Origin of the sequence: Streptomyces sp. 71268, assembly GCF_029392895.1 — a bacterium.
Classification (GTDB): domain Bacteria; phylum Actinomycetota; class Actinomycetes; order Streptomycetales; family Streptomycetaceae; genus Streptomyces.
This window is the reverse complement of record NZ_CP114200.1, coordinates 3,855,501-3,970,843: the sequence shown is the minus strand read 5'-3', so window position 1 is coordinate 3,970,843 and position 115,343 is coordinate 3,855,501. Positions and strand designations below refer to the sequence as shown.

Annotated in this window: 81 protein-coding genes, 3 pseudogenes and 1 CRISPR repeat array (2 of these 85 cut by a window edge); of the genes and pseudogenes, 48 read left to right on the top strand and 36 right to left on the bottom strand. The window is 74.2% G+C overall.

The features are described 5' to 3' along the window. From OYE22_RS15160 to OYE22_RS15150, 3 genes are all read left to right on the top strand, one after another. Positions 1-232 carry the final stretch of a phosphotransferase gene (locus tag OYE22_RS15160; RefSeq protein ID WP_277320905.1) on the top strand. It extends 563 nt beyond the left edge of the window, so the window shows 232 of its 795 coding nt (coding positions 564-795); its start codon lies beyond the left edge, outside the window; it ends in the stop codon at positions 230-232. A 360-nt stretch (positions 233-592) separates the two neighbouring features. Then, complete coding sequence (locus OYE22_RS15155; RefSeq protein ID WP_277320904.1) at positions 593-1,159, top strand: Uma2 family endonuclease; 567 nt, start codon at positions 593-595, stop codon at positions 1,157-1,159. A gap of 145 nt (positions 1,160-1,304) precedes the next feature. Beyond that, positions 1,305-1,574: a hypothetical protein gene (locus OYE22_RS15150; RefSeq protein ID WP_277320903.1), complete on the top strand. Its 270-nt coding sequence runs from the start codon at positions 1,305-1,307 to the stop codon at positions 1,572-1,574. A gap of 102 nt (positions 1,575-1,676) precedes the next feature. Further along, positions 1,677-2,133: direct repeats of the CRISPR family, unit length 28 nt; unit sequence GGGCCATCCCCGCACGCGGGGACCAGAG. 224 nt (positions 2,134-2,357) lie between these two features. Here the strand turns inward: OYE22_RS15150 and OYE22_RS15145 are convergent. The 3 genes from OYE22_RS15145 to OYE22_RS15135 form a co-directional block, all read right to left on the bottom strand. Further along, on the bottom strand, positions 2,358-7,460 hold the full coding sequence (locus OYE22_RS15145; RefSeq protein WP_277320902.1) for a DNA repair ATPase: 5,103 nt from the start codon (positions 7,458-7,460) through the stop codon (positions 2,358-2,360). A 295-nt stretch (positions 7,461-7,755) separates the two neighbouring features. Then, positions 7,756-9,876 (bottom strand): flotillin family protein, encoded by a 2,121-nt coding sequence (locus OYE22_RS15140; RefSeq protein ID WP_277320901.1) that lies wholly within the window; start codon positions 9,874-9,876, stop codon positions 7,756-7,758. 172 nt (positions 9,877-10,048) lie between these two features. After that, positions 10,049-10,678 carry a hypothetical protein gene (locus OYE22_RS15135; RefSeq protein WP_277320900.1) on the bottom strand — a complete coding sequence of 210 codons (630 nt, stop codon included), beginning with the start codon at positions 10,676-10,678 and terminating at the stop codon, positions 10,049-10,051. 271 nt (positions 10,679-10,949) lie between these two features. Here OYE22_RS15135 and OYE22_RS15130 point away from each other — a divergent pair, with 271 nt between their 5' ends. Beyond that, positions 10,950-12,065: a helix-turn-helix domain-containing protein gene (locus OYE22_RS15130; RefSeq protein WP_277320899.1), complete on the top strand. Its 1,116-nt coding sequence runs from the start codon at positions 10,950-10,952 to the stop codon at positions 12,063-12,065. Between the two features lie 286 nt (positions 12,066-12,351). Continuing rightward, positions 12,352-12,927 (top strand): TerD family protein, encoded by a 576-nt coding sequence (locus tag OYE22_RS15125; RefSeq protein ID WP_277320898.1) that lies wholly within the window; start codon positions 12,352-12,354, stop codon positions 12,925-12,927. A gap of 149 nt (positions 12,928-13,076) precedes the next feature. Here OYE22_RS15125 and OYE22_RS15120 read toward each other — a convergent pair whose 3' ends face one another. Continuing rightward, entirely contained in the window at positions 13,077-14,084 is a 1,008-nt protein-coding gene (locus OYE22_RS15120; protein ID WP_277320897.1) for a M56 family metallopeptidase, read from the bottom strand. A gap of 3 nt (positions 14,085-14,087) precedes the next feature. Then, entirely contained in the window at positions 14,088-14,555 is a 468-nt protein-coding gene (locus OYE22_RS15115) for a BlaI/MecI/CopY family transcriptional regulator (RefSeq protein WP_277320896.1), read from the bottom strand. Positions 14,556-14,869: 314 nt separating this feature from the next. Here OYE22_RS15115 and OYE22_RS15110 point away from each other — a divergent pair, with 314 nt between their 5' ends. Genes OYE22_RS15110 through OYE22_RS15100 form a run of 3 tightly spaced genes read left to right on the top strand, consistent with a single transcriptional unit; the run spans position 14,870 to position 18,305 of the window. Beyond that, on the top strand, positions 14,870-15,622 hold the full coding sequence (locus tag OYE22_RS15110; protein WP_277320895.1) for a hypothetical protein: 753 nt from the start codon (positions 14,870-14,872) through the stop codon (positions 15,620-15,622). Continuing rightward, the gene (locus OYE22_RS15105) at positions 15,619-16,956 is read left to right on the top strand and encodes a hypothetical protein (protein ID WP_277320894.1); all 1,338 of its coding nucleotides are present in this window, start codon (positions 15,619-15,621) and stop codon (positions 16,954-16,956) included. Before OYE22_RS15110 ends, OYE22_RS15105 begins: the two co-directional genes overlap by 4 nt. Then, entirely contained in the window at positions 16,953-18,305 is a 1,353-nt protein-coding gene (locus OYE22_RS15100; protein WP_277320893.1) for a hypothetical protein, read from the top strand. The genes OYE22_RS15105 and OYE22_RS15100 overlap by 4 nt, the downstream gene beginning before the upstream one ends. 69 nt (positions 18,306-18,374) lie before the next feature. Here OYE22_RS15100 and OYE22_RS15095 read toward each other — a convergent pair whose 3' ends face one another. From OYE22_RS15095 to OYE22_RS15085, 3 genes are all read right to left on the bottom strand, one after another. After that, a complete protein-coding gene (locus tag OYE22_RS15095) occupies positions 18,375-20,057 on the bottom strand; it encodes a DUF4157 domain-containing protein (protein WP_348652215.1) in 1,683 nt (560 codons plus the stop codon). 336 nt (positions 20,058-20,393) lie between these two features. After that, the gene (locus OYE22_RS15090) at positions 20,394-21,353 is read right to left on the bottom strand and encodes a nucleotidyl transferase AbiEii/AbiGii toxin family protein (RefSeq protein ID WP_277320892.1); all 960 of its coding nucleotides are present in this window, start codon (positions 21,351-21,353) and stop codon (positions 20,394-20,396) included. Between the two features lie 50 nt (positions 21,354-21,403). Continuing rightward, positions 21,404-22,639 (bottom strand): hypothetical protein, encoded by a 1,236-nt coding sequence (locus OYE22_RS15085; RefSeq protein WP_277320891.1) that lies wholly within the window; start codon positions 22,637-22,639, stop codon positions 21,404-21,406. 81 nt (positions 22,640-22,720) lie between these two features. Between OYE22_RS15085 and OYE22_RS15080 the strand changes: the two genes are divergently transcribed. The 17 genes from OYE22_RS15080 (at position 22,721) to OYE22_RS15000 (ending at position 46,089) form a co-directional block, all read left to right on the top strand. Continuing rightward, entirely contained in the window at positions 22,721-25,666 is a 2,946-nt protein-coding gene (locus OYE22_RS15080; RefSeq protein WP_277320890.1) for a CRISPR-associated endonuclease Cas3'', read from the top strand. Between the two features lie 252 nt (positions 25,667-25,918). Beyond that, the gene (gene casA / locus OYE22_RS15075) at positions 25,919-27,880 is read left to right on the top strand and encodes a type I-E CRISPR-associated protein Cse1/CasA (RefSeq protein ID WP_277320889.1); all 1,962 of its coding nucleotides are present in this window, start codon (positions 25,919-25,921) and stop codon (positions 27,878-27,880) included. Continuing rightward, positions 27,877-28,560: a type I-E CRISPR-associated protein Cse2/CasB gene (gene casB / locus OYE22_RS15070; protein ID WP_277320888.1), complete on the top strand. Its 684-nt coding sequence runs from the start codon at positions 27,877-27,879 to the stop codon at positions 28,558-28,560. Before casA ends, casB begins: the two co-directional genes overlap by 4 nt. A gap of 111 nt (positions 28,561-28,671) precedes the next feature. Continuing rightward, complete coding sequence (gene cas7e, locus OYE22_RS15065; protein WP_277320887.1) at positions 28,672-29,838, top strand: type I-E CRISPR-associated protein Cas7/Cse4/CasC; 1,167 nt, start codon at positions 28,672-28,674, stop codon at positions 29,836-29,838. Continuing rightward, positions 29,835-30,749 carry a type I-E CRISPR-associated protein Cas5/CasD gene (gene cas5e, locus OYE22_RS15060; RefSeq protein WP_277320886.1) on the top strand — a complete coding sequence of 305 codons (915 nt, stop codon included), beginning with the start codon at positions 29,835-29,837 and terminating at the stop codon, positions 30,747-30,749. The genes cas7e and cas5e overlap by 4 nt, the downstream gene beginning before the upstream one ends. Before the next feature lie 6 nt (positions 30,750-30,755). Further along, positions 30,756-31,559: a type I-E CRISPR-associated protein Cas6/Cse3/CasE gene (gene cas6e / locus OYE22_RS15055; protein ID WP_277320885.1), complete on the top strand. Its 804-nt coding sequence runs from the start codon at positions 30,756-30,758 to the stop codon at positions 31,557-31,559. Positions 31,560-31,868: 309 nt separating this feature from the next. After that, positions 31,869-32,201 carry a hypothetical protein gene (locus tag OYE22_RS15050; protein WP_176163073.1) on the top strand — a complete coding sequence of 111 codons (333 nt, stop codon included), beginning with the start codon at positions 31,869-31,871 and terminating at the stop codon, positions 32,199-32,201. Between the two features lie 53 nt (positions 32,202-32,254). Then, a complete protein-coding gene (locus OYE22_RS15045) occupies positions 32,255-32,566 on the top strand; it encodes a pore-forming ESAT-6 family protein (RefSeq protein WP_277320884.1) in 312 nt (103 codons plus the stop codon). A gap of 196 nt (positions 32,567-32,762) precedes the next feature. Next, positions 32,763-33,143 carry a DUF6507 family protein gene (locus OYE22_RS15040; protein WP_277320883.1) on the top strand — a complete coding sequence of 127 codons (381 nt, stop codon included), beginning with the start codon at positions 32,763-32,765 and terminating at the stop codon, positions 33,141-33,143. Between the two features lie 13 nt (positions 33,144-33,156). Next, complete coding sequence (locus OYE22_RS15035) at positions 33,157-35,811, top strand: hypothetical protein (RefSeq protein ID WP_277320882.1); 2,655 nt, start codon at positions 33,157-33,159, stop codon at positions 35,809-35,811. Then, positions 35,786-36,445: a pentapeptide repeat-containing protein gene (locus tag OYE22_RS15030; RefSeq protein ID WP_277320881.1), complete on the top strand. Its 660-nt coding sequence runs from the start codon at positions 35,786-35,788 to the stop codon at positions 36,443-36,445. The genes OYE22_RS15035 and OYE22_RS15030 overlap by 26 nt, the downstream gene beginning before the upstream one ends. Positions 36,446-36,624: 179 nt before the next feature. Continuing rightward, positions 36,625-36,939: a hypothetical protein gene (locus OYE22_RS15025; protein ID WP_277320880.1), complete on the top strand. Its 315-nt coding sequence runs from the start codon at positions 36,625-36,627 to the stop codon at positions 36,937-36,939. Then, on the top strand, positions 36,936-38,264 hold the full coding sequence (locus OYE22_RS15020; RefSeq protein ID WP_277320879.1) for an EsaB/YukD family protein: 1,329 nt from the start codon (positions 36,936-36,938) through the stop codon (positions 38,262-38,264). The genes OYE22_RS15025 and OYE22_RS15020 overlap by 4 nt, the downstream gene beginning before the upstream one ends. Before the next feature lie 574 nt (positions 38,265-38,838). Continuing rightward, complete coding sequence (locus OYE22_RS15015; protein WP_277320878.1) at positions 38,839-39,753, top strand: hypothetical protein; 915 nt, start codon at positions 38,839-38,841, stop codon at positions 39,751-39,753. Continuing rightward, the gene (eccCa, locus tag OYE22_RS15010; RefSeq protein ID WP_277320877.1) at positions 39,750-43,823 is read left to right on the top strand and encodes a type VII secretion protein EccCa; all 4,074 of its coding nucleotides are present in this window, start codon (positions 39,750-39,752) and stop codon (positions 43,821-43,823) included. Before OYE22_RS15015 ends, eccCa begins: the two co-directional genes overlap by 4 nt. 7 nt (positions 43,824-43,830) lie before the next feature. Continuing rightward, positions 43,831-45,366, top strand: a complete 1,536-nt coding sequence (locus tag OYE22_RS15005) for a DUF6177 family protein (RefSeq protein WP_277320876.1) — start codon at positions 43,831-43,833, stop codon at positions 45,364-45,366. A gap of 315 nt (positions 45,367-45,681) precedes the next feature. Next, positions 45,682-46,089: a hypothetical protein gene (locus OYE22_RS15000; RefSeq protein WP_277320875.1), complete on the top strand. Its 408-nt coding sequence runs from the start codon at positions 45,682-45,684 to the stop codon at positions 46,087-46,089. Positions 46,090-46,257: 168 nt separating this feature from the next. Here the strand turns inward: OYE22_RS15000 and OYE22_RS14995 are convergent, their stop codons facing one another. From OYE22_RS14995 to OYE22_RS14985, 3 genes are all read right to left on the bottom strand, one after another. Further along, positions 46,258-47,325, bottom strand: coding sequence for a PP2C family protein-serine/threonine phosphatase (locus tag OYE22_RS14995; RefSeq protein ID WP_277324140.1), 1,068 nt, complete (start codon positions 47,323-47,325; stop codon positions 46,258-46,260). A 638-nt stretch (positions 47,326-47,963) separates the two neighbouring features. After that, on the bottom strand, positions 47,964-48,692 hold the full coding sequence (locus tag OYE22_RS14990; RefSeq protein WP_277320874.1) for a trypsin-like serine protease: 729 nt from the start codon (positions 48,690-48,692) through the stop codon (positions 47,964-47,966). 587 nt (positions 48,693-49,279) lie between these two features. Continuing rightward, positions 49,280-51,520, bottom strand: a complete 2,241-nt coding sequence (locus OYE22_RS14985; protein ID WP_277320873.1) for a serine/threonine protein kinase — start codon at positions 51,518-51,520, stop codon at positions 49,280-49,282. A 262-nt stretch (positions 51,521-51,782) separates the two neighbouring features. Between OYE22_RS14985 and OYE22_RS14980 the strand changes: the two genes are divergently transcribed. Further along, positions 51,783-53,057, top strand: a complete 1,275-nt coding sequence (locus OYE22_RS14980; RefSeq protein WP_277320872.1) for a hypothetical protein — start codon at positions 51,783-51,785, stop codon at positions 53,055-53,057. Positions 53,058-53,365: 308 nt separating this feature from the next. On the opposite strand, the gene OYE22_RS14975 is transcribed toward OYE22_RS14980, so the two are convergent. From OYE22_RS14975 to OYE22_RS14900, 16 genes and pseudogenes are all read right to left on the bottom strand, one after another. Beyond that, positions 53,366-53,893 (bottom strand): hypothetical protein, encoded by a 528-nt coding sequence (locus OYE22_RS14975; protein WP_277320871.1) that lies wholly within the window; start codon positions 53,891-53,893, stop codon positions 53,366-53,368. Positions 53,894-55,408: 1,515 nt separating this feature from the next. Next, positions 55,409-57,511 (bottom strand): hypothetical protein, encoded by a 2,103-nt coding sequence (locus OYE22_RS14970; protein ID WP_277320870.1) that lies wholly within the window; start codon positions 57,509-57,511, stop codon positions 55,409-55,411. Continuing rightward, positions 57,508-60,204, bottom strand: coding sequence for a hypothetical protein (locus tag OYE22_RS14965; protein ID WP_277320869.1), 2,697 nt, complete (start codon positions 60,202-60,204; stop codon positions 57,508-57,510). The genes OYE22_RS14970 and OYE22_RS14965 overlap by 4 nt, the downstream gene beginning before the upstream one ends. Continuing rightward, positions 60,201-64,061 carry a tubulin-like doman-containing protein gene (locus tag OYE22_RS14960; protein WP_277320868.1) on the bottom strand — a complete coding sequence of 1,287 codons (3,861 nt, stop codon included), beginning with the start codon at positions 64,059-64,061 and terminating at the stop codon, positions 60,201-60,203. The genes OYE22_RS14965 and OYE22_RS14960 overlap by 4 nt, the downstream gene beginning before the upstream one ends. Positions 64,062-64,251: 190 nt before the next feature. Continuing rightward, on the bottom strand, positions 64,252-66,510 hold the full coding sequence (locus tag OYE22_RS14955; RefSeq protein WP_277320867.1) for a vWA domain-containing protein: 2,259 nt from the start codon (positions 66,508-66,510) through the stop codon (positions 64,252-64,254). Between the two features lie 127 nt (positions 66,511-66,637). Next, positions 66,638-67,189 (bottom strand): Pycsar system effector family protein, encoded by a 552-nt coding sequence (locus OYE22_RS14950; RefSeq protein WP_277320866.1) that lies wholly within the window; start codon positions 67,187-67,189, stop codon positions 66,638-66,640. After that, positions 67,189-68,313: a hypothetical protein gene (locus OYE22_RS14945; protein WP_277320865.1), complete on the bottom strand. Its 1,125-nt coding sequence runs from the start codon at positions 68,311-68,313 to the stop codon at positions 67,189-67,191. Before OYE22_RS14945 ends, OYE22_RS14950 begins: the two co-directional genes overlap by 1 nt. Then, positions 68,306-70,903: a hypothetical protein gene (locus OYE22_RS14940; protein WP_277320864.1), complete on the bottom strand. Its 2,598-nt coding sequence runs from the start codon at positions 70,901-70,903 to the stop codon at positions 68,306-68,308. The genes OYE22_RS14945 and OYE22_RS14940 overlap by 8 nt, the downstream gene beginning before the upstream one ends. Before the next feature lie 5 nt (positions 70,904-70,908). Beyond that, positions 70,909-71,766, bottom strand: a complete 858-nt coding sequence (locus OYE22_RS14935; RefSeq protein ID WP_277320863.1) for a hypothetical protein — start codon at positions 71,764-71,766, stop codon at positions 70,909-70,911. Positions 71,767-71,892: 126 nt separating this feature from the next. Continuing rightward, positions 71,893-72,603, bottom strand: coding sequence for a Crp/Fnr family transcriptional regulator (locus OYE22_RS14930; RefSeq protein WP_277320862.1), 711 nt, complete (start codon positions 72,601-72,603; stop codon positions 71,893-71,895). 609 nt (positions 72,604-73,212) lie between these two features. Next, on the bottom strand, positions 73,213-75,552 hold the full coding sequence (locus OYE22_RS14925) for a bifunctional serine/threonine-protein kinase/ABC transporter substrate-binding protein (protein WP_277324139.1): 2,340 nt from the start codon (positions 75,550-75,552) through the stop codon (positions 73,213-73,215). 2 nt (positions 75,553-75,554) lie between these two features. Continuing rightward, positions 75,555-78,068: a bifunctional serine/threonine-protein kinase/ABC transporter substrate-binding protein gene (locus tag OYE22_RS14920; protein WP_277320861.1), complete on the bottom strand. Its 2,514-nt coding sequence runs from the start codon at positions 78,066-78,068 to the stop codon at positions 75,555-75,557. A 115-nt stretch (positions 78,069-78,183) separates the two neighbouring features. Next, a complete protein-coding gene (locus tag OYE22_RS14915; RefSeq protein ID WP_277320860.1) occupies positions 78,184-79,014 on the bottom strand; it encodes a hypothetical protein in 831 nt (276 codons plus the stop codon). 161 nt (positions 79,015-79,175) lie between these two features. Beyond that, positions 79,176-79,940 carry a DUF5701 family protein gene (locus tag OYE22_RS14910; protein WP_277320859.1) on the bottom strand — a complete coding sequence of 255 codons (765 nt, stop codon included), beginning with the start codon at positions 79,938-79,940 and terminating at the stop codon, positions 79,176-79,178. Positions 79,941-80,016: 76 nt separating this feature from the next. Continuing rightward, positions 80,017-81,006 carry a virginiamycin B lyase gene (locus tag OYE22_RS14905; RefSeq protein WP_277324138.1) on the bottom strand — a complete coding sequence of 330 codons (990 nt, stop codon included), beginning with the start codon at positions 81,004-81,006 and terminating at the stop codon, positions 80,017-80,019. 33 nt (positions 81,007-81,039) lie between these two features. Continuing rightward, positions 81,040-81,630: pseudogene (locus OYE22_RS14900) on the bottom strand (alpha/beta hydrolase fold domain-containing protein); the annotation flags it as partial. 489 nt (positions 81,631-82,119) lie between these two features. On the opposite strand from OYE22_RS14900, the gene OYE22_RS14895 reads away from it, so the two are divergent. Both OYE22_RS14895 and OYE22_RS14890 read left to right on the top strand, forming a co-directional pair. Continuing rightward, positions 82,120-82,776 carry a TetR family transcriptional regulator gene (locus tag OYE22_RS14895; RefSeq protein ID WP_277320858.1) on the top strand — a complete coding sequence of 219 codons (657 nt, stop codon included), beginning with the start codon at positions 82,120-82,122 and terminating at the stop codon, positions 82,774-82,776. Positions 82,777-82,965: 189 nt separating this feature from the next. After that, positions 82,966-84,018 (top strand): aldo/keto reductase, encoded by a 1,053-nt coding sequence (locus OYE22_RS14890; RefSeq protein WP_277324137.1) that lies wholly within the window; start codon positions 82,966-82,968, stop codon positions 84,016-84,018. A gap of 23 nt (positions 84,019-84,041) precedes the next feature. Here the strand turns inward: OYE22_RS14890 and OYE22_RS14885 are convergent, their stop codons facing one another. The 3 genes from OYE22_RS14885 to OYE22_RS14875 all read right to left on the bottom strand — a co-directional run bounded on the left by OYE22_RS14885 (position 84,042) and on the right by OYE22_RS14875 (position 89,230). Next, complete coding sequence (locus OYE22_RS14885; protein ID WP_277320857.1) at positions 84,042-85,343, bottom strand: PE-PGRS family protein; 1,302 nt, start codon at positions 85,341-85,343, stop codon at positions 84,042-84,044. A gap of 4 nt (positions 85,344-85,347) precedes the next feature. Further along, positions 85,348-87,516, bottom strand: coding sequence for an AAA family ATPase (locus OYE22_RS14880; protein WP_277320856.1), 2,169 nt, complete (start codon positions 87,514-87,516; stop codon positions 85,348-85,350). A gap of 130 nt (positions 87,517-87,646) precedes the next feature. Continuing rightward, positions 87,647-89,230 carry an alpha/beta hydrolase gene (locus OYE22_RS14875; protein WP_277320855.1) on the bottom strand — a complete coding sequence of 528 codons (1,584 nt, stop codon included), beginning with the start codon at positions 89,228-89,230 and terminating at the stop codon, positions 87,647-87,649. Positions 89,231-89,543: 313 nt separating this feature from the next. On the opposite strand from OYE22_RS14875, the gene tpx reads away from it, so the two are divergent. Next, positions 89,544-90,044: a thiol peroxidase gene (gene tpx, locus OYE22_RS14870; RefSeq protein ID WP_277320854.1), complete on the top strand. Its 501-nt coding sequence runs from the start codon at positions 89,544-89,546 to the stop codon at positions 90,042-90,044. A gap of 170 nt (positions 90,045-90,214) precedes the next feature. Here the strand turns inward: tpx and OYE22_RS14865 are convergent, their stop codons facing one another. Next, positions 90,215-91,702, bottom strand: coding sequence for a hypothetical protein (locus tag OYE22_RS14865; protein WP_277320853.1), 1,488 nt, complete (start codon positions 91,700-91,702; stop codon positions 90,215-90,217). Positions 91,703-91,894: 192 nt separating this feature from the next. On the opposite strand from OYE22_RS14865, the gene OYE22_RS14860 reads away from it, so the two are divergent. The 12 genes and pseudogenes from OYE22_RS14860 (at position 91,895) to OYE22_RS14805 (ending at position 104,544) form a co-directional block, all read left to right on the top strand. Further along, positions 91,895-92,206 (top strand): hypothetical protein, encoded by a 312-nt coding sequence (locus OYE22_RS14860; RefSeq protein ID WP_277320852.1) that lies wholly within the window; start codon positions 91,895-91,897, stop codon positions 92,204-92,206. Between the two features lie 32 nt (positions 92,207-92,238). Further along, positions 92,239-93,180 (top strand): AraC family transcriptional regulator, encoded by a 942-nt coding sequence (locus OYE22_RS14855; protein ID WP_277320851.1) that lies wholly within the window; start codon positions 92,239-92,241, stop codon positions 93,178-93,180. A gap of 443 nt (positions 93,181-93,623) precedes the next feature. Next, entirely contained in the window at positions 93,624-94,724 is a 1,101-nt protein-coding gene (locus OYE22_RS14850) for an iron-siderophore ABC transporter substrate-binding protein (RefSeq protein WP_277320850.1), read from the top strand. Further along, positions 94,721-95,764 (top strand): iron ABC transporter permease, encoded by a 1,044-nt coding sequence (locus OYE22_RS14845; RefSeq protein ID WP_277320849.1) that lies wholly within the window; start codon positions 94,721-94,723, stop codon positions 95,762-95,764. The genes OYE22_RS14850 and OYE22_RS14845 overlap by 4 nt, the downstream gene beginning before the upstream one ends. Before the next feature lie 92 nt (positions 95,765-95,856). Next, positions 95,857-96,867 (top strand): iron chelate uptake ABC transporter family permease subunit, encoded by a 1,011-nt coding sequence (locus OYE22_RS14840; RefSeq protein WP_277324136.1) that lies wholly within the window; start codon positions 95,857-95,859, stop codon positions 96,865-96,867. Further along, positions 96,864-97,652, top strand: a pseudogene (locus OYE22_RS14835) (ABC transporter ATP-binding protein); the annotation flags it as partial. The gene OYE22_RS14840 and the pseudogene OYE22_RS14835, both read left to right, overlap by 4 nt. Further along, the gene (locus tag OYE22_RS14830) at positions 97,632-98,471 is read left to right on the top strand and encodes an MSMEG_1061 family FMN-dependent PPOX-type flavoprotein (RefSeq protein WP_277324135.1); all 840 of its coding nucleotides are present in this window, start codon (positions 97,632-97,634) and stop codon (positions 98,469-98,471) included. The pseudogene OYE22_RS14835 and the gene OYE22_RS14830, both read left to right, overlap by 21 nt. Before the next feature lie 334 nt (positions 98,472-98,805). Beyond that, positions 98,806-99,720 carry an ATP-binding cassette domain-containing protein gene (locus OYE22_RS14825; RefSeq protein ID WP_277324134.1) on the top strand — a complete coding sequence of 305 codons (915 nt, stop codon included), beginning with the start codon at positions 98,806-98,808 and terminating at the stop codon, positions 99,718-99,720. Further along, positions 99,717-100,598, top strand: a complete 882-nt coding sequence (locus OYE22_RS14820) for an ABC transporter permease (protein WP_277320848.1) — start codon at positions 99,717-99,719, stop codon at positions 100,596-100,598. Before OYE22_RS14825 ends, OYE22_RS14820 begins: the two co-directional genes overlap by 4 nt. A 51-nt stretch (positions 100,599-100,649) precedes the next feature. Then, positions 100,650-101,351 carry a response regulator transcription factor gene (locus OYE22_RS14815; protein WP_277320847.1) on the top strand — a complete coding sequence of 234 codons (702 nt, stop codon included), beginning with the start codon at positions 100,650-100,652 and terminating at the stop codon, positions 101,349-101,351. Beyond that, a complete protein-coding gene (locus OYE22_RS14810) occupies positions 101,348-102,922 on the top strand; it encodes a HAMP domain-containing sensor histidine kinase (RefSeq protein WP_277320846.1) in 1,575 nt (524 codons plus the stop codon). Before OYE22_RS14815 ends, OYE22_RS14810 begins: the two co-directional genes overlap by 4 nt. 197 nt (positions 102,923-103,119) lie before the next feature. Further along, the gene (locus OYE22_RS14805; RefSeq protein WP_277320845.1) at positions 103,120-104,544 is read left to right on the top strand and encodes a TerD family protein; all 1,425 of its coding nucleotides are present in this window, start codon (positions 103,120-103,122) and stop codon (positions 104,542-104,544) included. Between the two features lie 215 nt (positions 104,545-104,759). Here the strand turns inward: OYE22_RS14805 and OYE22_RS14800 are convergent, their stop codons facing one another. Beyond that, entirely contained in the window at positions 104,760-105,854 is a 1,095-nt protein-coding gene (locus OYE22_RS14800; protein WP_277320844.1) for a glutamate--cysteine ligase, read from the bottom strand. Between the two features lie 234 nt (positions 105,855-106,088). On the opposite strand from OYE22_RS14800, the gene OYE22_RS14795 reads away from it, so the two are divergent. Beyond that, positions 106,089-106,229 (top strand): hypothetical protein, encoded by a 141-nt coding sequence (locus OYE22_RS14795; protein WP_277320843.1) that lies wholly within the window; start codon positions 106,089-106,091, stop codon positions 106,227-106,229. 62 nt (positions 106,230-106,291) lie between these two features. On the opposite strand, the gene OYE22_RS14790 is transcribed toward OYE22_RS14795, so the two are convergent. After that, positions 106,292-107,098 (bottom strand): hypothetical protein, encoded by an 807-nt coding sequence (locus tag OYE22_RS14790; RefSeq protein ID WP_277320842.1) that lies wholly within the window; start codon positions 107,096-107,098, stop codon positions 106,292-106,294. A gap of 387 nt (positions 107,099-107,485) precedes the next feature. On the opposite strand from OYE22_RS14790, the gene OYE22_RS14785 reads away from it, so the two are divergent. The 5 genes from OYE22_RS14785 (at position 107,486) to OYE22_RS14765 (ending at position 112,861) form a co-directional block, all read left to right on the top strand. Then, complete coding sequence (locus tag OYE22_RS14785; RefSeq protein WP_277320841.1) at positions 107,486-108,403, top strand: zinc-binding dehydrogenase; 918 nt, start codon at positions 107,486-107,488, stop codon at positions 108,401-108,403. Between the two features lie 106 nt (positions 108,404-108,509). Next, positions 108,510-109,433, top strand: a complete 924-nt coding sequence (locus OYE22_RS14780; RefSeq protein ID WP_277320840.1) for an AraC family transcriptional regulator — start codon at positions 108,510-108,512, stop codon at positions 109,431-109,433. A 237-nt stretch (positions 109,434-109,670) separates the two neighbouring features. Next, positions 109,671-110,174: an SRPBCC family protein gene (locus OYE22_RS14775; RefSeq protein ID WP_277320839.1), complete on the top strand. Its 504-nt coding sequence runs from the start codon at positions 109,671-109,673 to the stop codon at positions 110,172-110,174. A 44-nt stretch (positions 110,175-110,218) separates the two neighbouring features. Then, positions 110,219-111,853 (top strand): NAD(P)/FAD-dependent oxidoreductase, encoded by a 1,635-nt coding sequence (locus OYE22_RS14770; protein ID WP_277320838.1) that lies wholly within the window; start codon positions 110,219-110,221, stop codon positions 111,851-111,853. Between the two features lie 126 nt (positions 111,854-111,979). Next, positions 111,980-112,861, top strand: coding sequence for an SDR family oxidoreductase (locus OYE22_RS14765; RefSeq protein WP_277320837.1), 882 nt, complete (start codon positions 111,980-111,982; stop codon positions 112,859-112,861). A 107-nt stretch (positions 112,862-112,968) separates the two neighbouring features. On the opposite strand, the gene OYE22_RS14760 is transcribed toward OYE22_RS14765, so the two are convergent. Both OYE22_RS14760 and OYE22_RS14755 read right to left on the bottom strand, forming a co-directional pair. After that, positions 112,969-113,277 (bottom strand): hypothetical protein, encoded by a 309-nt coding sequence (locus OYE22_RS14760; RefSeq protein ID WP_277320836.1) that lies wholly within the window; start codon positions 113,275-113,277, stop codon positions 112,969-112,971. Positions 113,278-113,369: 92 nt separating this feature from the next. Next, the gene (locus OYE22_RS14755; RefSeq protein WP_277320835.1) at positions 113,370-114,359 is read right to left on the bottom strand and encodes an AraC family transcriptional regulator; all 990 of its coding nucleotides are present in this window, start codon (positions 114,357-114,359) and stop codon (positions 113,370-113,372) included. 103 nt (positions 114,360-114,462) lie between these two features. Between OYE22_RS14755 and OYE22_RS14750 the strand changes: the two are divergent. Further along, positions 114,463-115,318, top strand: a pseudogene (locus OYE22_RS14750) (NAD(P)H-binding protein). Positions 115,319-115,333: 15 nt separating this feature from the next. Here OYE22_RS14750 and OYE22_RS14745 read toward each other — a convergent pair. Beyond that, positions 115,334-115,343 carry the 3' portion of an ATP-binding protein gene (locus OYE22_RS14745; protein ID WP_277320834.1) on the bottom strand. 1,412 nt of this gene lie beyond the right edge of the window, so the window shows 10 of its 1,422 coding nt (coding positions 1,413-1,422); the start codon falls outside the window, past its right edge; its stop codon occupies positions 115,334-115,336.

Below are 115,343 nucleotides of genomic sequence, written 5' to 3'. Positions count from 1 at the left end.
CGCGCTCGGCCCCGCCTGGATCGACGTCGCGTACACGGCCGTACGCCTCATGGAGTGCGGCCACACCCCGGAGGCCGCCCGCGCCTGGCTCGCCGATTTCGCGGCCTGGCGTACCGCCGAGCCCGCGGCCGTGGAGACGTTCGTCAACGTCGTCTGCCGCCACTGGATCGCCAGGGTCGGCGAACGCGACGCCGAACCGAGCAATGCGCGGTTTCGGAGCTTGCTTGTTTGAGCGGGGGGTGGGGCGGTGCCGTCGGGCGGGGGGAGGTGGGGACACCCCCTCTCCTAAGACGGTGCTCGCAGGTTCGAATCCTGATGGGATACCACGGGTACGCCGATGACCTGGGCTTTTCAGAGATGCTTCATGCTGCTTCGTCCCCCGGGAGCCCATATGAATGAGTGGGCGGGAGTTGATCTTCCCAATGTCGGCCAACGGACCAGCGTCGATTCCCCACGCTTGCCGTGGGCGCGCTGGTCGTACGGCGGCCGACGGGGCAGGCGCGTGAGCGGGACACGCGTGCCGGACGGACGGCAGACAGTACGCTGAATCTGGCGGGACGGAACCCGCAGCACAGTGTCCGGGAGGTGCTTGATGACGGCCGAGATGGTGGCCCCGGCGTGGATGCATGAGCAGATCACGGTGGAGGAGTACGAGTCCTGGTCCGCAGAGCAGTGCGCCGGCATCGAAATTGTGGACGGGATGGTCGTCGTGAGTCCGAGCGCGTCCAAGCGGCACAACCGGCTGGCGCGGATGCTCGCGAACGCCCTGGATGCCGCCGCGGCACCGGAGTGGAACGCTGACACGGACTTCGACGTCCGGCTTCAAGACGTCCCGCTCACCAATCGTCGCCCGGACGTCGTCGTGTACCGCGCGGACACGATCGACATCACCCCCACCCGCCCTGAGCATGTGCTGCTGGTCGCGGAGGTGGTGTCGCCGGGCTCGGAGACCACTGACCGGATCGTGAAGGTCGACCAGTACGCCAAGGCAGGCATCGGCTTCTACTGGCGCATCGAGCAGGCCGCGACCGGCATCCCTCTCGTGTACACGTACGTTCTCGACCCGGCGACGAAGACCTACCGGGACGGAGACGTGTTCACCGGCATCCTCAAGGCCGTAGCCCCCTTCCCGGTGGAGATTGACCTCGGCCAGGTGTGACCCTGCGCGCTGCTCGGCAACCGGCCACCGGCAACGCGTGAGCAGTGCGTGAGCGGACGGTCCGGTGTGGGGCGGCATGAGTCGCGGCAGCTCGTGTATGCCTCATGCCAATCGCAGGCTCGACACCACGTGGCATTCTCAACGTATGGCTGCTCGAAATATCACCATCACCGTGCCGGAAGAGCTGGTGGAATCGATTGAACTACGCGCCGGTGCGCGCGGGGTGACCGACTACATCGCTGCCGCCGCTGCTCACCAGGACGCCATGGACCGACTGCGCGAACTGGCCGCACGCCTCGAAGCCGAGCACGGCGCCGTGTCGGAGACCGAGCACCAAGCAGCGCTGGCACGCGTTGCCGCCATCGACGGCTGGCACGACAGGCAGCGAGCGCATCGGGATGGGACGCCCATGTGAGGTTCGGCGCCCGATGGGGAGTTGCCGTGGCGCGCGGCGACTGCCGAGTAGCCAACCGACGACGTTATAAGGCGGGTTGAGGAAAGCCGCCGAGCCGGGGAGTGGGGCCATCCCCGCACGCGGGGACCAGAGCCGGCCGCCCCCAGGGAGCGAGCCGTCCGCAGGGGGCCATCCCCGCACGCGGGGACCAGAGCATGTTGCTTGGCGGACAACCTCCGGGGAACGGGGGCCATCCCCGCACGCGGGGACCAGAGTACGCGGGCGGGACGGCTTGGCGCGCCTCGATGGGGCCATCCCCGCACGCGGGGACCAGAGGGGAGGACGGGTATGCGCTGGCCGTCGGCGCGGGGGCCATCCCCGCACGCGGGGACCAGAGACGCTCACGCCTGAGCCCGAGCGCTGATTCCGAGGGCCATCCCCGCACGCGGGGACCAGAGCGGGGATCAAGGCGGCCAAGGGGGAGACAGTGGGGGCCATCCCCGCACGCGGGGACCAGAGGTCACGCTGGTGGCCACGGTCTTCGGAGTCGGGGGGCCATCCCCGCACGCGGGGACCAGAGAGCAATTGACCTGCGACGCTACCGGGGCCCTACCCTGTTTTTTGCAACTTCCTGCGATCCCGACATCTCGCACATCCGGCACCTATCGCACGCCAACCTTGCCGCCTTCGGTCCTCGGCCCAGGCTATCGGCCACCCAGCACAACCCGTACCCGGCACGGAACCCTCGCCCCCCTGCTGGCCAACCAGCAACGAACCGTCACGGCAGCGAGGTCACCCCACCCCTCACTCTCCACCCCCGTCCCCACTCTCCCCGCCCCCACCCCGCGCCACATGCCGCCCCGTCGGCTGGCTCAGCAGGTGCCGAGGGTCCGTGGCCCGCGTGATGGCAGCCTCCACCGCCGCGATCCGGTCGGCCAGCACCCCCAGCACCGCCACCGCCTCACCCAACCCCGCCCCCGACGCACCCACACCCACCGGCGCACCTCCACCCTCACCCACATCAGCAACCGCGTCTTCGCCCCCACCCGCACCACCACAAAGCTCCTTCCACCGCACCGCCTGCTCCTCCGTCAACGTCCCCCGCAACACACCCAACTTCAGCAGGTTGGCCTCCGCCGCGGCGCCCAGTGTCTGGGCCTCGTTGCGGTAGTGGTCGTCGATGAGGGCGGACAGTTCGGCCGCGTTCATGGCGGGGCTGATGCGGGACGCGATCTGGTTCATGTCGCGGTACGAGCCCTGAAGGGCGAACGGGGGTTCCGTGCGGGTCTCGTCCGACTGGGCGGCCGACGCGATGTACGCCGCGTTCACCGCGAGCACCGTCTCCCGGGCCGCGAGCACGTGTCGGAGTACGGACAGCACGCGATCCAGCTCGGCCGGTGCGTACGGGTGGGCCAGACGGTCGCGCTGGGCCGTGGGGTCGTCCGACGCGAGGCGTACGAGCAGGTCGAGGTCGGCGCGGTCGCGGGTGGCCAGGGGGGCCAGGGTCGGGTTCGAGGTCAGCGCGTTCTCCACGAAGCTGGCCGCGAACGCCTCCTCCCTGCCGGTCAGGACATCACCGAGGTTCCACACGTCGGCCCGGTTGGCAAGCATGTCCGGGACGCGGAAGCGGCGGCCGGACTCCGTGTACGGGTTGCCCGCCATGCACACGGCGAAGCGCTTGCCGCGCAGGTCGTACGTGTGGGCCTCGCCATCACGCACGCCCTCCATGCGCCGCGTCGCGTCGCACAGCGGGATGAACTTCTGCAACAGCTCCGGCGACGTGTGCTGGATGTCGTCCAGGTAGAGCAGCACGTTGTTGCCGGCCGCCAACGCGAAGTTGATCTTCTCTACCTCGCGGCGCGCGGTCGCGTTGGGTGCCTCGGCCGGGTCGAGCGAGGTCACGCCGTGGCCCAGCGCCGGCCCGTTGACCTTGACCAGCAGCATCCCGATCCGCTCCGCCACGTACTCCACCAGCGTCGTCTTGCCGTACCCGGGCGGCGAGACGAGCAGCAGCAACCCGTTGCTGTCCGTCCGCTTCGCATCGCCCGTGGCGCCGATCTGGCGGGCCAGGTTGTCGCCGATGAGTGGCAGGTACACCTCGTCCACGAGGCGGTTGCGTACGAAGGACGCCATGACCCGCGGCCGGTACTCCGCGATCCGCAGCCGCGCCCGCTCCGCCGCGATCAGCTCGGCGCGCTGTCGCTGGTACGCGCGGAACCCGGGTACCACCCGGGCGGCGAAGTCGGACGTACGGGCGTGGAACTCGTCGATCCGTAGCTCCAACGCCCGCCCGCCGATCCGCGGGTGCGTGCCGAGCAACCCTTCCACCCGCCCCGTCAACTCCGCCTCCACCGTCCGTCGGTCGAGGCTCGGGCAGATCTCGATGGCCACCGCCTCGGCCAGGTCACCGTCTCCGACCTGGTCCCGGCCGCCGGCCGCCGCGTACGCCGTGAGCCAGCCGTGGACCAGACGGTACGCCGCCGCCGGGTCGCCGGCGGAGAGTTGGGCCCGCACGTCGGCCCCGTACGGGGCAACGCCTCTGTCCGCGCTCACCGCGCGACCGAACGCGGCCAGCAGCTCCCGCGCGGCCGGGCCGGTGACGAACGCACCGCCGCGCGCCAACTCCTCCACCAGGTACGCCGCCGCCAGGCCCGCCGAGTCCCCGGCCGTGCTGTCGATCCCACCGGCCTCCGACGCGCGGTCGGCGTCGGACGTGTTCAGCGTGAAGCCGGCGATGGGCGCGGCGAGTTCGGCCCGCAGTGCCCCCAGGCCCGGCGCCGAGCCGAACGCGGCGCGGGCGCGCGCCAGCGACACCGCCTCGCGGGTCCAGGACGCGCGGGTGGCCTCGGTCGTGCCGTGGGCCCAGAACAGGGCGGCTCGCGCGCGGGCGTGCGCCGGGTAGCGGAGCAGTTCGGCGCCCTCGTGCAGGCGGAGCACGGCGGTCAGGATCGCCGCCGCGTCGCGGTCGTGCACCCCGCGCTCGTACCCCTCGTCGTACGCCTCCTCCGCGGCCCGCCGCACCAGTTCCGCCAACTCTTCCTGGCTGGCGGCGGACAGCGCCGGCGCGCCGTGCTCGGCGAGCAGGCGGGCCGCCAAGTGCTCGGCCCGGTAGACCTCGGGGGACTCCGACGGCAGGGTCTGCCGCCAGTAGGCGCGAGTGGCGGCGAAGGCGGGGTCGGTGACGGGGGAGCGATAGTCCGTGCCGGTCAGCGCGAGCACCATGGCGCGCCCGTCCGCGTCTGGCAGGAGCGTCAGCTCGGGCGTCTGGGTGGTGACGGCGAACCGGTGCTCGCCGAGCCTGATCGTCTCGCCGCCGTCCGCGTACAGCTCCGTACGGTCCCGCAGCGCGCGTAGCGCGTCCTCCCGGGCCGCAGCCAGCCGACCCGCCAACTCTTCGGCGCGTACGCCCTCGCCGAGTGCGCGCAGTTGGTCGGCGGTCCGCAGGACCTTCACCACCAGGGCGTCCGAGGCGAAGAAGGTGGCCACCGCTTCCCGGTCGGGCAGCGCCCCGGCGCGGCGGGTCAGGGTCTCCAGGACGCGCGCGGCCGAGTCCGCCAGCGCCGCCGCGCGCCGGGCCGCCGCGTCCTCCAGCGCCTGCCGGCGCGCCGCGAACGCGTCGCTGACCTCGGTGCGCCGGGCGTCGATCTCGGCGCGGAACTCCTCGTGGTCGGCGAACCGGGCCTCCAGGTCTTTGAGCCGTAGCAGCAGCGCGGCGAGTTGGGCGTCGCACTCCCGTGGCTCGTCGCAGGCGGCGAGCGCGCCCGTGACGGACTGGCCGAGCAGCGCGAACTCCGCCGCGAACTCCGCGCGCCCCTCCCGGTCGGCCAGCTCCCGGCGGCGGGCGTCCAGCGTCGCCCTGGCGCGGTTCAGACCGCCGGTGACCTCGGCGATCCGCTCCAGGATGGCGGTCCGTACGGTCGCGTCGCCGATGTCGAGCCGGGCGATGACCTCGGTCACCTCGCGCAGCCCGGCCGACCGCTCCGCGATCCGCTCGGCCAGCGGGTCGGCCGCCGCGACGGTGTCGATCGCCTCGGCCGCGGCGGTCAACTCTTCCGCCTGCGCGCGGTAGCCGGCGAACGCGTCGGCGCGGTGGAGGAAGGCGACGGCCCGGCGGGCGGTGCCGGCGATGTCGGACTCGACATCGTCGGCGAGCGTGTCGATGCGCGCGACGTCGGCGTACCGCATCTCCTTCAGCGTCACCAGCCGGCCCTGCGCCTGGCGCAGCTCGCCGATCCGCGCCACCCACTCCTCGGCGGTGGCCGGCGCCTCGCCGCGTACCCGGCGCACCAGCCGGGCGATGTGCGCCGCGCGGTCGGCGAGCGCGTCCGTGGCCCGCCGCGTCAGGTCCTGGACGGTCGCGAATTCCGCGAGCACCTGCTCGCCCGTCTCCCGCACCTCGACCAGCGGGCCGCGCAGGTCACCGACCTCCGCGTCACCGAGCCAGTGGAAGCGGTCAGCGGCCCGCGCACAGGCGGCCACCAGCGACCGGTACCGCTCCGCCGTCGGCTCCGTGTCGGCCACCTGCCGCGCGATGGACAGGCACTCCGCGATGCCCCGCACCAGGTCCGCGTTGCCGATCCGGGCCAGCGGCCCGGCGCCGGCGGCGGAGCCCGCGGCGTACGTGTCGGAGACGTACGGGGTGCGCCAGAGCTGCACAGGGTGCACGCGCGCGGGCTCGCCCGGTCCGTCGTCGGCGGCGGACGCGCCGGCGCGCAGCGCGACGAGGGTGCCGTCCTCGAAGAGCGCGTAGCCGAGGCAGGGCAGCGGCGTCGCGATCTCTTCACGGATGGTGTTGTACGAGAGGAGTAGCGTGCGCCCGGTGGCCCGGGCGCGGAAGGCGTACAGCACGTCCTCGCCGTTGGGCGAGCGCACCGCGTGCGTGAACGCGAGGCCGTCGGTGTCCGCGTCGAAGGTCTTCACAGCGCCGGTGGCCAGGCAGTATCCGCCGGGGAACACGATGCCCTGGTCATCGGGGAGGCGCTGGCAGGACTGGCCGATGCCGTCGAGCCGGGCCACGGCCTGCGTGACGGTGTGGAAGACCAGGTACCGCCAACCCTCCTCCTTGTACGGGCGGATTCGTAGCAGAACCAGCGGTCCCACTCGCGCGTACGCCACGTCCGCGTCGGCCAACGACTGGAGTGGCTCGTCCACCGGCTCGCGGTAGACGCCGTCGCCGCGCTCGGTGGTGTTCTCGGTCTTGACGGTCAGCGCCCCACCGACGGTCGCGACGTAGACCGTGCCACCGTCGACGGCGATGTGCGGGAACCGGCCGAGCACGTGGTCCTCGCGGGTGGTCGCCGTCCACGTGACGTCGTGCGGGGCGGGCAGGGTGTGGTCGCGCTCGCCACGCGCGTCCAGGAACCGGGCCGGACCGCCGTCGGCCGTGGGCAGCGCCCAGCGCAGCACGCGCAGGTCGTCCGCCTTCTCGCCGGTCTGGAAGACGGCCAGCAACTTGCCGTCGGTAAGGCTCAGTTGGAGCAGTCGTGCGGCCCGGTAGTAGCGGTAGAGTGCGTCGAACTCGTGGACGAAGGCCGGGTCGTCGAGCAGCCCGGGCACGGCGCCCGGGGGCAGCGGGTTCAGCTCGCGGTCGTAGAGCGCGAACACGTCGCCGACGGCCGTGGCACCGGACTCGGGCCCCGCGCTGGTGTTGTAGCCGAACAGCAGCGACTCGCCGACGGCCACGACATCACGCGGCACGCTCGCGCGCTCGGTGCGCACCGGCTCGGTCCCGGTCAGCGTCAGCTCGGTCGAGCCGAACGCGGCGGTACGGGACGCGTTGAGCGCCTCGGCACGCCGGGCCAGCTCGGTCGCCCGCGCCCCGAGCCGGCCGCGCAGCACCTCGTACGTGCCGGCGTCGAGCCCGTTCCCCGCCTCGGCGCCCGTCCCACTGCCCCTCTCGCCGGCCATACCGCTCCCCGTCCCGCTCCCCGTCCCGGTCTCCATCTGGCTTTACTCCCTGCTGCGGCTGGTGGCGCGGTTGGCGGATTGGCGGGTTGGTGGGTCGGTGGAGGAGATGGGTCGGTGGAGGGGGTGGGTGGCGTACGAGCACGAGTAGGTCCACCCGTACGCGTACGTCCACCCGTACGAGTTCGTCCATGGGCCCGGGCCCGGGCGCGTGTCCGGAGCTGCCGCCCCCCGCGCGGCAGCTCCGGGCACCTCGACCGTCCCCCTCCGTACGGTCGGCTCGGTGGGCCGGCTCGGCTCAGGCCAGCGGCCCGCCGTTGACCGAGGCGGCGGCCGGGCCGGTGCGCGGGTCCGCTGGCGGGTTCGTACCGGCCGCCGGCCCGGCCACCCCGCCGCGCCCGACCAGCTCGGCCACCGGCATGTCGGCGAGCCCCAACTGGCGTGCCGACGCCAGCAGTTGGTCGAGCTGGCCGGAACCCGACGGCATCAGCTTCATCAGCAGCGCCGAAACGGTCAGATTCTGCACGTCAGCGGTCGTCGTCGAGCCGAGCACCTTGGTCAGGTCGTCGGTGAACGACGCCGAACCGTCCAGCCAGGGGCCGGCCAGGGTCTGGGCGGTCCGCGAGTGCTGGACGAAGCCGTCCACGCTCTTGCCCAGCGAGATCGCGCCGACCAGCCGGTCGAAGAACGCGCTCTCGCCTCCCACGATGCTGATGTCCGCGCTCTCCAGGCCCGTCGCGATGACCGTGGCCTGCGCCTCGGCCACCTGCCGCTGCGCCTCGATGCCGGCCAGCCGCACGTCCTTGTCGGCCTCCACGCGCAGCCGGAACTCCTCGTGCGCCCGGGACGCCTCGTCCAGCGCGGCCATCGCCGCCGCCTTCTCGGTCAGCCCCGCCGCCTCGGCCTTCAGCTTCTCGCCGATGGCCGCCGCGTCGGCGAGCGCCTGCTCCCGGGTGCCCTCGGCCTCGGCCCGCAGCCGGGCCGCCGTGGCCTGCGCCTCGGCGCGGCCGGCCTTCTCGATGACCTCCGACTCCTTGTCCCGTACCTGCACCGCCGCCAGGCCCTCGGCCGCCGCCTCGGCCTGGACGCCCTCGGCGAGCCGGATCTTGGCCCGCGCGTCCATGTCGGCGGTCTTGGTACGGGCCTCGGCCAGGGTCAGTTCCTCGGCGGCCCGGTGGACCGCCGCCTGCTCGGCCGCCTCCGCCGCCTTGATGTCCTTGACCAACTGCTCCTGCGCCACCGCCTCGGCCGCGATGACCAGGGCCTGCCGCTCCCGCTCGGCCTCCTCGACCGCGCGCAGCCGCTTGATCGACTCCTCCTGCTCGGCGACCGTACGGTCCACCGCGATCCGCTCCCGCACCACCTCGGCGATCTCCCGGCGCTCGGCCTCGACCTCCTTCTGGGCCGAGATCCGGGTCAGCTCGGTCTCCCGGTCCCGGGCGATGACCTCAAGCAGCCGATCCTTCTCGATCCGCTCGTTCTCGATGGCGATGACCCGCTCGCGGTTCTTCTGCGCCACCGCGACCTCGCGCGCCTGGTTCTCGCGCTGGATGCCGAGCTGCTCCTCGGTCTTGAGGAACGCCGCCTGCGCGCGCAGCCGCTCCTCCTCCACCACCCGCGCCGTCTCGGCCTCCTCGCGCGCCCGTACGGTGTCGACCTCCCGCCTCTGCTTGATCTCCGCGTCCGCCTGGCGCCGCTCCAGCTCCAGGATGGCTTCGCGGGCGTCCACGTTCTGGCGGGTGATCTCCTTCTCCTCGTGGCGCTGGTACTCGTTGGTGCGCACGTGCTCGACGGCCGTCAGCTCGGTGATCTTGCGGATGCCCTGGGCGTCCAGGATGTTGTGGGCGTCGAGCTGGTTCAGCGGCGTCTGCTCCAGGTGGTCGATCGCCGCGTCCTCCAGGCTGTAGCCGTTCAGGTCGGTGCCGATGACCTCGATGATCCGGTCCCGCAGCTCCTCGCGCTTGGTGTACAGGTCGGTGAAGTCGAGCTGCTTGCCGACCGTCTTGAGCGCCTCGGAGAACTTGGCGTTGAACAGCTCCTGCAACGTGGCCTTGTCGCTCGCGCGGGCCGTGCCGATCGCCTGGGCGACCTTGATGACGTCCTCGACGGTCTTGTTGACGCGTACGAAGAACGAGATGCGGATGTCGGCGCGGATGTTGTCGCGGCAGATCAGCCCGTCGCGCCCGGTGCGCGAGATCTCGATGGTCTTCACCGAGATGTCCATCACCTCGGCCTTGTGCAGCACCGGCAGCACGACCTGCCCGGTGAAGGTGACGTCCACCTTGCGCATCCTGGAGACGATCAGCGCCTTGCCCTGCTCGACCTTGCGGAAGAGCCGACTGATCACGAACAGCAGGGTCAGGGTGATGAGCAGGACGACGGCGATGAGCACGCCGATGCCCAGGGAGATGGCATCCATGAGAGTCCCCGTAAGTAGAGATGGAACGGGCGAACGTCGGGCCACGGCACGCGCGCGACGGCGCGGTGCGGTGCGGTGCGTGTGAGAGGTGGGATGTGAGAGGGGGAGCGGCGCGGGTCGGGCGTACGGGGCGGGCGGTCCCGCCGTACGAAAGACGGAGTGGCGGCGTGGGTCAGCCGCGCGGGTCGAGGGCCGCGTCGAAGGGGGCGACCCAGAAGAACTCGCCCGACTCCTCGTACGCGTACAGCAACCCCGTACTGCCGAGTCCGAGCCCGAGCCCCTTCCCTGCGGCCCGGGCCTCGCCCGCGACCTGGCGGACCTGGACCAGCGCCGTGGAGCCGTCGCGGGCCGTGACCTCGGCCTGACCGAACCCCGCGTCCACCCGGCCGGTACGGATGGTGCAGGTCAGCCCGATGAAGTCCTGCCGGGACGGCGCGGGTTCGTCGGGGAACAGGCGCGCCAGCGGGCGCACCAGGCGGCGGGTGACCCACCAGGAGCCGAACACCGAGGCGCCGAGCAGCGTGGCTTCGAGGGACAGCAGGGGCGCGCCGGGCAGGCCCGTGTCCGCGAGCGCCACCGACCCGGCGAAGCTGAGGAACCAACCGAAGACGACGAAGAGCGAGGCGGAGACCGCCACCGGCACCCCGCCCAGGTGCAGCGCGTCGGCGTTCACGTCCGCGTCGAAGGTGTCGTGCTCGGCGGCGCCGAACAGGACCAGCAGCCAGAAGCCGACGACGACCATCAGGGCGGCGCTGAACACCACCGTGGGGAGCCCGGCGGCCACACTCAGGAATTCGGCCATGGTCATTGCCCCCTCAGCGCGTCGCCCGCCCACGACCGCGGTTTCCCGTGTCCCACCGCGCGGGACACTCACTTCCGGCCACCGGCATCGAAGCGAGCCGGCCGCCCTGGTGACGCCATCCTGGCAGCGCGATCGGCGTTCCCGCACTGCCGGCCGCCGGCAATCTTTACGCCGCCTTAATGCCGCCCGCCGCCCCCGCCGTGCCGCGTGCCACCCTTGATCCCCGCACGTCGGCCAGGCGGCAACGACGCGCGGAACGACCGGAGGGACCATGGCGGAGCTGGACATATCCGAGGGCTACGAGGGCTACGAGGGCTACGAGGGTTACCAGGAATACGGGGAATACGGGGACTACCTGGCCGGCTACGCCGACATCCTCACGGGCGCCTGCGCCACGGGCCGGCGGCTGGTCCGCGACGAGTTGGAGGCCCTGCGCGGTCGCGGCGAACGCGCCGCCGAGGCCGGCATCGGCCTGCGCACCCTGATCCACGCCCACCTGGTCACGGCCCAGGCCGTCCGCCCCCAGTTGCGCGGCCCGGCCGCCGACCACCTGCTGGCCGCCATCACCCAGGCCGTGGACGCGTTCGCCGAGGGGTACGAGCGGGCCCAGCGGCTCGCCGTCCGCCAGGAGGAGGCCGCGCGCCGCGAGTTCATCGACGACCTGCTCTACGGCCGCAGCGACCTGGGCCGCCTCGCCGAACGCGCCGAACGCTTCGGCCTGATCCTGGCCCACGCGCACGCGGTCGCGGTGGCCCAGGGCGCCGAACCGTACGACGACGGCTACCCGGTCACCCGGCGGGTCGAGTCGTCGCTGCTGACCCGCTTCGGCGACCGGCGCATCCTGCTCACCACCAAGGACGGCCGGCTGATCTGCATCGCGCCGGGCGACGAGTCCGACGTGCTCCGCTACTTCGCGAAGCAGGCATACGCGGCGACGGACGGCGGCCAAGTCGCCATCGGCCGCGCCCACCCGGGCGTGGGCGGCGTCGTCCACTCCTACGAGGAGGCCCTCAACACCCTCGACCTGGCCGCCCGCATGCACCTGGACGACCCGGTCCTGCACGCCGCCGACCTGCTCGTCTACCCGGTCCTCACCCGCGACCGGCAGGCCATGGCCGACCTCGTACGCACCGTCCTCGGCCCCCTCCAGCAGGCCCGTGGCGGCGCCCAGCCCCTCATCGACACCCTGACCGCCTACTTCGACACCGGCTGCGTCGCCGCCGAGGCCGCCCGCCGCCTGTCCCTCAGCGTCCGCGCCATGACCTACCGCCTGGACCGCATCCACAAACTCACCGGCTCCGACCCCGGCGACCCGGTCCACCGCTACACCCTTCAGACCGCGGTCATCGGGGCCCGGTTGCTGGGGTGGCCGGAGGAGGGGGTGTAGGGGTGGGGGTGTGAGTAGTTCGCGGGCGGGCCCGTGCGACCCCGCACGCGCGGGGACGACCAACCCTCGTCCGTCAACAGCGCGGTGTAGACCGAACCAACCCCGCGGTCGCGGAGGCCCACTCGGTGGGGGCCGGTCCCGCCCGCGCGGAACGCCGTGGCGTACCTGGTGCGACGCTACCGCGCCCCAGGGCCCGGGGCCCGCGTCGATCGCCGGTCGATAGTTTCTACAGTGCTGTAGATTTGCGGCAGCAGCCAACGCAGGCGCGACAGGGGAAGGGCACAACATGGGTGTATCGCTGGCCAAGGGTGGCAACGTCTCGCTGAGCAAGGAGGCGCCGGGGCTGACCGCCGTGGTCGTCGGGCTCGGGTGGGACGTGCGGACGACGACCGGGACCGACTACGACCTGGACGCCAGCGCCCTGCTGTGCGACGACTCCGGGAAGGTCGCGTCCGACCGGCACTTCGTCTTCTACAACAACCTGACCAGCCCGGACGGTTCCGTCGAGCACACCGGCGACAACCTCACCGGCGAGGGCGACGGGGACGACGAGGCGGTCAAGGTCAACCTGGCCGGCGTGCCCGCCGAGATCACGAAGATCGTCTTCCCGGTGTCGATCCACGACGCGGCGGCCCGTGGCCAGAGCTTCGGCCAGGTGCGCAACGCCTTCATCCGCGTCGTCAACCAGGCCGACGGCGTGGAGCTGGCCCGCTACGACCTGACCGAGGACGCCTCGACCGAGACCGCCATGGTCTTCGGTGAGCTGTACCGGCACGGCGCCGAGTGGAAGTTCCGCGCGGTGGGCCAGGGTTACGCGTCCGGCCTGGCCGGCATCGCGGCCGACTTCGGCGTCAACGTCTGATCGCGCGGGGCGCGCCCAGCGTCCCGCCCCCGGGGCCGCGCACTCCGTAGCGAGTCGCCGGCCCCGCCTCGTACGGGGCTGCCCGGACCCGCCCCCTGGCCGGGCAGCCCTCCTCTACGACGTGGTCCGCCGGCGCCTCGCGGCCGGGCCTACAGCGGCGTGGCCGCCTTGAGCACCACGAACAGCGCCACCGCCGCGTTCAGCGACGACAGCGCCGAGGCCGCGGTGCCGGCCGCGGCGATGAGCGCCGCAGCGTACAGCGAGCCGTCGGCGGGCGGCCACAGCCGGGCCGGTGGGACGGGTCCGAGCAGCGCGGCGATCCGTCGCGGCACCGGGCCGACAGCCGCGAACCCCGCGATGCCGGGCGCCGGCGAGGGCCCGGAGATCAGCGCCGCCTTGCCCACGGCCGTGGCGACCACGCGCCGGCTGCCCACCTCGCGCGCCGCCTCCTCGTCGGCCCAGCGCTCCGCGCTGAAGGCCACCGCCGTCCACAGCGGGCGCAGGAACGGGTTGGCGCTCGCGGTCAACCGCGAGGCCAGCAGGTAGCGGTGGTGCCGCCCGGCCAGGTGGGCCTGCTCGTGGGCGACCAGCGCCCGCCGCTCCGGGGCGCCGAGCCCGGCCAACATGGCGTCCGAGACGACGACGCGCCCGGAGCCCGCCCGACCCGGCAGGGCGTACGCGTACGGCACCTCGTCGGGCAGGACGGTCAGCGCGGGTGGCGCGGGCGGCTCCGTAGACGTGGCCCTGATCGCGGAAGTCGTGGTGGGTGCTGGCGTCGGGGCCGGCTCGGCGGGCAGGTCGCCGAGCGCGCGCCAGGCGCCGTTGCGTACCCGGTAGTGCCGCCACAGCGTGTGCCCGCAGGCCGTGGCGACCAGGGCCAGCACGCCGATGGCGGCGAACCCCACGTTCTCGTCGTACGGGACCGCCGCCCGCACCTCGGGCGCCGCCCAGCCGTCGGGCAGCGGGTTGCCGGGCAGTTGCGCGGTGCCTACCACGCCGAGCAGGGCCAGGCACAGCGTGCTGCACACGGCGAGTATGGCCCCGACGGCGGTCAGCAGGACGGTCGCGGTGCGCGGGTGCAGCCGCCGCTCGGCCAGCCGCGACATCGGCCACGCCGTGAGCGGCAGCACGAGCGGGAGGACGACGAAGACTCCCACCGGTCACGGCTCCCGTTCGCGATCGAGGGGTACGGGGGCGTCGCCGGGCTCCGCCCGCGCCTCCGCCTCCGAGGGCGCGTCGTGCAGCAGCTCGCGCACCAGCCGCTCGTCGTCGGCCGAGAGGCCCGAGACGAAACTGGCGAGCACCGCGTCCCGGTCGCTGTGCCCGTCGAGCACGCGCCGCATCCGCTGCGCCGCGAGCCCCGCCTCGTCGGCCGTGGGGGCCCACCGGAAGGACCGGCCCGCGCGGTGCCGGGTCACGCTGTGCTTGCCGTGCAGCCGGGTCAGGATCGTCACGACCGTGGTGTACGCCAGGTCGCCACCCAGCTCCTGTTGCACCCGCGCCGCGGTGACCGGCTCACCGGCCCCCTGCAACACCCGCATCACCAGCGCCTCCAACTCGCCCTGGCCACGCCGGCGCCCCCGCTGCGGCGAAGGCCGGGTCGCGTCCTCGCCCTTGTCGTCACCCACAGGTCCCGCTCCTTCCCGCGCGCCGTCCTCGATCGCCGGAGCCACGCCCCACCGCCCGGGCGCACGCCCGGCGGCGCCCGCGCCCGGAGGGACCCGCGCGCCGTCCCGACCGATCCGGGAGAGCGTAACGGGCGGCGGGGTGGGGCGGGGCGCTGTGGGTGCGATGGGCGGCGTGACACCCGCTGGCCGGGCCGCGTTCGCCACCGTGGCCGGGATGTGCCGGACGGCCGGCGACGAGGCGCGCCGGTTGGCTACGCTCGGCGCGCGGGGGCCGGGCGCCGCAAGTGCGGCGATGCCGTGGGGAGGGGCTTGCGGTGAGCGTGACGGGTGAGGAGATCGTCCGGGCGAGGCCGGGCGAACACGGAGTGGTCGACCAGTCCGGCGGTCGGGGCGGCCCGACCGGTACGCCGGCTCCCGTCACGACCGAACTCGCGCGGGCCGCGCTCACCGCGGCGTTGCTCGGCCGCTTCGACGGACCGCTTCGGCCGCCCGCCGCCCGCACACCCATCGCCCACCCGAACGGCTTCGTCAAGCTGCCCCTGGCCCAGCTCCGCGCGGACGGCCGTCGGCTGTTCCTGCACGTGTGGCGGGCCGGTGGCCAGGACGCGCAGATCCACGACCACCGCTGGCACTTCGCCGCCACGGTGCTGACCGGCGAGTTGTACAACACCGTCGTCGAGGCCACCCCCGAGGAGGCGCCTCGGGCCCCGGCCGGCGCGCCCGACCCGGACCCGGACGCGTACCACGTCGTGCGCTACCGGCCCCAGGACGGCGGCTTCCACTTCGACACCAGCGACGCCTACCGGGTCCGGGTGACCGGGACCCGCACCCACACGGTGTCCGCCGGCGGCCGGTACGGCATGTCGGCGTACACCCTGCACCGCGCGGGCGCCGCGCCCGGCACGCTGACGCTCGTCGCCAGGGGGCGGCCGGTGCGCGGTGACAACCGGGTGCTGGTGCGCGGCCCGGTGACCGGCGGGTTCCGGCGCTGGCGGTACGTGGACGCCGACGCCGGCGCTGACGAGCGGGGCCGGTACCTGCGCGCGGCCCTGGAGGTCCTCTCGTGAGCGGCGCCGCGCCCGACAGCGGGAGCGCGCGGGACCCGGGCGCCCTGGTGCGGCGGGACACCGTGTTGATCGTGGCGGTACAGATCGACGCGCCGCCGCCGGCGCCCTTCGCGGCCGGGCCGCTGGTGCGGCGCTGGCAGCGCGCCGACGGGAACGACGTGTACTCCACCGCCACCCGGCGCGCCGAGTACACCAGTCAGCGACTGGCGCCGCTGTTGTGGGAGACGGCGGTGCGTTGGCACACGGACGAGCGGCTCGACCCCGACGCCGCCCCGCACGGGTTCGAGCTGACCGCCGTCGAGCTGATCCGGCTCAACGACACGGTCCTCGGCATGTTCCGACGGATGGGGGCGAGTCCCGAGGCCAACGGCGTTGCCCTGCTGCACGGGCACCTGCCGGCGCTGCCACCGGAGCAGATGCCCACGGCGTTGCGGCACTGCGCGGACGTCGACGCACACCACGCGGGCGGGGCGTATCGCGACTGGGCCGCTCGGCAGCTTCCCCCCGGCTGCCGTCTCTCCGCCACCGAACGCGAGGCCCTCTACTGCACCTTCATCACCGCCCGGGACGACCTGCCACGGCTCAACCAGGGTGAGCGAAACGCCAGTTGGTCCGCGGTCGACCAGTGGCTGTGGCAGATGTACCACGCGTCGGACTTCGAGCCGGGAGAGGAGGCACCGGACGAACTGGCCTCCCTGCGTTTCCGGCTGCGCAACAACGTGCGCGGCGTGCTCGGCCTGCGCGGCCTGGTGCTGGTCGGCACCAAACCCGACCCCGGGCGCGAGGTATCGGACAACTACTACAACGGCACCACGCACCACCTGATCAGCCTGTACGCCGACGCCCTCGCGCTGGCCCGGCTGCACCAGGTCGTGCTGACCGCGTTCGGCACCGAGGTGGCCCGCATCGCCGAGGGCGAGCCGAAGCGTCGCGAGGTGGGCCAACTGGAGCGCGACCTGCTGGTCTTCCGCCGCGGCTACTGGAGCCCGGACTTCGGCCGACAGGACACCGTGGACGCCGTGACCCGCACCTGGCAGCGCGCCGCGGGCCTGCCGGAAACGCTCCAGTCCCTCAAGGACGACCTTGGCGAGTTCTCCCGCCAGGTGCAGGCGGAGGAGACGGAGATGAGCAACGCCATACTCGGGCTGCTCGCCGCCATCGGCCTGCCGTTCGGCGTGGGCCTCGCCATCTGGCAGGGGCTGTCGAGTTCGAGCCTGACCGGGCTCGGTTGGTCCCTGGGTGGCATCGGCGTGGCCATCGTGCTGCTCCTGGTGATCTTCCCCGGACTGCGCCGGCTCCTGCTCGAACTCTGGCGCGATCGGAGGCGCGAATGACCCCCGCGTACCGCTGGCCGCCCCGACACGCCCCCGGCTTCCCGCCCGACTGCCCCGACGCGGGCGACGCGCTCGCGCGGTTCGCCGCCGGCGGTGACCGGGCGGCGACGCTGGTCGTCGTCACCAGCGGGCTGCGGGCCCGCGTGGAGGACAGCGGCGACCACGAGGCGGGGCTCGACCGGGTGCGCCGCAGCCTGGCGGCCGTCGGCCGCGCGGCTGGCGAGGGGTGGTGGCCCGGGTACTACGGCAAGGATCTGGTCCTCGTACGGGCGGCGACCGACGGCCCCGACGAGCCACCGCCCGCACCACTGGCCGCGGGCGACAGCGGGGTCCGGCACGGCTGGGCCTGGGACCGTGTGCCGCTGGCCGGAGACGCGGGCGAACGGCGCACCGCCCTGTTGCGAGCCTGCTACGCCGTCGCCATGGCCGCCCGACTGCGCCGGGACCGGCCGGGGCTGCCCCAGCGCAGGGCGGCCGACGCGCTCGCCCGGGTTCCGGAGCTGCTGTCGGTCCGGGCCACCGCCTCCCTCCTCGCCGGCGTGCTCGTACGCCCGCTGGACGGATGCCCCGCGCGGCCGGGCGTGGCCGACGGGGAGGACCCACGGCTGCCCGGGGTGGCGTCGGCGGACGGCCTGCCGGCCCTCGCGGCGACGCGGCCCACCGGCGGCCTGTACGCGGTCACCGACGTGCACGACATCGAGTGGGGCACCCGCTCCCGCGCGGGCGACGGCGCCCGCCTCACCCAGGGCAACGCCCGCGAGCTGCTGCCCCTGGCCGAGGCGTGGCACGCGGCGCCGCTGCCGGTCGCCGAGTTGGTACGCCGCGCCTACCCGCTGCGGGCCCGGCGCGAGGCGCTGCTGGCTGGCCATCTGCGCGCCCTCAGCGACGGCGTCGCGGGCGCGGGCCGGCTGTACGCGACCCTCGGCGACGGCCTGTCGGGCGTGGTGAACGACGCGGAGGCGCTGCGCACGGCCGTGGCCGGGGCCAACCGGTGGAGCGAGGGGCAGATGCACAGCGGCGCCGGGGCCGCGCCGCTGGACGGACCAGACCTGGACGCCGCCCGCCGGCGCGCGCACTTCAGCCTGCACGTGACCAAGACCCTCAAGGGGACGGGGCATGCGCAACGCGTCCTGCACGTGTACGGACAGCCGTTGGGCGCCGACGCCGCCGAGGCGGCCGTCGCGTTCCTGGCCGACCTCGACGCGGCGGGCCCGGGCGCGCCCGGCACCCACCACCTGGCCCACGCCCTGCGCTGGCGGGACGACTGGCGGCGACACCTGCCGCCACGGCGATTCGCCTGCCTGGAACGGCTGTTGCCCGCGACGGGGCGCACGCTGCCCGCCGGCTGAGCGTCCCGTCAAGGCGCGGGGCCGTGAGGCCCGGCTCTCAGGGGCTCGCGAAAGCCCCGTTGCCCGACGTCACGCGCCGGTGGGACGAGGCCCGGTCCACAGGAAGTCGATGGCCTGACGCACGACGTCGAAGCTGGGGTTGTTGGACGGGTCGAAGACGGCATCGAACACGGCATCGCCCACCACGACGGCTTGCTGGTTCCCGGCTGAAGGGGAGGCGTCCTGTGAGGCGTCCGTCTCCAGGTGCCGGATCACCTCGTTCCAGACGTAATACTTCACATCGTCCACGTCCTGGTCGGTGGGCGGATTTCCCTGGATACCGCGGAGACGGTGGAGGACGAGTGTCGTCGCTTGCTGGGCCATGGGTGTCTTGGGCGTGGAGTTCGACAGTTCCTTCTCCCAGATAGCCAGCCGTTCAGGGGTGAGGTCCGTGAGCTTTCCCTGCAGCGTCCGGCTGAGTTGGTTGATCTCCGAGTTCTCCTTGCCAGACCCCACCCACAGGTTCTTCACGGAGCTGTTCATCACGTATGCCGCTCGCAGCAGGACTTCGGCTTCTGCTCGCTGCTCGTGTTGGGGTACGTCTGGAGGTGCCTGGCCGAAACTGGCGGCCGGCATGTTGCCGATCGCCTTGTCCGACTCGCTCGTCAGGTCCGCGGCCACCTGACTCGTATCGAGCTTCGCCGTGAGGTAATCGATCAGAGGTGACGGGTGTGTGGCATAGGCGCGGTTCAGCAGCGAACTGATGTTGTGCCACGCGATGATGTGGCGCCGGTGCATCCCCGGTCTGATCGGCAGTGCCAGCGTGGTCGCCTTGGCGAAGTTCGGGCGGCCGGTGATCTCGCTACCCTTCATCGACAGGGTGTTGAAGCCGCCGATTCCGGGCGGGGAATCCGCGTCTTCCTGGACCAGCACGTACTCCACGATCCGTGCCGGCAGTCCCTGGCCGGGTGTGTGCTGTGGGTTCGCGATGGAGTGCGCCGTCAGCATCTGCTGGGCCTGGGCCAAGAGGTCACCTCTGGCGTCTGCCGTGAAACCTGACGGCAGCTCGCCCGCCAAGCTGGCGAAGGCCACGTCGTAGTCGGGGTGCCAGCGTTCCAACACTTCGCCCTGCCGCTTGATCCCTTCGATGATGGTGCTGGCATCCACGCCGGTCGTGGTCGCCCCGGCGCCTGGCCCCGCCATGCGTTGCACGAGGCGCGCGCCGGCGTTCTGCCTGTGCCGATGGCCGGCGAGCGTGTGACCGTGGTCCGGTGAGGTCGCGGCGGATGTCGGTGGAACGGCGAGGCTCATCACCCTCTTGGCGTTGCGCTCCGCCTCGCGCTCGTAGCGGTCGGAGGGGTCGGAGACGCGTAGGCCCTCACTGTTCTGGACGCCGGAGACCGGCCCCTGGCGTTGCTGGATGACGTGCGTGAGTTCATGGGCGAGCGTGTGCTTGTCGGCGCCGCCCGCTCCGATCACCACGTGGCTGCCGGAGGTGTAGGCGCGTGCGGAGATCTCGTCGGCCGAGCGTTCGGCGCGGGGGCCAGTGTGCACGCGCACGTCGGAGAAGTCCGAGCCGAGCCGCTGCTCCATTTCGCTCCGCAGCCCGGCAGGGAGCGGATGGCCGGGTGAACGGAGCACCTCGGTGACCGCAGTGCGTCCCGCCACGGTGGTCTCCCGGCCGGTCTGTCGCTGGGCTACCTCGGGCGCGTCCGCGCGCTGGGCCCGCGCCAGCATGCGGGTCACCGTGGCGTTGCCCGCGGTGCGCTGCACGGATCGGAGCGCCGAGGGCGGGACTACGCCGCGCCGGAGTGCACTGGTGCGGGACACCGACGGAGCCTGGCGGGTAGTCCGGGCCCGGGAAGCCTCGGGTGAGCCGCCGGCGGCATGGGTGTGCACGGGAGTGCTCCCTTCGCGTGGTTCGACAGGTGAGCTCCTGCTCATGTCCGCTCCGCACAGGTAACCAACGGCTCCGGTGTGTGCGGTAGAGGCGGAGACGCACGGTCGGCTGCCCTTTCGGTGCACCGTCGGGCGGCGACGAACCATCGCACCCAGGGTGGACGTGCTCTCATCCACTCCTGGGACGTACCGTGCCCGGCCGTCGCGTGGTCAGGCGCCGATACGCGGATGTCCACCCCCCACCCCCCACTCCCACGCGTCAGGCGACCACACCCGCGCCGGCCCGCACGCCGTGGCGCCCGCCGGCCCGCACACCGTGGCACCCGCCGGCCCGTACGGCTCCGCCGGCACCTCAAGCACCGGCTCCCAGAACCCCGCGAGCCGGGCCGCCGCCTCCGGCAGCCGGCCGAAGGGCCAGCCGGCGTGGAAGGTGGCCGCGTCCCAGAAGTCCAGCCACTCCAGGGGCGGCGGAGGCAGCGTGGTCGGCCAGTCGCGGCCCATGGCGGCGAACTCGACGGCCACGTCGCGGCGCAACTCGTCCAACACCAGCTTCGGGGCGCGGAGGCTGGTGGCGGCGATGAGGAAGTCGGCGAGGTCGGCCCAGCGGGTGTTGATCTTCCCGGCCTCGCGCCGCCGCGCATACCGCAGCAGCTTCTGCGCCAGGCACCGGCTGAGCGTCGCAGCGGGAACGGTGACCGGTCCCGTGTCGGCGGGGAAGGCCAGCGGGGCGGTACGCGCGTCCCGCGCCGCCCTGTTCTCCGGCACGAGGAGGACGTTCAACAGGACACGGTCGTCGCCACGTTCGTGCCGTACCCCTACCAGCGCCCGGTGCACCGCCGCGCGCCCCGGCGAGCTGAAGACCACCGGCTCCGTTCGGAGTAGCCGTACGCGCGCGCCATCCGGCCCCGGCGGCAGTCCCGCCCCGCGCAGCAGCTCGCGTCCGATCCCGGCCGGTACGGCGAGGTCCACGTCACCCGGCATGCGCGCCGTCGGCCCGAGCCAGCCGAGGAGTGCCGTCGAGCCCTTGAGGTGCCAGTTCACGCCCCGTAACGCGCGATCGAAAGCCGCCAACGCCAGGCCCATCGACCGCAGTTGGTGCCGATCGACCGTGGGCAGGCCCGCCCAGTCCGCCGCTGTCCACGTTCCTCGTACGCCGTCCGCCCCCGCCACGTGTACCGCCCCCTTCGCCGCGTCTGCCGTGTGCACGAGCCCCGTGGGCGTCAGAGCAGGGTAGCCACCGATGGCTGTGACGCCCCGGCGTGGCCGCCGTCGGCCACCCACGCGCGAAGGCGCGGCGTCGGCTCGGGCGCCAGGTGTGCGCGGCGGTCCACCACGGCCACCCGGGTCGCCAGCTCCCGTAGCGCGGCGGGCGAGCCGTCGTCCCCGGCCATCGCCAGCACCGCACCAGGCACGAGCGCGGCCAACTCCGCGTGGCGCCCGGTCAGCGCCAGCAGCCGCGCCGCCGCGAACGGGTCCCGCTCGGCACCGCCGAGCAGTTCGGCCACCACCGCCCGCCCGTGCGCCGACCGCGCCGCCCCGTCCAGGTACCGCACGGCACGCGGCAGCAGCGCCGGCCAACGCCGTACCACCGAGGGCACCTCGGCGGAGATCCGCGCGTCCGGAGCGAGGCGCGGCAGCGCGTACCGCAGCGCGCGCAGATCGCCCCCGGCCACACCCGCCCGCCACACCCGCGCCGGCTCACCCGCGACGTCCCGCGCCGGCCCTGCGAGCACCGTCGCGGCCGGGCGCAGGCCGCTCTTGTCGGCCGACAGCGTGAGCCCGAGAGTGGCCAGCCCGTCCCGTACGGCGGCGCGCACCCGATCCGCCTCGTCCGCGTCCCGTACGAAGACGTGCCAGTCATCGGCCCAGCGCAGCCACCGCCCCGGAACCAGTCGCCCGAGCACCGCGTCGACTGGGGCCAGGGCCGCGCTGCCGAGGCGGTTGGCCCAGTGGTGGCTGGAGAGCAGGCAGTGCCCGGCCTCGGCGGTCAAGCGCCCGAGGAGGGTGCCGAGTTCCTCCGTCATCCAGGTCGCGTCGAGGAGCGTGGGCAATGGCAGCGAGCGGCCGAACCGGTGCACGTCCAGGCTCAGCACCAGGGGAAGGTCGCCCCGCTCGGCGAGTGCGCGCATGCGCGCCCCACGGGCCCCGAAGGCGGTGCGGTAGTCCCAGGTCAGCGCGCGGTAGCTGAACACCTCGGCGGCCGGTTCGTAGCCGCGCAGGGCGCGTTCGACCGTACGGTGCAGATGGGCGCGGACCGCGACCGGTACGACGGGCACGGCCTCGGTACGGCGGGACAGCGGCACGCGTAGCCAGCCGACGTCCAGCGCGGCCGGCGGCGGAACCCGCCCGCGCGCCAGGTCCCGCAGCACGTCGGCCGCGCCGAGCGCGTCGGGTATCCACTCCGTCAACAGGTCGTGGCCGAAACTCGCGCGCAGGGCCGGGGCGTCGTCCGTCACGGCGGCATGATGCCACCGGGCGGCGGTGGGGCCGTCCCGGCCCGGCCGCCCTGGCCACGGACGACAGCTAGGAGAGCCAGCATGGCCGACGGCCCGCATCGGGGGGCGCGCCGCGACGCGCAGCGCGAGGCGCACGGCAACGCGCGCCGCGACACGCACGGTGACGCGCAGCGCGACGCGTACCGCGACACCTGGGACGCGACCGCCTCGCTGCGCGTCTGCGTGGCCAAGACACCGGACCACGCCGGCGGCACCATGAGCCTGGTAGCCACCCACCTGCTGGACACCGCCGCCGTCGCCGAGTGCCTTTGGGACGGCTTCCTCGGCCCGACCACCCGCCGCCAACTGGACGCGGCGGCCGGCGGCCCCGGCCGGGGCCGCACGCTCCTGGCCTGGATCTGCGGGCTGCACGACATCGGCAAGGTCACCCCGGCCTTCCAGTGCAGGTTCTCCGACTACGCCGCGTCGCTGCGCGCGGCCGGCCTGACCTGGCGCCCGAGCGTCCACCGGTTCCCCTGGCGGCACGGGGCCGCCGGCGGGTTCCTCCTCAAGCCGATGCTGCGCGCCGCCGGCTGGCCGAGGGAGCACATCGCCTGGGTGTGGCCGCTGGTGGCCGGGCACCACGGGTTCCTGCACTCCGCGAACGAACTCGAACCGCCACCCGAGGGCCTCGGCGGGCCCCAGGGTGACGAACGTTGGGAGCGGGCCCGGCTGGCCCACGTCCGCTACGTCACCGAGCAGCTCGGCCTGCCCTCCCTCGCGGACGCCGCCCCCGCGACCGTCCCCTCGCGCGCCCTGCAACTCACGGTGAGTGGCCTGGTCGTGATGGCCGACTGGATCGCCAGCGGCGGGCGCGCGTTCGTCGGCATCGACGACTTCGCCAAGGTGAGCATGGCCGGCGCGCGCGAGCGGGCCGCCGCGGCCTGGTCGCGGATCGGCCTACGCGGCGGCTGGGGCGCGCTCCCCACCCCACCGCCCGACGCCTTCGAGCGCCGTTTCCAGCACCCGCCCCGCCCGATGCAGAGGCTGGCCATGGAGACCGCGCGGGACATGGCGGCCCCCGGGTTGCTCGTCATCGAGGGCCCCACGGGCGAGGGCAAGACGTGGGCGGGGTTGATGGCGACGGAGATCCTGGCGGCGAAGTTCGGCGCCGACGGCGTCTTCGTCGGCATGCCGCAGTGGTCGGCCAACGACCCGACCTTCGCCCGGGTACGCGAGTGGGTCGGCCGCATCGACCCCGAGCTGGCGCCCCACGTGGCGCTCCTGCACGGCCAGCGCAACCTCATGCCGGAGTGGAGCGCCCTGATCGGCGCCTCCGCCGAGCGCCAACGGGACGCGGTGGGGACGTGCGACGAGGACAGCGACGCGCCCCCGCAGACGGGGCCGGGGCAGACACCGGCCGAGTGGTTCTTCGAGTACGAACGCGGTCTGTGGTGCCCGTTCGTGGTGAGCCCGACCGACACACTGCTGCGCGCGATGACGCGCACCAAGTTCGCCATGCTGCGGATGCCGGGCCTGCTCAGCAAGGTCATCCTCCTCGACGAGGTGCACGCCGCCGACGTCAGCGGCTCGCTCTTCCTCCTGGAGGGCCTGCGCTGGTTCGGCGAGGCCGGTATGCCGGTGGTGCTGCTCTCGGCGACGCTGCCCGCGGCCCAGCGCCAGGCCCTGGCCGACGCGTACCTGGCCGGCGCCGCGCGACGGGAGGAGTACGGCCACCCCGAGCTGGTCCACCCGGACCGGCAGCCCGCCGTCACCGCCGTATGGCACACCCCGCACGGCCCACGAAGCCTGACCCGTACGACGACCCCGCGCCGCCCGTCCGCCCCGCTGGCGGTCGAGCTGATGCCGGAGACCGTCCCGGGAGCGGGCACGGAGGCCGCCGCGCACGCCGCCGCCGACGCGGCCGTGGCCGACCGACTGGGAGACGAACTCGCGGACGGCGGCTGCGCGCTGGTCATCCGTACCACGGCGGACCGGGCCCAGTCTCTGTGCACCGAGGTACGCCGCCGCCTCCCGGACACCCCCGTCGTCCTGCTGCACGAGCAACTGACCGCCGCCCAGCTCGCACACCGCATGGCGGAGTGCCTGCGCGTGCTGCGGCCCGCACGGGCCGGCGAGTCCGCACCGCCGTCCCGCCCCGAGCGCCTGATCGTGATCGCGTCCCCGGTGGCCGAGCAGTCCTGCGACCTCGACGCGGACCTGCTCATCACCGACCTCGCCCCGCTGGACCTCCTGCTCCAGCGCATCGGCCGGGTGCATCGCGGGGACGGCACGCCCCGCCCGGCCCGACTCCGCACGCCCCGTGTGATCGTGACCGGGTACGCCGAGGGGGACGCCACCCGGCCCGAGGCAGCGCCGCCCCGCTTCCCGGCCGCCGCCGAGGAACGGTACGGGCGCCACGCCCTGCTGCTCGCGACCGCCCAGGTCCTGCGCGCCGCAGGGCCGGGCCGCCCGTGGTCCTACCCCGTGGACGCGCCGGCCCTCGTGGCGACCGGATACGGGGCGGGCGCCGACGCGGTCCCGGCGGCCTGGCGGGACGAGTGGGAGGCGGCTCGCGTCACCTGGGAGAAGACCTTGCGCGCCCGGTTGGACAAGGCGGGGAACCACCTGCTGACCCGGCAGGGCGAGCGGGAGGCCGTGACCCTTGAGGGGGCACACCACCTCGCGCACCGGCACCTCAACGGAGCCGACGGGCTCGACGACCTGGTCCGCGACCACACGAACCGGCGAGCCGCCCTGCTGGTAGCCGACGGCACGGGCCACCGAACGGTGTCCGGTACGGCGCTGCCGGCCGGCAAGCCCACCACCGCGACCTGCGACGCGGTGATCGCCGACACGGTGAGCCTGCCTCCGACGTGCCACGCCGAGGAGTACAAGGCTCTGTCACCGCTGAGCAGTTGGGAGAAGTCGTCCCTCCAACACACCCGGACCCTCGTCCTCTCGCCAGACGGAACGGCGGTCCTGGCCGGCCGACGGCTGCGCTACGACGAGGTGTTGGGGCTCGTGGACGAGGGGCCCGCCGGGTGACCGGCGGGGCGGAGTAGGGCGACAGCCGGCACGGCGCCGCCCGGCGCGCACGGGTCGCGCACGCGCCGGACGTGCCCGAACGCCCCCGCACGGACGCGGGGCCAACCTTCGCCGCGAGACGAGAAAAGGGAACATCCCCGGCGTGCCGGGGGCGCGGACGACACCATTCAGCAATCGTGTTGGGCAATCCTTGCATTCGCCCCGCGCACCGTAGCCGTCTGTGCCAGTCTGGTCACTCCCCCCACCCAAGACGTGAAAAGTTCCCCGGAGGCTGGGTTGTGGAGTTTGCTCGATGAACCGTGGTTGCTCGCGCGCACTGCGGACCAGGGGGAGACGGCTAGGCCGCAAGCCGGGGCGCGGTCGGCGGAACGCGCCGTAGGAGTACGAGAACTGCTCCTGGACGCCCACCGGTTCCGGGACATCGAGGTGGACATTCCCACCCAGAAGCCGGCGATCTTCCGACAGCTTCTGCTGCCCATCGTGGTGGACGCGTTGGGCTTCCCCAAGGACGCCGCCGACTGGGCCGAGCGGTTCGCGCGGGGGACGTTCTCGGACGCCGAGCGCGAGGGACTGGTTCGCTACTTCGACACCTACGGCGAGTGCTTCGACCTGTTCTCCGAGACCGACCCGTTCGCGCAGGTCGCGGGGTTGCGTACGGCGAAGGGCGAGACGAAGACGTCCGCGCTGCTGGTCGCCACCGCGGCGCAGGGCAACAACGTCCCGCTGTTCTCGTCCCGTACCGACGCCGACCCGCTCGAACTCACCCCGGCCGAGGCCGCCCGCTGGCTGCTGCACACGCACTGCTGGGACACGGGCGCCATCAAGACCGGGGTCGAGGGCGACGGCCAGGCCAAGAGCGGCAAGACCACGGGTAACCCGGTGGGCCCGCTGGGTCAGTTGGGCGTCGTCATGCCGCGGGGCACCACGCTCTACGAGACGCTCCTGTTGAACGTCCCGTACGGCAAGACCCGTCTCGAGAATGACCTGCCCCAGTGGCGTCGGCGTGAGCGCGAGGGCAACGTGTCCCGCTCGACGGCCACCGCCAACTGGCGAACGCGTCCGACGGAGGGCCCGTTGGAGACGTGGACCTGGCAGGCCCGGCGCGTCCTGCTCGTCCGTGAGCAGACCGCCGACGGGAGCCAACGCGTCACCCGGGCCGTCGTGGCCGCCGGGGACCGCCTCTCCCAGGTCTCCCAGGACCACGAGACCCACACGGCCTGGCGGCACGAGAGCCCGGTGTCGTACGCGCGGCGCAAGGGCAAGGCGGCCGAGGTACCGCAGATCCGCCCGCTCCGGCACCGGGTGGGGCGCGCCGCGTGGCGCGGGCTCGACGCCCTGCTGGCCGTGGACCGGCGCTCGTCCGACCCGACCAAGGCCCCGGCCGACCAGCACACCTACATCACGAGTGAACTGCTGAAACAGCTCAGCACGACACGCCAGGACTACGACACACCGACTTCGGACTACCCGCTCCAACTTGAGCTGACCGGCGTCGCGTACAGCTCCAAGCTCGGCTCCATCGAGGACCTGTTCTTCGACGAGATGCCCCTGCCGCTGGCCGCACTGGACCGGGAGGGCAAGACGCGCGGGGCGCTGCTCGGCGCCGTCAGCCAGGCCGAACAGCTCTCCCTCGCCGTCAACCGGCTCGGCGCCGACCTGCGCCGGGCCGCCGGCGCCGACCCCCTGCCGCGCGGCGCCTGGGAGTACCCGGGCGAGGCCCTGCTGCACGCCCTCGACCCGTTGGTACGGATGCTGCTGCTGGATCTCCGGGAAGCCGACGAGGACATCGACAAGATCACCGCACACTTGGCGAAGTGGGAGGAGCGCGCCGGGAAGGAGGCGTGGAAGGTGGCGGAGCAATTGCTCAGCAACGCCGCCGCGCCCGGTCTCTTCCAGGGCCGCGTGGTGACGCGGAACGACACCAGCCGGGTGTACCGGCTCAGCGAGGCGGAAGCAGCCTTCCGCAAGAGCCTCGACAAGATCCTCTGGCAGCGTGCCGAGCGCCGTGCCGAGCGCCGCGCCGAGGAGCGGCGCGCCCGAGCCGCCGAAGCCGAGGCGGAGGCCGAGGGCGGCGAGGCGGAAGCCCAGCAGCCGGAGACCGCTCCCGAGGCCGGCAGCCCCGACACGCCCGATACCCCGAACGCTCCCGACACCCCGGACACGCCCGATACCCCCGACCCCGACAACCCGACGACCGAAGGGCCCTCGCGGTGAGCATCCCACCCCAGGCCACGCCGAACTCCGCGACCGCACCGGACCCCGCGACCGCGCCGAACACCGCGACCGCACCGGACCCGGGGCCCGCCCGGGTCACCCGGTACTGGCACCGGTACCTGGACGTCAGGAAGGGGAGCTGGCACCGGTTCGCACCGACCGGCCCTCCGGGCGAGGAACTGGCGGACCTGCGTGCGGGCCTCGGACACGACGCCGGCACCGTGCCCGCGATGTGGCCGTACTACACGAGCCCCACCGACGGTGAGGTCACGCACGCCCTCGAAGCCGAGCACGGCGCGCTCGCGCTCTACGGCCTCCACCAGCAGAGCCAACAGCGCCCCATGCACAAGCCGCAGGTCGGCCTCGGTTCCGCCCTGCGGTCCCTGCGGGTGGCCGACCGGTTCAGTCCGGAGGCGCTGGACCGGCGCGTGGCGGCGGCCGTGAACGCCACCTCGGTACGGGCCCTGCTCTACCGGTTGCGCGGCCTCGTTCCGCAGTTGCGGGCCGAGGGCATCGCCCTGGACTACGACCGGTTGATGCGGGACCTGGAGCGGTGGACCCACCCGGAACAGCGGCAACGCGTCCGCCGGACGTGGGGGCTGGCCTACCACGTGTGGAAGCCCGCCAACCAGGACACCGAAGGCGCCGGAACCGACGGCGAAGGTCCGGCGCGCTCGTAACACCGGGCACGCCCCTGATACCGGGCACGCCCCCGCCGCCCCACCCACAGACCCGCTCACCCACCAGGCCGGAAGAACCGTCCGGTCCCTTACCCGACCCCTGGAGGTCCCGTGGAGCTGCCCGCTCCCCGCGCGTACGTCGACGTACACATCCTGCAGACCGTCCCCCCGGCCAACCTCAACCGTGACGACCAGGGGAACCCCAAGGAGGCGTTCTTCGGCGGGGTACGTCGCTCCCGCGTCTCGTCGCAGGCGTGGAAGCGCGCCACGCGCCTGCACTTCACCGAACACCGCGAGCCCGACCAGGACCAGGCGACGCGCACCCGCCGCGTCGCCGCCGCGCTCGCCGGTCGCATCGGTGACACCACCGGGTTGGACGACGAGGGCGCGGCGCGTCTCGCCACGGCGCTGCTGGCCCCGTTGAAGATCCGCGCGGGCAAGAAGGAGGGCGACACGGCGTACCTCTTCTTCTACGGGCACCGCCAGCTTGACGCCGTCGCCGCGCTCGTCCGGGACCGGGCCGCCGAACTGGTCGGCCTCGGTGACAAGGCGCTGGCCGCCGAGATGGAGAAGCTGCCGATCCAGGAGGTGTTCACCTCGGGACACCCGCTGGACGTGGCGCTCTTCGGGCGCATGGTCGCCGACATCCCGGCGCTGCGCGTGGACGCCGCCGTCCAGGTCGCGCACGCGCTGTCCACGCACGCCGTGGAGCTGGAATTCGACTACTTCACCGCCGTGGACGACGAGGCACGCAAGGGCCAGGAGACGGGCGCCGGCATGATCGGCACCATCGGCTTCAACTCCGCCACCCTCTACCGGTACGCCAGCGTCGGGCTGCACCAGCTCCGGCACAACCTGGACACCGACGAGGACGCGATCAAGGGCGTGCAGTCGTTCGTCACCTCGTTCGCCCGCTCCGTACCCAGCGGTTACGGCAACTCCTTCGCCCACCGCACGCTGCCCAGCCTGGTGGCCGTCGTGGTCCGTTCCGACCAGCCGGTCAACCTGGTCTCCGCCTTCGAGGAGCCCATCGCGCCGGGTTCGGGCATCGCCGCCGAGTCGGCCCGCCAGCTTGCGAAGGAACACACCAAGGCGCTCAAGCAGTGGGGCGACACCCCCGACCACACCGCCGTGTGCCACGCGTTCGACGAGAGCTCCGACACGGGGAGCGTCATCCGGGAAGCATTCGGCGACGCGGTGACCTTCCCGCGACTCCTCACCGGTCTGGGCGAACACCTGTCCTCCCTCGTCGCCCCGAGCGTCCCGGCCGCCCGATGACGGTCCCCGACCCCGCGCACGCCACCGCCACGTCCGCCGACGCTGCCGGCGAGCCAGCCGTCCTGCTGTTGCGGCTGGCCGGTCCGCTGCAAGCCTGGGGCTACCACGTCACCGCCAACAACCGCCGCGACACGCACTCCGAACCCACCAAGTCCGGCGTGGTCGGCCTGCTGGCCGCCGCCCTGGGCCGCGACCGCGACGAACCGCTGGGCGACCTGCTCGACCTGCGCCTGGGCGTACGCGTCGACGTGCCCGGCACGCTGTTGCGCGACTACCACACCGTCTCCGACTACCGGGGCCGTCCGCTGCCCCAGTCCGGCGTCTCGGCCAAGGGCGTGCAGCGGCCCACGCAGCCGGCCAAGTACACCCATGTGACCAGCCGTTACTACCTCCAGGACGCGACGTTCCTGGCGGCCCTGGCCGGCCCTCGGGACCTGCTCGAACGCCTCGACACGGCCGTCCGCGCCCCCGCGTTCCCGCTGGCCCTGGGCCGCCGCTCCTGCCCGCCGTCCCAGCCACTGGCACTCGGGTTGCGCGAGGGGGAGTTGGCGCGGGTGATACGGGACGAGCCGTGGCTGGCGTCGAAGCGGGCTCGGACGCAGCACGCCGCGCGGATCGGCCGCGAACGGGGCGTCAACCGCCCCGTCTACACGGCGACCACCGACGTGTCCGTGACCGTGGAGAGCCCCGATGGCGACGACGAACTCCGCGACGCCCCGGTCTCCTTCGACCCACACGCCCGCCGCTTCACCACCCGCCGGGTATGTCGCGACTGGTGGGAGATTCCCACCGGATTCCCCGAAGCCGACCTCGAACCCGACCCCGACCCCGGATCCGACCCCGACTCCGATGCCGATCCCGCCGCCCACGACGACGCTGGGCACGACCCGTTCGCCCTGCTGGACAGGTGACCCGCGATGACCTACCTCTCCCGCGTACGCATCAACCCGCTGCGGGCGGAGAGCCGCCGCCTGCTGGCCAACCCCCGCGCCATGCACGGAGCGGTGCAGGGGGGCCTGCCGGGCGAGTCGGACGAGCGCGTGTTGTGGCGCCTGGACGCGGACAACCCACGCCGGCCGCACCTCATCGTCCTCACCCGCTCCAAGCCCGACTGGACACACGTGGTCGAGCGGGCGGGCTGGCCGGATGCGGACGGCGAGCACGCGCTCGTACGCGACTACGCCCCGCTCCTCGCCCACATCGCCACCGGCCGTGAGTACGCGTTCCGGCTGACCGCCAACCCGGTCCAGAACACCACGACGCCCCTCGCCCTCACCCCCGCCCAGGCCGAACGCCTGGCCGAGCTCCCCGAGGGCACCAAGACCCGCGGCTTCCGCCTGGCCCACCGCACGGCGGCGGCCCAACTGGGCTGGTTCCTCGACCGCGCCGAACGCTGGGGCTTCGAGGTACCCAAGTCCCGCACCGACCTCGCGGCCCCAGGCCTCACCCCGGACACTCCGCCCACGCTTCCGCCTGCGGCGGGGCACGCGTCCGACGCCCACGAGGTCCGCATCACGGCCCGCCACCGCCATTCCTTCCCCAAGGGCGGCCGTGGCGCCCACGTCACCTTCCACAGCGCCACCTTCGAGGGCCACCTCCGCGTCACCGACCCCGAGGCCCTCACCGCCCGTCTCCTCGGCGGCATCGGCCCGGCCAAGGCGTACGGGTGCGGGTTGCTGACCTTGGCGCCGGTGGCGGGGGTGGGGAACGGGTCGGGGTGAGCCTGAGGGCGGGATGCTGGTGCCGCCGCTCGGGCGGCGCTGGAGGAGGGCAGGGGACCCCACGCAGCCGCCTGGGCCCCGGAGCGAATTCGAGCCACCCTTGAAGCATCAACCTCCCTGGTGAGCAGGGGGGTTGCCTGCCCACGAATGTATGTGTTGTGTCTCAGGTGTTCGATACACGTTGCACCGCAGGGGTGCGTCACTGTGTACTCGGATCAGCACACTGTCGTTGTCTCGTCGCGGCAGGTGATCAACGGGGCGTGTCCGTCGGTGGGGGCGGAGACCGCACGGGAGGGGTTACCAATGGGCATGAAGTTCGACATGGGCAGCCAGACACTCTCCACGCTGACGAGCCAGTCGCGGTACTCGTCGGACGATCTTGGCGGCCTGATCAGGCAGCTGGTCGACGCGGCGCAGCCGCTGGAGGGCAAGTTCAACGGGCAGGGCAAGGCGGCCTTCGACCAGTTCAAGGCGCGGTCGGACGAGGTCACCGCGGGGCTGAACGCCGCACTCGCCAAGATCCTCGGCGGCCAGACCGGCATGGACAAGGCGTTCACCTCCGGCGACCAGGAGGCGGCCGAGAACGCCAACCAGTCGATGGCCTCGGCCAACTTCGACGCGGCGCGCTTCGGCGGTCGCTGAGCCGGCGCTCGCCACTCGGCAGCCGCAGCCAGACGCAACTGAGGGGGAGCACCATGGGTGCGAATTCTGATCGCAACAGCTACGACGGCGGCGCCTCCAGCGAGGTGCAGGGGAGCCTGGGCAGCATCGTGGCCCGGCTAGAAGCCGTCATCACCGACCGGGACCGCCAGGTCAAGGCCGCGATGGCCGACTTTCAGGCGGACGGCGTCTCCGACCAGTACCACGCCGCCGAGCAGCGGTGGAACCGTTCGGCGAACGAGGTGCGGGAGATCATCCGGCTCGTTCGTACGACGCTGGAGAAGAACGACGGCACGGCGCAGTCGGCCCTGAGCCGCGCCAAGTCGGCCGTGGACGGGATCGGCTGAGTACGCGCGTCGAGCACGGCCAGCCGACCGAGCGGAACCCGGCGCGCGGGCCGGCGGGCCCGCAGGGCGGGGCCGTGCGGGGCGGACAGCGGTACGTGGCACGCGCCGGCGCGCTCCGGGCGAGCGGTGGCGCGGTGGCATCCGTACGCCCTGTCGTGGGGTGCGGGCAACACACAGATGGTGGGGGAGGCAGTCGATGACGGGCTGGGACCTACAGCCGCCGGACATCGGACGGACACTGCAGGACACGGTCAAGATCGCCAAGGAGCTGCAGCCGCAGGCGAAGTCGTTCGGTGAGCACCTGAAGGGCGCGGCGACCGCCGCGGGCACGCTCGCCATGGGCGGCGAGAAGCCGGAGGCGGGCCTGGTGGGCCTGGCGCTCTCCGAGTTCGCCCCGCACGCGGAGAAGGACCTGCGGTTCGTCGCGGCGCGCTCGGCGAAGTCCGTACAGGGAGCGAGCGAGGCGACGACCGCGTACATGAACGGGAACTTACAGATGGCTGCCGACGCCCAGCGGGAGGCCCGCAAGGCCCCCGATCCGGACTTCGGCAAGCCCACGGGGGAGAAGAAGAAGTAGGTGGGGGGCCGTCATGGGTGACACGCCGGACCGGATCGACCCGTCAGGCATCCCGACGTTCACGGGGAACCTGCCGGAGCTGGAGAAGCACATCGCGGGCCTGCGCGGGGACGCGAGCAAAGTGCGGAAGACGGGTGCGGACACGCACACCGAGTTCCAAAAGCTCTCGTCCTTCTACAAGGCGCCGGAGGCCGACCAACTCTTCGCCACCACCCAGCCGGTACGGGACACCGCCGACCGGTTCGCGGACGACCTGACCGCGGTGGCCTCGGCGTTGGAGGGGTACGCCACCGAGGTCCGCCCGATCAAGGAGAAGCTCGACCGGCTCCGGGCCGAGGCCGTGGCCTTCGTCGAGGACATCGAGGATGACGACGACTGGCGGTACGACGGCGACAAGGTCGACAAGAACAACGACCTGGTCAAGGACGTGTCCGCGACCGTGGCCCAGTTCTGGGCCGCCGAGCGGGCCGCGGCCAACAAGATCACCAGCCTGGTCAACGGCGGAACCGTGTGGCGGGAAGACGACGGTTCCGGCGGCAAGAACATGTACGGCTACAGCGTCGAGGACATGAAGAAGGCGGGCGAGACCCCCTGGGGCAAGGCCGTCGAGGAGAAGCACCACGCCTGGGAGATCGGGCACTGGGCCAAGAGCTTCGTGTGGGACGGCTTCATCGTCGAGGGCCTGTGGGGAACCCTGAAGGGTCTCGGCGGCCTCGTCGGCCTCCAGGGCTGGGAGACGTTCAAGCAGTCCTGGAAGGGCCTTGGCCAACTCGCCACGGGGCTGGCCATCCTGACCGTCCCGGGCGGGCTCATCGCGTACGACCTGCTGCCGGAGGGCGGCGTCAAGAACTGGGCCCGCGACAGCCTCAAGACCACCAAGGAAGTCGGCAAGTCCATGGTGGCCTGGGACGAGTGGCGCAAGAACCCGGGCAAGGCGGCGGGCCTCGTCGGCTACAACGTCCTGACGACCGTCGGTACGGGTGGCGCCGGCGCGGCAACGAAGACCGGTACGGCGGGGAAGATCGCGGCCACGGCGGGCAAGGTGGGCCGTGCCGTGGACCCCATGACGTACATCGTCAAGGCCGGTGCGGCCGGGCTCGGCAAGATGCCGAAGATTGGCGACGTGACGGCGAGCCTGACGGGCCTGACGACGGTCAAGGGCGTCGAGCTGCCCGACGGCAGCATCCGCCTCCCCGACGGCCAGGTCTTCGACCCGGTGAGCCCGAACCGGCCGGAGCTGCCCCCGGGCAAGTCGGGCGTGGAACTGCCGAACGGCGTGCCTCGGTTGGACGTGCCGGAGGGCGCGATCTTCACACCGGAGGGTGAGTACCTGTGCCGGGACGGCACGCTACTCAACGGCGACGGCACGGTGAAGCAGTCCCGGGATCAGATACAGCATGAACTGAGCGCGAACGATCGCGCGGCGTTGGACGGCACTGGTCCCGGCGCCGGCTCGCGTACGGGTGACGGTGCTCCGCTGGGCCGTTCACCCGACGAGGCGACTGGCGTGCGGGTGCCCGAGCGCGATCTGGTTGTGGTGGGCGCGCGTGGTGGGGACGACGTGGCCCGGGTGGGTGACGACGCGTCGCGGGTTGGCAGTGATGTGGGGCGCGTGGGTGATGACGCGTCGCGCGTCGGCGGTGATGCGGGGCGCGTGGGCGACGATGTGTCGCGGGGCGGTACGGGCCCGGGCGTGGGCGCGGTGGGCGACCGGCCGCCGATGGGGCCGGTGGCGCACACGGGCGGTGACGGGCCGGGCGGTGGCGGTTCCGGACCGGGCAATGGGCCTGGTTCCGGTCCTGGGGACGGCCCTGGTTCGGGTTCTGACCGTGGGCCTGGCTCCGGTCCGGGTGATGGGCCCGGCGTGCGGCCGGGTGACGGTCCGGGGTCGCGCCCGGATGCCGGACCGGGTCCGCGGCCCGATGCGGGGCCGGGTGGCGGGCCCGGGCGCGAGGTGCCGGGTGCGCCGGCGGGCGCTGGGCGTGAGGTGCCGGGCGGGGGTAGTGGTGAGTTGCCGGGCACCGGTGGTGCCGGGCGTGACCTGCCGGAGTCTGGCGGCGGGCGTGGGCCCGAGGCCGGGGCTGGGGAGCCTGTGGGGCGGGTTGGGGATGAGGCGGAGTCTGGTGTGCCGGGTGGGGTGGCGGATGAGGGAGAACAACTCGCGAACAACCCACCTCCCGAGATGACGCCTGCTGAGCGCGCAGAGCACGACGCTAAGCTGCAGGAGCTTGAGCGGAGGAATACTGCCGACTTCGATCAGTTCAAGTTGGATCCTGACAATAAGGGCAGAGTGAAGGATTCGGCCATGGACGAGGCCCGGGTCGCCCTCGACCTGCGGGAGCGAGGGGTGCTTCCGGCAGATATACGACGCCCCTCCGAGGCGGATAAGGGTGACTTCTACTCGCCCAGCCAGGACCAGTACTATGACCTCAAAGGCGTGCACTCTGACTGGCCCCCGTTCAACAATCAGCGCGATAAATCGCTGCCGTTCAGAGGGGCCTATAACCCTGCCAATAACCAAAGGTGGGCAGATAAAATCCAGGATCAATTGAATTTGGGGCGCATTGTTGTGCTTGATGTGCGCAACGCGAATCAGGCAGCTATCAATGATATCAAGTCCCTAGTTGAGCGGCATGGTTGGAGTGACCGAATTGTCTGGTATCCCTAAGGGGTTTCGAGCGGTTAAATCCTTGCCGGAGGCTGCGGAGGCCGCAGCTGTCGTACGGGCTTGGATGGATGCGCCGGAGCAGCAATCGCTGGACGTGGCGGGTCTCGACCTGACGGGCGCAGACCTAAGCGACATGGATCTGGGTGACGGGCTTTTCACGGACGCGAAAATGCCGCGTGTTAAGTTCAGTCGGTCTGACTTGTACCATGCTCACTTCGAGGGTGCTGACCTGATAGGGGCGGACTTTACCTCCGCCACCCTGGCTAAGGCGGTTCTCGATGAGGCGGTTCTGGATGGGGCGCGCCTGGAAGGAGCGAATTTGGGCAGCGCCTCCTTGTGGGGGGTTACCGCGAAGGCGGCTTGCTTCAAAGGCGCCAAACTGAATGGGGCCTCCTTCCTGAAGGTCAACCTCACGGGTGCGGATCTTTCCGAGGCCAGTGCGTTTGAGACCTCCTTCAAGGTTCTGGTGGATGATTCCACCAGGTTGGACGGGTTCCGTGGAACGCTCTTCGGGCCGATCTCGGTTCTCGAGGGTGAGGAGAGGCGCGAACTATCCGGGCCGCTACTGGAGAGCTGGTTCCAGGAGCGCGGCGCTGAGGTTCAAGCTCTCCGTCCGCGATGGACGCCCCAGTAGGGTGCGTGGGCTGAGGAGTCGTGTGGGCTGACACCCTTTTACGATCGTCCAGCGACCCCAACAGCCCAAGCTGTGGTCAGCTTCAAGTAGGGCCACCCAACCACCACTCCCCCCGACCACTGTCACACCCACCCCGTAAGGTGTAGGCAACGCAGCACGGAGCGTGAGGGAGGGGAGCCTTGGCGCGGGACTACGACAGTCAGTTGCTGGAGTCGGTGGCCGTGCGGCGGCGGCGGTTGCGGGATGCGGCGTTGTTCGGGGCGCAGCGGTCTCGGCGGTCGCTCGACGAGAACGTGGGGAAGATCCTCGGGGGGATCGCGTTGGCCGCCGTCGTGTGTGCCGGGTGCGTGGGGTGGTCGTTCATCTCGGACAAGCTGGCCGACCAGGAGCGGGAGAAGGAGAAGCGGGAGGCGCCGCGGGTGGTGTCGGTGGCGGTCGCTGGCGGGGAGCGGCTGGCGTTGGGTCCGGTGGTTCGGGTGGGTGCGTCGTGGTGACGTCCACGGAGCGACGGGCGGGGCTCAGCCGCGTGACGCTGGTCGGTGGGCGGCGGCGGATCGACATGCTGCTGCCGGCGGACGAGCCGGTCGGCGAACTGTTGCCGAGCATCATCGAGATGGTGGGGGACCGGCCGGGCAGGGAGCCGATGTTGCGGCGGCTCGTCCTCGCCAACGGGGCGGTCCTGGCGCAGGACGACACGTTGGCCTCGCTGGGGGTGCCGGACGGCGCCGTGGTGCGGCTGGTGCGGGAGGTGGAGACGCCCGCCGCGCCGGTGGTGCACGACGTGAGCGACGAGACGGCGGACGATCTCGACGTGCGCGGGTGGCGTTGGGACGAGCGCACCCGGGTGTGGGCGGCGGGGGCCGCGCACCTGGTGTTGGCCCTGGTCGCCGCCGCGTACGCGCGGCACTGGCTGGGCGCCGACGAGACGGGTGTCCCGCTCGTGCTGGGTGCCTTGGTGGCCGCGGCCGTAGGGGCGCCCGTGGCGCGGTGGGTCGCGCGGCCGGTCGGGACGGTGCTGGTGTTGCTCGCCGGCGGGCTCGGGGTGTTCGGGGCCTGGACCGTGACCAGTGCGTCCGGGGCGCATGACCTGCGGCTGACAGCCGTCGGGAGCGCGGTGGTGGGGACGCTGGCTCTGCTCGGGCTCAGCACGCCGATGGGGCGGGGCGCTCTGGTGGGCGCCGGGGCGGTGGCCGCCGCCGTGGGGGGCTGGGAGCTGGGCTGGGCGCTCACGGACGGGTACCGGGTCGGCGTGGTGTTGGGCGTCGGGTCCGTGTTGTCGTTGGGGCTGCTGCCGCGGCTCGCGCTGATGGGAGCCGGGCTGACCCGCCTGGACGACCAGCGGGCGGGGGGCGCTTCGGTGAGCCGGCACGGGGTGGACGTGGCGCTGGCCGCCACGCACCGCGGGCTCGCGCTGGCCACGGTGACCGCGGCCGCTTCGGCCGCGGCGGGTGGTTGGCTGGCGGTCGAGCACGCCGACGCGTGGACGGTGGGCGTGGCCGCCCTGCTCGGTGTCGTGCTGCTCTCACGGGCCCGGGCCTTTCCGCTGGGTGTGGAGGTGGTGGTGCTCCAGGCCGCCGCCGTGGTGCTGGTGACGCGCCTGCTGGTGCTGTGGGCCGAGCGCGGTACGACGTACCCGCTGCTGGCCCTGGCGGGCGCGGCCCTGGTGCCGCTGGTCGTGCTCGCGGTGCGTCCACCGGATCATGTGCGGGTGCGGCTGCGGCGGTTGGCGAATCTGGTGGAGGCGGTGGGCGTCGTCGTGCTCATACCCGTGGCCATCGGGGCGTTCGACGTGTACGGGCGGCTGTTGGACACGTTCTGAGGCACGTGGTGAAGCACGGCGTGGGACACGCTGTGAAGCACGTTCTGAGAAGGGGCTATGGCGGCGGCGCAGGGGGACTGGCAACACGAGGTGTTCCGGGAGTTGGGCGGCCCGCGGGGCGGTGTGCCGCCCGTGGCGGCTCCGGCCGAGGTGGCCCGACGCGGCGGCGGGCACACCGAGTCCGAGCGGCCTGAGTCGTCGGCGAGTCCGGCCGTTCCGGCGACGGGCGGCGGCGCCCCGGCGCGAGCGGGAGCGGGAGCGACGGAGCCGCCGGCGCGCGGTGAGCCCGGGCACGCCCGGCCGCGCGAGGCGGGCCCCACCGTGGAACCGGCGACTCCGGGCCAGCCGGGACAGGTCGCCTCGGGCCAGCCGGGACAGACCTCAGTGCGGTCAGGAACGGTCCCGGTCCAGCCGGAGCAGGCAGCCCCGGTCCAGCCGAGGCAGGCCCCGATCCCGCACCCCTCTCCCGAGCCCCCGGCACCGCACGCCTCTCCCGGATCTTCGGATCCGCACACCCCGCCCGGGCCCCCCGGCCCCGTACGCCGACGCGCGGCCCCTGGTCACGCCCGAGTCCGTGTCCCTGGTGCCGCCCGAACTGGCCGGCGCCGAGGGGCCGGTGCGGCGTGGGGACGGGCCGGCTCGGCGGGCGGGGCGGGTGCTGGTGCGGTTGGTGTCGTCGGCCGCCCGGGAGAGCGCCGCCCTCACGGAGGCGGTGCGCGCCATCCAGCAGCCGGTGACCACCGGCCGGCAGATCGCCGTGACCAGCATCCGCGGGGGCAGTGGGAAGTCCACCGTGGCCGCGCTGTTGGCGCTCACGTACGCGCACTACCGGTCCGACCCCGTGCTGGCCGTGGAGGCCGATCCGGCGCTTGGCACGCTGCCGCGTCGGCTGGGCGCGGCGGAGGTGCGCTGGACCTGTGCCGACCTGGCCCGGATCGTGGACCCCTCGATGCGGATCACCGACCTCACCGGCTACCTGGTGCCGCACGCGAGCGGCGGTTGGCTGCTGCCGGGGAGCCAGGGGGCGGTGGGGGCCCAGCTCGACGTCGACACGTACCGGACCGTGATGACCTCCGTGCGGCGCTACTTCGGCACGACGGTCGTGGACTGCGAGACGTTGCCGGCCACGGTGGCCCGTACGGCGCTGACGACCACGCAGGCCCGGGTGCTGGTGGCGCCCGCGACGGTGGAGGGGGTCGCGGCGACGCGGGCCGTGCTCGACTGGGTCGGCGGGCTGCACCGCAGCATGCTGCCCACCACCGTGGTCGTGCTCAACCACACGGTGCCGCACGGCGGTGTGAAGGTGGGCAGGGCGGTCGAGCGGTTGGAGGCCGGCGGCGCGCGGGTGGTGACGCTGCCGTACGACCGGCATCTGGCGCCGGGCGGTGAGGTGCGCACCCGGATGCTGGCGCAGCGCACCGTGGAGGCCACGGCGCGGTTGGCCGCGGCCGTGTTGGAGCGGTCCATGGCGCGGGAGCGGCGGCGATGAGCGTACGGGTCGTGCACCGGCCGGCGCGGACCACGCGCCCGCTGCCCGCGCCGGCCGAGCGGCGCATCGAGCCGCCGCCCAACCTGCCCGAGGGCAAGGCGGGTTCGGTGGCCACGTCGCTGCTGCCGATGGCCGGCGTGCTCAGCTCCGTGGTGATGATGACGGTGGTGCGCAACAGCCAGTTCGCCGCGATCGGGGCTGTGGTGCTGGTGGTGGCCGTGATCGGCGGCGTGTTCCTGCTGTTCTCGCAGCGGGGGCGGGCCCAGCGCACGCGGCGCGCGCAGCGCGAGCGGTACCTGGAGTACCTGGAGGGGCTGCGCGAGGAGCTGAGCCGGGAGAACCGCGAGCTGCGGGCCGTGGCGCGGGTGTTGGCGCCGCCGCCCGAGGCGCTGTACGACCTGGTGAACGACCCGGCCAGGCGGTGGGAGCGGCGGCGGCTCGACCGGGACTTCCTCGACGTGCGCCTGGGCACCGGCCAGGCGCCGGTGCGGTCGCTGGTCATGGAGCAGCAGAGCGGCAGTGTGCTGTCCCCGCCGGACCCGTTCATGCTCAACGAGGCGGCCGGGCTCCAGGAGCGGTTCGCCTCCGTGCCCGAGGCGCCGCTGACCGTGCCGCTGGACCGGGCGGGCAACGTGAGCGTGATCGGGGAGCGCGCCCAGGTGCTGCGGATCGCGCGGACCATCGCCGTGCAGGTGGCGGTGTTGCACGCGCCGGACGACGTGGCGTTCGCGCTGGCGGCTGCCGAGGAGCGGCTCGACGACTGGGCGTGGGCGAAGTGGCTGCCGCACTTCCTGGACCCGCAGGAGTGGGACGGCCCGGTGCACGCCCGGCGCATCGCCTCCTCGCCGCGCGAGCTGGCCTCGGCGCTCACCGGCGAGCTGCGGCAGCGGGCCGGGTACGCGGCGGAGGTCCGCCGGGGCCTGGCCGGACGGGAGGCGCTGCGGCTCGGCAAGCGGTTGCTGCTCATCCACGACACGCACGGGGCGACGGCCCACGAGCCGCCCCGCCCGGACGAGGCGGTCTCACTGCCCGACATGGGGGTCACCGCGCTGCACCTGCTGGCCCGCCGGGTGGACGAACCGGGGCAGGTCTCCGTACGCGTCACCGTCAGCGACGACGGGCGCACCGTGACCGTGGAGGACCTGCGCGGGGAGGCGCCGACCACGGTGACCGGCACGTTGGACGAGGTGACCTCGGCCGGCGCGATGGGTCTGGCCCGCGCGCTCGCCCCGCTGCGGCTTTCGGCCGAGTCCGCCGCGTCGGGTACGCCGCTGTCCGGGCCGGTGGACTTCCCCGAGCTGATCGGCGTCCCGGACCCCGCCGCGCTGGACATCCCCAAGTTGTGGGCGCCGCGCCGGGACCAGAACTTCCTGCGGGTCCCGATCGGGCTCAGCGACGCCCACGAGCCGGTGCTCCTCGACCTCAAGGAGTCGGCCGAACTGGGCATGGGCCCGCACGGGCTGTGCGTGGGCGCCACCGGCTCAGGCAAGAGCGAACTGCTGCGCACCCTGGTGCTGGCGCTCGTCGCCACCCACCCGCCGGACGACCTGGCGATGGTGCTCGTGGACTACAAGGGCGGTGCCACCTTCGCCCCCTTCGCGTCGCTGCCGCACGTCGCCGGCGTCATCACCAACCTGGAGAACAAGGCCGGCCTGGTGGAGCGCGTGCACGCCAGCCTGTCGGGCGAGGTGAAGCGCCGGCAGCAGGTGCTCAAGGACGCGGGGAACATCGCGGACATCTCCACGTACGCGGCCACCCGCGCCCAGCGCCCCGAGCTGGGACTCGACCCGCTGCCGCACCTGTTCGTGGTCATCGACGAGTTCGGCGAACTGCTCACCGCCAAGCCGGACTTCATCGACCTCTTCCTGTCCATCGGCCGGATCGGCCGGTCCATCGGCGTGCACCTGCTGTTGTCCAGCCAGCGCATCGAGGGCGGCAAGCTGAAGGGCCTGGACACCTACCTCTCGTACCGGCTCGGCCTGCGCACCTTCTCGCCGGACGAGTCGCGCACGGTGCTGGACACCGCGGACGCCTTCCACCTGCCGCCCATCCCCGGCTTCGGCTACCTCAAGGTGGACACCAGCGCGTACGACCGGTTCAAGGCCGGGTACGTCTCGGGCCCCTATCGTGGCCCCGCCCGGCTCGACGCGGACGCGGAGGCGGGGCCGGCCGCGCTGCCCTACCCCACGTACAACACGCTCGCCGCGCGAGGCGGCGAGACCGGTGACGGTGAGAAGGGCGGCGGGGCGCCGGCCGCGCCACCGCCGCGCCGCACCGTCGGCCCCACCCTGCTGTCGACCATGGTCGACCAGCTCGCCGGGGCCGCCGCGCCGGTCCAGCAGATCTGGTTGCCGCCGCTGCCGGAGGCGCTGACGCTCGACGCCACGGCCGGCCCGGTGCGGGCGGAGACACGGGGCCTGCGACTGGCCGGGCGCCCGCCCGGCGGTGCGCTGCGCGTCCCGCTGGGGCTGCTGGACGACCCGGCGCGGCAGTGGCAGGGCCAGTGGGTGCTCGACCTGACCGTCGCCGGCGGGCACGCCGCCGTGATCGGCGGCCCGGCGGCCGGCAAGACGACGCTGCTGCGCACGCTGGTCCTCGGCCTCGCCCTCACCCACACCCCGCAGGAGGTCGGCATCTACGGCCTCGACCTCGTCGGCGGCGGGTTGCAGGCGATGGCAGGGCTGCCGCACGTCGGCGGCGTCGCCGGCCGCTCGGACCGCGAGCGCGCGGCCCGCACGGTGGAGGAGGTGCGCGCGATGCTCACGGCCCGCGAGGACGTCTTCCGCGAGCGGGGCATCGACTCCGTGGACGAGCTGCGCCGGCTGCGCGCCCAGGGCGAGCTGCCCGAACTCGGCTCCACGGACGTCGTGCTGGTCATCGACGGCTTCGGAGAACTGCGCGAGGCGTTCGACGAGCTGGACGACGCCGTGGTCGAACTCCTCAAGCGCGGCAGCGGGTACGGCATCCACGTCGTGGCCGGCATGCTGCGCTGGAACGAGGTGCGCATCGCCGCCCAGTCCGCCTTCGGCACCCGCGTCGAACTGCGCCTGAACGACCCGTCGGACAGTACGGTGGGCCGCCGGCTCGCCGAGACGCTCACCCCCGACGAGCCGGGCCGGGCGCTGACCGACGCCAAGCTCTTCGCCCAGGTCGCCCTGCCCCGCATCGACGGGCTGGCCTCGGCCGACGAGCTGGGCGCGGCGACCGAGCAGGCCGTGCGCGCCGTTCGGGCCGCCTGGTCAGGACCGCCGGCGCCGCCCGTGCGCGTGTTGCCCGCCAAGCTCGGCGCCCACCGGCTGCCGGGCCCGGAGGCCGAGCCGCGCCGGGTGCCGCTGGGGCTGGACCAGAACGCGCTCCAGCCGGCGCTGCTCGATCTGTTCCGGCGGGACCAGCACCTGCTGGTGCTCGGCGACGGCGAGTGCGGCAAGACCAACGTGGTGCGGCTCGTCGCGCACGGCCTCATGGAGCGCTACACCGACGACGAGGTGGTCTTCGCGGTCCTCGACCCGCGCCGCGGCCTGCACAGCCTCATACCCGAGGCGTACCGGGGCGGGTACGCGTACAACACCAACCTGGCCGCCGGCCTCTCCGGCGCCATCGCCACCGAGCTGGCCCGGCGCATGCCCGACGACGCGCTGGCGCCCGAGGTGCTCGCGGCGGGCGCCGGTGACCTGACGGGGCCGCGCATCGTGGTGCTCGTGGACGACTACGACGTGCTGGCGGTGGCCGGTCAGCAGCCGTTGGAGGCGTTCCTGCCGTTCCTGCCGTCCGCTCCCGACATCGGGCTGCACTTCGTCATCACCCGGCGCGTCGCGGGCGCCTCGCGGGCGATGTACGAACCGTTCCTGATGACGCTGCGCGAGAGCGGGACGGCCGCCCTGGTGATGACCGGCGACCGGGCGGAAGGCCAGCTCTTCCCCGGCGTCTACGCCCAGGACCAGCCGGTCGGCCGGGGCACGTTGGTCCGGCGGGGCGCGCCGCCCCGGCTGATCCAGACCGCCCAGGCCCCGCCCACCACAGCCAGGGACCACGCGTCCGCAGCGCACGAGCAAGGGGACGAGCACAGGTGATCGCCGCATGACCAAGGACGTGATCGCGCTCACCGAGCGCATGCCCGACACCTGGAGCCTGTTGGCCGGACTGCTGTCCGGCGGGCCCGACGTCACCATGGGCACGGCCGCCGACGACGCGGTCATCCAACTCTTCGACGCCGAGGGCCGCCCGCTGGCCTCCGTCGAGACACCCACGCTGGTCCGGGTGCCCGGCGAGGTGCGCCGGCTGCTCGGCATCCGCGCGGAGGGGCCGGTGTGGTGGACGGAGGTCAGGGCGGCCACGGCGGGCCAGGGCTCCGACCGGCTCGCCGGCGTCCTCGCCTCCCGCCTGGTGTCCCAACTGGGCGGCCGGGTCTGGCCGGCCGACGCGTTCGTCACCGACCTCGGCCGGCCGGTCAGCGGGCTGACCGGCGCCGCCCAGCCCGCCGCCGCCCAGCCCGCCGTCGACGTGCTGAGCGACCGGGCGGCCGTCGTCATCCAGGACCGGCCGCTGGTGGCGATGACCTCGTGGCTCGCCGAGGCGCTGCGCGCCGCGGCGGACAGCGACCGCGGCTTCCAGCTCGTGACCCCGGCCTCCGCCCGGCTGACCCTGGCCACCCGGGCCGCGCTCGCGGGGGCCCCGAACCGCTGGGTCGTGGGGGACGGGGCGAGCGGCTACTACGACGGCCTGTCCGGTACGGAACTGCGCTGGTCCGACGGTGCCTTCGTGCCGGCCGGCGCGACCGCGTCCGCCTTCACGGCGGGAGGGGCCGGCGCGGCGGGAGGGGCCGCGCCGGCGGCCGGGCCCGGGGACGCGGCGAAAGGCGGGTCCGCCCGCGAGAGGCAGTTCGCCCTGTCCATCCGTACCCGCAAGCCGGCCGAGGCCGAACTGCTGCTCGGCGGGGCGCTGGAGGCCGCCTGGCGACACCTGCTGGGCGGGCCGCCAAGCGGCTGGGGCACCGCCGAGCCGGCCGGACAGCCCTGGTCGCGGGCGGAGTTGACGGACTTCGTACGGGACCGCTCGCCCGCACCGACCTGGACCGTCGCCGTCGGAGACCCGGACCGGCCCGCCGTAGCGACGCTCCGCACGGAGCTGACCACCGGTGGCGTCGAGGAGGAGCTGACCCTGACGTTGGGCTACCGCGTACCGGGGGAGGGAGCCGCCGCCCGCACAGCGTCTGAACCCGCCGAAGAGGCCGACGAGTTCGCGCCGGCCCGCTTCGCCGACCTGGCCGCGCTACTCGCGGCCGAACACGGGCTGGTCTCGATGCTGGTGCAGCGCCGCGCGGCCCGCGCCGACCTGACGGTGCCGCCCTGGTTGGAGGGGGCGCCCACGGTGCTGGGCTTCGCCGTGGGACGCGAGGACGTACGGGCCGCCGGCCTCACCCGGGCCCGCCGCCCGCCGTTGCCGATACGCCCGATCCAGCTCGGCCCGCTGGACCGGGCTGCCTTCTACTACCCCTTCGCGGAGACCGAGCCCGGTGCCGGCTGGGGTGCCCTGGAGGACCTGGTCACCCACCTGCGCGAGGCCGCGTCGCCCACCCCCACCCCAGGCCCCCCGGACGACGCGGCGCGGGGTTAGTCGCACCGCCGTGCTCCGTCGCCCCGCCCGTTCCCCCGCCGGGGCGGGCCGTGGGGAGGGTTGGTGGGTAGGGGGCGCCCGTCTCGGTGAAGGGGGTACGAAGGGGGCTCGTGTCGTGGCGGGTGTGGGGCCCGCGGGGTGTGGCGGGGCGGGGGCAGGCATCATGATGGGGCACCTCACGCGGCGGGGCGGGGGAAGCCTGGTGCCGGCGGGTGCGTGAGGTCGCTGTTGTTCCTGAAGCAGACACTTAGCCGTGCCCCGGTGCCGACGTGAGCTGGCCGGCTGGCGCGGCCCGGACCATCGGGGGAATCCGCGATGAGGGTGGAGTGGCGCCTTTTTCACGCACAGGTCAGGCCCGTTCCCGAACCCCTCGACACGCCGCGGGTGTTGGCCGGCGCGTACGCCGGGGCGTTCGTGTCGGTCGCGGTGCTCGGGGCGCTCGGCCTGTTGGCGGACCCGGTCACCGTGCTGGTCGTGTTGGGCGCACTGGCCGTCGGCCTGGGCGTGTGCGCGCGGCTGGTCGCCGCCCCGGGCATAGCCGTCGTGTGCTGGATCTTCCTCAACACCGTGGCCGTCACCCCCCGCGGGCGGCTGAGCTGGGCCGGCTACCCGGAGGCGGGCCGTATCGGGGTGCTGCTCGCCGCCGCGGTGTTGGGCACGGCCATCGCGCGGGTCAGCCACGCGCGGCGGGCCTACCGGCGGACGACCGTGGGCCACCACTGAGCCGTCGCTCGCCGCGCCACCCACCGGGGCCCGCCCCGGCACGCGCCCCCGCGCCACCGCGCCCTCCCTGGGCCCGCCTCCCGTGTCCGCACCCGCCCCTGCCTCAGCACCCGCGCCCGCGCCGCGCGCGCCCGCGTCCGAGCCCGCTCGCGCCCCGCGCCCCCGCGCTCAGCGCACCGCGTCCGGGGCGGGCGGCGGGCAGGGCTCGTCGGACCGGTAGCGGACCAGCAGCATGGCCGCGTCGTCGTGGGGCGGGCCCTGGGTGTGGGCGACCAGGTCCTGGCGCAGGGCCTCCACCGCGGCCTCGGGGTCGCGGTCGCGGAGCAGGGCGGCGCGCTGTTCCAGCGGGTAGAACCGGTCCTCGGGGTCGCGGGCCTCGCTGACGCCGTCGGTGTAGAAGAGCATCTGGTCGCCGGCGGCGAAGTCCACGGTGTGCGGGTGCGGGCCCTTCACCCCGTGCAGGGCGAGGCCGAGCGGCAGGGCCCGTTCGGGCGGGGCGAGGAACGCCGCGGTGCCGTCCCGCCGTACCACCAGCGGGGCCGGGTGACCGTAGTTGAGCAGCGTCATCGACGGCTCGGACCCGCAGCCGGGGTCCGGCTCGGGCCCGGTACCGGACTCGGCGAGCACGGCCGTGACGAACTTCTCCGCCGTCAGGTGCCGTTCGAGGGCGTGTTCCAGGCGCTCCCCGACGGCCGTCAGGGTGGGCTCGTCGTAGGCGGCCTCGCGGAACGCGCCCAGCACGACCGCCGCCGTCTCCACCGCCTCCAGGCCCTTGCCCTGTACGTCGCCGACGATGGTCCGCACCCCGTACGGCGTGGCCACCACCTCGTACAGGTCGCCCCCGATCCGGGCGTCGGCCACCGCCGAGGTGTACGACACGGCGACGCGAAGCGACCCGGCGGCGAGCGGTACCGGGCGCAGCAGCACGCGCTGCGCGACCTCGGCGATCGAGCGCACGCTCGCCAACTCCTCCTCGCGCTGCTGGCGCATCACCGCGGCCACCAGGCCCGCCACCGTGACGCCGGCGACCGACACGAGCGCGGTGATCCCGCGACGGTGGGCGAGGAGGTCGTCGTAGACGCCGAGCCCCACGGTCAGGGCCAGCGCGAGCGAGCCGATCCACGCGGTGCGCCGCCAACCGCCCACGAGGCCGGCGAAGGCGGGGCCCAGCGACATCAGTGGCAGGAACCCCACGCCCGCGCCCGCCGTCAGGTCCACCACGACCACGACCACCATGACCACGTACGGGATCGCCTTCAGCACGCGGGACGGCCGATGCGCTGCCACCACGGATACATGCCCTTTCGACGGGGTGCGCCCGTGGATGCCTGCCCGGTCGGGCCGCGCCGGTCGGCGGGCCCCTGGGATCGCCCCCGTGCCGCCGCGGACGACCCGCGCCCCCGCCCCCTGCCACCCGTACGACAGCGGGTCGCCGCCCCCGCGTGGGGGTGGGTTTCGCTGGTGGGTGCGCTGCGGCGAAGAGCACGACGGGGACAGCGAGCGCTTACCACCCCCCACATGAGTGTGCACCGTTCGCCGCTTTTCCGCTGCCTCTTACCGTGGCACTTTCCGCCCGGCCTGCCGTGAACGCCGGGTGTGTCCGTCGGCGGACGGCGGTGGTTGGCAGTGGTCGGCGGTGGTTGGGAGTGGTCGGCCCGCGCGGTCCCGGCCGCCGGCCGCGCCGTCCCGGGCCCGCCCGTCCCGACACCTCGGCGCCGAACGCCGAAGGGCGCCGGCCGTCGCGTAGGCGAACGGCCGGCGCCCGGACGGGAGCGGGGGCGCCGCCCGCGGCGGTGTGACCGCGCGGGGCAGCGCCCCCGTCCCGAGGCGTTCCGTCAGCGCGCGTCAACGCGCACGGCGGAGGGTGGCGTTGCTCAGACGCCCGCGACCTGCTGGATCCACGAGCGGTACGCCGTCACGTTGGTGTACGCCGTGGTGGTCTGGCGGTCGCTGGTGGAGGCCACGCCGACCTGGACGCCGCCCGCCATCATCGGGCCGCCGGAGTCGCCGCCGGCGGTGATGCCGTTGCCACGGCGGGCGCAGATGGCCTGGCCCTGGTAAGCGTCGCGGCAGCCACCGGTCACGGTCACGTTGGCGACCTTCAGGAACTGCGACTGGCAGTTGATCTCCGAACCGCACTGGGACGTCGCGCCCCAGCCGTACACCTGGACGCTCTGGCCGGTCTGGACCGAGCCCGGCTGGCCGAGCTTGGCGTAGGTGGCGGACACGGAGCGGTCGAGGCGGACCAGCGCCAGGTCGGACGACGCGTGCGTGACCGTCTGCGCGCCGTTGGCCATCGTGCCGCCGCTGGTCTGGTCGAGGCTACCGATGCGGAACGAGAGGCCACCGCCGGTCACACAGTGCTTGGCGGTGAGAATCCAGTTGGCCGAGATGATGGTGGCGGTGCAGGTCTGCCTCCCGTTGGAGAACAGGCGAGCGGCCCAGGGGCCACTCTGCGCGTACCCGCCACCAATGATCTTGGTTTCGACGCTCGACGGGGTCGAGGGCTTGGGGGCCGGCTCGGCCGCCGTGGCGGTACCGGCGAGCGACATGACGGATGCCGAAGCGGCTACGAGTGCGGGGATCAACCTGGATATACGCAAGGTTCCTCGTTTCCGAAGACGCGCGATTTCTCGTGCGTCGGTTTGCCAGGGGGCGCTACCAGGATTCCGAAACCTTGTTGAAGCGGGTAGTAACAATTTTCCATAACGCGCGGCTATAGCTCGGCTGCCGCAAGGCCCGCTTCGGGCGGCGTTCGCGGGGCGGCCTCGATTGACTGCCGCTCGCATATAAGTGCAGGTCACTGGCTGTTTGAAAGACTGCTCGCGGGCCTGGAGTGGGGACCCGCCATTCCCCTCCTTCGCGGCGCAAAGGGCGGAAAGGCGTGAGAACCGCGCTATCTCGTGACGTCCCGCCGTAAGGGGATTTCTGTTTCCAGAGAGCGGATGTGCGTTTATTGGGCGGGAAAGCGGGAGGTGGTTGCGATAGGTAGTCGGGGAGCCTCCGCAATCGATAGGTATCCGCCGCACGCGTCCGCCGGGTGAATTGCATTCCTTGGGGAGTTGACGTCGAAGGGGTGGCGATAGGTTCCCTCGCCACACTTTCCGAACGCCGCGCGACCTCGTACCGGCGTACGCCCACGACGGTGCCGGCCCCGGGACCGCCGTAGGGCCGGGTTCCGGACGGGGTGTCAGCGGATGCGCGTGAAGGGGGTCATGTCCTGCTGGAAGCCCACGGTCCGGTAGAGCTTGCCGTCGCTGCCGAAGGCGAACGACGAGGCGTTGTCCGAGGGGCAGTAGCCGTTGGACGCGACCGTGTCCACGTCGGTCGGGCCGACCGACATCCGCTTGCCGCCGTCCTCCATCGCGACGAGCGTGGCCGTCGACTCGCAGTGCCCGGCCCCGTCGTAGCTCAGGGTGATCACGTGCTGGCCGGGTGACGCCTGACGGACCACCATCCGCTGCGAGACGGGACCGGCGTAGTTCTTGCGCTCCCAGGTGCCGAGGTAGCGCTGCGGGACCGCGCCCGAGGAGGTGGGCCGGGAGGACGGCGGCCGTTGGGCGTCGCCGGAACCGGGCTTCTGCTTGGTGGGCGGGTCGGCGTCGTCGTCCGCTGAGTCGTTTCCGCTGGGCTTGTCGGCCGCGTCGCCGCCGTCGGCGGGCGCGTCCCCGCCCTCGCGCGACGGGTCCTTGGCGCGCGTCTCGTCCCGACTCGCGTCGTCCTCCCCGTCCTTGGCCTTCTTCTCGTCCTTGTCTTCGGCGTTTCCCGCGTCCTTCGGGTCGCGCTTCGCGTCGTCCCCGGCCTTGCCCGTGGACGGCGTGGGCGCGGCGGTACCGGGCGCGCTGGGGCCGGCCGTGGTGCCGCCCCGGGCCCGGTCGTCCGAGTCGCCGCCACCCCGGGCGAGCAGCGTCGCGACGCTCGCGGTGGCGATCACGGCGAGCACCACCGTCGCGATCACCCAGCCCCCGCGCCGCCGCGCCCGTCCGCCCCGGTCCCGGGCGGGGCCGCCGGCGGTGGCGCCGGGAGGGCTGCCGACCGGATCGGAGGCGGGGCCTTCGGGCCAGCTCTCGGGACGACCTTCGGAGCGGCCCGCCGCACGGCCGTCGGAGCGGGCCGCCGACGGGGCTTCGGGGCGGTCTTCGGGGCGGCCTCCCGGGCGGTCTTCGGGGCGGTCTGTGACGCGGGCTTCGGCGGCGGGCTTGGCGGAGGCCGGTTTGTTGGTCGAGCCCGACCCCTCGGCGGCGGAGGCCTCGGCGGGCGCCGGGGTCGTCTCAGGTGCCTCGGGTGTCCCAGGTGCCTCGGGTGCCTTCGCGGCCCCCGCGCCCTCCGCAGCCTTGGGGAGCAGGCCAACCGTGGCCCTGTCCGAAGACGGCACGGCATCCGCCAGCGGTACGGCGTCCGAAGGCGGTACGGAAGCGTGCGGCGCGTCCGGTACGGAGGCGCGCGGCGTGTCCGGGGCGGGGACGTACGGCGTGTCCGGGGCCTCCGCGTCGAGGAGGCGGGCCGCCTGTTGGGCGAGTCGGGCCACCAGGGCCGGGGGCAGCCACGCCCCGTCGCCGGGCGTGCGCCGCGCGCGGGCCGGGTCCGCGAGCAGGTCGGCCACGGTGGGGCGGTCGGCGGGGGACTTGGCCAGGCAGCGGGCGATCAGCGCGCCCAGCGCGTCGTCCTCGACGGCGGTCAGGTCCGGCGCCGACTGGACGATGCGGAACATCACCGCGTGCTGGTTCGGGGCGCCGTGGCCGAACGGCAGCCGGCCCGTGGCCGCGTACATCGTCACGCAGCCGAGCGCGAAGACGTCGGCCGCGGGGCCCACGGCATCGCCGACGACCTGCTCCGGGGCCATGAACCCGGGCGAGCCGATCACCATGCCGGTGCTGGTCAGCAGGGACTCGACCGAGGGTTGCAGGGCGCGGGCGATGCCGAAGTCGATGACCCGCGGCCCCTCGATGGTGAGCAGCACGTTGGACGGCTTCAGGTCGCGGTGCACGATCCCGGCCTCGTGGATGCCCCGTAGCGCCCGCGTCAGGCCGTCGAACAGCTCGTGCACCGAGGCCGTCGGCAGCGGGCCGTGCTCGCGTACGACCCGCTCCAGGGAGGGGCCCGGCACGTACCCGGTGGCCACCCATGGGCGCGGCGCGTCCGGGTCGCCCTCCAGGACCGGGGCGGTGAACCGTTCGCCGACGCGCCGCGCCGAGGCCACCTCGCGCCGGAAGCGGGCCCGGAACTCCTGGTTGGACGCGTGCTCCTCGTGTACGACCTTCACGGCCACGGTCCGCCCGCCCGCCGAGCGGGCCAGGTAGACCCGGCCCATGCCGCCGGAGCCGAGCCGGCCGAGCAGCACGTAGGGGCCGACGCGGGGTGGATCGGTCGGTGCCAGTGGCTCTATGCCGCTGATGCCGTCGCCCCGGCCGCCGTCGTGGTCGTCGCGCATGACGGACTGATCCCCCGATCGCCCCTGTGTCGTCGTCCGGCGGAAGATCACCGAACTCGGAGGCAGGATAGACGCCGCCGGTGACCGAGGTGCGGCGGCCACGGCCGCGCTCGCCCTCCGTGACCTGCGGCGTACCGTCCGGCACCGGAACCGCCACCGCCGCCCGGCACCGGGTCGCGCGGGCCGGCCACAACCGCCGGGCGGGCGGGGCGAAGTGACGATTGCGGGCGCATCGACAGGCTCGGCCTGCCACGCTGGCATCGTGAAGTACGCGGTGAGTGTGGACGCTCAGATACCGAGTGGTGACCCCGAGTTGGATGCCCTGCACCGGGTGGGCGTGGTGGCCCTGCTGGAGCGCGGGTTCGAGTCGGTGGAGGCGATCGACGGGCCGGACGGCGTCGAGGTGGACATCCTCGACACCTTCGTGGGCGTGCATCCCGGCGGGGCGCTGATGAAGGTCTTCGTGGACGCTCCGATGCTGGAGTTGGCCGAGGAGGCGGTGCGTTCGCTGGTGGACGAGTTGTTGGAGCGCTCCGAACTGCTCGCGGGGTGGACCGTCGCGCGCTGCGCCGTCGAACTGCACGCCGATCTCGCGAAGGAGAGCCTGGACGCCGCGCTCGGCCCCGGCGCCCCGCCCGACGACCTCGCGTCGCGCCGCGCGCGGCTGCGCGGACAGGGCGGCGACGGGCCGGCGGCCGAGGCGCCGGGCGATCCCGTGGACTCCGCCGCCATGCGGGACACGTTCCGCGGGCTGGCCGACCAACTGCGGGCGTTCGGCCCCGAGGCGTTCGGCGGCCCCCCGGAGTCGGCCGGGGCGGATGAGACAGTTGGGGCCGGCGGTCCGGACGCGGCCGGTGGCCCGAGCGGGGCGCACGACCGACAGGGGCCGGTCGTCTCGACGGCGGACGCGCGGCTCGCGGCCGGCGCGCTGGTGTACGGGACGGACCTGCTGCTGGACGAGTTGTTCCAGGACGTGTGCGCGCTGGACGAGGACGGCGGCAGCGTCGCCGACTGCGACGAGCCGATGTGGCTCCTCGACGAGCTGCCCCGGCGCTACGCGCTGCGCTACGACGCCCGCTTCGCCCGCCGCTTCCTGGTCACCGCCATCGCCCTGACCACCCGCTTCACCCAGGGCACCTTCGAGCGGCCGAGCTGCGTGGCCGAGGAGTTGGCGCTGCGGTTGCTGCTGCGCGAGGCGGAGATCGCGCTCGACCTCTTCGGCCTGCTGGACGACGGCGTTTCGCTGGCCCTGGAGTGCTTCGCCGACTCGGTGTACGAGGACATGAACCACGAGTGGCTCTACGACGACTCGATGGACGGCATCGACGAGAGCCCGGTCGGCGCCTATCTCGGCGTCGCCCCGATGGGCATCTCGCGCTGGTTCACGCCCTTCGCGCCGGGCCGCTACGTCCACCCGTACGCGGCCGACGACGAGCCCGAGGACGAGCCCGACGACGAGCCCGAGGACCCAACCGACCTCACCGACCCGGACGACCCGGACGGCTCGGACGGTGACGGTCGGCCCGGGCTGGCGTAGCGGCCCACCGCACGCCGGCCACACCGCACGCCGGCCGCGCCGGCCGGCGCGTACGCCGACCCGGCCGGGTACGCCGACCCGACCGCGTACGCCAGCGCGTGCACCCACCCGCGCCCCGGTCAGCCCGTGCCCGGGCGCGGGGCGCGGGGCGGGGCGTGGCTCCTCAGGCCATGTTCGCCAGCAGGATCGTGAACAGCACGATCAGGGCGACGACCGTGAGGCCCATGGCCAACAGGACCCAGAACGTGCCCTGTCCGTCGCCCTTCGGCAGCCTGGACAGCCAGGCCGGGCGGGCCCGCTCGGGGCGTTCAGGCGCGGCGGACTGCTGGGTGGCCGGGGTGGCGGGAGCGGTCGGGGCGGGCTGAGGTGGGGCGTTGCCGGGGATGGCGGGGGGTCGGGCCGGGGCGGCGCAGCAGGTCGCGGACGAGCTCCTGCCACAGGGCGACGGGCAGGTTGGGGGGCAGTTCGCTGACGGGGGCGAGGACGGTGCGCTCGATCCACAGGTTGGAGGCGGGCGGTTGCTGTCGGCAGAACCAGTGGAAGACCTCCAGCAGCGCGTGCCGGTGCTGCTCGTCGTGGGCCACCGGGGCGACGGCCCAGGTGAAGAGGTCGGCCGCCTGGTGGATCCGCTCCTGGGGCGTGCGGTGCTCGCGTTCGTCGGGGTTCGGGTCGTAGTACAGGCTCCGGCGCAGCACCTCGGCGCACAGGTCGTGTCGTAGTTCGGCCGTGCGATCCCGGAGGCGGCCGGTGTCCCGGAGTTCGCCAAGCAGCAACTCCCGGGCGTCGGCGGGCAGTGCGGGCTCCTTCAGCTCGGCGATGAGCGTCGCGTCCGACACCGCTCGCAGCCGCCGCGTCAGCGCGGCGTGCTGGAGGGTGTTCGTACGCCGGTACAGGTGCAGGTCCTCGTGGAGCGAGACGGCCCCGGCGACCCGGCCCTGCTGCCCGGTACCGCCCGGACCGGCTGGCGCGGGGCCGTGCGGGGCGGCCGGGGCGGGGTCGTGTGTGGCGGCCGGTCGGCCCGATGGCGCGCCGTCCGGTCGGGCCGGGGGCGTGGCGGCCGGGTGGTCCTCCGGTACGGCGGCCGGGTGGTCGGTTGGCGCGGTGGTCGGGTCGTTGGCGGGCCGGCCGGGCGCGGGGTCGGGCCGCGGCGCGGCGTACCCCGTGGGCGCGCCGACGGCGGGGTCGGGCGCGGGGGCCTGGGGCGCCGGGGGCCGGGCCGGGCGCTGGAGGGAGACGCGGGGGGGCCGGCGCGGTGGCGTGCTCGGCCCGCGCGGGGGTGGCCCGCGCGGGTGCCGGCGCCGGGTCGGCGGGTCGGGCCGGGTCGCGGCGCGGGTCGGTGGTGGCGGTGGCGGGCGGGCCGAGCCTGCGCAGCACCGTCCGCAGCTCGGCCTCCCGCTGCGGCCAGGGCAGCGCCGCCGCGCCCCGGAGCAGGTCGGCCAGCGGGGCGACCCCCGCGGGCTGGCCCGGGTGGGCCAGCAGGTACTCCAGCAGCCACATCGCCGCCTTGTGCTCGGTCCGCGGGTTCGTCGGCGGCTCCGTCACCACGCGCGCCAGCGGGCCCGAGCCGCCCGTGTCCGGCTTCCAGTCCGGCACGCAGGTCAGCCGGAGCGGGTGGGTGTCGACGGTGTCGTACGTGGCGAACGTCCACTCGCGGTTCAGCCAGTGGCCGAAGATCAGGAACAGCCCCAGGTACACCAGCGGGGCGCTGTCCTGGTCGGCCACCACCGGCAGCGCGTCCGAGCGCAGCGACACGCGGGGCTCCGGGTCGCGCAGCCACTCGGCCGTGACCGTGAGGAGTTCCTTGCGGACCTGGCGCAGCCGGTCCGTCATCGCCGGCAGCCGCTCGCGGGCCACCGCGTCGAGCCTCGCGCAGGCCACCGGTGGCTGCTCGCCGACGGCCTGTTCGGCCTTCTCCCGCCGTCCCCAGCCGCCGTACGCCAGGCCCAGGCACAGCCGGGTCTTGAGGCTGCCGGCGTCGCCGAGCAGGACGTGGCTCACGGTGCTGGGCCGGCCGCCCCGGTCGGTGGTGGGCCAGCGCTGGACGAGCATGACGTCGCCGTCCTGGGACAGCGTGCGCACGACGCTCGACCGGGTGTCCGAAGCGCCCGACACCCAGAGCAACGGGCCCAGTTCGCGGCCGAGTTCCTCGGCCCGTTCGGCGGAGCAGGAGTGCGCGACGGCCTTCATGCCGGTGTCCTGGCGGCCGTGGTTGCCCTCCCAGCGGAAGACCATCTGGTGCACGTGGTCCGGGCCCGCGCCCGCGCCAGCACTCGTACCCGCGCCCGCGCCCGCGCTCGGGCCCGTGCCGTCGCCCGGCACGCGCTGGGCGGGCCGGCGCTCGTGGAAGTCGTTCACAGCCTGTCCTCTCCGTCGGGCCGCACCGGGCCCCTGCCTCGCGGCGCCGGTCCCGCGTCCCGCGCCCATCCCACGGCGTGCGCGTCGACGCCGCCCGGAACGTCGATCAGCCCGTGCATCGCCAGCAGCGACAGCAGCGGCTCCAGCACCCGGCGCGGGCTCGCGCCCGCCGGGTAGCGCCCGCCGGCCTCCTGGCCGCCGGTGGCCGAGGCGACGTGCAGCGTGCACCGGCGGATCGCGTCGAAGGGCCGCAACCACGCCTGGCCGGCGTGCTGGCGCAGCAGCCCGTACACGTCCCGGCTCTCCGCGTACGCGAGCGCCGGGTCGAGCGGGGCCCGCGGCACCTCGTCCAGCCAGCGGCCCACGGGGGGCTGGAAGCGCAGCAGGTCGGCCTTGGCCAGCACCACCGCGCCGGCCACCTCCAGGTAGGGGCCGCTCTTGGGCAGCCGGTCGAGCACGGTGCCGAACGCCAGGTCGCCGTCCCGGTTGACCTCAAGGCCCCAGCGTTCCCTGGCGTGGTCCAGGTGGGGCAGCGGCAGCGCGAGCGCGGGGTCCACGACGAAGACGACGGCGTCGACGCCGAGCAGGAAGCGCAACGCGGCGTCCGTGCGCACCAGGTCCTCACCGCCGAGGTCGAAGAACGCGACCGGCCGGGTTTGCCCGCGGGCGTCGGTGATCAGCAGGGACTCCACGAACCGCGCGAAGCCGTCCAGGCCGATGCCCTCGGTGTGGCCGAGCACCTTGCCGTTGCGCAGCGGCTGCACCCGCTCCCGTACGAACCTGGCGTGTTGGGCCGGGTTGACGGACTGCCAGCTCAGACCGTACGGCTCCAGGCCGCCGTCGGTGATCTCGGCGATCATCTGGGTGAGCAGGTGGCTCTTGCCGGTCGAGGACTGGCCGACCATGGCGACCGTGAGCGGCCGGCCGTAGGTGAGGTAGGGGACCGGGATGTAGTGCGCGGGGAAGTCCGGGTCGGCCGCGCACTTCTGGACCGCGCCGCGCATGACGTCCTGCCGCCGCACCGGACTGGAGATGCCGGAGATGTCCAGCTTCTGGTACTGCATCCGGCTGTCGGTGTCGTACAGCGCGGACAGGTCGAGCCGGATGGGCTCCAGGCAGTACGGGCAGAGCACCTCGCCGCCGGCGGGCTCGGGCCCCGGCGGCCGGTCGGGGGGCGGGGACCGCCGTTTGAGGCGCAGCGCGTGGTCGAACGCGGCCCGGTGTGGCTCGTCGCCGTCGGTGGCCGCGGCGAGCGCGACGCGCCCGGCCGCGCCCGGGGCCAGCAGGTCGAGCAGGTCGGTCGGCGAGGGCCGGTCGGCGGCCAGCGGGGCGAACGCGCCGCGCAGCGTCTCGGCGAGCACCCGGTGCTCCCCGAGGTCGGCCGGCGCCCGGTCGCTGGGCCCGGGCCGGCCCGTCACGAGTTGGTAGAGCACCTGGGCCACGCTCCACACCGCGTCCCGCGCGTCCACCAGGCCCTCGCCGCGCCGCTGTTCGGGCGAGCAGTACGGGGCCCGCCCCCAGCGGGTGCGCCGCCGCCCGGCGCGGGCCACCCCCTCCAGGCCCCACAACTGCACCGAGGTGCCGTCCCAGAGCACGGTGCCGGGCGAGACGCCGCGCGGCACCAGGCCCTGCGCGTCGAGCAGGCACAGCGCGAGGACCAGGTCGCGGGCGAAGGTCCGTTGGTCGGTCGCGGACATCACGTGGGTGCGCAGGGCGGCGGTGCCGCGCGGCGCGGCGTAGAGCAGGAACGGCTCGGCCGCGTCCAGCTCGTGGCCGACGACGCGGGGGAAGAGGCCGGCGTAGTCGGTGTCCTCCAGGAGCTGGTGCAGCCGCAGCGCGGTGCCGGCCTCGGTGTCGAGCAGGGCGCGCGCCGCCGGGTTGGCCGCCTCGGACGCGGCGAGCCGGACCTGCACGACCTGCTGTTCCTCGTCGCCGAGCAGCCCGTTGCGCACACGCTGCGGCAGTTGGGGGTCGCGCCGGGACTCGCGGCCGAACCGGATCGGGGCGGTGTGCCGCCGCCCCGCCGGCGTGTTGAAGGCCAGCATGGCGCGATGCGCCCCGGCCTGCTCCACCCGGTGCGGGTGCGAGGTGCTGGTCACCGGCGGTCGCCGTCCCTTCGGTCGTACGGGCGCGCGCCGTCCGCGAACCGGTCGCGGCCGGCCCGGCCGTCGAGGCCGGCGAAGCCGTAACCGGTGGCTCCGTCGGCGCTGTAGGCACCATCGGCGCCGTCGTCGTCGGCGAGCTGCCGGGGTCGTACGGTGTCCACCACGCCCATCCGCAGCGGGGTGAGCCGGATCAGGCCCGCGTAGCGGCCCGTCGCCGTCCACAGCGCGTCGTCGGGTTGCGGGGCGCCGCTGGCCCGCCAGGCGCGCTCGACGTCGCCGCGCACCGCGTCCGGGGCGAACCTGAGCCACACGGCCGCCTGCGGGTCGCGGTTGAGCAAGGTGGCCTGCTCGGGCGAGGAGAGCTGCACCACGGCGTGCCGCTCGGGCTCGGCGCCGACGAGTTCGGCCACCCGGTGCGGGTCGGTGCCGAGCAGGTTGGCCGAGGTCGGGCGGGCCCGGTGGCGGTCGGCGAACGGCGGCGGGGCCAGCACCCCGTTGCGCTGGAGGTGGCGGCGGGCCGTGCCGAGCAGGTCGCGCACCCGCTCGTCGTTGCGCCGCACGGCCAACGCGCCGGCCTGGCCGCGCTCGACGGCACCCCAGTAGGGGCCCATCGCCACCACGGCGGCGTCCACGAGGTCGGCGGTCAGCGTGGCGACCAGGTCGGCCCCGCCCTCGCCGGTCTCGCGCTCCAGCCAGCGCGGCGTCTCCGGCGACCGCCACGGGTCGGCGGGCAGGTCGGCGGCCGACCCCCGGGCCGCGCCGGGCGCGGCCTCCGGCGCCGGGTCGGCCACCGGGCCCCAGGCGTCCGCGCCCTCCCAGTCGTAGTCGCTGGCCCAGTCGGCGTCCGCGCCGTCGACCACGCCGAGGGACTCGGTCTCCAGCGCGGACGGACCGGTGAGCCAGTCGTCACCGGCCGACGGGCCGGCGTCGTCGGCGGCGGGCGTCGCGGCCGGGGTGGGTTCGGCCCGGGCCTCGGCCTCGGCGGCGGCGGCGGTCGCGCGCAGCATGCCGGCCACCGAGCGGGCCGCGTCGGCGCAGTACAGCCGCTCGTCGGCGGCCCAGTGCTCGCGCACCGCGTCGGCCAGCAGAGCGTCGAGCCCCTCCAACGCCTGGCGCAGCTCGGCTATCCCGTACGCGAGCGCCCAGGCGTCGGCCGCCGCGTACCAGAGCCGGCGCGCCGTCTCCACCGCGAGCCCGAGGCCGAGCAGCAGGCCCGCGGCGCCCAGCCACGGCGGCGGGTCGGCCAGCGCTCCGGCGGCCACCCCGAGCGCCGCGCCCGCGCACACCGCGACCCGGGGGCCCACGGCCCAGCGGTCCGGGTGGCCCGAGCCCCACAGGCGGGCGGCGCCGAGCACCACCACCGCGATGAACACCAGCGGCACGAGCGCGGCGAGGGCGATCAGCGGGCCCTGCCACAGACCGCCGAACGCGCCCGCCAGGCCGGCCGCCGCGATGCCGATCGCGGGGGCCGGCACCGGGTCGCCGCTGCCCCGGGTGCGGTGGGCCACCGCCTCGGGGGAGTGCTCCGCCAGGCGCGGCAGCAGCGCCGAGCCCGGCACCGGCTCGACGCGGCCGGCCAGCCCGGTGAAGCGTTGGGCGACCGCGCGCAGCGCGAGCCCCTGCCCGAGCAGCTTGCCGGCGAACTCGCGCAGCCCCTCGCCGATCCGCTCGCCCACGCCGTCGGCCGACGGCACCCGCAGGCCGAGCGCGGCCAGCCGGGTGGTGGCCTCGGCGGCCTGCGGGGCGGTGCCGGTGGAGCTGCCGCTGCGCAGGGCCGTGCCGACCAGGTCCCGGTACTCGTCGAGCGAGCGGTGCGCCTGCGCGATGTCGGCCTCGAACACGTCCCGCCGCGCCGAGCCCAACAGGCCCGGTAGCGCCTGGAGTTCGGCCAGCGCCGCGTCGGCGTCGTCCAGCGCGCCCGCGCACGCCCGGTAGGCGCCGTCCGCGACCCCGCCGGCCTCGCGGTGCTGTCGGGTCCGCCCGGCCCGGCCGGTGGCCAGGCCGCGCAGCGGCTCCGGCAGGTCGGCCGCCGACCAGGAGCTGCCGGCCATGCCGGGGGCCAACTCGGTGTCCTCGCCGGCGAACCGGGTCAGCGCGTCACGCCAGGCACGGTCGCGCACCTCGGGCGGCAGGTCCTGCTCAAGCAGGCGTACGCCGGGCGCCGCGACGGCCTCCGGCAGCGCCCCGGCGTCCGCGAGCACGCGCAGGAAGACGTCGGGCACCGACAACACGTCCACCAGGACCGCCAGCGCCCGCGGGTCGTCCGGCGCCGGCTGCTCCAGGGCTGTGCGGGCCGAACGCAGGTCGCCGGCCCACAGCAGGGCCGTCCCGGACGAGCGCAGCACCGCGGGCCGGATCAGCCGCCGGTCGGCCTGGTACGCGTCCTCGGCCTCGCCGTCGGACTCGCCGTCGTCGTACGAGCCGGGGGCGCTGCCCACCAGCAGGACGATGATCCTGACCTCGCCCACGGCGCGGTAGGTGGTGAGCAGTTCGTACTGGTGCTGGTGGGCGCTGAGCCCGGCCGGCGTGTCCACCACCAGGAACATGGGGTGGTCGGGCTCGGGCAGCCCGGCCAGGCCGAGCTGTCGGCCGACCGTGTCGCGCACGGCCCGCGCGGTGTCCAGCTCCGGTGCCAGGGCGCGCAGGTCCAGGTGGACGACGGCGCCGATCTCCTCCGCCGCGCTCATTCCGCGTCACCGTCCCACGGGTTGTCGCGGGTGCGGTCGCGGGGGCCCTCGTCGGCGCCGGGGCGGGGGTCGGCGGGATCGTCCCACGGCGCCCAGGGCGTCTCGCGGTCACCGGAACGGTCGCCGAGGCGGTCGCCGGAGCGGTCGCCCGCGCGCTCGCCGGTGCGGTCGTCCGCCGCGTGCCGGCGTTCGTCGTCGTACGCGTCGTCGGGGTAGCCACCGGCGCGTCCGGCCCCGGGCGCGGTCCCGTACTCGGAGTCGGGCCCGGCCCCCGGCCCGTGCGGGGCCGCGCGGTCCGCGTCGTCCCGCGCGCCACGGCCGGCTGCCGACCGGCCGTGGCGGGCCCCGCCCGCGCCGCGCCCGTGCCGCTCGCGGTCGCGGTACCGCTCGTCGCGTTCGTCGCGGAACCCGTCGGCGTCGTCGTACCGGTCCCCGCCCCGCCGCTCGGACCGGCCGCCGAACCGGTCGTCGGGGTCGGGGCGTTCGTCCGCCCGGTCGTCCGCTCGGTCGTCCGCCCGGTAGTCCGACCGGTCACCGGCCCGTTCGTCGGAACGCGGGTCGAAGCGGGGGTCGGGGCGCGGGCGGCGCGGGCGCTCGTCGGTGTCCGGGTAGCCGGGCGGCTCGGTGCGTGGCCCGGTGCCCCAGTCGTCGTCGGCCAGCGGGCGGCGCGGATCGGGCGCCTCCTCGCGGTCGCGGCGGGTGTGCGGGGTACCGCCGCGGACATGCTCAAGGAGCGTGCGCAGGGTGGGCTGGATGGCCCGCTGGTCAGTGAACTCGGTGTCCAGGGCGGCCGGCAGGGTCTCGGCCCAGAACTCCCACAGCGGGCGCACCCACCCCTCGACCCGTTCGCCGCCGCGCTCCCGCCGGTCCTCCAGCAGGTCGAGCTGGCGCGGCGCGATCTTCTCCACGAGCTCCACGAACAGCGGGTGCGGCTCGCTGCCGTTGCGGGCCAGGCCCAGCGGCTGGGCGCCCATCAGCTCGCGGCAGTAGTCCTCCACGATGCGCTCGTCGTCCAGGACCGTCCACCGCTCGTACGCGCGCAGCAGCTCGGCCCAGCTCGACACGCCGCCGGGGAAGTCGCCGAGCCGCAGCCGCACGCCCGGCACCTGGTCGCCGGTCTCCGGGAACAGCCGCAGCCGCACCCGCTCGGGCGAACTGGAGTCGCCGTCCACGACGTCCACCTGGCCGTTCCACATGCAGCACAGCAGCCGGTGCAGGATGACGCGCCGGTCATCCTCGCCGCTGACCATCCAACTGTCCCGGTAGCCCAACCGCTGGCGCCACCGCAGCACGTCCTGGGCCTGCTCGGAGTCCTTCGCCCTGGCCCACTGGCGCAGCACCTTGCGGGCCTCGGGCACCTGGGTCAGGCTCATCTCGCTGCGGAAGAGGACCACGGTGATCGAGTCGCTCTCCACGCCCCGGTACTCCACGGAGTTCTTGGCGTCCGACGGCAGCCGCAGCGCCTTGCTCAGGTGCTCCTGCACCTCCTCGACGGCCTGCACCCGCGGGTAGGTGACGAGCACCCGCAGCGGCCCGGTGCCCTCGGGCGTGAAGCCCACCGGCAGCAACCCGGTCAGCTTGCGCCCGAACAGGTCCAGGGCCTCCTTGCTGACCTGCTCGGCCGCGTCCGAGTCACCCGCCGCGGCGGCCAGCAGCGTGCTCATCGACGGCAGCAACGGGCGCTCCTCCAACTGCTCGCCGCTCTCGGCGAACAGCCGCGTGATGCGCCCCTCCAACTGCGCCTTGACGATGGCCACCGCGTTGTCCGGACTGCGCCGGCTCAGCGCCTGCACCCGGCGCCAGGTGTCCCCGTCGACCAGCTTCAGCAACAGCGCGGCCTCGGTGTCCTGCTCGCGCAGCCCCTCGCGCCGCAGCAGCCGGGTGACCAGGTCCTCGTAGAAGTGGTTGAGGGTGCGCTGCGGCGGCAGCAGGTACGAGATGCCGGTGCGGTCCTCGTACAGTTCGAGGCCCTTCTGCGCGGAGACCTTCCGCTCCCGCTCGGAGTGTTTGAGGAAGGCGTCCACCAGGCGGCGCAGGTCGGCCGCCGCCGCCTCGGCCTGCGGCTGCCAGCGTTGCTGCTGCTCGCGCCACGCCTCGTGCCAGACGGTCTGGCTGCGCCACCGGTACCAGGCGTCCTGCTCCTGGAGCACGGCCTGCACGTCGGCGTCGCCCCAGCGGGCCGGGGACATGCCGGCGAGCCGGCCCTTGATACGGGGCGTCTTCGGCGGCTGCTCGGTCTGGCCCGGCGGGCGCTGCGGGGCCACCGAGCGGCTGCCGAGCATGCCGAGGAAGCCGAGCCTGGCGATGGGCTCGTCGCTCTTGGGCAGGCCGCGCAAGACGCGTTCGGCCAGGAACGGGTCGGCGGTCTGGAGCAGCTTGTCGATGGCCGGGCGGGGCGCGAACCGGTCGGCCATCGAGGCGCACTGCCGCTCCGCGACGGCCTGCAGGTCGAACAGCAGCCGCTGCATGTCCGAGATCCGCTCGCCGAGCGCCTGCTCGATGGCCCGGCTGCCGCGCGGCAGCGGATCGGGCTCGGGTACCGCCAACTGCCGCCGCTCCCACAGCTCCTCGAGCTGCGAGTCGGCGAAGAGCTGGCGGATCAGCGGCACGGCGCCCGCGCGCAGCGAGGTGCGCGGCTGCTCCACCAGGTCGGTGACCGCCTCGCGCAGCAGCCGGCCGGCCACCAGGTCGGCGAGCTGGTCGATGGGCGCGGTCATGGAGGCGACGAGGCTGGTGGACACGCCCTGGCGGCCGATGCCGGTGGGGGAGATGGCGCTGCGGTGCACGCCCCGGTTGATGAAGCTGGCGGCGAAGGTCTGGAAGTCGTCGTCGGAGGCGAGGGCCCGCCCCCGCGACGAGCCGTCCCCCAGTTCGGTGCCGACCAGCGACATGACCAGCGACACGATCGAGCGGCGCAGGTCGTCCTGGCGGATGCCGGCGGTCGGGCTGAACAGGAACGCGGTGGGCAGGATGCCGGTCCGCAGCCGGATGGTGGTGGTGCCCGGGTAGCGGATGCCGATGCCCGCGTCGTGGTCCAGGTCGCCGATCTCGGCGCCCTCGGTCGGCGCGTTCTGCGCGTCCACCATGCGGAACAGGTCCACGAGCGCGCGGGCCGCGTTCAGGTCGGCCTCCCGGCCGCCACCGGATGAGGTGGGGAACGAGGAGGGCATCACGACCAGCGGGTAGATCTTCGCGCCGTCGAAGCGGCGGAGCTGGAAGGCGTGGTTGATCAGGTGCAGGTAGTCCAGGAAGATGCCGGCGCCGGTACCGCCGGCCACCGAGAAGGCCACGAACACGTCGCAGCCGTTGACCTTGCCGCCGCCGAGTTCGCTCAGCTCGCCGGCGGACCTGGCGATCGCGTCGATGGCCTGGAGCAGCGGTTCGAGTACGGGCGCCAGGCTGTGCCGCAGGGTGGCGAAGAGGGCCGCGCGCCCGACGGTCGGCAACTGGCCGGCGCCGTTGTGCAGCGGGGCCACCTTGGGCTCGTCGACGCGCGGCGGCAGCCAGTCGGCGACCTCCTCGCGCAGGCTGGCCCGCAGCATCTTGGTCACCTCGGGCGAACTGTCGAAGTTCGGCAGCAGGTTGTGGGTGGCCCGCGAGGTGTGCGCGTACGCGGCCCGCATCGAGGCGTCCACGTTGAACTGCGGCAGCCGCTGGAGGTCGGACTCGCTGTAGTCCGCGTACACGAACTGGAGGCAGTCCGGGAGCTGGTACGGGGCGTGGCCGGCCAGCCGGCTGGTGAGCGCGACGCCGTCCGGGCCGCACAGCTCGGCCCGGAGCTTGCGCTCCAGTTCGGCACCGACGAGACCACCGGTGCCGCCCAGGCCGACGAAGAGCATCGGCTGGAAGATTTTCATGGGTTTCCTCCCCGCTCGCCGCCGGTTGGGCGGCCGGTTGTCCTCGGTGCGTTCGCGCTGCGCTGGCGGTGCGTGGACGGCTCTTGTGGTTCCGCTGCTCGTGGGACGGTGCTCGTGCTGGTGCTCGTGGGCTGGTGGCTGGTGGCTGGTGGGCGGGGCGGGCCGGGCGTGGGGCCGGCCCGCCCGGGCGTCACCGGTAGGCGTCGTAGGTGCTCGCGCCGCCGTCGCCGGCGGTGGGGGCCGGCGGCGGCGCGGTGCGGGAGCGGGCGGTGCGCGGGCGGCGGCCCCGTGGGGTGCGGGTCTCCTCGCCGAGGGACAGGCTCAGCTCGTCGGTGAGCGGGACGGTGCCGGTCGCGGTCAGCCGCTGCCGCTGGCCGCCCCGCTGGCGGACCACCGCGCCGCCCTCGGGGCTGCGCTGGACGGCGTACGGGCCGTGGTTGCTGCGCTGGATGCGCGGGTTGCGGTGCGGCTCGACGATGGCGAACTCGTACCACTGGTTGCGGCCGGGGCCCGCCGTGTGGTCGTGCAGCACGTCGCCCTCGGCGGAGACCAGCCGCAGCACCAGGCCGCGCGGGTCGCGGCGCCCCCGGCGCTGCCGCGTCCACACGGCGGCCCCGAGCGCGAGGGCGGCCAGCACGGCGCCGCCGGTGACGAAGACCCACCAGTACCGGTCCCAGAAGCCCGGCTCGGGCGTGACCCGTACCGACACCGAGGTGCGCGCCAGCACCCGGTTGTCGGCGGTGGCGTCGGCGACCGTGACCGTGCCGGCGAGCCGGAGCCCGTCGTCGCCGAGCCGGTTGCCGAGGATGTCGTCCGGCGCGACCTTGAACCTCACCTTGTGGCTGGCGGAGTCACCGGGCCCCACCGTGATCTCCGCCGGGCTGATCGACAACAGCCCGGGCCGCACGTCCGTGACGGACAGCCGCAGCGTGTGTGGCGTCTTGCTGTTGTTGTGGACCGAGAGGGTGCCGTCGACCGTGGAGCCGGGGTGCGCGGTGGCGGTGGGCGCGGTGAGCGCGGCCGTGACGTCCGGGGTGCCGAGCGCGACGTTGCCGGTCGCGCTGCGGGTGTCGGCGCTCAGCCCGGAGGCCGTGAGCGTCCCGCTCACCTTCACCGCCCCGTCCGCGCCCCGTGGAATGCGTACGGTGCCGGCGAACGAGCCGTCGCTCGCCCGCTCGTCGGGGCCCTCGCCGTCGTCCGCGAGGGTCACCGGCTGGGGGTCGAAGCCCGCGCCGGTGAGTTCGCTGCGCACCCGCAGCCCCGCGTAGTCGTCCGGGTCCTTGATCTCGTAGCCCTCGCGGGTCTGCAACCGCATGGTGACGGTCGCCTTCTCGCCGGGCAGCGGGGACGGCGGGTCCAGGATGATCGCGCCGCGCAGCTCGCCCTGCCACAGCACGCTGACGCCCACCGGCAGCGAGCGGTGCCCCTCGGGCGCCTCGGCCACGATCTTCCAGGTGCCCGGCATCGGGTCGGTGATCTTCAGCGCCTCGACGGTGTGTCCCGCGCCCGCCAGCTCGAACCGCGAGTCGCGGTCGGTGCCGCTGGTCGGGACCTTGTGCCCGCTCGGGTCGCGGTAGCTGATGGTCACCTCGGGGTCGCCCTTGTCGACCACGATGCTGCCCACGGTCGCCAGCGGCGAGATCTCCACCTCGAGGGTGGCCGGCGGGCGTTCGCTGGTGCCCTGCTCGTAGCGGAGGCAGTGGGCGGCGGCGAAGATCCTCTCCAGCGTCGGGCCGACGTCCTCGGCGCCGGAGACCTTGCTCGCGGTGGGCCTAGCGGACGGTAGCTCCACGCAGCCCTTCTGGTAGCCGCCGGCGGCGATCCGGTCGAGTTGCGCCTTGTCCGGGTCGGAGCCGAAGCCCAGCGGCCAGATCTGTACGTTCCGCGCCGCGGCGTTCTTCAGCTCGCGGGTCAACTGCCGCTCGCCCTCGGCCGCCCGGTGCGCCGGGTCGCCGTACTGCGGGCTGCCGGAGACGTCCATCTTGCCGTCGGTGAGCAGGAACAGCACCCGGGGTTCGGTCGGGTCGGTGCCACGGGTCAGGTCGTGTACGCCCTGCCGGATGGCGCTCGGGAAGTCCGTGCCGGTGCCCTCGCTCTTCTTGCGGCCGCGCAGCTTGCTCACGCACGCGCCGATCGAGTCGCGGCCCGCCGCGTCCAGCGTGGTCCGCGGGCACACCGGGTCGACGGCCCGCTGGTCGGCGGACTCGGCGGCGGCGAAGCCGAAGACGGTGACGTGCGAGGACGGGGAGACGTCGCCGAGCGCGATGCGCGAGGCGGCGGCCTTCTCGGCGGCCATGTCCTCGGGCGCCAGGCTCGCCGACTCGTCCACGGCCACCGCGTAGTTGACCGCCTTGAAGGCCGGTTCGGGTGCCTCGGGCGGTGTCGGCCGCGCGCTGGCGGGTGTGAGCAGGGACGCCAGCACGGCCGTGCCGCCCAGCGCGGCTACCACGACGCGCCGCGCCCAACCCCCTGGTGTCTGCCGTTTTCCCCTGAGTGTTCCCACGGCCGTCCCCTCGTGTCATGTCTACTTCATGTGTGGCGCCGGCGCGTGCCGTCGCCCCTCGCGCGGTCGCGACTCAGCGCGCGGTCAGGCTCCAGGCCAACGCCAGCGCCGCGGACGGCGCCAGCGTGCTCACTCCCCAGCGGATGGCCCGGTACTTGGCGGACAGGATCGAGCTGACGTCCACGGCCTGCACGAGCAGCCACCGGACCGGGTCCCGGCCGGCCTCGCTGAGCTGCGTCGAGAGCCGTCCGAGATCGTGCGGGGGCAGCAGGTCGCGGAAGTACGTCACCCCCTCGCGCGGGCGGAGCGTGCCGGTGCGCGGCAGCAGCGCCCGCACCAGCGCGACCACCGCGACCACCCACAGCACCCCCGCGACGACCAGCGCGACGTCGCCCAGGCCGCTCCAGTCGGGCGTGCCGTGCCAGCCGATCAGGAACGCCGGCATCGCCAGCGCCCCGGACAGCAGCACGCCCGCCTTGGAGTCGGCCCGGCCGAGGTCCTCGCGGACCGTGTTCAACAGGCGCTCGGCGATGCGTTCCCCCGCCCGGTCGAGCCCGCGCTGACCCCCGTCCGGCGCGGGCACGACCGGGTCGGGGGAGGTTCGCGCGCCGCCGTCCGCCGTCATCACTCCTCCTCCGCCCACGCCCACCCGTCGTCCCGACGGCGCCGCCGCGGCGGCGGCTCCGGATCGGCGTCGGCCCGGGTCCCGTGCGCGTCGTACGGCTCGTACGGGTCGTACGGGTCATGCGGCTCGTACGGGTCGTCGGCCGGGCGGCGGCGCGGCGGCTCGGCGGGGCGCGGTGGCTGGGCCGGCTCGTCCAGCACCCAGTCGGGGGTGAACGGCGGCTCGGCGGGCAGTTCCGGCGGGGTGCGGTGGGCCGGGCGGGTGCCGATGGGGCCCTGGACCTGCTGCCGGCCCTGGTTGAGCAGGTTCAGCGCCTGCGTCTCGATGTCGGTGGACTGGATCTGGCCGCTCTCGACCATCGCGAAGAGCCGTTCCACCCGCTCCTTCTCGTCCTGCCTGCCCTCCTGCCGGATCTTCTCCAGGAACGCCTTGGCCTCCTCCGGCTCGGCCGCCAGCATGTAGCTGAGCTGGTCCAGCTCGCCGCCCCGCAACATGTCCCGGAACTGGGCCTGGTGCACCCGGGTCAGCTCGGCCGACGCGTGCGCGTCCCGGATGCCGTCGCTGTGCTGGATGGTCCGGTCGTCGACGCGCAGCCGCACGTACAGCCGCACCCGCAGCCCCAGTTCGTCCCCCAGGTCGTCCCAGCGCCCGCTGGCGCACTGCTGGGTGATGGCCCGGTCGGCCTTCTCGGCCTGGCTCACCCGGTACGCGGACGACACCTCGCGCAGCCGCTCCAGGGCGGGCGCCCGCAGCCGCTGGGCCACGTCGGTGACCACCTTGGTCGCGGCCAGGTGCGGGTCGGTGACCGTCCAGTGGATGTCCACCTCGGCCTTGAAGAACGTCGTGCCGCCCATCGCCGGCAGCTCCATGGTCAGCGTGGTCACGTACGTGCCCAGGGCGATCTCGCACACCGCCGTCGGCCGGGCCAGGGCCCGCTTGTCGACGTGCTGGGCGCCGGCGACGGTGACGATGCTGTAGCCGCCGTTGCGGTAGAAGAGCACCGAAGCGGTGCGGGGACTGGTGTGGCGGAAGGGGCCGTTGGGCGTGTAGTCCCGTAGCAGCGGTCCCGCCAGTGCCTGCCCGGCGCCGCCCCCGTACGCCGCCATGCTCGCGTCCTCAACCATGGCTCTCCTCCACCTCGTGCCGCTCCGGCCGGCGTGCCCGGTCCGCGCCGTCGCGCGGCGTCGCCAGCCACCACAACCGGCGGGCCAGGGCGTCGGGGAGCGGGTCGTCGGGATCGTTCATCATGCGGCGCAACAGCCAGTCCAGGCGGTGTCGGTCCGCTTCCGTACCCAGCAGCGCGGGCAGCAGAGCGGCCAGGCCGGCTTCCGTGCCCTCCGCGCTGCCCTTACTGTCCTTGCGCACCGCGGACCGCAGCAAGGTCTCCAACGCGTCCGTCGCGACTTCTTTGGAGCGCGGCGTGTTCAGTGCCGTCCACATCAAGTCCGCGATCGGGGCGACGAGTTCGGGCCGGGTCGCGGCCAGGGCCAGCATCAGCGGCCAGCGGCCGCGCTCGCCCAGCTCGGAGTTCGGGTCGTCCGCCAGCACGTCGGCCACCTCGTGCCCGGCCAGCCGCACCGTGGTCACCAGGCCCAGGTCCTGGTACGCCGGGTTCCGGTGTCGGGTCCAGTCCGACATCCGGCGCAGCACGGCGGCGCTCTCGGGCCGGGTCAGCAGCCGTACGACGTTGAACGAGGCAACGGCCATCTGCTCGCCCTCGCCCCGCACCCCGATCCGGGCCAGCGCGTCCAGCGTGTCGCCGACGCTGGCCGCGGCGTTGCCATAGCCGAGCGCCATGGCCGCCGTCCAGCGCAGCTCCCGGGTGCCGTTCCTGGCCCAGTCGCCCACGAGTCCGCGCACCACCGCGCGGTGCGAGGCGTGTCCCGCCGCCTGGTCGAGCAGGGTGGCGGCGAAGACGCGGCGGCGGGCCGTGGTCGCCTCGGCCAGCGGCCGGACCAGCTCCGCGTGGCCGTGGTCGAAGTCCCGTACGCACAGCTCCCCCGCGGCCACCGCCGCCCGCACCCACACCTGGGCCCGGGGGTCGTCGGCGAGCAGCCGCAGCCAGCGCACGACCGGTGCCCGCACCGGGAAGTGCCGGTCCCACACCTCGCTGAGCACCGCGGCGGGCAGCGCCGTGCCCCGGTACCAGATGAGCCGCGCGGCGAACTCCGTACCGGCCATCTCCACGTGCCCGTCGGTGAGTTCGGCTCGCGACAGGGCGAGTTCGGACTCCGGGTCGTCGCAGAACAGCGGCCTGGCCGGGGTGGCGTCCGGGTCGCTCTGGACGGACAGCTCCCAGGTCAGCAGGTGCGCCGCGGCCGCCACCGCGCTCCGCGTCGCCCCGCCGAGCACGGCCAGCGCGATCCGCGAGGCCACCGGGTGGAACAGGGCCGCCGCCTCCGGCCGGGTCGGCTGCTCGCCCACGCCGGCCGCCCGGGCGGTGAGCGCCCGGTCCACGCCGGCGAACCACTCCTGCGCCTGCCGCGCGGCCAGGCTCCGGCAGCCGGCCAACAGCTCCTCGTACGACAACTCCTCCAGCAGGTGCCCGGCCAGCAGCGACGCCAGCAACTCGGCCTCGGCCGGCCGCAGGTCCGCAAGGCCCACCGCCTCGGTGACCTCGTCGCGCGCGGCCAACGCCTCCGCCCGGCGCAGGAGTTCGGCGACCCGCCGCCCGGCGTCCCCCGCCTCCTCGTCCGGCACGGCCGCGACGTGGTCCTCGACGCGCTCCCGCAGCCGGGTGGTCAGCAGCTCCTGGGTGTCCGCCGGTGGGCACAGCATCCCGTACCGCCCGGCAAGCAGCGGGTTGGCCGCCGACCCGACGGTGACCACGAGCACCGCGTACGCGTCGCACGCGGCCAGCGTCGCGGCCAGTTGGTCCAGGTCCATCGCCTCCGGCGGCACCGCGCCGGGTCGGCTCAGCTCCAGCTTCAGCAGGTAGCCGGTGCCCCGCGCCGCCTGCTCGGCGCCCTCGCCGGTCAGCGAGTCCGCGAGCCGCCGCACCCCGCCCTCCGGGTCGACGCGCCGCACCCGCGCCGTGCCCTCCCCGTCCGCCCCCGCCGCGTCCCTGGCCTGCGCGGTGACCTCGTCGAGCAGCGAGAGCGCGGTGCTGGTACGGCCGGTGCCCGGTGCCGCGCCGAGCACCAGCAGCCGGCGCGCGGTGAGCGCCGTGCGCAGCCGCACGTACCCCTCGGGCTCCACGTGCACCCGCCGCAACCGGCGCAACTCCTCCTCGGGCACCGGCCCGCCGCGCACCCCGGTGAGCGGCTGCCGGGCGTCCATCCGCAGATGGATATCGCCGATGTGGGCACTGCCGATGAACGAACGGTCGAAACTGTTCCAGTCCCGCCCGGTCTCGAACAGTTGTTGGCTGATCTGCCGGGCCCGCGAGGCGGCGGCCAGGTCGGTGGGCCCGTCCTCGCTCTCCTCGCCGGCCAGCGGGTCCCGGGTGTGCTCCTTGAACCGCCCCGCCGCGCGCTCGCGCTCCTGCTCCCGCTCGGCGGCCTCGTCGTCGCCCGAGCCCGAGTCGCCGCCCTCAGCGCCGGGCCGCTGACCGTCCCCGTCCTTCTCCCCCTGGCCGCGCTCGCCGCCCCGCTCCCGGCCGCGTTCCTTGTCCCGGCCGCGCTCGCCGCCCCGCTCGCGCTGGTCGGCGCGCGGCGCGGGGGCGTCGTCCCGCGCGGGCTCGGCCGCGCCGCCCGCCTGCTGCTCATCGGCCATGCCCCTCAGCCCCTTCGCGGTCCGGTGTCGCCGACGGTGCGCCCGATGTGTACGCCCTGGTGGTAGTGGTTGCCCCAGTTGTTGGAGAGGTCGCCGTGAACGGTGTACCGAACGTCGCCGGGACCGGTCCCGTACGCTCCCTCGCCGTCGTCTCCGTCCCCGTCCCCGGTCTGCCGGTCGTCGTACGCGCGCTCGTGGCCGGTGGCGTCGGCGGGGCTCCCGGTGGCGTCGTCTCCGGTCGCCGGCGGGGTGTCGGCCGTCGCCGGGATGCGGGGCGCGGGCCGGCCGGGGAGCCGGAACCAGGCGGTGACCTCGCCCTCCTTGAGCCGCAGCCGGGTCGCCGAGTAGTGCGCGGCGTCGATGTACTTGCCGCCGCCGCGCACCACGTCCTCGTAGAGCGCGTCGGAGACGACCAGCACCAGGTCGGCCCGCTCGGCGTCCAGCAGCGCGCGGGCCACCGGCGAGTCGGCCAGCCGGCACGCGAGGTCCACCGCGCGCCCGCTGATGCCCCGCTCGTCGTGGCGGACCGGGCCGACGTGCAGGCCGACGCGCAGGCCCAGCGGCCGGCTCAGCCCGCGGTTCTCGTGCCGCAGGTGCTCGTGCACCTCGACCAGCCACAGCCCGAGCAGCCGCGTCACCGGCACCCGGCTGGCCACCGACGCCAGCACCCCGTCGCCGCGATCCTCCAGGTGGACGGCGTCCCGGGCCACCCTGGCCTGCCCGAACGCGGCCTCAAGCACCCGGTAGAGCTGGGCCCGCATGGACGGCTTGTCCGCGTCCTCGTACTCCCCGGACCGCCGCGCGTCGACGCTGATCACCAGCTCGTAGCGCGCCTCGGCGGCGTCCCTCGCGTCGTCGTCCACGCCGTGCCCCCCGTCTTCTCGTCTGCCGGCTCCCTCAGCTTCGGGCCGAGGGCCGGAGGCCGTCTGTAGCCGTTTACACAAGCCCGCCCACGCCGTCGCCCGCCCGCCACGGACCCGCCCCGCGCCTCACTCCTGGTGTCCGTCCGCGAGCAGCGCGAGCAGCGCGGGGTCGAGGATCTCCACCATCCGGTTGCCGGTGCGTACGACGTCCTGGTCGCGCAGCAGCCGCAGCGCCTTGGCCACCGCCTCCCGGGTGGCGCCGACGGTGGCGGCCAACTCGTCCTGCGCCAACCGCACCACGGCCCGCGTGGGGCGCGCGCCCGGGAGCGCGGGGGCGTACGGGCCGGTGGGGTTGGCCCGCGACAGTTCGGTGAGCCGTGCGGCCAGGCGTTCCAACACGGTGAGCGAGGCGAGCGCGGACCGCTCCTGGTCGGAACTGCGCAGCCGGGAGGTGAGTTGGCGTATCACCAGGCCGCTCACCCGCGGGTGCAGGGCGAGGAAGCGCCGGAACGCGTCCCCGGAGATGACCTGGACCTCCACCGGCCCGAGGGCGCGCACCGTCGCGCTGCGCGGATGACTGTCCAACGCTGCCATCTCGCCGAGGAGTTCACCCGGCCCGCGCAGCCCCAGTATCAACCGGGTGCCACCGCGTTCCGTGGCCACGGATACGGTCACCCATCCGCGCAAGACGATCATTACGTGACTGGTTCGGTCCCCCTCTGCCAGAAGGTGGGCGTCAGCCGCATATTTCCGTTGGCCTCCGAGGGCCATCACGCTCTCGTGTTCCTGAGCGGTCAGAGCGCGTGCGAACCCCACCTCATCGCCGAGCAGCCCCATGGCCACTCCCCCCACGGCAATCCGTATGGCCTGATTCCACTGGCCTAGATGCTCGCAGAGTGAAGCTTGGTTGGGAGGGGAATCCGCCACATTGCTCACCCGCCGAACGCACGGCAAACCCCCAGGTAGAGCGGCTGCCGCCGGCCGATCCGGAACCGTGCTCCCCCTCTCACGCCCCCTGTGCGCCCTCTACGCGCCCCCGCACTCCCCCCGCGATCACATCCAGGGTTCACCCACTCTCCCCAGGTCAGACCCCATGCGGCGGGCATACCGCTCACACGCCGCAAGAATTCGGACAGTCGCGGTGTGCTTGGCGAAAACTCGGGTTCCCGCTGGCGACGTGCTGGTTCAGGCTGCACGACGGAGCGGTGGCATTTCCGCCCGCCCTCCACCCCTGGCCGCACCCCCACCGCCCCACCCACCGCGCGGCCGGTATTCGCCCCCACCCCTTTCGCGGGCCCGCGTCCCGGAGGGGCCGGCTCCGCCGCGAACGGGCGGGAGGGTGCGGCGAGTTGATCGGTATGTGGTCGCGGGTGGGCTGGGGTGGTCGGGTTCGGGCGGACAGGGCGAGTGGCGCTCAGCCGTGCGCGCGGGCGCGGGACCCGCCCGTCACCCCCCGCCCCCCACCACGCTCCGGTAGTCGCCGAGGAAGCGGAAGCCGTCCGGGTCCGCGCGGTAGAGGTAGAGGCCCTGGTGCGACGGTGTGCGGTCGCTCTGGAAGCGGATCTCCTTGGTGACGCCGCGGTGGACGGTGGCGGGTAGTCGTACGGTGAGCGCCCGGCGCAGGTCGCCGTCCGGGGGCAGGGCGCGCAGGGCGCGGGCCAGGTAGCCGACGGCGTCGTACGCCTCGGCGGCGTAGCGCGGGGGCGGGGTGTCGTAGCGGGACCGGTAGCTGGCGGCGAAGGCTTTGGTGCGCGGGGCCGTGGTCGCGTCGACGAAGGTGGCGCTGATGATCCAGCCCTGGGCGGCGGGTCCCGCCGCGCGTCGGAACTCCGGGTCGAGCACGGGTTGGAGGGCCAGCCGGGGGCCGTGGAAGCCGGCCGCGCGCAGGGCGCGCGCCAGCGGTACCGCGCCGTCCAGTTCGCCGCAGTGCACCACCGCGTCCGCGCCCGCCGCCAGCAGCTCGGCCGCCGCCGCGCGCATGTCGCGCGCTCCCCGGCGCGCGGTGGCGGTGCGGACGACCATGTCGGTGCCGCGCAGCGCCTGCCGCATGGCGCGCACGGCCGTCCAGCCGAAGTCGCCGGCGGACCGGTCGTCGACGAGCCCGACGGTGCGGGGGCGGGCCTCGCGCGCCAGGTAGGCCAGCAGCGGCACGGTCAGGTAGCCGTCGTCGGGCCGGGTCGCCAGGTGGGCGCGGCCGTCGACGGGGCGGGTCTCCGGAGCGCCCACGGAGACGCTCACCAACGGGAGTTCAGCCCGTTCGTAGCCGGGCACGGCGGTGTGGGCCGTCGCGTCCGAGGTGGGGCCGATGACGGCGAGTACGGCGGGGTCCGACCCGATCCGTCGGGCCAGCGCCGCCGCCCGGTCGGGGTCGCCGCCGTCGTCGAAGACCCGCAGGGCGAGCGTGAACGCCCGTTCCGGGCACGCGTTGTGCGCCTCCACGGCGAGCCGCGCCCCGCGTTCCTGGGCGTGCCCCGCGGCGGCCGTCGGCCCCGTCAGGTCGGCGTGTACGGCGAGCGTACGGCGTGGCACGGGCGCCGCCCCGGCCCCGGTCGCGCGGCCCGCGCGGCGGCCGAGCGCGGCCCAGGCGCCGATGCCGCCGCCGGCGGCGAGCACCGCGCCCGCCGCCGAGCCGACCAGCAGCCGCCGCCGGGCCGGCCCCGCACGCCCCGTGCCGTCCCGGCCTGTTCCGCCACGGCCTGTTCCGTCCTGGCCTGTTCCGTCCCGTCCCGTTCGGCCACGGCCCGCTCCGTCAGGCTCTGGACCACCGGGCCCCGCGCCGGCCCCCGGGCCACCGCGCGCCGAGCCCGTACGCGCACCCGTACCCGAGCCCGTACGCGTGCCCGTACCCGAGCCCGTACGCCCGTCCGGGCCCGTACCCGCGTCCGTGGGCGGGGCGTCGGGCAGGGCCAGGGCGGCGACGGAGCGTTCGGCGATCAGGCGGCTGATTGGCTCGGGCAGCCAGGGCGCGCCGTCCGCCGGGGCGTCGGCGGCCAGGCGCGCGCGGACCTCGGCGGCCGTGGGGCGGGCCCGCGGGTCCTTGTCCAGGCAGGCCGACAGCAACGGCAGCAGACCCACGGGCACCGCGCGCAGGTCGGCGGGCACGTGCACGGTGCGGTAGAGCATGGACGCCGGGGCGCCCGCGCCGAACGGGCGCCGCCCGCTGGCCGCGTAGGCCAGGACGCAGCCGAGCGAGAAGACGTCGCTGGCCGGCCCCACCTCGGGCCCCCGGGCGCTGGCCTGCTCGGGGGAGAGGAAACCGGGGGAGCCGACGACCATGCCGCGGCCGGTCAGGGCCGTCTCGTCGGCGGTGCGGGCGATGCCGAAGTCGATGAGGCGCGGCCCGTCGAACGCCAGCAGGATGTTGCCCGGCTTCACGTCCCGGTGCACCAGGCCCGCCGCGTGCACCGCCTCAAGCGCGCGGGCCAGCATGGCGCCCAGGGCCCGCAGCGCCGGTTCGGGCAGCGGCCCGTACGCGGCCACGGCCTCACCGAGGTTGGGGCCCGGTACGTACGCGGTGGCCAGCCACGGGGCCGGGCCCTCGGGGTCCGCGCCGATGACCGCCGCGGCCCAGGGGCTGCGCACGCGCCGGGCGGCGGCCACCTCGCGGCGGAAGCGGACCCGGAAGGTGGGGTCGTCGGCGCGGTCGGCCGCGATGACCTTGATGGCGAGCAGGCTGCCGCCGGGGGAGCGGCCGAGGTAGACCACGCCCATGCCGCCCGCGCCCAGGCGGCCGAGCAGCCGGTGCCCGGCCACCAGTGGCGGATCGGTGGGCCACAGCGGCTCCACGCTCACGCCTTCCAGGCCGAACCGAGGTAGCGGAAGCGCCCGCGCTCGACCCGGTACAGGTAGGAGCCCTCGTCCGCGTCGTAGCGGCCGTCGTCGGCGCGGAACGCGAGCTTCCTGGCGACGCCGTCGTACGTCGCCGCGCGGAGCCCGGCCAGCACCTCGGCGCGGCTCGGCCGCGCGCCCGGCCGCCGGGCGGGAGCGGACGTGGGTGTGTGGGTGGGGCTGGGAGCGGACGGGGGTGTGGGAGTGGGCGTGGCATCGGGCCGGGCCGGCGCGTTGGTGCCGGTGCCGGTGGGGGCGCCGCCGCGGGGCGGTCGCCGCCCGTCGCCGACGAGTTGGCCCACCGTGCGCAGGATGAGGTTGGCCACGTCGTACGCCTCGGCGGCGTGGTACGGCGCGGCCCGGCCGAAGCGCGCGCGGTAGGCGGCGGCGAAGCGCGCCGCCGCCGGCTCGGCCTCGGCGTCGATGAACGTCGAGGTCAGCGCCCAGCCGTCGGCCGCCTCCCCGGCCGCCTTGAGGAACAGCGGGTCCAACGCCGCCTGGGTGGCCACTCGTGGCCCCGTGAACCCGGTGCGGGCCACCTCCCTGGCCACCTCGGCCGCGCCCCGCGCGCCCCCGGCGAAGACCAGGGCGCCTACCTCGCGGTCCAGCAACTCCCGTACCAGGGGCCGGAAGTCGCGGGAGAGCGCGGGCTGTACGCGGGGCAGCGGGGTGAACTCCGTCGCGCGCAGCACCCCGATCGCCATCCGCGCGGTTGACCAGCTGTAGAAGTCGGTCGCCCGGTCGGAGATGACGCCGACCGGGCCCGCGTGTGTCCGCTCGCGCAGGTACAGGCTGACGGGCGCCACGTCCGAGCCGTGCTCGGGCCGGGCGTAGAGCACCGTACGGGCGGGCCGTGGCAGGCCCGGCAGGAAGGCGCCGAACACGACGCCCACCATGGCCAGGTTCGCCTCGTCGTAGACGGGGGCGGCCTCGGTCGCGCTCTCGTCGGTGGTGGTGCCGATCACGGCGAGCACCGAGCGGTCCGCCGCCAGGGAGCGCGCCGCCGCGGCGGCCCGCTCCGGGCGCCCCCCGTCGTCGGCGGTGCGCAGCCGGGCCTCGAACCGCCGGTCGGCGCGCGCGTTGAACTGCTCGACGGCCAACTGGGCACCGGTGCGCTGCGCCTCGCCCTGCGGGGCGTACGCGCCGCTCAGCGCGGCCTGGAGCCCGATGCGGTGCACGGGAAGGCCGGAGCCGGCAGCGCCTCCCTCGCCGTTCTCACCGTTCTCGCCGTCGCTCCCGCGCAGCGCGGCCCACGCCGCCAGGCCGCCGCCGGCGGCGAGCAGCGCGCCCCCGGAGGCGACGAGGAACCGCCGACGCCCCGGCCCGGCGGACCCGGAGCCCACCGCACCCGACGCCGTCTCGCCAGCCGCGCCCTGCCCGGTGTCCCCGCCGGCACCATCTCCCCCGCCGGCACCGTCACCCTCGTCCGCTCCGTCCGCTCCGTCGGCCGCGCCGTCCCCGCCTCCGTCCCCGTCGGCGGAGGCGGAACCCGCCGTGCCCGGGGCCGTCGGGTCGATGCCGGGCAGCGCCAGCGACCGGGCCGAACGGAGCGCCACCAGGTGCGTGAGCGGCCCCGGCAACCAGCCGCCCGCGCCGGGCCCGTCCGCCCCGCCGGCCTCACCTGCTCCGCCCGCCGCGCCCGCCCCGTCACTCCGCGAACCGTCACCCGCCGCGCCCGCGAGCGCGCGCCGCACGGTGGCCGCGTCCGGGCGCCGGCCGGGGGCCTTGTCCAGGCAGCGTTCCAGGAGCGGCACCAGCGCCTCGGGCGCCCCGTCCAGGTCGGCCGGGTCGTGCACGATGCGGTACAGCAGCGCCGCCGCGTCCCCGTCACCGAACGGCCGCCTGCCGGTGGCCGCGTACGCCAGCACGCAGCCGAGCGAGAACACGTCGCTCGCCGGCCCGATCCCGGCGCCCTCCGCGCGCGCCTGCTCGGGGGAGAGGAAACCGGGCGAGCCGATCACCATGTCGGTGGCGGTGATCGCCGTGTCGTCCAGCGCCCGGGCGATGCCGAAGTCGATGAGCCGTGGTCCGTCGAGCGCCAGCAGCACGTTGCCGGGCTTGACGTCGCGGTGTACGAGTCCGAGCGCGTGCACCGAGGCCAGCGCCTCGGCCAGCAGCGCGCCGAGCGTGCGCACGGTGGCCGGTGGCAGCGGCCCGTGCTCGGCCACCGCGTCGCTCAGCGCCGGCCCCGGCACGTACGCGGAGGCCAGCCACGGCGCCCGGGCCTCGGGGTCGGCGTCGACGACCGGCACCGCCCACGGGCTGTCCACCCGCCGCGCGGCGGCCACCTCGCGCCGGAAGCGGACCCGGAAGCCGGGGTCGCCGGCCCGCTCCGGGTGGATCACCTTGACGGCGACGAGCCCGCCGCCGGGCGAGCGGCCGAGGTAGACCACGCCCATGCCACCCGCGCCGAGGCGCCCGAGCAGCCGGTAACGGGCGACCCTGGCCGGGTCGGTGGGTCGCAGCGGCCGCATCACAGGGGCCCCTCGCACGCGGGGTGGCCGGCACGGCGGCGCCCGGGGCCGACGGTACGGCGGCACCCGGGGCCGGCGGTACGGCGGTCGGGCACGGGTGCCGGGCCTCGCGCGCTCATGACAGGGCCTCCCGCGTCCGCTGCACCAGCTCCACCAACGGCTTCTGCAACATGCCGGTGAGGGCGTCGTCGGCGTGCCCGGTGCCGCCCTTGACGGTCACGGTCAGGGTGAGCGGGCCGATCCGCGCGGTGGCCCAGGAGTACGGGTGCGGCCCGCCGGCCAACCGGCCGCGGTAGCTGCCCCGTTCCCAGATCAGGTCGTCGGCGGTGGCCTGGCCACGCTCGCCCCACAGGCTGCTGGTGGAGGTCAGCTCGCCGATCGTCTCGTCGGCGTTGAGCCGCTGGCGTGGGCAGCGCAACACCTCCTCCAGGGTGGCGGCCATCTCCCGGTCGGCGCCGTACACGTCCCGGTGGACGGTGACGACCGTGCGGGCGTCCACCGCCCCCCTGCCCGCGCGGGCCGGCAGCACGCTGCGCCGCGTCAGGCTGGCGAGCACCTCGGCCGGCAGCCGTTCGCGCTGCCACACGCAGCCGTCGTCGAGCACGGCCCACGTGGTGTCCGCGCTCTCGTACGACGCGTGCCGCGCGAAGTCCGCGCCGAAGGAGGCGGGTTCGACCGAGACCGCGCGGGCCAGCCGCAGCGCGCCCGCGCGGTCGTGCGGCAGCCGCTCCGGGGCGGGGGTGAACCGGGTCGCGCCAGGCGTCGGGCCGTCCGTTCCGGTGGGCTGACCGCCCGGGGGCGTGGTCGTCACCGACGAGGTCCGCTCCCCGCCCTCCCGGCGCGCGTCCGGCGGGTCGTCCGACGACGAGCAACCCGCCGTCACGAGCACCAGCACGAGCGCGACCACGACGCCGCGCCCGGCTCCAACTCCCTCTGGCTTACGCATGGTTAGCCCCCCACAAGCCCTCGCGACAGCCTAGGACGTCGTACGGGGGCCGATGGATGCATCCCGGCCGAAACAGCGGCGGATATCCGCCGCCCGGCCCCGGCCGTCGGGGCCCAGTGGGCGGGGCGCGCCCGGGGCGGGGGACCGCCCCGGGCGCCGGGTCACGCCGCCGGTGCCGCCGCGCGTCGCCCGCCCGCCGACGCCACGCCCAGCCAGGTGTGCGGGTTGCCCTGCCAGCACCAGCCCAGCTTCGGGGCCCTCTGGCTGATCCACAGGGCCGGGACCCGGCGGTCGCCGCTGCGCGAACCGCCCAGCGAGAAGCACTTGTTCTTGACCAGCACCCGCGGGAAGTGCGTGACCAGGGCGATGCCCTCCTCGATCGTGAGCGGGGTGCGGCCCCGGTCGGCGATGGTGCGCAACGCGTCGTCGGGGACGGCGCCGCAGAACTCCTCGCCGCGTTCGACGTCGAGCACCAGGTAGGCGTCGTGGCCCGGCAGCGCGACCTCGTCGGTGGCGACGAACCGTTCCAGGGCGCCGGGCTCGAAGCTGCGGTCCACGAAGCCGGGCAGCCGCCCACGGTGCAGGGTGGTGCGCGGCATCGTCTCCTCGATCGGGACGACGTCACGGGTGACGACCAGCACGAACGGCACCCGCCCGGTCACGGCCTCGTCCCCGGGCTCACCCGCCGGATCGGTCGCGTCCGTCGCGCCTGTCGTGTCCGTGGTGTCCGCCGCGTCCACCGCGTCCGCCGTGTTGGCGGTGTCCGCCACGGCGGCCACGGCGGCCTCACGCAGCGGGGCGAGGAGGGCGGTGAACCGCTCGACGTCGAGCCCGGAGGCCGCGGGGTAGCCCAGCTCGACCAGGGTGCTCACCTGGCGGTCGAAGGCGGCCGCGGCGTCGGGGGAAGTGTTGGGCGTACGGGGCAAGGAGGTTCCTTCCGGACGGGGCTGGGTGGAATGGCTGGAGTGGGTGGGGTGGGTTGAACTGGCGGGAGGGTGGGGCTTACGGGGTGTCGGGGCGGCCGGGGGCGACCCTGGCCAGCGCGCCGGTCTCCAGGGCGCACCACACGGCACCGTCGTGCGCGGTGATGCCGTGCGGTTCGCTGGTGCGGCTCGGCAGGTCGTACGCGGTGATGTCGCCGTCGGTGGTGATGCGCCCGACCCGGCCGCTGCCCCACTCGGTGAACCACAGCGCGCCGTCGGGGCCCGTGGTGATGGCGTGCGGGCGGGCCGCGCGGTCGGGGAGCGGGTACTCGGTGATCGTGCCGTCCACAGTGATCCGGCCGATCTGCCCGGCCCCGATCTCGACGAACCACAGCGCCCCGTCGGGCCCGGCGGTGATGCCGACCGGGCCCGCGCCGTCGGTCGGCAGCGGGTAGGCGGTGCCCCGGCCGTCGGTGGTGATCCGGCCTATCGCGTTGCCCTGGTTGAGCGTGCACCACAGCGCCCCGTCGGAGCCCGCGACGAGGGCGGACGGGAACGCGCCGGGCGCCGGGTACTCGCTGACGGTGCCGTCCGGGGCGATCCGCGCGACGCGGTCGACGGCGGAGAGCGTGCACCACATCGCCCCGTCCGGGCCGGCCGCGATGCCGTACGGGCCGGCGTCGGCGGTCAGCGGCGCGTACCAACTGACGGCGCCGGCACCGCCCGGGGCCCCCGCGTCACCCGCGTCACCCGTGTCACCCGCGCCACTCGTGTCGTCCACGTCGCCCGCGTCGCCGCCCACCGCGATCCGACCGACCCGGTGCGTCCCGTACTCGGTGAACCACAGGGCGCCGTCCGGCCCCGGCGTGATCACCGTCGGGCCCGCGCCGACGGGGTGGGTCGTGACCCGGCCGGCCGCGTCCCGGCGCCCGACGGCGCCCTGGTGGACGAGGGTGAACCAGAGCGCCCCGTCCGGCCCGCTCGCCACCCCGTACGGTCCGGCGTCCGGGCCGCTCACGGTGTACGCGCGGACCGGGTCGGCCAGCCACCGGCCGATCCGGTCGAGCACCACCTCGCCCGGCTCCGACAGGTGGAAGGCGTGCGGCATGTCCTCGTACGCGTCCAGGCGCACGCACACCCCGGCCGCGTCGGCCGCCTCGGCGAAGCGGCGGGCGTCGTCGTAGAGCACCTCGTCCGTGCCGACGGCCACCAGCAGCGGCGGCAGTCCGCGCAACTCCCCGTACAGCGGTGACTGCGGCGCCTCGCGCGGGCTCGCGCCGGCGAGGTAGTCGGTGGTGACGGCGGTGAGGACGGCGCGGCTGAGCACGTCCCGGCCGTCGGCCGCGTCGAGTGAGGCGCCGGTCAGAGCGAAGTCGGTGATCGGCGAGATCGCGACCGCCGCCCCCGGCATCGGCCCGCCGGTCCGCCCGATCTCCAGCAGCGCGGACAGCACGAGGGTGGCCCCGGCCGACTCGCCGACGAGGGCGATGTCGGCGGCGGACACGCCGGCGTCCAGCGCCGCCCGCCAGGCGGCCAACACGTCGTGCAGGGCGGCGGGGTAGGGGTGGGCGGGCGCGAGCCGGTAGTCGACGCGCAGCGTCGGCCGCCCGGTCGCCCGCGACAGCCGGTAGGCCAGCACGCGCTCGGCCTCGGGCCTGCTGTGCGCGAACCCGCCACCGTGTACGTAGATCACCGCGCCGCCCCGGGCACCGGGCGCCCGCACCCAGTCCCCGCGCACGCCCGGTTCGCGTACGCCTGCCTCGCGTACGCCTGCCTCGCGTACGCCTGGTTCGCGCGCGCCTGCCTCGCGTACGTCCGTGTCGTGCCCGTCGGCGTCGCCCGCCGTGGCGTCGCGGACGTCGGCGTCGGCCGGGAGCGGCCCGGCGACGAGCGAACCGGAGCGGAGCGGGTCCGGGCCCTCGCGGTCCGCGCGTGCTCGGCCGGGTGCCGCGGGAATGGCGGTGACGTTCAGCAAACAGTCCTCCGGGGGTGTGTGGTGCGTGACGTGGTGCGTGACGTGGTGCCTGGGTGTGTCGTGGACGTGGCTCGGGGCCCCGGCAGGCGTCCGCGACGCGCGGCTACGCGGCACTCGGCCCGCCGGTGAAACTTACGACGGAGGTAAACTTACGCACGCCTCATGCGGGATGTCAACGTATTTATAGAACGAGGGTAAGATTCGCCCATGGGTATCGAGTCGAGCACGACGAAGGGCGCGGCCCCGGGCCTGCGCGAGGCGAAGAAGCGCGAGACGCGGCAGGCCATCTCCGACCACGCGACCAGACTCTTCGTCGAGCGCGGCTTCGAGCGCACGACCATCGCCGAGATCGCCGAGGCCGCGCGCGTCGCCAAGAAGACCGTGACCAACTACTTCCCGCGCAAGGAAGACCTGGCCCTAGACCACCAGGACGCGTTCGTCACCTCCCTCGCCCGCCGCGTCGCGGACCGCGAACCCGGCGAGTCGGCCCTCGCGGCGCTGCGGCGCGCGTTCCTGTCCGCCGTCGCCGCCCAGGACCCGATCGCCGGCTTCGCCGGGCCGGCCTTCACCCGCATGATCGCCGAGAGTCCCGCCCTGACGGCCTGCCTGCGCGGCCTGCACGACCAGCGCGAGGAGGCCCTGGCCGGTGCCCTCGCCGAGGCGACCGGGGCCGCGCCCGACGCCATCGCCCCGCGCACGGCCGCGGCCCTCATCGGCGGCGTGCACCGCGTCCTGTTCCGCCGCATCCAGGAACTCACGCTCGCGGGCCGCGACAACGCGGAGATCGCGGCCCTCCTGGAGCCCGAGGCCGTCCAGGCGTTCGCCCTCCTCGAACCGGCCCTGGCCGACTACGCGCGGGCCTGACGCCCGCCCCGCCGGGGTGCCACAAGGCCGGGGCCCGGGGACGCCCACCGCACGGGGCACCCTCGCGCGGCCCCTGGCCCCGCGGTGCGGCTTCGCGTGCTGCCGCGCCCGGTGAACACCCCCACCGCGCCGCCGGCACAGCCCTTGCCCTAGAGCCCACTCCAACGCATAGCGTGCCGGCGCATGGACATGCGCTACCGCCCGTTGGGGCGTACGGGGATCGACGTCAGCACGTACTGCCTGGGCACCATGATGTTCGGCTCCGTGGGCAACCCGGACCACGCCGCGTGCGCGCGGATCGTGCACTCCGCGCTCGATCGCGGGATCAACTTCGTCGACACCGCCGACATGTACTCCGCCGGCGAGTCCGAGACCATCGTCGGCAAGGCGTTGCGGGGCCGCCGCGACGACGTCGTCCTTGCCACCAAGGTGCACTTCCAGATGGGCGAGGGCCGCAACCGCAGCGGCAACTCGCGGCGTTGGATCACGCGGGCCGTCGAGGAGAGCCTCACCCGGCTCGGCACCGACTGGATCGACCTCTACCAGGTGCACCGGCCCGACCCGGACACCGACATCGAGGAGACCCTGTCCGTCCTCGGCGACCTGGTGCGACAGGGCAAGATACGCGCGTTCGGCTGCTCCACCTTCCCGGCCGAGGAGATCGCCGAGGCGCACCACGTCGCCGAACGCCGCGCCCTGCCCCGCTTCCGCACCGAGCAGCCGCCCTACTCGCTGCTCGCCCGTGGCGTGGAGACCTCGGTGCTGCCGACCTGCCAGCGGTACGGCATGGGCGTCCTGACCTGGAGTCCGCTCGCCTCGGGGTTCCTGACCGGCGCGTACCGCAAGGGCCGGCCGATCGACATGACCAGCGGCCGACCCGCGCTGCACCCGGCCCGCTTCGACCCGGCGCTGCCGGAGAACGCGGCCAAGCTGGAGGTGGTGGAGCAACTCGTCGAGGTCGCCGACGACCTCGGCCGCACCCTCCCCGAACTCGCCATCGCCTTCCCGCTGGCCCACCCGGCCGTCACCTCGGTGATCGTCGGCCCGCGCACCCAGGAGCAGTTGGACAGCCTGTTGGCGGGGGCCGATCTCACCCTGGACGACGCGACCCTTGACCGCATCGACGCCATCGTCCCGCCCGGCACCGACCGCTACCGCGCCGACGGCGTCTGGCGCCCCACCTCCCTCACCGACCCGGCCCAGCGCCGCCGACCGGTGGCGGGTCGGGCGGCGGGTGAGTAGCGGTCCTGCCGGCACTCGCGCCGCTAGGGGAGAGGTGGCGGCTGGTTGGCGGCGAACCGGGCGATGGCCGCGCGGAGGGGGCCCGCCGCCTGTTCGGGTGTGGTGCGGGTGTCCAACCCCAGCACCTCGATGCGCCCCAGCACTCCACGCGGGCCCTCGATCCGCAACAGGTGACGCGTCGGCCCGTCAGGCGCGGGGTGGACGATCAGGGCCAGTGGGGTCGAGGGGTCGGTGTACCCGGCGATGTAGGTGAGGAGTTGATGCCGGTCGCTCGGCTTGACCGTGCCGTCCTGGTACGCCTTGTATTTCGCGTCCACGACCAGGTATCGCGCCACATCAGCCGTGTCGGGTGACGGGGGAAACGCCAGCAGCGCGTCGGGTCGAAAGGGATCCATCGTCCTCTGGTCGGTGGCCACGGGGACGGCCCCTTCACGCTTGGTGTGGATGCACCCCTCGTGCGGCCGTGCGTACCGACCTCCGTGGGCCACCGCCGCGTCGGCGGCCATGCGGCGCACCACGTGCTCCCACAGTACGTTGAGGTTGAGCAGCAGGCTCCTGGCGGCGAACCCGTACGGGTCCAGCAGGTCACGTACCCCGCCGCCGCCCAGCACCATCCGGGCCCAGGCGTGGGCCGGGCGGTAATGGTCGTTCAGCCGCGTGTACTGCCCGCGTGCGAGCAGGGGTAGCGCGTCGCGTGTGCGTGGCAGCGCGGGGAACTGGCCGGCGGCGTCCAGGAGAGCCTGGGTCGTGCGCGGGTCCGTCGAGGTCTCCGCCGCGCGGGCCAGCGCGGCCCCGCACACCAGGTTCTCCCAGCCACCGTCCTCGTACTCGAAAGTGCGCAGGTGGAGGCGGTCGATCGCGCCGAAGCGACGAGTGGCCTGGGCCATCACATCCAGCCGACCGCGCAGGGCGGTGTCCACGCGGCTGCGGCGCACATAGTCCCGGCGTAGGCCCCGGCGGAGCAGGAGCCGGCACTCGTGCAGCAGGGCCGCGGGCACCAACCCCGCGTACCCGTCCTTGCCCAGGGGCCAGTTGCGGAGCGAGTCGACCGGTTCGCGTTGTCCGTGCGCGTAACAGAGCCAGTCGATCAGCCGCTTGCCGTCGATGGTGAACTTGGGCTGCAGTACCAGTCGCATCCGGTCGAGCTGAAGCACGCCGGTGGTTGCATTCGTCCGCAGTACGTAGCCGTCGCGCGTGTCCATGACGCGCACCGCCTTCGTTTCCTCCAGCACGCTCAGGTCGCGGTCGCTCAGTCTGGCGTGAGGGACGGTGACCGCGGAGTGTTCCCGCAGCTTCACCTCGGGTCGGTCCACGAAGGGGAGCACGCCTCTACTCTCCGGTCGACACGGTGTCGTCGTCCTCACCGGCGACGCGCCCGGCCACGAACTCGTCGGCCAGCACTCCGGGCAGATCCTGCGGGTTGGTGTGGACGACCCGGCCGCTGTGGTCGTCCACCAGCGAGCCCAGCACGCTGCGCAGCAGATCGGGCTGGCCCAGGCAGTAGTCGGCCACCAAAGGGACGATCTCGTGGTGGAAGGCGTGGGCGAGTTGCTCAGCGGTGCCGATCGGCTGGTCGTCGGCGAGCAGGTAGGACTGGCCGAGCATGTGGTCGGGACCGAAGGCGGACTCGAGCTTGTCGTTGAGCCCCTCAAGCAGGCTGGCCAGGCCGAGGCCGCCCACCTCGCCGTCGAGTACGTCCAGGTCCGGGGGTACGTCAACGAAGGCGAACCGGCGCCGGATGGCGGAGTCGATGTGACCCACGCTGCGGTCGGCCGAATTCATCGTGCCGATGATCCGGACGTTCGCTGGTACGGTCTGCTGCCGTCCGCTGGTGGGCAAGGTGATCGGGATCGAGTCGCGCTTGTCGAGCTCGAGCAGAGTAATCAACTCGCCGAGGATGCGCGGCAGGTCGCCGCGGTTGATCTCGTCTACGACGATCAGGTAGGTCTCGTCCGGCGCGGCCTGGGCCGCCGCGCACACCCGTCGGAACAGCCCATCCGTCATGGCCAGGTGCAACCCCGCCGCGCCCTGCACGGCCACCGGCTTGAACCCTTCCACGAAGTCCTCGTACCCGTAGGAAGGATGGAAGGTCACCATGGTCAGCCGGGCCGCCGGCGCGCCGGGCGGCACCTCCGACAACTCGGCCAGCGCCGCGGCGCGCTCCTGCGGCGGGGCGTCGATCTGGTCTGCCCGCCCGGCGATGGCGAGTGCGACGCTGAGCGCCAGTCGTGTCTTGCCCGTCCCGGGCGGGCCCTGCAGGATGACCTGCCCCTTGTGTTGGAGCAGGTCCCGCACAGTGCGCACGGCGGCGGGCAGTTCGACGTCCGCACCGGCCGTCGGCTCGGCACCGCCCTCCGCCATGCTGCCGCGTCCGCGCCGAATCTCCTGCCACAACGGGGCGGGCACCTTCGCGAACGTCTGCTGCCAGGCGTGCCGCGGCGAGTCGAAGTGTTGGGCGTACGAGGTGTCCCAGACCACGCCCACCGCGTGCCGGTAACGGGGCACGTCGGTGGCGTAGGAGTAGCCGTCGGTTACCGTACCGACGGCCAGCACCTCCGACTTGCCCCGGTTGGCGACGATCACGTCACCGGGCTCCAGGTCGCGGAAGGCGAGCAGCTGCCGGGCCAGCCGCAGGTTGCCGCCGGTGCTGTGCGGCCAGTGCTGGTCCAGCGCCTCTTTGAGCTCCAGGTCACTCTCGTACTGACCCAGGCTGCCGACTTCGTCCCAGCCAGTCCGCATCCGGGCGTTGGCCAGGCAGTCGTCCCAAAGCTTGCCGGCCCTGCCCGGAGCGATCTTCCAGATCACCCGGTCCCGCGGGCGCGGGTCGTGGAACGCGTACAGGTACGCCATCACCTCATGCGGGCGCCAACCGTCGAACTCCGGCACCGCCCGCACCAGGGTGAGCAGCTCGCGGTTGGCCTGCCAGGTCCGGACGCCCGAGGAGTGCTGGCGCGGCCTGCCGCCCAGCAGCTCCGTGAAGTGCCGCACGTGCGCGGCGGAGAAGATCGGCAGGAAGGCGTCGGGGAAGTAGAGCGCCAACGCCTTGGTGGTCAGGGCCTGTCCGTAAGAGAGCGCCTCCAACTCGTCGATGCGCTCGTACGCCCCCTCGCGCGCAGCCTCGAAGGCGGCCACGAACTCCCCGCGCAACCGCCTCCATGCCTCCTCGACGCCGAGCGCGCGCAGTGCGGCGGGCACCACGCGCCACTCGCCGGTCCGGTGCTGGAAGATGATGTGCTTGGCCGCACTACCGCCGCGGATGCTGCCGAAGGCGCTGGTGCCGTACTCAAGGAGGCGGCAGAAGGTGTACGTCGTGGTGCGGTGGGTGGCGGGGCCCAGCGCGTACTGTTCCAGGCGCAACTGTGGCCACGACTCCAGCGGGAACATGTCCAGCACCCGGCGGCGATCCACTTCCGCCTCGTCGGCCCGCCTGGTACCCGCCCGGTCGAAGCGCGTGATGCGCTCCGCGATCCCGTCCCTGAACTCCCCGCCCACCGTCATGCGGGCATTCTCGCCCAGTACCCCTGACCGACCCAACGCCCCCCACGCACCCGCCCCCGCTCCCACCGGCGGCGCGGTCGGGAACGGGGGCGGGGTGGCCGAACTCAGGCGATCAGATGCCAGGTACGGGTCAGCGGCCCGCAGTCGGGGCGGCGGTCGGGGACGGGAGGCGGACCGACTTCTGGAGCTTGGGCTCGGGGGCCTTGCAGGTGAGGTCCTTGGCCGGGAGCTTGCCGGTGGTCAGGTACGCCGTGGCGGTCTTGTCGGCGCACGAGCCGGAACCGTAGATGCCGTGGCCCTCGCCGCCGGCGACGGTGACCATCCGCGAGCCCTTCATGGCCTTGTGCGCGCCGACGCCGCTGGGCAGCGGGGTCTGGGAGTCCCACTCGTTCTGCAGGATCAGCGACGGCACCCTGTTGTTGACCTTGGTGGCCGGCTCGCTGCCCTTGCCCCAGAAGGCGCACGGGGTGATGTTGGACGCGAAGTCGCCGTACAGCGGGTACTTCGCCTTGTCGCGGATCGCGTCGCGGCGGTATGTCTCGGGGTCGTGCGGCCAGTTGCGGGTGTCGGCGCACACGACGGACCAGAAGGCCGCCGTCCCGTTGTCCTCGGCGGCGGCGGTCCGGCTGAACGTCGGCGGGGTCGCGGGCTTGACGATCTCGGGCAGCCGGGCGATGCGCGCCTTGCCGCCGTCGGCGGCCTTCTTCAGCTCGACGACGGCCTCGGCGGCCTCGCGCACGCTGAAGAAGACGGCGCGGCCGGCCCGGATGTCGTCGCCGGTGATCTTCTGGCCGTCGATGACGATGGGGTCGCGGTCGGCCCGCGCGACCAGCTTCCAGAACGTGCCGCGCACCTCGCGCGCGGTGCGACCGAGCTTGTACTTCGCGTCGCGCTCGGCGGTCCAGCGGGTCCACCGGTCGAAGGCCGGCTCGGCACCCTCCGCCCAGATCTGGATCATCCCGCGCCAGATCCGCTGCGGGTCCACCGCGCTGTCCAGCACGAACCGGTCGGCGCGCGCCGGGAACATCTGCGCGTAGACCGCGCCGAGGTAGGTGCCGTACGAGTACCCCAGGTAGGAGACCTTCTTCTCGCCGAGCGCGGCGCGGATCGCGTCCATGTCGCGGGCGGTGTTACGGGTGGTCAGGTGCGGCAGCTTCGCCCCGTTTTTGGTGGCGCACTTCTTCGCGACGATGCGGGCCCACCGCACGTCGCTCGGGAAGGTGGCCGCCTTGTACGGGCGGTCCGACACCTGCTCCTCGTACGACAGGCCGCAGGTCACCGGCGCGCTCTGGCCCACGCCGCGCGGGTCGAAGCCGATCAGGTCGTAGCGGCTCTTGACCGACTTGGGCAGTTGTTCGGCCATGTACACCGGCATGTCCAGACCCGCGCCGCCGGGCCCGCCGGGGTTCAGCAACAGCACGCCGCGCCGCTGGTCCGGAGAGCTGGCCTTGACGCGGGATATCGCTATGTCGAGCTTCTTGCCCTGGGGCCGGCTGTAGTCGAGCGGCACCTTGACCGTGGCGCACTGGAAGGCGGCCGGCGCGTCGGGGGCGCACCGCTTCCAGTTGAGCTTCTGCGGGGCGAACTGCTGCTGGGCGACGCGTGGCGCGCTGGCGGTGTCCGCAGCGGTGGCCGTGGCCGGGGCCAGCGCGGGGATCAGCGCGGCGACCGCGCTCGCTGCGATGAGGGAGGCGGCTGGTCGTCTGTTGCGCACGGGTGGGGGCCCTCCTGTCGGTGGTGGTCGTACGGATCGACCCTCTCGCGTACGACAGTTCGGACGAAACCGTCTGTCGGACGGGGCCGAACTCCACCCGTGGGCGGACGACAGGGCGGCCGACTGGTCCCACGGTCGTAGTCACCGGTCCGGCTGGCGGGGTAGCGGGCCGGTTCGAAACGGCGCGTCAGGTGTGACGCGGGCCCGTCCGCGATGCGGGCGCCGGCGGGGGGCGCCCGGTTCCGGGGGCCGCCTCCGCACTAGGATCGGGCGTGCTGCACCGACGATGGACACCGCTGGCAGGAGGCTTTTCATGGCGCAGGTTACGTTGAAGGGGAACCCGGTCCAGGTCACCGGCGAACTGCCCGAGACGGGGGCCCAGGCACCCGCGTTCAGCCTGGTGGGCGAGGGCCTGGCGGACAAGACGCTGGCCGACTACGCGGGCCAGCGCAAGGTCCTGAACATCTTCCCGAGCGTGGACACCCCGACCTGCGCGAAGTCCGTGCGCGAGTTCAACGCGCGGGCCGCCAAGCTCGACAACACCGTGGTGCTCTGCATCTCCGCCGACCTGCCCTTCGCGCAGGGCCGGTTCTGCGGCGCCGAGGGCCTGGAGCAGGTCAAGACCCTCTCCACGCTGCGTGGCCGCGAGTTCCTCGACGCCTACGGCGTGGCCATCGCCGACGGCCCCATGGCGGGCCTGGCCGCGCGCGCCGTGGTCGTGCTCGACGAGAACGACAAGGTCCTCCACACGGAGCTGGTCGGCGAGATCGCCGACGAGCCGAACTACGACGCCGCGCTCGCCGCCCTGAGCTGACCCTCACCCGGCAGCCCGCCCCGGGCCCCGCCCCGACCACACACCAGGGTCGGGGCGGGGCCTTGCGCGTGGGGCCCTTAACGCGTGAGTCCTGGGCGTGGGGCGGGCGGGGGGAACGGGTGCCGGGTGGTCACGTCGCGACGCCTCGGGTACGCGGGTCAGGCGCGGTCCTAGGCCGACGTCGGCCCGGCGGGCCCCGGCCGCGACCCGGCCGGATCGTCGTCCAGTTGGGTCGTCGGGTCCTCCAACCGGACCGAGGTGAGGGCGCGCAGCGCGGCGACGGGCAGCAGCAGGCCGCTCTGCCCGCCCTCGGCCAGGACGAGGCCCGCGAGCCCGCCCGTACTGGAGAAGGCCGGCGCGCCGATCAGGCCGCGCACCACCTCGCCGGCCACCCGCAGCCAGTCGCCCGTGCGGCCCCTGACGTCGAGGACGCACGAGTAGGGGCCGGTCGCCGCGTGCGCGCTGACCAGGAGCTGTCGGCCCGGGCGGGGGCGCCAGTCGAAGGTCAGCGGCTGCTCGGGCACGGGGACGGGCTCGGCGAGGCGCAGCACCACCAGGGGAGCGGGGTATCGCAACCAGAGCGGGTCGAGCTCGGGAAGGGCGAGCGTCTCGACCACCGCCGCCACCTCCACCAGGCGCCCGGCGACGACGACGTGCACTCCGCTGAACAGCGGGTCGGCCGGCAACCGGGCCGAGGTGATCACCGTCCGGGCATCCAGCAGCAGGCCGTTGCCCAGGTGTCCGTCGAGTTCGCACACCCGGACGCTGACCGCCGCGACGATCTCCTCGTCCACCTGCCAGTCGTCAGCGTTCACGGTGACGCTGCCGTGTACGTGGCCGATCTGGTACACCGAGTTGACCGGCGCCGAGCCGGGTGCCGCCATGAACCGGTTGTGCACCTCGGCTTCCGCCGTCCCGGCGGACCCGGCCGGCCCGGTGTCCTCGGGGACGCGGGTCGTCTCGGTCGCGCGGTGCACCACCTCCGGCAGCAGCGCGTCCTCACTCGCCTCGGTCGACCCGCCCTCCGCGTCGGCGAGTTGGCGTTCCAACTGTTCGCAGCGCTCCTCCGCCCGCTGGTGCCGCTCGCGCACGCGGGCCAGCTCCTCCCTGAGTTCGCGCACCTCCTCGCGCAGCCGGGCCTGTTCGTCGGCCCGCTCGCCGGCGGCGGCGTCGCCCAGTGGCTCGGACGAGGCGGACGCGCTGGCCGACGCCTGCAACTCGTGGAAGCGCGTCTGGAGGTCGCGTACGCGGTGCTCGCGGTCCTGGAGCGCGTCCTCCAACCAGCGCTCGCGGGCCGCCGCCCGACGCGCCTCCTGGTCGGCCTCGGCCAGCTTCCGTTCCAGCAACTGCACCTTGTGTGCGGGGGACTTGCTGCCGCTCAGCGCCGCGTTGTGCAGATCGCGGAGCATGGCGATCGTCTGCTCGGTCGGCACCGTGCCCCGCTCCTCGGCCACGTCGTGCAGCAGGTTGAGGACGAACTCCCAGGGCGGCATATGGCTGCCGCTCAGGTAGCGGGAGACGGTGGAGGAGTCGTACGCGCGGCGGGCCGCGTAGCGCCGGGTCGATACGCCCAGCCCCTGGAACAGGTCCCGTAACGCGACGGCCAGCGCCGCCACGTCGGGCCCCATGCCCTGGTTGACCGGCTTCAGTTCGCTCATCGTGCCCCGTAGCCCCCGATCTTGTACGCGGCCCGTACCCGTGCCAGACCCCGTGCCGCACGTCCGCCCGTACACGCGCGTGTTGCCAGTTGACCGGCAGCACCGCTGCGCCTGCCGCAGCACCCCGACCCGCCGCGAGCCTTGACCACATCGTCACAGACGCCCTCGCCCACCGTGAACGGGGACTTCACCATGAGCCAGCGCACCGACCGATCCCGCCGCACCAGCCGATCCCGCCATACCGGCCAGGCCCGCCACACCGGCCAGACCCGGCGCGCCAGCCGGGCCCCCGGCGTCCGCCGTACCCGCCGTACCAGCCACATCGGTCGCGCCCACCGGGTGCACGACCTGGTCGTCTTCCTCGCCGTGCTCGGCACCGCCGTGGGGCTCGTGCTCAGCGGCGTCGCGCCGGAGTCGCTGGCGGCGATCGCCGTCGCCGTCTCCGGCCTGTACGCCGCCTGGCGCGGCAGCGGCGACCGTCCGCGACCGCCGGAGGGGCGGTGATGCCACCGGAGGCCGGGTCTTAGGGTGAGGCCATGTCGTCCCCCCGGCACCCGGCCGCCCCGTACCCGGCCGCACCACATCCGACCGGGGTGCCCCATCCGACCGGGGTGCCCCACCCGACCGGGGCCCGCCCCGTCGGCGCGCCCCGTACCGCCAGGGTGTCCCGCGCGGCCGGGGCGTCCCGTGCGCCGGCCGGGCGGACCGTGCGCGAGACGCGGTCGCTGCCGGTGGTGGCCGCAGGGGCGGTCGAGGTGCCGTTCGCGATCCAGCCGTACGACGAGGTCGTCGCGCACGACACCACCTGGGGCGAGCACTCGCACCCGTTCCACGAGCTGCTGTGGAACGAGCGGGGCGCGTCCAGTGCCGTCGTCGGGGCGCGGGTGTGGACGATCACGCCCGCGCTCGGGCTGTGGATGCCGGCGGGCACGCTGCACTCGGGGTCGGCGATCGCGGGGACCTGGTTCCGGGCGAGCTTCTTCGGCTTCCACACCACGCCCTCGCTCTCCGACACACCGGTGGCCGTCGAGATCACCCCGCTGCTGCGGCTGTTGCTTGAGCGGCTGTGTGAGCCGGGCCTGTCCGCGTCGTCGCGGAAGGTCACCGAGGCGCTGGTGCTCGACGTCCTCGAACCCTCGCCGCGCGAACTGCTCGTCCAAGCGCCCACCTCGGCCCTGTTGCGCCCGATCGCCGACGCGCTGCGCGCGGACCCCGGCGACCAGCGGACCCTGTCGCGGTGGGCGGCCGAACTGGCCGTGAGCGCGCGGACGATCAGCCGGGCCTTCGCGGCGGAGACCGGTACCAGCTTCGCGCGCTGGGTCGCCTCGGTACGGGCGCAGCACGCCGTGGCGCTGCTGGCCCGGGGCTGGGAGGTGGAGGCCGTGGCGGTGGAGGTGGGATACCGGTCGGCGAGCGCCTTCGGCGCCGCCTTCCGGCGCACGACCGGCCTCACGCCGGGCGCGTTCCAGGTCTCCTGACCGGGCCGGGGGAGCGGCCCCCGAGATCGGCCCCGAGCCTCTGAGACCGACCTCGGGAGCGGACTCCGAGGTCGGCCCCCGACCGGCCCCGATCGACCCCGGTCGACCCCGATCCGCGCCCGCGCCCCGCCCGCCGCCTCCGCCCCGGGCCCCCGCCCAGCCCGGGCCCCCGCCCCCGGCCCCCGGCACCACTTTTTCGGACAGCACCGACCCGTCCACACGCCCTATTTCCCCATGCGCGCCTTGGGTTCGTGTCCGGATCGCTACATCGGCTGTCTCGTAAGACTGGTTGCGACAGTGATCGGCGACCTCTTAAGGTGCGAAGGCAAGGCTTACCTAAGTGCTTGTGTTCGACAGTGGTGCACTACTCCACGACGGCCTCCCCGGACCCAGGCGTGCGAGGACCGGCACCTGGCCATCCGGATCAGTGGGGTTCGACCATCATGCGTTCCATTCGCTTGCGCCTGTTCACCGCGGCGGCCGCGACCGCCGCGCTCCTGACCGTCGCGGCCTGCGGCGGCTCCTCGTCGGACGGCGACGACGCCAAGGCCGACGGCGCCAAGGGCTCGGCCTCCGCAAAGACCGACGGTTCCGCGTCCAGCGACGGGCCCGTCGCCGACGGCACGTTCCCGATCACCATCAAGCACGCCCTGGGCAAGACGACCATCAAGAAGAAGCCCGAGCGCGTCGCCACCGTCAACTGGGCCAACCACGAGGTGCCGCTGGCGCTCGGCGTGGTCCCCGTCGGCATGGCCAAGGCCGACTTCGGTGACGACGACGGCGACGGGGTGCTGCCCTGGGTGGAGAAGAAGCTGGACGAACTGGGCGCCAAGACGCCGGTCCTGTTCGACGAGAACGACGGCATCGACTTCGAGGCCGTCGCCGACACCCAGCCGGACGTCATCCTCGCCACCTACTCCGGCATGACCAAGCAGGACTACGAGACCCTGAGCGAGATCGCCCCCGTGGTGGTCTACCCGGACGCCCCGTGGGCGACGCCGTGGCGCGAGATCATCCGGTCCAACAGCAAGGCCATCGGGCTCGCCGGCAAGGGCGAGGCGATGATCAAGGACCTGGAAGGGCAGATCTCCCGCACCGTCAGCAAGTACCCGCAGCTCAAGGGCAAGTCGGCGATGTTCATGACGCACATCGACCCCGGGGACGTCAGCGAGGTCGGCTTCTACACCGCCAACGACACCCGCACGCTCTTCTTCGAGGACCTCGGCCTGAAGATCCCGGACAGCGTCGCCAAGGCGTCCAAGGGCACCGACAAGTTCGCGCTCACCCGCAGCGCCGAGCAGATCGACGAGTTCAACGACGTCGACATCGTCACCGGCTACGGCGACGACAAGGGCACCCTGGCCAAGACGCTGCGCAAGGACCCGCTGGTCTCCAAGCTTCCGGCCATCAAGCGCGACTCGATGTACCTGCTGCCCGGCACCTCGCCGCTGGCGACCGCGGCCAACCCGACGCCGCTGTCGATCTCGTGGGTGCTCGATGACTACGTCGCCGCGCTCGCCAAGGCCGCGGACAAGGTCAAGTGACCACGGACACCACCCCTCGTACGCCGGACGTCGCCGTGGTGCGGCGTCCGGCGCGCGTGCGCGCCCTGTGGCTGCTGGTCGCCGTCGTGGTGCTGGCCGCGCTGATGGTGGCCTCCGTCGCCTTCGGCTCCCGCACCGTCGGCTGGTCCGACGTCTGGGCGGGGATCGGCGGCGCGGAGGACACCCTGGAGCGGGCGGCGGTCGTCAAGCGCGTGCCGCGCACGTTCCTCGCGGTGCTGGTCGGCGCGGCGCTCGGGCTGGCGGGCGCGGTCATGCAGGGCGTGACCCGCAACCCGCTGGCCGACCCGGGCGTCCTCGGCGTCAACATGGGCGCCTCGCTGGCCGTGGCCGTCTCGGTCGCGTACTTCGGCCTCACCTCGCCGACCGGCTACATCTGGGTCGCGATGGCGGGCGCCGCGCTCGCCGCCGCGTTCGTCTACGGCGTCGGCACGCTGGGGCGCGGCGGCGCCACGCCGCTGAAGCTGGCCCTGTCCGGCGCGGCCACCTCCGCCGCCTTCGCCTCGCTGGTCACCGCGGTACTGCTGCCCCGCAACGACCTGGCCGGCAGCTTCCGGCTGTGGCAGATCGGCGGCGTGGGCGGCGCCTCGTACGAGCGCATCGGGCACGTGCTGCCCTTCCTCGCCGTCGGCTTCGCGATCTGCCTGCTGTCGGCCAAGGCCCTCAACTCGCTCGCGCTCGGCGAGGAGTTGGCGGCCGGGCTCGGCGAGCGGGTCGCGCTGGCCCGGGGCGTGGCCGCGCTCGGCGCCGTCGTGCTGTGCGGCGCGGCGACCGCGGTCGCCGGCCCGATCGGCTTCGTCGGCCTCGTCGTCCCGCACGCCTGCCGGCTGCTGGTCGGCGTGGACCACCGCTGGCTGCTGCCGTTCTCGGCGCTGCTCGGCGCGGCGCTGCTCACCGCCGCCGACGTCGTCGGCCGGGTCGTCGCCCGGCCCGCCGAGATCGACGTGGGCATCGTGACGGCGCTGGTCGGCGCCCCCTTCTTCATCTGGATCGTCCGTCGGCAGAAGGTGCGTGCCCTGTGAGCGCCGGCTCCCCCACCGCCCCCACCACCTCGTCCACCACGTCACCCACCCCGGCCCCGCTCGCCCCGTCCGCCGTGGAGGCCGTGCGGGCCGTGGCGCGCGGCCGGGTCCGCCGGGCGCTGCGCCGGCGCGCGGTCATCGCGCTGCTGGCCGTCCTGGTGCTGCTCGCGTTCGTCGGCTCGCTGATGTACGGGCAGACGAACTACCCGCTGGCCGACGTGGTCCGGGTGGTCCTGGACGAGAAGGTGCCCGGGGCGACGTTCACGGTCGGGCGGCTGCGGTTGCCGCGCGCCGCGCTCGCCGCCGTGGCCGGCTTCAGCTTCGGCCTGGCCGGCGTCACCTTCCAGACCATGCTGCGCAACCCGCTCGCCAGCCCCGACGTCATCGGCATCAGCTCGGGCGCGAGCGCGGCGGCGGCCGTCGCGATCGTCATGCTCTCGCTCGGCGAGACCCAGGTGTCGGCCCTGGCCATCGCCGCCGCCCTCGCCGTGGCCCTGCTCGTCTACACGCTGGCGTTCAAGGACGGCGTGGTCGGCACCCGCCTCATCCTGATCGGCATCGGCATGGCGGCGATGCTCGACAGCGTCGTCGCGTACGTGCTCTCGCAGGCCGCCGAGTGGGACCTCCAGGAGGCCATGCGCTGGCTGACCGGCAGCCTCAACGGCACCACCTGGGACCAGGCCAGGCCCGCCGCGCTGGCCCTGGCCGTACTCGGACCCGTACTCCTGTCGCAGGCCCGGAACCTGTCGGCCATGCGACTCGGCGACGACACCGCCGCGGCGCTCGGCGTACGCGTCGAACGCACCCGGATCACGGTCATCATCGCCGCCGTCGGCCTCATCGCCTTCGCCACGGCGGGCGCCGGCCCGATCGCCTTCGTCGCCTTCCTCTCCGGCCCCATCGCCGCCCGCATCACCGGCCCCGGCGGCTCGCTGCTGGTCCCGGCCGGCCTGGTCGGCGCGCTGCTGGTGCTGGTCGCCGACTTCACCGGCCAGTACGCCTTCGACACCCGCTACCCGGTCGGCGTCGTCACCGGCGTGCTCGGCGCGCCCTACCTCGTCTACCTGATCATCCGCACCAACCGGGCGGGAGGCTCGCTGTGACCCAGCCCCATTCCCTGGCCGCCGAAGGGCTCACCCTCGGCTACGGCGACCGCACCGTCGTCGACTCACTCGACCTGACTGTGCCGCCGGGCCGCATCACGGCGATCGTGGGCGCGAACGCCTGCGGCAAGTCGACGCTGCTGCGGTCCATGTCCCGGCTGCTGTCCCCGCGCGCCGGCCGCGTCGTCCTGGACGGCAAGGAGGTACACCGGCTGCCCGCCAAGGAGTTGGCCCGCACCCTCGGCCTGCTGCCGCAGTCGCCGGTGGCGCCCGAGGGCATCACCGTCGCCGACCTGGTCGGCCGCGGGCGCCACCCGCACCAGCGGATGTTCTCGCGCTGGAGCGGCGAGGACGACGCGGCGGTCGCGGCGGCGCTGGAGGCCACCGACACCACCGCACTCGCCGACCGCTCCGTGGACGAACTCTCCGGCGGCCAGCGCCAGCGGGTGTGGATCGCGATGGCGCTGGCCCAGCAGACCGACATCCTCATGCTGGACGAGCCCACCACCTTCCTCGACGCCAGCCACCAGGTCGAGGTCCTGGACCTGCTCACCGACCTCAACCACGAGCGCGGCACGACCGTCGTCATGGTCCTGCACGACCTCAACCTCGCCGCCCGCTACGCCGACCACATCGTCGCCCTGGCCGACGGCCGACTCCACGCCGCGGGCCCGCCGCACGAGGTCCTCACGGAGGAGTCCGTACGCGCCGTCTTCGGCCTCAACAGCCGCATCATCGAGGACCCGGTCTCCGGCCGCCCCCTCATGCTCCCCATCGGCCGCCACGGCACCCGACCACCGGCCACCACCCCGGACCCCACCGCACCCTCCGCCCCGGCCCCGGAACCCACCACGTCCCCCGCCCCGGCCCCGGCGGCCAAGCCCCCACTGAGACGCCGTACGCCCCCGGCCTACCGCCGTACGCCCGCCCCACCGCCGTCCGGCCGTACACCCACCGCCGTACGCCGGCCACCACAGACAGCCCCGCACCACCCACCACCACCGGGAGACGCCTTGCCCAGCAGGACCGACGCCGCTGCCCCGGAGCACGAGCACGAGCACGCCACGGCCACGCCCACCGCGAGCGGTTCGGGTTACGTCACCCTCGACTCGCACGCCGAGCTACGGGAGTTGCTCGGCGAGCCGCACCCGATCGTCATCGACAAGGTTCACGACCGCCTCGACCCGGACGACCGGGACTTCGTCGCCCGCTCCCCGTTCTGCCTGCTGTCCACCTCGGACGCGTACGGCACCTGTGACGCCTCGCCGCGCGGAGGCGACCCCGGCTTCACGCACGTCCTCGACCCCGGCACGCTGGTGCTGCCGGAGCGCCCCGGCAACCGGCGCGGCGACAGCCTGCACAACATCGTCGACAACCCGCACGCCGGACTGCTCTACCTGCTCCCCGGCAGCCGCACCATCCTGCGCGTCAACGGCCGGGCCCGCGTCCTCACCGACGCCCCCTTCTTCGACGCCCTGACGGCGGAGGGCGGGCGCCCGAGCCTGGCCGTCCTCATCGAGATAGACGAGGTCTACCGCCACTGCCCCCAGTCCCTGAACCGCTCGTCGCTGTGGTCACCGGCGACGTGGGGGCGACAGGCGTAGCGACGCCGCAGCGCCCGCCCGCACGGCGCCCGCACGGCGTCCGTCCGGCGCCCGTCCGGCGACAGGGGTGGTGAACGGACGGCCGGCGGCCGACTCGACCGCGCGCGGAGCGCTGCCGCGTCCTCCGTACCCGCGCGGGAGCGGGCCTTCGTGTGAGTTTCATGTGAGGTCCCCGCCCCGAAGGCGGCTGACGCCCCGATCGGCGCAGGTCACCGGGGCAGGGGCGGCATGCGGCGTTCATGTTCTCCCATGCGCTCCCATGTCCGCGGGCGACGGTGGCGTGGTGCTCGCGGCCATCGCGGGCACCCCGCCACCGTCGGCCCGTGGAGACCTGATGATCGAAGTACGTGGACTGACCAAGCGCTACGGTGAGGTCCTCGCCGTGGACGACCTGACCTTCGGCGTCCGCGCGGGCGAGGTCACCGGCTTCCTGGGGCCCAACGGCGCCGGCAAGTCGACGACGCTGCGGATGATTCTGGGTCTGGACGCCCCCAGCTCGGGCACCGCGACCGTGCGCGGCCGCCCGTACGCCGCCCAGCCCGCCCCGCTCAAGGCGGTCGGGGCCCTGTTGGACCCCGGCGCGGTGCTGCCCAGCCGCACCGCCTTCCACCACCTGCTCGCCCTCGCGGCCGGCAGCGGAATCCCACGCGGCCGCGTGGACCAGGTACTGGCCGAGGTGGGGTTGGAGAAGGTCGCGCGGCGCAGGGCCGGGACGTTCTCCCTCGGCATGCTCCAGCGCCTGGGGATCGCCGCCGCGCTGCTGGGCGACCCGCCGGTCCTGGTCTTCGACGAGCCCCTCAACGGTCTCGACCCCGAGGGCATCGTGTGGATTCGCTCGCTCATGCGCGCGATGGCCGCCGAGGGACGCGTGGTGCTGATGTCCAGCCATCTGATGAGCGAGATGGAACTGACCGCGGACCATCTCATCGTCGTCGGGCGCGGCAGGCTGATCGCCGACACCGCGATGAAGGACTTCATCGCGGCGCACTCCGAGCGCCGGGTCCTGGTGCGTACCCCCCAGGCCGAGAAGCTCCGGCCGCTGCTGGCTGGCGCCGCCGACGTGCGGACCGAGGGCGACGACACGCTGGTGGTCACCGGCCTGGAAGCCGCCGCGATAGGGGCCCTGGCCGCGGCGGTCGAGGTGGAGCTGCACGAGCTGACCCCACAACAGGCGTCCCTGGAGAAGGCGTTCATGGACCTGACCCGAGACGCGGTGGAGTACCAGGCCGAGAAGGAGACGAACCGATGAGCCAGCCTCTCGCGCACCCCGAGCCGGCGCCGGCCCCGGCGCGGCGGCGCGCCCGCGCGGGCCGCCGGCGGCCCGCGTCGAACAGCGCGGCGTCGGACCGGGCGACCTTCTGGCACAGCCTGCGCGCCGAGTGGGTCAAGATCCGGACGATGCGCTCGACGCTGTTCGTGATCCTGGGCGCGCTGGCCTTCGCCGTGGGCCTGGCCGCGCTGAACGGTTCGTCGGCGGGCGACGAGTACCCGGACCTGTCACCCGCCGACCGGGCCGAGTTCGACCCGCTGGAGACCAGCCTGATGGGCTACCTGGTCGCGCAGATCGCGTTCGGCCTGCTGGGCGGCCTGGTGATGACCTCCGAGTACGGGGCGCGCACGATCGTGCCCACCCTCACCTCCGTACCGCGGCGGGCCCGGGTCCTGGGATCGAAGGCCCTGGTGCTGGTGGGGGTGGCGCTGCCGGTCGGGATCGTGGTGTCGCTCGGCGCCTTCCTCGTCGGACAGGCCGCGCTGTCCGGGGCGGGCGCCCCACACCTGGCGCTGTCGGACGGCGCGGCGACGCGCGGCGTCCTCGGCGGCGGCCTGTACCTGACCCTGGCCGCCCTCCTCGGACTGGCCCTGGGCGCGGTGATCCGCTCCACGACCGCCACGGTGACGACGCTGTTCGGCGTGATGCTCATCGTGCGGGCGTTCGCGCCCGCGTTGCCCGGCGCGCTCGGCGACGGGGTCGCGAAGTTCTGGCCGCCCCTCGCGGGCGGACGGATCATCACCGCCGTCCGGGACCCGGACGCACTGGCCCCCTGGGCCGGGCTCGGCGTCATGGCCGGGTGCGTGGCCGCACTCCTCGCGGCGGCGTTCGTCGTGTTCCGCGGGCGCGACGCCTGACGCGGCGGGGACACTGGGCGCGCCGTAGATCGCCGGTCGGGGGCAGATGCCATGACAACGAGACAACGCCTGCTCCTCGTGGAGGACGAGCCCACCCTGCGCGAGCTGCTGTCGGCGAGCCTGCGGCTGGCCGGCTTCCACGTGGACACCGCCGAGACCGGCGCGCAGGCGCTGGACGCGGTACGCGAGCACGCCGCAGACCTGGTCGTGCTGGACGTGATGCTGCCCGACATCGACGGCTTCGAGGTCGCCCGCCGCCTGCGCGCCCGCCCGCACGCGCGTACGGGGCACACGCCGATCCTCTTCCTCACCGCACGGGACGCGGCCGAGGACCGGATCAGCGGGCTGCGGGTGGGCGGGGACGACTACGTCACCAAGCCGTTCAACCTGGAGGAGTTGGTCCTGCGCATCCAAGCCGTACTGCGCCGCACCAGCGGCCACCAACCCGTGAACCGCCTCACGGTCGGCGATCTGGAACTGGACGTCGACAGCCACCAGGTAACCCGGGGCGGCGTGCCGGTCCCGCTGTCCCCGACCGAGTTCGACCTGCTGCGCGTCCTGATGGAGAACGTCGGACAGGTCCTGTCCCGGGGACAACTGCTGGACCAGGTCTGGCACTACGACTTCGGCGGCGACGACTCCATCGTGGCCTCCTACGTGAGCTACCTCCGTCGGAAGATCGACACCGGCGAGACCAAGCTCATCCACACCGTGCGCGGTATCGGCTACGTCCTGCGCGGGCCGAGGAAGTGAACACGACGTCCCCGCGCCGTGGCGCCGCGCGTCTGTCGCTGCGGACCCGGCTGGTGATCATCTGCCTGCTGCTGGTCGTGGCCGCCCTGCTCGCCAGCAACGCCCTGCTGATCACGCTCCTCCAGCGGCAACTGGTGGACCAGATGGACGAGCGGCTGCGCACGGCCGCCGCGGCGGCCGTGCGGCTCCCCGATCCCGGCACGCACCCCGACGCCACCGCGCCGCCGGAGCGCGACGCGGTGGAGCGCCAGCTCACCGGGGACGTCTACGTGGTCCGTCTGAACGCCGACGGCAGTCTGTCGCAGCGCCCCCGCCCGGCGGTGGGCGACGTACCCGAGCTGCCGCGCCTGGACGCCGCGGCGGTCGCGGCCCGCGGCGGCGCCCCCTTCGAGGCGTCGGGCGACGGCCACGACTGGCGCGTGATCGCCCAACCGGCCCCCTCCCCGCCACGCCAGAACGGGGACGGGGGCAGGGAGGGGGACAAGGACAGGGGCGAGGAGAGGAACAGGAACACGGACGGGGACACGTCCGCCACGGGAAGCATCGTCGTGGCCGGCTCACTGGAGGAGGTGAACGGCACGATCCGGGGCCTGGGAGTGCGGATGTTGGTGATCGACTCCCTGGTCCTCGTCCTGCTGGGCGTCATCGGCTGGTTCGCCGTACGCGCCGGGCTGCGCCCCCTGCGCCGCATCGAGACGACCGCGGCCGCCATCGCCGGCGGCGACCTCTCCCGACGGGTCCCCGACCTGGCCTCCTCCACCCGTACGGAACTGGGGCGCCTGGCCGCCGCGCTCAACGGCATGCTGGACCGCATCGAGGCCGGTGACGCGGCACGGGCGGCCACCAACGACCGGATGCGCGCCTTCGTCGCGGACGCCAGCCACGAACTGCGTACCCCCCTGTTCGGGATCAAGGGCTTCACCGAGCTGTACCGCATGGGCGGCATGCCCGAGCGGGCCGACGTCGACACCGCGATGAACCGCATCGAGCGCGAATCGGCCCGCCTGGCGCACATCGTCGAGGACCTGCTGCTGCTGGCCCGCCTGGACGAGGACCCCACCGCGCGCACCGAGCTGCCGCTGGAGCCGACCCCGATGGACCTGCGCACCTTGGCGGCCGACGCCCTGCACGACCTGAGGGCCCTCGCCCCCGACCGGACGGTCACCCTGACCGGCCCCGGCGGCGGCCCGCCGGGAGCCGCCCCCGTGCTGGGGGACGAGGCGCGGCTGCGCCAGGTCATGTCCAACCTGATCGGCAACGCCATCGCCCACACCCCGGCCGGCACCCCGGTCCGCATCGGTGTGGGCACACACGACGCGCTGGCCATCCTCGAACTGGGCGACCAGGGCCCCGGCATGACGGCCGAACAGGCCGCCCGCGTCTTCGACCGCTTCTACCGCGCCGACACCGCCCGAGGCCGGACCCGGACCGGCGGCGCCGGCCTGGGCCTGTCCATCGCCCACTCCCTGGTCGCCGCCCACCACGGCCGGATGGAGGTCCACACCTCCCCCGGCCAGGGCGCCACGTTCCGCATCCTGCTTCCCGTACACACTGACCCACTCGGCGACTGAAGGGGGTTCGTGGCGCGGCCCTCGGCTCCCGGCAGATCCGGGCGTTGACCTACGCCTGAACCCTCCTGAACCCGCCTGACCAGGTATCTGAAACACACGATACCCATGGTGTTGATGGGGCGGGTGTGCCACATTGTCGTGCTATGTGACAGGCTGACCCGTCACAGACCGTGGAGCGACAGCGGAGGCGGGGGAGCATGCCGGAGCTTGGCAAGGGCGGGAACACGGCGGTGGCGACGGGGCGGCTCGTCGCGGCGTTGCACGCGGAGGGCGACGTGGTCGACCTGAGCGCGCTGCTGGTCGCCGCGGACGGCAAGGTCAGGTCGGACGACGACATGGTCTTTTACAACCAACCCGCCGCCGAGTCCGACGCGGTACGCCACCTCGCCGCCGACGCCGAGGGACCCGAGCGCGTCGAGGTGGACCCGGCCGGGCTGCCCGCCGACGTGGACCGGGTCGTCCTGGTGGGGAGCTGCGACCCGGACGACGCCAGCCGCACCTTCCACGGGGTGAAGCAGGTGACGATCCGCGTCGAGCAGTCGGGCGCCGAGCCCATCGTCTTCCACCAGCCGGACCTCACCGACGGCGAACGCGCCGTACTCCTGGCCGAGATCTACCGCCGTGGTCCCGGCTGGAAGCTGCGCGCCATCGGCCAGGGGTACGCCAACGGCCTCGCGGGACTCGCCACCGACTACGGGATCACCGTGGCGGAGGAGGCCGAGCCTGACCACGACGAAGCCGAAGCCGGCGCCACCAACGGCACACCCGCCCCCGCCGCGAACCCGGCCGCCCCGACGCCAACACCGTCCCCGGCCCCGTCTCCGACACCGAGCCCGGCCCCGGTCCCCGCCCGGGCCAACCTGCGGAAGCCGCCGCTGGGCAGCATCAGCCTGGACAAGGGCGGGCGCACCGCGATCGACCTGGACAAGCACGACCGGGAGCTGGTGGTCGAGGCCGCGCTGGAATGGGACGGCGGCAGCGAGCGGCGGCGCAAGCTGGGGGCCGATCTCGACCTGTACGCGCTGTTCGTGCCGGCCACCAAGGCGCTGCGCGGCCCCAAGACGCCCGGCACCCTCGTCAAGGCCGGCCACAAGCCCCAGGGCGATCCGCTGGTGGCGCCGAGCGACGCCGAGCCGGACCAGGCCCAGCCTACGGGCAAGCCCAAGAAGGTCAAGAACAGCAAGAACAAGCAGGGCAAGGGTGGTGAGGCGGTCTACTACAAGCACCTCGGCTCGCTCAAGCAGCGCCCCTACATCCGCCTCGACGGCGACGCTCGCGCCCCCGGCCGCGAGTCCGTGCGCATCGTACGGCCCGACGAGCAGGGCTACGTACTGCTCTGCGCGTACTCCGCCGTCAGCAACGGCTACGGCTCCTTCCGCAGCTTCGGCGCGAAGGTCGTCATCACCGACGGGCGCGGCTCCACGGTCACCGTTCCCCTCTTCGAGAACACCATGACCCGCTACTGGGTCGCCATCGCCCTCATCGACTTCGGCTCCCCCGACGGGGCGGCCATCCACCACGTCGAGGCGTGCAGCGCCCGCATGACCGAGCGGCGCCCGGTCCTGCACGTGGACGGCACGGTCGAGATGAACGGCGGCCCGGTGGAGTTCAAGCGGCGGTAGCCGCAGCGCGCGTACGAACCGCCCCCCGCGCCCCCCGCCAGCCAGCCCCCGTGCCCCCTCGCCAGTCAGCGCCCGCGCACCCCACCACCAGCCGCACACGTGCCCCACCACCAGCCGCACGCGTGCGCCGCCAACAGGGCGCGCGCGTGCGGCCATCAACGGTGGTGCGGCGGGGGGCGGCACCGGGGCCGGGGGTAGCGCCGGTGGCGGAGCCGTCAGCGCAGGTCGCCGGCCGCGGCGATCATCTCCACCACCGCGGGCAGCCCGCCGGCGGCCAGGGCCCGGCGCTGCCGGTCGGCGCCGGTGCCCTCGCTGAGCAGCCGGTGGGTCAGGCTCGTCACCTCACGCGTGTCACCGGCCTCCTTGAGCGCGGGCGTGACGTGCGCGAGGAGGTCCCGCACCACGTCGCCGGCGGCCCGGCGCCGGCCGTCCGGATCGATGAGGTCGCCACTCAGCCCGTGCCGGGCGGCCTGCCACACCGCGAGCCGCAGCAACTCGGCGCTGGCCTCCGGCGCCGCGACCCCCAGTTCCGCCTCCCGCATCGCGGTGTCGACCAGCGCGCGCACCAGGCCGGCGAACAACATGGCCTCGTGCGGGCGCAGTTGCACGTCCAGGGAGCGCACCTCGACCGTCGGGTAGCGCTCGGACAGCCGCGCCTGCCAGTAGAGCTGGCCCACGTCGCGGATGACGCCGGTGTCGAGCAACTGCCGGACGCGCCGCGCGTAGTCGTCCTCGTCGGCGAAGTGCGGCGGCATGCCGCCGACCGCCCAGCGGCCGAAGACGATCGTGCGCCAACTGGCGAAGCCGGTGTCGTCGCCCTTCCACAGCGGCGAGTTCGCCGCCATCGCGATGAGCGTGGGCAGCCACACCCGTATCCGGTTCAGCACCTCGACGCCCATCCGCCGGCTGGGGACGGCGACGTGCACGTGCATGCCGTTGACTAGTTGTTCCCCGACCAGTTGCGGGGCCTGCTGCTGGATGGCGCGGTACCGGGCCTCGTCGGTGACCGCCACGGGGGCGTCATCGCGGAGTGGTGGCGTGCCGCTGACCAGGAGACCGCACCCGTGTTCCCGCGCCGCCGCCGCCACGGCGCCCCGTAATCGCACCAGATGCCCTCCCGCCTCCGCCAGCGTGTGGCACACCGGCGTGGCCACCTCGACCTGTGCCTGCAACAGCTCCAACTGCACCTCTTCCGCGGCGATCAGGGGCTCCAACTCGGCCGCTCTCAGCACGGCCTTCGCGTGTGGTGCCGTTTGTCCCGTCACCCGATCAACCAACAGGTACTCCTCTTCCACGCCAACGGTTGCCATCGGCAGCTCTCTCCGTTCGCACCGCGCACCCCCACCTGAGCAGATGGGGCCGTGCGCACCAGCCGGACGCCTCGTGGTTGGCCCGGCACCGCCCGCCCGCGAGCCCTCTCCCCGGGTCGCATCCCGACCCCGCCGGGGCCCCGCTCGGCTTTGCTCGGTTGTGCCTCGCTCGTGCCCGATCCTGCTCGGTCGCAAATCTAGGTGGCTCGCGATAGTCCGGGTACGGTGCCGTTCTTGACCGACAGGGCCCCGTGGACCGCCCAGCGCGCCCGCGTGCTACGGGGCCGCGCGGGCCACTGGCACATGCCGTCGCCGGACCTGGCACCCGGCACCGTCCCCCTGCCGCCGTACGACGCGCGGGCGCTGGCGCGCTGACGCGCCGCCGCGCTGACGCGCCGCCGCGCGACGCCGCAACCCGGGAACCGGCCGCCAGCGGCCTACCGCCAGGGCCGACGCCCGGTGATGGCGTGCCACCTGTCGCGTTGAGCCTCCAGCGCGTCCGCGGCCCGCCTGACCTCCGGGTCCACACGCTCGGCCGTCCTCACCCGCTCCACGCGCGTACGCGCGGCGTCGACGTCCTCCGTCGCCGCGCGGGCCGCCGCCAGGTCGGCCTCGGCCGCCGCGATGTGCTGCTCCCGCGCCGCCTGGGCCTCCCGCGCCCGCGCGACGGCGCTGCGTACGTCCGACACGAACTGGCGCACGTTCGCCTCCGGGTACTCGCGGTGGGCGTAGCCGACCTCGTACGACACGGAGTTACCGGACGTGAGGGTCACGCACGTCTCCGGTGGGTCGTCCGACGGGGCGCAGTCGACGGTGAGCGTGGCGAGCGGGAGGTCCGTGCTGGGCCCGCTGGCGGGCGTGCGGTGGCGGCCCGTCTCGTCGAGTGGGCCGTCCTCGTCGAAGAGTCGGAGCGCCTCCTCGTGCACGGCGATCCGGCCCAGCCAGGTGACCCGGCTCCCGGGCGCGGGGGCGCGCAGGCTGCGCAGCCGTCGCTCGGCGCCGTCCACCTCGGCCTGGTACGCGGCCCTGGCCACCCTGAGCCGCTCCGTGGCTGCTTCCAGTCGGTGGGCGCTGGCGCGCCTGGCGGCCGTGAGTTCCTCGCGGACGCGGCGCAGCTCACCGCGTGGCTTCGCGTACTCCGCGCCGAACATCGCGACCCATGAGCCCGGATAGGACGCCCACCGACAGGCGAGGACGCCGAGCGAGACCGCGACGACCCAACTCAACGTCTGCACCCACGCCATCCACCCTCACCCCGTCCCGGTCCGCCGCCCGCGCGAGGGCGTGGCATGCCTTGCGCTGCCCGGGCAACTACACCACCGGTACGGGCTGGTGGAACCGGACGTGAATCCGTGCGCCCTGTCGGATGCGCCGGCCGCCCCCCGTCGCGCGCCGCACTGACACAGACGGCCAACTGGTTGATCCACACGGGACTGGGTCCCCGCCCCGTCGCTGCGTAGGGTTCCAGGAGGGCGGCAACGGGGCGTCCGGCGCGGCGTCAACACCCCTCGATCCACGGCCCCGCCACCACGTCACTACGCCGCCGAGCGGTCACGCCGCCCCGCGGTCACACCAGAAGCGCGACACGTACGGCACCCCCAAAGCGCCACGAAAAGAAGGAAGTTGATCCCATGCGCGCACTTGTCGTTGCCCGGGGTGAAGCCGGGCCTGTCCGGTTCGCCGATGTCGATGAGCCCGTACCGTCCGTCGGGGAGGCGGTGGTGGAGGTGCGGCACATCGCGCTCAACTTCGGGGAGCTGAACTACCTGCACCTGTGGCCGGACGGCGCCGTGCACGGGCACGACGCGGCCGGGGTCGTGGTGCGGGCCGCCGCCGACGGCTCGGGGCCGCCGGTGGGGGCGCGCGTCGCGCTGGGCATGACGCCCCACGCGTGGGCGGAGCGGGTGGCCGTGAGCCCCGGCTGGCTCGGCACCGTGCCCGACGGCGTGGAGCTGGCCGACGCCGCCGCGCTGGGCATCGCCGGGGTCACCGCGCTGCGGGTGCTGCGCAAGCGGTCCCTGTTGGCCCGGAACGTGCTGGTCACCGGCGCCAGCGGTGGCGTGGGGCACTTCGCCGTCCAGTTGGCGGCGCTGGCCGGGGCCCGGGTGACGGCGCTCGTCGGTTCGCCGGGCCGGGCCGCCGGGCTGCGCGAACTCGGCGCCGACGCGGTCCTGACCGACCCGGCCGAGCTGGCCGCCACCGAGGACCTGTTCGACCTCGTCCTGGACACGGTCGGCGGGCCGCTGGTGGCCCAGGCGTGGAACCGGCTCGCCGAGGGCGGCACCATTCACCTGGTCGGTTGCTCGTCGGGGGAGGCGACCACGTTCCCGCCGGAGGCCCTGTTCGGCTTCGGCGAACCCCGCACCATCGCCACCTACGGCGACCGGACCTCGACCAGCGGCGAGCTGACGGACCTGCTGGGCCTGGTCGCCGCCGGCCGGCTCACGGTCCCGGTCGGCCTGCGCGGCGACTGGCGGGAGGTGGGCGACGCCGTGCGGGCGCTGTTCGCGCGCACGGTGCACGGAAAGGTCGTGCTCGACGTGGCCTGAGGCCGTGGGCGGGGACACGGTGGGCGGGGACACGTACGAGAGCGTGGTACGTACGCCGCCTCCCCACCCGGGGAGGCGGTCGGCCGGGGTGGACGAGGATGGGCCCATGGACGTGCTGGCGGAGGTCTTGCGGGTGTCGGGCGCGCGGGGCGCGCTGGGCGTCGTGGTGGAGGCCGGCGGGAGCTGGGGCCTGTGGCTGGACGGCGCGCCGGGAGCGGCGCTGCACGTGGTCTCCCGTGGCACGGTCTGGCTCCACACCACGGGCCAGCGGCCACTTAAGGTGCGGGCCGGGGACGCCGTACTCGCGCCCCCCGGCACCGCGCACGGACTCGCCGGCGCCGCCAGCGTGACGATGGGCTCCTGCGACCGCGAGGCGGCGGCCCGGGCCATGGGTGACGGCCGGGCGCTGCGGCTGGGCTCGGCGCCGCCGCACACGGAGGTGATCGTCCTGCACTACGAGCAGGACCCGGAGGTGAGCACGCCGGTGCTCACCTCGCTCGCCCGGCCGATGCACGTCACGGCCGGCCAGAACGCGCAGTTCAGCAGGACCGTCGAACTCCTCGCCGCGGAGCTGGCGGAGCCGCAGCTCGGCACCACCGCCGCGATCAACAGCATCGTGGACCTGCTGCTCGTCCAGTTCGTACGCGCCTGGCTGGCCCGCCACCCCGAGGAGCGGTCCACCTCGTGGCTGGGCGCGATGCGTGACCCGGTCGTACGCGACGCCCTGGCACACGTGCACGCCCGGCCGGAGCACCCCTGGACCACCCACTCCCTGGCCGCCGCGACGAGCGTCTCCCGGGCGACACTGACCAGGCACTTCCGGTCCGCCCTCGGACAGACGCCGGGCGCGTACGTGACGCGGTGGCGGCTCGACCTGGCGGCCGTCCGGCTCCGCGACACCGACGAGCCGGTCGAGTCGATCTCCGGCGCCGTCGGCTACGCCTCCCCGCACGCCTTCAGCCGCGCCTTCCGACGCGCCCGGGGCACGGCCCCGGGGGAGTACCGCGCCCGCCTGCGCCCTCCGAGGTAGTCGCGCCGGGCCACCAGGCGCCCACCGGGGCTCACCGGGGCGTCCTCCGTGCCCGTGATCCGGGCCGGCCGCCGCGCACGGGGGCGCGGCGGACTCATCCGTAAGAGCCCGGGACGAACGTGCTGGTTGGACGGAGGCGAAGCGGGGCACTCGTGGAGCGCTGACGCGTCCGACGACCCCGGACGGCGTCGAACGGCATCTGACGGCATCCGACGGCAGACGAACCGAGGAGGCGCCTTGGCTGTTCGCCATCGCCTGATCAAAGCCCCGCCGAGCACCGTGTGGGCCGTGCTCGCCGACGGCTCCCGCTACGCGGAATGGGTGGTGGGGACGTCCTCCTCACGCCCGATCCACGGCCACTGGCCCCAGACGGACGCGGCCATCGGCTACGAGGTGCGCATCGGCCCCGTCTCGCTGAACAACCGGACGACCGTCCGCTTCTGCGAGGAGGGCAGCCGGCTGGAGCTGGAGGCCCACGCCGGCGCCCTGGGCACCGCGCGCATCGCGATCGAGCTGCGGCCGTGGGGCGAGCACTGCCTCGTCCTGGTCGACGAACACCCGTTGCAGGGGGCGGGCGGCTGGCTGCACAACGCGGCGTTCGAGCCGCTGATCCACCTGCGCCACCGGGCGATGCTCGGCCGGCTCGCCGGGCTCTGCGAGGCCGACGACGACCGGCGGCGGGAACACGGCCGGGCGCCGACCACGACACCGGCCACCACCGCCGGCCCGCAGGGCGAGTGATGGCGGGGGAACACGACGGGGCCGCGACGGAAGGGACGACACGGGTGACGCCGGGGACGACGACGGACGCCGTGGTCATCGGCGCCGGGCCCAACGGCCTGGTGGCCGCCAACCTGCTGGCCGACGCCGGTTGGAACGTCCTGGTCCTGGAGGAACAGCCCGAACCCGGCGGGGCGGTCCGCCACGACCAGGGGGTCGACCCCGCGTTCACCAACGACCTGTTCAGCTCCTTCTACCCGCTGGCCGCCGCCTCCCCCGTACTGGCCGGGCTCCGGCTCCAGGACCACGGCCTGCGCTGGAGCCACGCGCCGCACGTGTTGGCGCACCCGCTCAGCGACGGCTCGTGCGCCGTGCTTGACCGGCGCGTCGACACCACCGCCGCGTCCCTCGACGCCTTCGCGCCCGGCGACGGGGATGCCTGGCGGCGGCTGCACGACGCGTGGGACCGGGTGCGCCCCGACCTGCTGGACGCGTTGTTCACCCCGTTCCCACCGGTGCGGGCCGGCGCCCGGCTGGCGCTGCGGCTCCGCGCGGCCGGCGGGCTGCGCTTGGCGCGCATGTTCACGCTGCCGGTGCGCCGGATGGGCGAGGAGGAGTTCACCGGCCAGGGCGGCAGGCTGCTGCTGGCCGGCAACGCGCTGCACGCCGACCTCGCCCCGGAATCGGCCGGCAGCGGCGGCTTCGGCTGGCTGATGGCCATGCTCGGCCAGACCTACGGCTTCCCCGTGCCCGTCGGCGGCTCCGGCGCCCTGACTCGGGCCCTGGTCCGGCGCCTGGAGTCGCTGGGCGGGCAGGTTCGCTGCGGGCAGCGCGTCGAGTCCGTGGTGGTACGGGACGGGCGCGCGGTGGGCGTACGGACGGCGGGCGGCGAGACCGTCGAGGCCGGCCGGGCGGTGCTCGCGGACGTGTCCGCCCCCGCCCTCTACGGCGACCTTGTCGCCCCGGCGCACCTGCCCGACCAACTCCTGTCCGACCTGCGACGCTTCCAGTGGGACTTCGCGACCTTCAAGGTGGACTGGGCGCTGGATGGCCCGGTGCCCTGGCGGGCCGAACAGGCGGCGCGGGCCGGGACCGTGCACGTGGCCGACGGCGTGAACGAACTGACGCGCTTCGCCGCCCAGATCGCCATGCGCCAGGTCCCCGACCGCCCCTTCCTGCTGTTCGGCCAGATGACCCGGTCCGACCCCAGCCGCTCGCCCCAGGGCACCGAGGCGGCCTGGGCCTACACCCACGTTCCACACAAGATCACCGGGGACGCCGGCGACCAGGGCATCACGGGCGACTGGCACCCCGACGCGCGCAACCGCATGGCGGACCGCGTCGAGCAGCAGGTGGAGCGGTTCGCGCCGGGCTTCCGCGCGCTGATCCGCGCCCGCCGCGTCCTGGCGCCGCCCACCCTCCAGGCAATGGACGCCAACCTGATGAACGGCGCCCTCAACAGCGGCACGACCGCCCTCCACCAACAGTTGGTCTTCCGCCCCGTACCGGGCCTCGGCCGCCCCGAGACCCCCGTGGCGGGCCTGTTCCTCGCCTCCGCCAGCGCCCACCCGGGCGGCGGCGTACACGGCGCCCCCGGCGCCAACGCCGCCCGCGCCGCCCTCCGCCGCCACCTCCCACCCGGCCTGGCTCGCGCCCAACGCCTCCTCACGGCCCGCGACCGCACCGGCCGAAAACGCTGAACCCCCGCACGCGGCAGCCGAGTTGACCGTACGCCGCGACTCTCGCCGAGACGACCGCCCGCACGACCGGCCGCGCGAGCACACACCCGAGGAGAACGACAGCACGCACAGAAGGAGCAGGTGGCCATGGGCGGCAGTCCGCTCGAACACCGCACGGTGGTGGTGACCGGGGCGGCGCGCGGCATCGGCGCGGCCCTGGCCCGGGAGGCCGCCGACCGGGGCGCCCGCCTCGCGCTGCTGGGGCACGAGCCGGCCGCCCTGCGCGCGGTGGCCGACTCCCTGCCCACCGCCGCCCTGCCGCTGACGGTCGACGTGACCGACCAGGCGGCACTCGACGCGGCGGCTCGCGAGGTACGCCGACGACTCGGGCCCGCCTCGGTGGTGATCGCGAACGCGGGCATCGCCGAGGGCGGCCCGTTCGCCACATCCGATCCCCGGTCGTGGCACCGCGTCATCGACGTCAACCTCGTCGGCAGCGCCCAGACCGCCCGGGCCTTCCTGCCCGACCTGTTCACCACGGCGGGCCACTACCTCCAGGTGGCGTCCCTGGCGTCCATCGGCGCGGCGCCCCTGCTGAGCGCCTACTGCGCGGCCAAGTCGGGCGTGGAGGCGTTCGCGCACGCGCTCCGCGCCGAGGTGGCGCACGAGCGGGTCAGCGTGGGCATCGCGTACCTCAACTGGATCGCCACCGACATGATCCGCGACCTCGACGAGTACGCCGTCCTGCGCGAACTGCGGGCCCGCATGCCCCCGCCGGTCCGCCGGAGCACGCCGCCCGAGCCGGTGGCCGCCCGGTTGATCCGCTCCGTGGAACGCCGCCGCACCGCCGTCTACGTGCCCGGTTGGCTCCGCCTCACCCAGCCGGTGCGCGCCGCCGTACCCTCAGCCGTCCTCCGCCTCTCCCGCCGCGAACTCCCCCGCCTCCAGGCAACCGCCCCCTGGCGCCCCACCGGCCCCCTGGGCACCGGCGGCCAGGCCGACCAGGCCGCCGCCTCCCGGGAGGACTGATCGCCGAGCCCCGGGCCGCCCGCTGCGAGTGCCGTGGCGTGCGCGCGCCCACGGTGACACACCCACGCCCCCGCACACTCATGGCGCCGGCTGCCTCCCGCGCAGCCCTACCGCGTCGCGTCACACGTCTCACAGCGGCTCACGGCCGTCCGCTCGGTGTTGCCCTGGACGGCGCGGAGCGGGTTGGAGGGCGCGAGGCGACGCCACGCGCCGGGGGAGGGGGCGGGCACCCAGCCGTAGACGGGAGGCCGGATGTCGGCCGGGTCGATGTGCGTGCAGCCGGGAAGGTGGGCCTTTCCGCTGGCGTGGATGATGATCGAGGCCGCCGGCCAGCCCTCCCACTCGCTGGTGGGCGCGCCGCCGCGGGGAGCGCAGTCCGCGCAGTTGTGCATCTCATGGCGTTCGCAGTACCGCATGATCCGCACCCTGCCAGGTTTCGGGCCGCCGCCAGGCGTGTTCGCGCCAACTCGCCCACGTGGCACCCGTGTTCGGCCGGCCACCGACCACGTCAACTCGCCGGAACGACGCGCTCCGCCGCGTGCGCGGCGGCGGCCGCCCGCCGGTACGCGCTCGGGCTCTCGCCCCGGAGCCGCTTGAACGCCGCGCTGAAGCCGAACGCGTCCGCGTACCCGACCCGGCGGGCCACCGCCGCCACCGTCAGCTCCGGGCGGGTCAGCAGATCGGCGGCGAGCGTCATCCGCCACTCGGTGAGGTAGGCCACCGGCCCGGTCCCGACCAGCTCCGTGAACCGCTTCGCCAACGTCGTCCGCGAGACCCCCGCCCGGCCGGCCAGCTCCGCCGTCGTCCACGGGTGCGCCGGGTCCTCGTGCATCGCGCGCAGGGCGGGCCCCGCCACCGCGTCACCGAGCGCGCCGTACCACCCGGGCGGCTCCGCCTCCGGACGGTCGAACCAGTCCCGCAGCGTGCACACCAGCAACCAGTCCAGCAGCCGATCGAGCACGATCTGGTGCCCCGGCCGGCCGCCGCCGATCTGCGCCTCCAGGTAGTCACGCATCGGCGAGCAGTCCTGCTCGTCGGGGACCACCAGGACCGGCGGCAGGGCCCGCAGCAGCCGCTGCGGAAGTTCCTCCCGTACGTCGTACGCGGCGGCCAACAGCACGGTGGCGCAGTCGAACTCCAGGCCCCGGTCCACGGCGTCCGGCGCGTCCTCGCCCCAGCGCACCTCCCGTACGCCCGCCGCGCCCGCCCCCGCCGACACGCCCGCCGTCCCCGACGCGCCCGCCGCCGCCGTGACGTTCGCCGGGTCGTCGGTGAAGGTGAACGGCGCGGGCCCCCGGACGATCGCGGCCTCACCGAGCGCCACGTGCCGTGCGTCCCCGGTCTCCGGCACGATCCAGCCGGCGCCACGCATCGGGATGCACAGGGTCAGGTACGCGCCGTCGGTGAACCGGAGCGACCACGGCGGCCACAACACCGAACGCCCGAACACCGCACCCTTGCCCCGCACGCCCCGCAGCAGTTCGTCGAACACGTCCATGGCGCCAACGATAAGCAGGTCCGGGCAGCGCCCCGGACGATCGCCTATGGACGACGGACGGACGGCCATGGTTCGGCCACCGGCCACGCGGTGGACTTGCCCCATGACAACGCAGCGCACCCACGGCACCCCCTCCGACATCCTCGTCCTCGGCGCCACCGGCAAGACCGGCCGCCGCCTCGTCGCCCGGCTGCGCGAGGCCGGCACCGCCCCGGTCCGAGCCGCCTCCCGGTCCGGCGAGGTCACCTTCGACTGGACCCTCCCCGACACCTGGGAGCCCGCGCTCGCCGGCGCCGGGGCCGTCTACCTCGTCGCGCCCGAGGACCCGTCCCCCATCGACGAGTTCGTACGCCAGGCCACGGCGTCCGGGGGTACGCCGCTTCGTGGCCCTCTCCGGCCACGGCATCGAGCACGCGGGCGACGACTTCGGCCGGGGCATGGCCGTCGGCGAGGAGGCGGTCCGGGAGTCCGGCGTCGAGTGGACCGTGCTGCGCCCCAACAACTTCTTCCAGAACTTCGACGAGGACCTGTGGCTGGCCCCCCTGCGCGCGGGCCGCCTGGCCCTGCCGATCGGGGAGACGCCCGAACCGTTCATCGACGCCGACGACGTGGCGGCGGTCGCCGCGAAGGTCCTCACCGAGGACGGCCACGCGGGCCACACCTACGAACTGACCGGCCCCCGCGCCCTCACCTTCGCCGAGGCCACCCACACCATCGCCGAGGCCGCCGGCCGCCCCATCCGCTACGAGGAGATCACCCCGGCCGCCTATCGCGCCCAACTCCTCGCCGAAGGCTGGCCGGAGCCCGCCGCCGACGCCCTGAACGCCATGTTCGCCCTCCACCGCGCGGGCCACTCCGCCAACGTCACCGACGACGTCCACCGCGTCCTGGGCCACACCCCCACCGACCTGACCCCCTGGGCCCACCGGGTGGCGGCTCGGGGGACGTGGGCGGGGTAGGGGGCGAGCCGTGACTCAGTCTCCG

Excerpts from the sequence above, each read along its gene's own strand:
- OYE22_RS15040 (WP_277320883.1), top strand. The coding sequence starts at position 32,763 with ATGACGGGCTGGGACCTACAGCCGCCGGACATCGGACGGACACTGCAG.
- OYE22_RS14780 (WP_277320840.1), top strand. The coding sequence starts at position 108,510 with ATGGACGTGCTGGCGGAGGTCTTGCGGGTGTCGGGCGCGCGGGGCGCG.
- OYE22_RS14755 (WP_277320835.1), bottom strand. The coding sequence starts at position 114,359 with ATGGACGTGTTCGACGAACTGCTGCGGGGCGTGCGGGGCAAGGGTGCG.
- OYE22_RS14865 (WP_277320853.1), bottom strand. The coding sequence starts at position 91,702 with ATGAGCGAACTGAAGCCGGTCAACCAGGGCATGGGGCCCGACGTGGCG.
- OYE22_RS15125 (WP_277320898.1), top strand. The coding sequence starts at position 12,352 with ATGGGTGTATCGCTGGCCAAGGGTGGCAACGTCTCGCTGAGCAAGGAG.
- OYE22_RS15100 (WP_277320893.1), top strand. The coding sequence starts at position 16,953 with ATGACCCCCGCGTACCGCTGGCCGCCCCGACACGCCCCCGGCTTCCCG.
- OYE22_RS14815 (WP_277320847.1), top strand. The coding sequence starts at position 100,650 with ATGACAACGAGACAACGCCTGCTCCTCGTGGAGGACGAGCCCACCCTG.
- cas5e (WP_277320886.1), top strand. The coding sequence starts at position 29,835 with ATGACGGTCCCCGACCCCGCGCACGCCACCGCCACGTCCGCCGACGCT.
- eccCa (WP_277320877.1), top strand. The coding sequence starts at position 39,750 with ATGAGCGTACGGGTCGTGCACCGGCCGGCGCGGACCACGCGCCCGCTG.
- OYE22_RS15145 (WP_277320902.1), bottom strand. The coding sequence starts at position 7,460 with ATGGCCGGCGAGAGGGGCAGTGGGACGGGCGCCGAGGCGGGGAACGGG.
- OYE22_RS14800 (WP_277320844.1), bottom strand. The coding sequence starts at position 105,854 with ATGGCAACCGTTGGCGTGGAAGAGGAGTACCTGTTGGTTGATCGGGTG.
- OYE22_RS15140 (WP_277320901.1), bottom strand. The coding sequence starts at position 9,876 with ATGGATGCCATCTCCCTGGGCATCGGCGTGCTCATCGCCGTCGTCCTG.
- OYE22_RS14930 (WP_277320862.1), bottom strand. The coding sequence starts at position 72,603 with ATGGGGCTGCTCGGCGATGAGGTGGGGTTCGCACGCGCTCTGACCGCT.
- OYE22_RS15000 (WP_277320875.1), top strand. The coding sequence starts at position 45,682 with ATGAGGGTGGAGTGGCGCCTTTTTCACGCACAGGTCAGGCCCGTTCCC.
- OYE22_RS14760 (WP_277320836.1), bottom strand. The coding sequence starts at position 113,277 with ATGCGGTACTGCGAACGCCATGAGATGCACAACTGCGCGGACTGCGCT.
- OYE22_RS14855 (WP_277320851.1), top strand. The coding sequence starts at position 92,239 with ATGTCGTCCCCCCGGCACCCGGCCGCCCCGTACCCGGCCGCACCACAT.
- OYE22_RS14830 (WP_277324135.1), top strand. The coding sequence starts at position 97,632 with ATGCTCCCCATCGGCCGCCACGGCACCCGACCACCGGCCACCACCCCG.
- OYE22_RS14785 (WP_277320841.1), top strand. The coding sequence starts at position 107,486 with ATGCGCGCACTTGTCGTTGCCCGGGGTGAAGCCGGGCCTGTCCGGTTC.
- OYE22_RS14985 (WP_277320873.1), bottom strand. The coding sequence starts at position 51,520 with ATGCGCGACGACCACGACGGCGGCCGGGGCGACGGCATCAGCGGCATA.
- OYE22_RS14890 (WP_277324137.1), top strand. The coding sequence starts at position 82,966 with ATGCGCTACCGCCCGTTGGGGCGTACGGGGATCGACGTCAGCACGTAC.
- OYE22_RS15135 (WP_277320900.1), bottom strand. The coding sequence starts at position 10,678 with ATGGCCGAATTCCTGAGTGTGGCCGCCGGGCTCCCCACGGTGGTGTTC.
- OYE22_RS14960 (WP_277320868.1), bottom strand. The coding sequence starts at position 64,061 with ATGAAAATCTTCCAGCCGATGCTCTTCGTCGGCCTGGGCGGCACCGGT.
- OYE22_RS14950 (WP_277320866.1), bottom strand. The coding sequence starts at position 67,189 with ATGACGGCGGACGGCGGCGCGCGAACCTCCCCCGACCCGGTCGTGCCC.
- OYE22_RS14825 (WP_277324134.1), top strand. The coding sequence starts at position 98,806 with ATGATCGAAGTACGTGGACTGACCAAGCGCTACGGTGAGGTCCTCGCC.
- OYE22_RS14820 (WP_277320848.1), top strand. The coding sequence starts at position 99,717 with ATGAGCCAGCCTCTCGCGCACCCCGAGCCGGCGCCGGCCCCGGCGCGG.
- OYE22_RS14915 (WP_277320860.1), bottom strand. The coding sequence starts at position 79,014 with ATGCGTAAGCCAGAGGGAGTTGGAGCCGGGCGCGGCGTCGTGGTCGCG.
- OYE22_RS14965 (WP_277320869.1), bottom strand. The coding sequence starts at position 60,204 with ATGAGCGCGGCGGAGGAGATCGGCGCCGTCGTCCACCTGGACCTGCGC.
- OYE22_RS14945 (WP_277320865.1), bottom strand. The coding sequence starts at position 68,313 with ATGGTTGAGGACGCGAGCATGGCGGCGTACGGGGGCGGCGCCGGGCAG.
- OYE22_RS14805 (WP_277320845.1), top strand. The coding sequence starts at position 103,120 with ATGCCGGAGCTTGGCAAGGGCGGGAACACGGCGGTGGCGACGGGGCGG.
- cas6e (WP_277320885.1), top strand. The coding sequence starts at position 30,756 with ATGACCTACCTCTCCCGCGTACGCATCAACCCGCTGCGGGCGGAGAGC.
- OYE22_RS14880 (WP_277320856.1), bottom strand. The coding sequence starts at position 87,516 with ATGACGGTGGGCGGGGAGTTCAGGGACGGGATCGCGGAGCGCATCACG.
- OYE22_RS14895 (WP_277320858.1), top strand. The coding sequence starts at position 82,120 with ATGGGTATCGAGTCGAGCACGACGAAGGGCGCGGCCCCGGGCCTGCGC.
- OYE22_RS15035 (WP_277320882.1), top strand. The coding sequence starts at position 33,157 with ATGGGTGACACGCCGGACCGGATCGACCCGTCAGGCATCCCGACGTTC.
- OYE22_RS14850 (WP_277320850.1), top strand. The coding sequence starts at position 93,624 with ATGCGTTCCATTCGCTTGCGCCTGTTCACCGCGGCGGCCGCGACCGCC.
- OYE22_RS14790 (WP_277320842.1), bottom strand. The coding sequence starts at position 107,098 with ATGGCGTGGGTGCAGACGTTGAGTTGGGTCGTCGCGGTCTCGCTCGGC.
- OYE22_RS15050 (WP_176163073.1), top strand. The coding sequence starts at position 31,869 with ATGAAGTTCGACATGGGCAGCCAGACACTCTCCACGCTGACGAGCCAG.
- tpx (WP_277320854.1), top strand. The coding sequence starts at position 89,544 with ATGGCGCAGGTTACGTTGAAGGGGAACCCGGTCCAGGTCACCGGCGAA.
- OYE22_RS15080 (WP_277320890.1), top strand. The coding sequence starts at position 22,721 with ATGGCCGACGGCCCGCATCGGGGGGCGCGCCGCGACGCGCAGCGCGAG.
- OYE22_RS15130 (WP_277320899.1), top strand. The coding sequence starts at position 10,950 with ATGGCGGAGCTGGACATATCCGAGGGCTACGAGGGCTACGAGGGCTAC.
- OYE22_RS15045 (WP_277320884.1), top strand. The coding sequence starts at position 32,255 with ATGGGTGCGAATTCTGATCGCAACAGCTACGACGGCGGCGCCTCCAGC.
- OYE22_RS14860 (WP_277320852.1), top strand. The coding sequence starts at position 91,895 with ATGAGCCAGCGCACCGACCGATCCCGCCGCACCAGCCGATCCCGCCAT.
- OYE22_RS14995 (WP_277324140.1), bottom strand. The coding sequence starts at position 47,325 with ATGGTGGTCGTGGTCGTGGTGGACCTGACGGCGGGCGCGGGCGTGGGG.
- OYE22_RS14765 (WP_277320837.1), top strand. The coding sequence starts at position 111,980 with ATGGGCGGCAGTCCGCTCGAACACCGCACGGTGGTGGTGACCGGGGCG.
- OYE22_RS15005 (WP_277320876.1), top strand. The coding sequence starts at position 43,831 with ATGACCAAGGACGTGATCGCGCTCACCGAGCGCATGCCCGACACCTGG.
- OYE22_RS15150 (WP_277320903.1), top strand. The coding sequence starts at position 1,305 with ATGGCTGCTCGAAATATCACCATCACCGTGCCGGAAGAGCTGGTGGAA.
- OYE22_RS14920 (WP_277320861.1), bottom strand. The coding sequence starts at position 78,068 with ATGCGGCCGCTGCGACCCACCGACCCGGCCAGGGTCGCCCGTTACCGG.
- OYE22_RS14940 (WP_277320864.1), bottom strand. The coding sequence starts at position 70,903 with ATGGCCGATGAGCAGCAGGCGGGCGGCGCGGCCGAGCCCGCGCGGGAC.
- OYE22_RS15155 (WP_277320904.1), top strand. The coding sequence starts at position 593 with ATGACGGCCGAGATGGTGGCCCCGGCGTGGATGCATGAGCAGATCACG.